Origin of the sequence: Flavobacterium sp. (assembly GCF_027484205.1) — a bacterium.
Classification (GTDB): Bacteria; Bacteroidota; Bacteroidia; order Flavobacteriales; family Flavobacteriaceae; genus Flavobacterium.
Map to the genome: position 1 here is coordinate 1 of NZ_JAIXUB010000019.1, position 115343 is coordinate 115343.

105 protein-coding genes and 1 pseudogene (1 of these 106 running past the window's edge) are annotated in these 115343 nt (G+C 31.0%); 50 read left to right on the plus strand and 56 right to left on the minus strand.

What is annotated here, in order from left to right; all coding sequences use genetic code 11:
* A partial coding sequence (locus Q0049_RS08915) for a T9SS type B sorting domain-containing protein (protein WP_298119197.1) occupies nucleotides 1-120 on the plus strand: 120 nt, incomplete at its 5' end.
* A gap of 196 nt (nucleotides 121-316) precedes the next feature.
* On the opposite strand, the gene Q0049_RS08920 is transcribed toward Q0049_RS08915, so the two are convergent.
* The gene (locus Q0049_RS08920) at nucleotides 317-1513 is read right to left on the minus strand and encodes a pyridoxal phosphate-dependent aminotransferase (RefSeq protein ID WP_298118915.1); all 1197 of its coding nucleotides are present in this window, start codon (nucleotides 1511-1513) and stop codon (nucleotides 317-319) included.
* A gap of 104 nt (nucleotides 1514-1617) precedes the next feature.
* Here Q0049_RS08920 and Q0049_RS08925 point away from each other — a divergent pair, with 104 nt between their 5' ends.
* Nucleotides 1618-2946, plus strand: coding sequence for an aspartyl protease family protein (locus Q0049_RS08925; protein WP_298118917.1), 1329 nt, complete (start codon nucleotides 1618-1620; stop codon nucleotides 2944-2946).
* 34 nt (nucleotides 2947-2980) lie between these two features.
* Here the strand turns inward: Q0049_RS08925 and Q0049_RS08930 are convergent, their stop codons facing one another.
* Nucleotides 2981-3406 (minus strand): DUF1573 domain-containing protein, encoded by a 426-nt coding sequence (locus Q0049_RS08930; RefSeq protein ID WP_298118918.1) that lies wholly within the window; start codon nucleotides 3404-3406, stop codon nucleotides 2981-2983.
* Between the two features lie 323 nt (nucleotides 3407-3729).
* On the opposite strand from Q0049_RS08930, the gene Q0049_RS08935 reads away from it, so the two are divergent.
* A complete protein-coding gene (locus Q0049_RS08935) occupies nucleotides 3730-6360 on the plus strand; it encodes a valine--tRNA ligase (RefSeq protein WP_298118920.1) in 2631 nt (876 codons plus the stop codon).
* 41 nt (nucleotides 6361-6401) lie between these two features.
* Here Q0049_RS08935 and Q0049_RS08940 read toward each other — a convergent pair whose 3' ends face one another.
* Complete coding sequence (locus tag Q0049_RS08940; protein WP_298118922.1) at nucleotides 6402-6578, minus strand: hypothetical protein; 177 nt, start codon at nucleotides 6576-6578, stop codon at nucleotides 6402-6404.
* 127 nt (nucleotides 6579-6705) lie between these two features.
* Here Q0049_RS08940 and nadC point away from each other — a divergent pair, with 127 nt between their 5' ends.
* From nadC to priA, 5 genes are all read left to right on the plus strand, one after another.
* Complete coding sequence (gene nadC / locus Q0049_RS08945) at nucleotides 6706-7566, plus strand: carboxylating nicotinate-nucleotide diphosphorylase (protein ID WP_298118924.1); 861 nt, start codon at nucleotides 6706-6708, stop codon at nucleotides 7564-7566.
* A 51-nt stretch (nucleotides 7567-7617) separates the two neighbouring features.
* On the plus strand, nucleotides 7618-7977 hold the full coding sequence (locus Q0049_RS08950; RefSeq protein ID WP_298118926.1) for a four helix bundle protein: 360 nt from the start codon (nucleotides 7618-7620) through the stop codon (nucleotides 7975-7977).
* Nucleotides 7978-8016: 39 nt separating this feature from the next.
* Nucleotides 8017-8961 (plus strand): YihY/virulence factor BrkB family protein, encoded by a 945-nt coding sequence (locus tag Q0049_RS08955; protein ID WP_298118927.1) that lies wholly within the window; start codon nucleotides 8017-8019, stop codon nucleotides 8959-8961.
* Nucleotides 8962-9033: 72 nt separating this feature from the next.
* A complete protein-coding gene (locus tag Q0049_RS08960) occupies nucleotides 9034-9468 on the plus strand; it encodes a DUF2147 domain-containing protein (protein ID WP_298118929.1) in 435 nt (144 codons plus the stop codon).
* Nucleotides 9469-9473: 5 nt separating this feature from the next.
* Nucleotides 9474-11921, plus strand: coding sequence for a primosomal protein N' (gene priA, locus Q0049_RS08965; RefSeq protein WP_298118931.1), 2448 nt, complete (start codon nucleotides 9474-9476; stop codon nucleotides 11919-11921).
* On the opposite strand, the gene Q0049_RS08970 is transcribed toward priA, so the two are convergent.
* Complete coding sequence (locus Q0049_RS08970; RefSeq protein ID WP_298118933.1) at nucleotides 11918-12613, minus strand: LytTR family DNA-binding domain-containing protein; 696 nt, start codon at nucleotides 12611-12613, stop codon at nucleotides 11918-11920. The genes priA and Q0049_RS08970 overlap by 4 nt on opposite strands.
* A 193-nt stretch (nucleotides 12614-12806) precedes the next feature.
* Between Q0049_RS08970 and rpsF the strand changes: the two genes are divergently transcribed.
* From rpsF to Q0049_RS09010, 8 genes are all read left to right on the plus strand, one after another.
* The gene (gene rpsF, locus Q0049_RS08975; protein ID WP_274781568.1) at nucleotides 12807-13148 is read left to right on the plus strand and encodes a 30S ribosomal protein S6; all 342 of its coding nucleotides are present in this window, start codon (nucleotides 12807-12809) and stop codon (nucleotides 13146-13148) included.
* A gap of 2 nt (nucleotides 13149-13150) precedes the next feature.
* Complete coding sequence (gene rpsR, locus Q0049_RS08980; RefSeq protein WP_007138295.1) at nucleotides 13151-13447, plus strand: 30S ribosomal protein S18; 297 nt, start codon at nucleotides 13151-13153, stop codon at nucleotides 13445-13447.
* A gap of 69 nt (nucleotides 13448-13516) precedes the next feature.
* Nucleotides 13517-13957, plus strand: a complete 441-nt coding sequence (gene rplI / locus Q0049_RS08985; protein ID WP_298118938.1) for a 50S ribosomal protein L9 — start codon at nucleotides 13517-13519, stop codon at nucleotides 13955-13957.
* Nucleotides 13958-14137: 180 nt separating this feature from the next.
* On the plus strand, nucleotides 14138-14611 hold the full coding sequence (locus Q0049_RS08990; protein ID WP_298118940.1) for a DUF6495 family protein: 474 nt from the start codon (nucleotides 14138-14140) through the stop codon (nucleotides 14609-14611).
* 57 nt (nucleotides 14612-14668) lie between these two features.
* Nucleotides 14669-16666 carry an NAD-dependent DNA ligase LigA gene (ligA, locus tag Q0049_RS08995; protein WP_298118942.1) on the plus strand — a complete coding sequence of 666 codons (1998 nt, stop codon included), beginning with the start codon at nucleotides 14669-14671 and terminating at the stop codon, nucleotides 16664-16666.
* On the plus strand, nucleotides 16656-17333 hold the full coding sequence (locus tag Q0049_RS09000) for a hypothetical protein (RefSeq protein WP_298118944.1): 678 nt from the start codon (nucleotides 16656-16658) through the stop codon (nucleotides 17331-17333). The genes ligA and Q0049_RS09000 overlap by 11 nt, the downstream gene beginning before the upstream one ends.
* A gap of 42 nt (nucleotides 17334-17375) precedes the next feature.
* On the plus strand, nucleotides 17376-18014 hold the full coding sequence (locus Q0049_RS09005) for a hypothetical protein (RefSeq protein WP_298118946.1): 639 nt from the start codon (nucleotides 17376-17378) through the stop codon (nucleotides 18012-18014).
* Nucleotides 18015-18081: 67 nt separating this feature from the next.
* On the plus strand, nucleotides 18082-18759 hold the full coding sequence (locus Q0049_RS09010) for a hypothetical protein (protein ID WP_298118947.1): 678 nt from the start codon (nucleotides 18082-18084) through the stop codon (nucleotides 18757-18759).
* On the opposite strand, the gene Q0049_RS09015 is transcribed toward Q0049_RS09010, so the two are convergent.
* Both Q0049_RS09015 and Q0049_RS09020 read right to left on the minus strand, forming a co-directional pair.
* A complete protein-coding gene (locus tag Q0049_RS09015; protein WP_298118949.1) occupies nucleotides 18756-19670 on the minus strand; it encodes a bifunctional UDP-sugar hydrolase/5'-nucleotidase in 915 nt (304 codons plus the stop codon). The two genes, Q0049_RS09010 and Q0049_RS09015, sit on opposite strands and share 4 nt — an antisense overlap.
* Before the next feature lie 3 nt (nucleotides 19671-19673).
* A complete protein-coding gene (locus tag Q0049_RS09020; protein ID WP_298118951.1) occupies nucleotides 19674-20456 on the minus strand; it encodes a 5'-nucleotidase C-terminal domain-containing protein in 783 nt (260 codons plus the stop codon).
* Nucleotides 20457-20504: 48 nt separating this feature from the next.
* On the opposite strand from Q0049_RS09020, the gene Q0049_RS09025 reads away from it, so the two are divergent.
* The 13 genes and pseudogenes from Q0049_RS09025 (at nucleotide 20505) to Q0049_RS09085 (ending at nucleotide 38860) form a co-directional block, all read left to right on the plus strand.
* Entirely contained in the window at nucleotides 20505-21023 is a 519-nt protein-coding gene (locus Q0049_RS09025) for a hypothetical protein (RefSeq protein WP_298118953.1), read from the plus strand.
* A gap of 1 nt (nucleotide 21024) precedes the next feature.
* Nucleotides 21025-21903, plus strand: a complete 879-nt coding sequence (gene dapA / locus Q0049_RS09030) for a 4-hydroxy-tetrahydrodipicolinate synthase (protein ID WP_298118955.1) — start codon at nucleotides 21025-21027, stop codon at nucleotides 21901-21903.
* A gap of 102 nt (nucleotides 21904-22005) precedes the next feature.
* Nucleotides 22006-22800: an outer membrane protein assembly factor BamD gene (locus tag Q0049_RS09035; RefSeq protein ID WP_298118957.1), complete on the plus strand. Its 795-nt coding sequence runs from the start codon at nucleotides 22006-22008 to the stop codon at nucleotides 22798-22800.
* A 6-nt stretch (nucleotides 22801-22806) separates the two neighbouring features.
* Nucleotides 22807-23124, plus strand: a complete 318-nt coding sequence (locus Q0049_RS09040) for a DNA-directed RNA polymerase subunit omega (protein ID WP_298118959.1) — start codon at nucleotides 22807-22809, stop codon at nucleotides 23122-23124.
* 8 nt (nucleotides 23125-23132) lie between these two features.
* Complete coding sequence (coaBC, locus tag Q0049_RS09045) at nucleotides 23133-24344, plus strand: bifunctional phosphopantothenoylcysteine decarboxylase/phosphopantothenate--cysteine ligase CoaBC (protein WP_298118961.1); 1212 nt, start codon at nucleotides 23133-23135, stop codon at nucleotides 24342-24344.
* Nucleotides 24337-25227 (plus strand): DUF4835 family protein, encoded by an 891-nt coding sequence (locus Q0049_RS09050; protein ID WP_298118963.1) that lies wholly within the window; start codon nucleotides 24337-24339, stop codon nucleotides 25225-25227. Before coaBC ends, Q0049_RS09050 begins: the two co-directional genes overlap by 8 nt.
* Nucleotides 25228-25247: 20 nt before the next feature.
* A complete protein-coding gene (gene recN / locus Q0049_RS09055; RefSeq protein ID WP_298118965.1) occupies nucleotides 25248-26900 on the plus strand; it encodes a DNA repair protein RecN in 1653 nt (550 codons plus the stop codon).
* Between the two features lie 63 nt (nucleotides 26901-26963).
* A complete protein-coding gene (fabV, locus tag Q0049_RS09060) occupies nucleotides 26964-28154 on the plus strand; it encodes an enoyl-ACP reductase FabV (protein WP_298118966.1) in 1191 nt (396 codons plus the stop codon).
* A gap of 132 nt (nucleotides 28155-28286) precedes the next feature.
* On the plus strand, nucleotides 28287-34688 hold the full coding sequence (locus Q0049_RS09065) for a GEVED domain-containing protein (protein ID WP_298118968.1): 6402 nt from the start codon (nucleotides 28287-28289) through the stop codon (nucleotides 34686-34688).
* 87 nt (nucleotides 34689-34775) lie between these two features.
* Nucleotides 34776-35768, plus strand: a pseudogene (locus Q0049_RS09070) (glycosyltransferase family 2 protein); the annotation flags it as partial.
* A 150-nt stretch (nucleotides 35769-35918) separates the two neighbouring features.
* The gene (gene coaE / locus Q0049_RS09075) at nucleotides 35919-36491 is read left to right on the plus strand and encodes a dephospho-CoA kinase (RefSeq protein WP_298119199.1); all 573 of its coding nucleotides are present in this window, start codon (nucleotides 35919-35921) and stop codon (nucleotides 36489-36491) included.
* 74 nt (nucleotides 36492-36565) lie between these two features.
* Complete coding sequence (locus Q0049_RS09080; RefSeq protein WP_298118970.1) at nucleotides 36566-38149, plus strand: HAMP domain-containing sensor histidine kinase; 1584 nt, start codon at nucleotides 36566-36568, stop codon at nucleotides 38147-38149.
* Nucleotides 38150-38155: 6 nt separating this feature from the next.
* Nucleotides 38156-38860, plus strand: a complete 705-nt coding sequence (locus Q0049_RS09085; protein WP_298118972.1) for a response regulator transcription factor — start codon at nucleotides 38156-38158, stop codon at nucleotides 38858-38860.
* Between the two features lie 239 nt (nucleotides 38861-39099).
* Here Q0049_RS09085 and Q0049_RS09090 read toward each other — a convergent pair whose 3' ends face one another.
* From Q0049_RS09090 to Q0049_RS09140, 11 genes are all read right to left on the minus strand, one after another.
* Entirely contained in the window at nucleotides 39100-39831 is a 732-nt protein-coding gene (locus Q0049_RS09090; RefSeq protein ID WP_298118974.1) for an acyl-ACP thioesterase domain-containing protein, read from the minus strand.
* A gap of 2 nt (nucleotides 39832-39833) precedes the next feature.
* The gene (locus Q0049_RS09095; RefSeq protein WP_298118976.1) at nucleotides 39834-40433 is read right to left on the minus strand and encodes a hypothetical protein; all 600 of its coding nucleotides are present in this window, start codon (nucleotides 40431-40433) and stop codon (nucleotides 39834-39836) included.
* Nucleotides 40433-41071 (minus strand): hypothetical protein, encoded by a 639-nt coding sequence (locus Q0049_RS09100; RefSeq protein WP_298118978.1) that lies wholly within the window; start codon nucleotides 41069-41071, stop codon nucleotides 40433-40435. The genes Q0049_RS09095 and Q0049_RS09100 overlap by 1 nt, the downstream gene beginning before the upstream one ends.
* 69 nt (nucleotides 41072-41140) lie before the next feature.
* Nucleotides 41141-42070: a tRNA (adenosine(37)-N6)-dimethylallyltransferase MiaA gene (gene miaA, locus Q0049_RS09105; RefSeq protein ID WP_298118980.1), complete on the minus strand. Its 930-nt coding sequence runs from the start codon at nucleotides 42068-42070 to the stop codon at nucleotides 41141-41143.
* A 46-nt stretch (nucleotides 42071-42116) separates the two neighbouring features.
* Nucleotides 42117-43478 carry an exonuclease domain-containing protein gene (locus Q0049_RS09110; protein ID WP_298118981.1) on the minus strand — a complete coding sequence of 454 codons (1362 nt, stop codon included), beginning with the start codon at nucleotides 43476-43478 and terminating at the stop codon, nucleotides 42117-42119.
* A 59-nt stretch (nucleotides 43479-43537) separates the two neighbouring features.
* Nucleotides 43538-44212: a YggS family pyridoxal phosphate-dependent enzyme gene (locus Q0049_RS09115; RefSeq protein WP_298118982.1), complete on the minus strand. Its 675-nt coding sequence runs from the start codon at nucleotides 44210-44212 to the stop codon at nucleotides 43538-43540.
* Entirely contained in the window at nucleotides 44203-44685 is a 483-nt protein-coding gene (locus tag Q0049_RS09120) for a hypothetical protein (RefSeq protein WP_298118983.1), read from the minus strand. Before Q0049_RS09120 ends, Q0049_RS09115 begins: the two co-directional genes overlap by 10 nt.
* A gap of 159 nt (nucleotides 44686-44844) precedes the next feature.
* Nucleotides 44845-46077: a DUF1015 domain-containing protein gene (locus Q0049_RS09125; protein WP_298118986.1), complete on the minus strand. Its 1233-nt coding sequence runs from the start codon at nucleotides 46075-46077 to the stop codon at nucleotides 44845-44847.
* A gap of 80 nt (nucleotides 46078-46157) precedes the next feature.
* Entirely contained in the window at nucleotides 46158-47048 is an 891-nt protein-coding gene (locus Q0049_RS09130; RefSeq protein ID WP_298118988.1) for a 3-hydroxyacyl-CoA dehydrogenase NAD-binding domain-containing protein, read from the minus strand.
* 418 nt (nucleotides 47049-47466) lie between these two features.
* On the minus strand, nucleotides 47467-48483 hold the full coding sequence (locus tag Q0049_RS09135) for a PDDEXK nuclease domain-containing protein (protein ID WP_298118989.1): 1017 nt from the start codon (nucleotides 48481-48483) through the stop codon (nucleotides 47467-47469).
* Nucleotides 48484-48486: 3 nt separating this feature from the next.
* The gene (locus Q0049_RS09140) at nucleotides 48487-49455 is read right to left on the minus strand and encodes a Gfo/Idh/MocA family oxidoreductase (protein ID WP_298118991.1); all 969 of its coding nucleotides are present in this window, start codon (nucleotides 49453-49455) and stop codon (nucleotides 48487-48489) included.
* Between the two features lie 98 nt (nucleotides 49456-49553).
* Here Q0049_RS09140 and Q0049_RS09145 point away from each other — a divergent pair, with 98 nt between their 5' ends.
* Both Q0049_RS09145 and Q0049_RS09150 read left to right on the plus strand, forming a co-directional pair.
* Entirely contained in the window at nucleotides 49554-50195 is a 642-nt protein-coding gene (locus Q0049_RS09145; RefSeq protein ID WP_298118992.1) for a protein-L-isoaspartate(D-aspartate) O-methyltransferase, read from the plus strand.
* Between the two features lies 1 nt (nucleotide 50196).
* Entirely contained in the window at nucleotides 50197-51495 is a 1299-nt protein-coding gene (locus Q0049_RS09150) for a T9SS type A sorting domain-containing protein (RefSeq protein ID WP_298118994.1), read from the plus strand.
* Between the two features lie 35 nt (nucleotides 51496-51530).
* Here the strand turns inward: Q0049_RS09150 and Q0049_RS09155 are convergent, their stop codons facing one another.
* Together Q0049_RS09155 and smpB are read right to left on the minus strand one after the other, a co-directional pair.
* Entirely contained in the window at nucleotides 51531-52598 is a 1068-nt protein-coding gene (locus Q0049_RS09155; protein WP_367178972.1) for a Fic family protein, read from the minus strand.
* Between the two features lie 64 nt (nucleotides 52599-52662).
* The gene (gene smpB, locus Q0049_RS09160) at nucleotides 52663-53115 is read right to left on the minus strand and encodes an SsrA-binding protein SmpB (protein ID WP_298118996.1); all 453 of its coding nucleotides are present in this window, start codon (nucleotides 53113-53115) and stop codon (nucleotides 52663-52665) included.
* A 143-nt stretch (nucleotides 53116-53258) separates the two neighbouring features.
* Between smpB and Q0049_RS09165 the strand changes: the two genes are divergently transcribed.
* The 3 genes from Q0049_RS09165 (at nucleotide 53259) to Q0049_RS09175 (ending at nucleotide 55821) form a co-directional block, all read left to right on the plus strand.
* Nucleotides 53259-53855 carry an outer membrane beta-barrel protein gene (locus Q0049_RS09165; protein WP_298118998.1) on the plus strand — a complete coding sequence of 199 codons (597 nt, stop codon included), beginning with the start codon at nucleotides 53259-53261 and terminating at the stop codon, nucleotides 53853-53855.
* A gap of 140 nt (nucleotides 53856-53995) precedes the next feature.
* Nucleotides 53996-55507 (plus strand): S8 family serine peptidase, encoded by a 1512-nt coding sequence (locus Q0049_RS09170; protein ID WP_298119000.1) that lies wholly within the window; start codon nucleotides 53996-53998, stop codon nucleotides 55505-55507.
* A gap of 86 nt (nucleotides 55508-55593) precedes the next feature.
* Complete coding sequence (locus Q0049_RS09175; RefSeq protein WP_298119003.1) at nucleotides 55594-55821, plus strand: VF530 family protein; 228 nt, start codon at nucleotides 55594-55596, stop codon at nucleotides 55819-55821.
* Nucleotides 55822-55848: 27 nt separating this feature from the next.
* On the opposite strand, the gene Q0049_RS09180 is transcribed toward Q0049_RS09175, so the two are convergent.
* The 12 genes from Q0049_RS09180 to Q0049_RS09235 form a co-directional block, all read right to left on the minus strand.
* Nucleotides 55849-57363 (minus strand): hypothetical protein, encoded by a 1515-nt coding sequence (locus Q0049_RS09180; protein WP_298119005.1) that lies wholly within the window; start codon nucleotides 57361-57363, stop codon nucleotides 55849-55851.
* An 11-nt stretch (nucleotides 57364-57374) separates the two neighbouring features.
* Nucleotides 57375-58538 carry an ATP-binding cassette domain-containing protein gene (locus Q0049_RS09185; protein WP_298119007.1) on the minus strand — a complete coding sequence of 388 codons (1164 nt, stop codon included), beginning with the start codon at nucleotides 58536-58538 and terminating at the stop codon, nucleotides 57375-57377.
* 3 nt (nucleotides 58539-58541) lie between these two features.
* The gene (locus Q0049_RS09190) at nucleotides 58542-59102 is read right to left on the minus strand and encodes a GNAT family N-acetyltransferase (protein WP_298119008.1); all 561 of its coding nucleotides are present in this window, start codon (nucleotides 59100-59102) and stop codon (nucleotides 58542-58544) included.
* Nucleotides 59103-59150: 48 nt separating this feature from the next.
* Nucleotides 59151-59999, minus strand: coding sequence for an aldose 1-epimerase family protein (locus Q0049_RS09195; RefSeq protein ID WP_298119010.1), 849 nt, complete (start codon nucleotides 59997-59999; stop codon nucleotides 59151-59153).
* Between the two features lie 3 nt (nucleotides 60000-60002).
* Nucleotides 60003-60530 (minus strand): DUF4199 domain-containing protein, encoded by a 528-nt coding sequence (locus Q0049_RS09200; protein WP_298119012.1) that lies wholly within the window; start codon nucleotides 60528-60530, stop codon nucleotides 60003-60005.
* 40 nt (nucleotides 60531-60570) lie between these two features.
* Nucleotides 60571-62274, minus strand: a complete 1704-nt coding sequence (locus tag Q0049_RS09205; protein ID WP_298119014.1) for a WG repeat-containing protein — start codon at nucleotides 62272-62274, stop codon at nucleotides 60571-60573.
* Nucleotides 62275-62281: 7 nt separating this feature from the next.
* Complete coding sequence (locus Q0049_RS09210; RefSeq protein ID WP_298119016.1) at nucleotides 62282-62677, minus strand: DUF1801 domain-containing protein; 396 nt, start codon at nucleotides 62675-62677, stop codon at nucleotides 62282-62284.
* Nucleotides 62678-62687: 10 nt separating this feature from the next.
* Nucleotides 62688-63044: a VOC family protein gene (locus Q0049_RS09215; protein WP_298119018.1), complete on the minus strand. Its 357-nt coding sequence runs from the start codon at nucleotides 63042-63044 to the stop codon at nucleotides 62688-62690.
* Nucleotides 63045-63050: 6 nt separating this feature from the next.
* Nucleotides 63051-64046 carry a virulence RhuM family protein gene (locus tag Q0049_RS09220; RefSeq protein WP_298119020.1) on the minus strand — a complete coding sequence of 332 codons (996 nt, stop codon included), beginning with the start codon at nucleotides 64044-64046 and terminating at the stop codon, nucleotides 63051-63053.
* A gap of 61 nt (nucleotides 64047-64107) precedes the next feature.
* Entirely contained in the window at nucleotides 64108-64491 is a 384-nt protein-coding gene (locus tag Q0049_RS09225; protein ID WP_298119022.1) for a hypothetical protein, read from the minus strand.
* Nucleotides 64492-64526: 35 nt separating this feature from the next.
* A complete protein-coding gene (locus tag Q0049_RS09230) occupies nucleotides 64527-65534 on the minus strand; it encodes a WG repeat-containing protein (RefSeq protein WP_298119023.1) in 1008 nt (335 codons plus the stop codon).
* A 134-nt stretch (nucleotides 65535-65668) separates the two neighbouring features.
* Complete coding sequence (locus tag Q0049_RS09235; protein WP_298119024.1) at nucleotides 65669-66475, minus strand: hypothetical protein; 807 nt, start codon at nucleotides 66473-66475, stop codon at nucleotides 65669-65671.
* A 389-nt stretch (nucleotides 66476-66864) separates the two neighbouring features.
* Here Q0049_RS09235 and Q0049_RS09240 point away from each other — a divergent pair, with 389 nt between their 5' ends.
* Entirely contained in the window at nucleotides 66865-67146 is a 282-nt protein-coding gene (locus Q0049_RS09240) for a hypothetical protein (protein WP_298119026.1), read from the plus strand.
* 140 nt (nucleotides 67147-67286) lie between these two features.
* On the opposite strand, the gene Q0049_RS09245 is transcribed toward Q0049_RS09240, so the two are convergent.
* From Q0049_RS09245 to clpB, 3 genes are all read right to left on the minus strand, one after another.
* A complete protein-coding gene (locus Q0049_RS09245) occupies nucleotides 67287-68072 on the minus strand; it encodes an energy transducer TonB (protein ID WP_298119028.1) in 786 nt (261 codons plus the stop codon).
* 78 nt (nucleotides 68073-68150) lie between these two features.
* Entirely contained in the window at nucleotides 68151-68603 is a 453-nt protein-coding gene (locus tag Q0049_RS09250; protein ID WP_298119030.1) for a GNAT family N-acetyltransferase, read from the minus strand.
* Between the two features lie 317 nt (nucleotides 68604-68920).
* A complete protein-coding gene (gene clpB / locus Q0049_RS09255) occupies nucleotides 68921-71578 on the minus strand; it encodes an ATP-dependent chaperone ClpB (protein WP_298119032.1) in 2658 nt (885 codons plus the stop codon).
* Nucleotides 71579-71874: 296 nt separating this feature from the next.
* On the opposite strand from clpB, the gene Q0049_RS09260 reads away from it, so the two are divergent.
* From Q0049_RS09260 to Q0049_RS09270, 3 genes are read left to right on the plus strand one after another with little or no spacing between them, the layout of a single operon-like run.
* Nucleotides 71875-72762: an archaemetzincin gene (locus Q0049_RS09260; RefSeq protein WP_298119034.1), complete on the plus strand. Its 888-nt coding sequence runs from the start codon at nucleotides 71875-71877 to the stop codon at nucleotides 72760-72762.
* Nucleotides 72763-72768: 6 nt separating this feature from the next.
* Complete coding sequence (gene ytxJ, locus Q0049_RS09265; protein ID WP_298119035.1) at nucleotides 72769-73167, plus strand: bacillithiol system redox-active protein YtxJ; 399 nt, start codon at nucleotides 72769-72771, stop codon at nucleotides 73165-73167.
* Nucleotides 73168-73169: 2 nt separating this feature from the next.
* Nucleotides 73170-74276 carry a lactonase family protein gene (locus tag Q0049_RS09270; protein ID WP_298119037.1) on the plus strand — a complete coding sequence of 369 codons (1107 nt, stop codon included), beginning with the start codon at nucleotides 73170-73172 and terminating at the stop codon, nucleotides 74274-74276.
* Between the two features lie 3 nt (nucleotides 74277-74279).
* Here Q0049_RS09270 and Q0049_RS09275 read toward each other — a convergent pair whose 3' ends face one another.
* Nucleotides 74280-75464: a hypothetical protein gene (locus Q0049_RS09275; RefSeq protein WP_298119039.1), complete on the minus strand. Its 1185-nt coding sequence runs from the start codon at nucleotides 75462-75464 to the stop codon at nucleotides 74280-74282.
* A gap of 65 nt (nucleotides 75465-75529) precedes the next feature.
* A complete protein-coding gene (fahA, locus tag Q0049_RS09280) occupies nucleotides 75530-76813 on the minus strand; it encodes a fumarylacetoacetase (RefSeq protein ID WP_298119041.1) in 1284 nt (427 codons plus the stop codon).
* A 113-nt stretch (nucleotides 76814-76926) separates the two neighbouring features.
* Between fahA and glyA the strand changes: the two genes are divergently transcribed.
* A complete protein-coding gene (glyA, locus tag Q0049_RS09285) occupies nucleotides 76927-78201 on the plus strand; it encodes a serine hydroxymethyltransferase (RefSeq protein ID WP_298119042.1) in 1275 nt (424 codons plus the stop codon).
* Between the two features lie 90 nt (nucleotides 78202-78291).
* Here the strand turns inward: glyA and Q0049_RS09290 are convergent, their stop codons facing one another.
* Nucleotides 78292-78864, minus strand: a complete 573-nt coding sequence (locus Q0049_RS09290) for a pentapeptide repeat-containing protein (RefSeq protein ID WP_298119044.1) — start codon at nucleotides 78862-78864, stop codon at nucleotides 78292-78294.
* A gap of 164 nt (nucleotides 78865-79028) precedes the next feature.
* Here Q0049_RS09290 and Q0049_RS09295 point away from each other — a divergent pair, with 164 nt between their 5' ends.
* From Q0049_RS09295 to Q0049_RS09315, 5 genes are all read left to right on the plus strand, one after another.
* A complete protein-coding gene (locus tag Q0049_RS09295; RefSeq protein WP_298119046.1) occupies nucleotides 79029-80147 on the plus strand; it encodes a VWA domain-containing protein in 1119 nt (372 codons plus the stop codon).
* A gap of 65 nt (nucleotides 80148-80212) precedes the next feature.
* Nucleotides 80213-81676, plus strand: coding sequence for a magnesium chelatase (locus tag Q0049_RS09300; protein WP_298119048.1), 1464 nt, complete (start codon nucleotides 80213-80215; stop codon nucleotides 81674-81676).
* A 408-nt stretch (nucleotides 81677-82084) separates the two neighbouring features.
* Nucleotides 82085-83125 (plus strand): GMP reductase, encoded by a 1041-nt coding sequence (locus tag Q0049_RS09305; protein ID WP_298119050.1) that lies wholly within the window; start codon nucleotides 82085-82087, stop codon nucleotides 83123-83125.
* A gap of 1 nt (nucleotide 83126) precedes the next feature.
* Nucleotides 83127-83654: an NUDIX domain-containing protein gene (locus tag Q0049_RS09310; RefSeq protein WP_298119052.1), complete on the plus strand. Its 528-nt coding sequence runs from the start codon at nucleotides 83127-83129 to the stop codon at nucleotides 83652-83654.
* Between the two features lie 420 nt (nucleotides 83655-84074).
* On the plus strand, nucleotides 84075-85358 hold the full coding sequence (locus tag Q0049_RS09315; protein ID WP_298119053.1) for an MFS transporter: 1284 nt from the start codon (nucleotides 84075-84077) through the stop codon (nucleotides 85356-85358).
* Nucleotides 85359-85379: 21 nt separating this feature from the next.
* On the opposite strand, the gene Q0049_RS09320 is transcribed toward Q0049_RS09315, so the two are convergent.
* Together Q0049_RS09320 and Q0049_RS09325 are read right to left on the minus strand one after the other, a co-directional pair.
* Complete coding sequence (locus Q0049_RS09320) at nucleotides 85380-86033, minus strand: RDD family protein (RefSeq protein WP_298119055.1); 654 nt, start codon at nucleotides 86031-86033, stop codon at nucleotides 85380-85382.
* Nucleotides 86034-86037: 4 nt separating this feature from the next.
* Nucleotides 86038-87060 (minus strand): LacI family DNA-binding transcriptional regulator, encoded by a 1023-nt coding sequence (locus Q0049_RS09325; protein WP_298119057.1) that lies wholly within the window; start codon nucleotides 87058-87060, stop codon nucleotides 86038-86040.
* A gap of 158 nt (nucleotides 87061-87218) precedes the next feature.
* On the opposite strand from Q0049_RS09325, the gene Q0049_RS09330 reads away from it, so the two are divergent.
* The 5 genes from Q0049_RS09330 to Q0049_RS09350 all read left to right on the plus strand — a co-directional run bounded on the left by Q0049_RS09330 (nucleotide 87219) and on the right by Q0049_RS09350 (nucleotide 93477).
* Nucleotides 87219-89645: a TonB-dependent receptor gene (locus Q0049_RS09330; RefSeq protein ID WP_298119059.1), complete on the plus strand. Its 2427-nt coding sequence runs from the start codon at nucleotides 87219-87221 to the stop codon at nucleotides 89643-89645.
* A 93-nt stretch (nucleotides 89646-89738) separates the two neighbouring features.
* Nucleotides 89739-90068 carry a glutaredoxin family protein gene (locus Q0049_RS09335; RefSeq protein WP_298119061.1) on the plus strand — a complete coding sequence of 110 codons (330 nt, stop codon included), beginning with the start codon at nucleotides 89739-89741 and terminating at the stop codon, nucleotides 90066-90068.
* A 2-nt stretch (nucleotides 90069-90070) separates the two neighbouring features.
* A complete protein-coding gene (locus Q0049_RS09340; RefSeq protein ID WP_298119063.1) occupies nucleotides 90071-91375 on the plus strand; it encodes an MFS transporter in 1305 nt (434 codons plus the stop codon).
* Nucleotides 91368-92543 (plus strand): glycoside hydrolase 100 family protein, encoded by a 1176-nt coding sequence (locus Q0049_RS09345; RefSeq protein ID WP_298119065.1) that lies wholly within the window; start codon nucleotides 91368-91370, stop codon nucleotides 92541-92543. Before Q0049_RS09340 ends, Q0049_RS09345 begins: the two co-directional genes overlap by 8 nt.
* 1 nt (nucleotide 92544) lies before the next feature.
* Complete coding sequence (locus Q0049_RS09350) at nucleotides 92545-93477, plus strand: carbohydrate kinase family protein (RefSeq protein WP_298119067.1); 933 nt, start codon at nucleotides 92545-92547, stop codon at nucleotides 93475-93477.
* 231 nt (nucleotides 93478-93708) lie between these two features.
* On the opposite strand, the gene Q0049_RS09355 is transcribed toward Q0049_RS09350, so the two are convergent.
* The 14 genes from Q0049_RS09355 to Q0049_RS09420 form a co-directional block, all read right to left on the minus strand.
* Nucleotides 93709-93990 (minus strand): GIY-YIG nuclease family protein, encoded by a 282-nt coding sequence (locus Q0049_RS09355; RefSeq protein ID WP_298119069.1) that lies wholly within the window; start codon nucleotides 93988-93990, stop codon nucleotides 93709-93711.
* A 257-nt stretch (nucleotides 93991-94247) separates the two neighbouring features.
* Complete coding sequence (locus Q0049_RS09360; RefSeq protein WP_298119071.1) at nucleotides 94248-95051, minus strand: SseB family protein; 804 nt, start codon at nucleotides 95049-95051, stop codon at nucleotides 94248-94250.
* 14 nt (nucleotides 95052-95065) lie between these two features.
* A complete protein-coding gene (locus tag Q0049_RS09365) occupies nucleotides 95066-96304 on the minus strand; it encodes a PD-(D/E)XK nuclease family protein (RefSeq protein ID WP_298119073.1) in 1239 nt (412 codons plus the stop codon).
* 8 nt (nucleotides 96305-96312) lie between these two features.
* Nucleotides 96313-96654 carry a hypothetical protein gene (locus tag Q0049_RS09370; protein WP_298119075.1) on the minus strand — a complete coding sequence of 114 codons (342 nt, stop codon included), beginning with the start codon at nucleotides 96652-96654 and terminating at the stop codon, nucleotides 96313-96315.
* A gap of 9 nt (nucleotides 96655-96663) precedes the next feature.
* Entirely contained in the window at nucleotides 96664-98154 is a 1491-nt protein-coding gene (locus Q0049_RS09375) for a class I SAM-dependent DNA methyltransferase (RefSeq protein ID WP_298119077.1), read from the minus strand.
* 235 nt (nucleotides 98155-98389) lie between these two features.
* Nucleotides 98390-98851 carry an IS200/IS605 family transposase gene (gene tnpA, locus Q0049_RS09380; protein WP_298119079.1) on the minus strand — a complete coding sequence of 154 codons (462 nt, stop codon included), beginning with the start codon at nucleotides 98849-98851 and terminating at the stop codon, nucleotides 98390-98392.
* Nucleotides 98852-99181: 330 nt separating this feature from the next.
* Nucleotides 99182-101026 carry a DUF262 domain-containing protein gene (locus Q0049_RS09385; RefSeq protein WP_298119080.1) on the minus strand — a complete coding sequence of 615 codons (1845 nt, stop codon included), beginning with the start codon at nucleotides 101024-101026 and terminating at the stop codon, nucleotides 99182-99184.
* Between the two features lie 30 nt (nucleotides 101027-101056).
* A complete protein-coding gene (locus tag Q0049_RS09390) occupies nucleotides 101057-102031 on the minus strand; it encodes an HNH endonuclease (protein WP_298119082.1) in 975 nt (324 codons plus the stop codon).
* A gap of 1 nt (nucleotide 102032) precedes the next feature.
* Complete coding sequence (locus tag Q0049_RS09395) at nucleotides 102033-103946, minus strand: hypothetical protein (RefSeq protein ID WP_298119085.1); 1914 nt, start codon at nucleotides 103944-103946, stop codon at nucleotides 102033-102035.
* Between the two features lie 12 nt (nucleotides 103947-103958).
* Nucleotides 103959-105347 carry a restriction endonuclease subunit S gene (locus Q0049_RS09400; protein WP_298119087.1) on the minus strand — a complete coding sequence of 463 codons (1389 nt, stop codon included), beginning with the start codon at nucleotides 105345-105347 and terminating at the stop codon, nucleotides 103959-103961.
* 5 nt (nucleotides 105348-105352) lie between these two features.
* The gene (locus Q0049_RS09405; RefSeq protein ID WP_298119089.1) at nucleotides 105353-107542 is read right to left on the minus strand and encodes a DEAD/DEAH box helicase; all 2190 of its coding nucleotides are present in this window, start codon (nucleotides 107540-107542) and stop codon (nucleotides 105353-105355) included.
* Complete coding sequence (locus Q0049_RS09410; protein WP_298119091.1) at nucleotides 107539-108378, minus strand: DUF1837 domain-containing protein; 840 nt, start codon at nucleotides 108376-108378, stop codon at nucleotides 107539-107541. Before Q0049_RS09410 ends, Q0049_RS09405 begins: the two co-directional genes overlap by 4 nt.
* Nucleotides 108379-108386: 8 nt before the next feature.
* A complete protein-coding gene (locus Q0049_RS09415; protein WP_298119093.1) occupies nucleotides 108387-111185 on the minus strand; it encodes a DEAD/DEAH box helicase family protein in 2799 nt (932 codons plus the stop codon).
* Nucleotides 111186-111320: 135 nt separating this feature from the next.
* Nucleotides 111321-112175, minus strand: coding sequence for a DUF4328 domain-containing protein (locus tag Q0049_RS09420; protein ID WP_298119095.1), 855 nt, complete (start codon nucleotides 112173-112175; stop codon nucleotides 111321-111323).
* A gap of 854 nt (nucleotides 112176-113029) precedes the next feature.
* Here Q0049_RS09420 and Q0049_RS09425 point away from each other — a divergent pair.
* The gene (locus Q0049_RS09425; protein WP_298119096.1) at nucleotides 113030-113644 is read left to right on the plus strand and encodes a hypothetical protein; all 615 of its coding nucleotides are present in this window, start codon (nucleotides 113030-113032) and stop codon (nucleotides 113642-113644) included.
* 162 nt (nucleotides 113645-113806) lie between these two features.
* Here the strand turns inward: Q0049_RS09425 and Q0049_RS09430 are convergent, their stop codons facing one another.
* The 3 genes in view from Q0049_RS09430 to Q0049_RS09440 are tightly spaced (at most 58 nt apart) and all read right to left on the minus strand, a layout consistent with a single transcriptional unit that may run on beyond the window.
* Nucleotides 113807-114730, minus strand: a complete 924-nt coding sequence (locus Q0049_RS09430) for a hypothetical protein (RefSeq protein WP_298119097.1) — start codon at nucleotides 114728-114730, stop codon at nucleotides 113807-113809.
* Nucleotides 114731-114737: 7 nt separating this feature from the next.
* Nucleotides 114738-115097 (minus strand): hypothetical protein, encoded by a 360-nt coding sequence (locus tag Q0049_RS09435; RefSeq protein WP_298119098.1) that lies wholly within the window; start codon nucleotides 115095-115097, stop codon nucleotides 114738-114740.
* A 58-nt stretch (nucleotides 115098-115155) separates the two neighbouring features.
* Nucleotides 115156-115343, minus strand: partial view of an SPOR domain-containing protein gene (locus tag Q0049_RS09440; RefSeq protein ID WP_298119099.1) — the 3' portion only. 574 nt of this gene lie beyond the right edge of the window; only the last 188 of its 762 coding nucleotides appear in the window; its start codon lies off the right edge, out of view; the stop codon is at nucleotides 115156-115158.

Sequence of the window (115343 nt, forward strand, 5' to 3'; positions counted from 1 at the left end):
GGATGGGACGGAACCTTTAATGGACAACCACTACCATCAACTGATTATTGGTTTAGTGTAGATTATATAGAACAATCAAAAACAAAACAATTTAAAGCCCATTTCTCATTAAAAAGATAGGTTTTTAAATTAAATCAATAAAGGATTCTCGTTTTGGGAATCCTTTTTTTGTATCTATAGTTTGCTGTTTAGCCCTGATTGAAGTGGCATCCTTTCATAAAAAAAAGTTCCTGAAAAGGAACTTTTTTTTATGAAAGATAGAACAAAAAGCAGGAAAATGGACTACAAGAAAGCCCAAACCATTTGCTCCAAAAAATTATTTAGAATTGTAAACTTTTAAAGCTTCTTTTAAAATTTCAACAGAACGAACTAAATCTTCTTTTTTTAGTACATATGCAATTCGGACTTCGTTTAAACCAACATTAGGTGTGGAATAAAAACCTGCCGCAGGTGCAACCATAACAGTTTCTCCATTTAAATCATATGATTCTAATAACCACTGTGCAAAATCATCAGCGTTTTTAATTGGTAATTGAGCAATACAATAAAAAGCACCTTTTGGAGTAGCTACTTTTACTCCTTCAATTTTTTGAAGTTCAGTAATTAAAGTATCTCTTCGGTCTTTATACTCTTCAATGACTTCATCAAAATAACTCTGAGGAGTTTCAAGAGCAGCTTCACTAGCTATTTGAGCAAATGTAGGCGGACTTAATCTAGCTTGAGCAAATTTCATTGCAGCTTTCATAACTTCTTTGTTTTTTGAAACAATGCAGCCAATTCTTGCGCCACACATGCTGTATCTTTTTGAAACAGAATCAATCATGATTGCATTTTCTTCAATTCCAGCAACATTCATTACAGAATAATGTTTGTCAGTTTCATCATAAATAAATTCGCGATAAACTTCATCTGCAATTAAAAATAAATCATGTTTTTTGACTATTTCTGAAAGTTGTTGAATTTCCTCTTTTGAATACAAATAACCAGTAGGATTACCAGGATTACAAATTAAAATAGCTTTAGTTTTTGGTGTAATTAGTTTTTCAAATGCAGCTATTGGTGGTAAAGCAAATCCATCATCAATTGTAGAAATTACAGGAACAACTTTTACTCCTGATGCTGTTGAAAAACCATTGTAGTTTGCATAAAATGGTTCAGGAATAATAATTTCATCATCAACATCCATGGTACTTCCCATTGCAAAAAGTAGTGCTTCAGAACCACCAGTCGTAATTATAATATCTTCAACTTCAATTGGTAAACCATGATTTTTATAATATTGTGATAGTTTAGTTCTGTAACTTTCAAAACCTGCTGAATGACTGTATTCTAATACTTTTATGTCAACATTTTTTACAGCATTTAATGCTACTTCTGGAGTTTTTATGTCAGGTTGACCAATGTTTAAATGATATACTTTATGACCTTTTTTCTTAGCAATGTCAGCATAAGGAACCAATTTTCTAATTGGTGATTCAGGCATTTGTTGTCCTTTGTTTGAAATTTTTGGCATAATTGAAATTTTAGTAGTGCAAATTTGCAATTTTTTATTCTATTATTAGTAAAAAATCATTTTGTAAATGAATATTTTATTAAATTTATAAAAATTATGACCTAATGTTTAGAAGTTTAATTTGTATAATTTTATTTTCTTGTAGCTTAAATATATTGGCTCAGAGTCAGTTTCAATTTAGTGATTCTAAAAGTAAAGCTACCATTCCATTTAAATTAGTAAATAACTTAATTGTTATACCGGTCGAGGTTAATGGAGTTAATCTCAATTTTCTTTTAGACACAGGTGTAGAGGAAACAATTCTTTTTAGTATCGACGAAACAAGTGAAATTGTTTTTTCTGAAATCGAAAAAATTAAGATGAAAGGTTTTGGTTCTAAGGAATCTTTTGAAGGTTATAAATCCACTAAAAACAAAATCAAGATTAAAAATATTGAAGATAATAATCATATGATTTTTTTAGTTTTAGACCAAGAAATTAATATTTCTTCACAAGTTGGAGTTCCTATAAATGGAGTTATTGGATATAATTTTTTCAAAAATCATTTTATAAAAATTGATTATGAAGCAAATAAAATAATTGTCTATAAAGATGTAAATAAGCAAATTAAAAAATTTAAATCATACTCTAAGGTTCCACTAATACTTCACGAAGGAAAACCCTACATAATTTCAAAATCAGTTTTTGAAACCACTCAATTAGATACAAAACTTTTAATTGATACAGGAAATAGTGATGCTATTTGGCTTTTTAAAAGTACAAGTAAGAATATTCAAGTACCTAAAATTGTTTTTGAGGATTATTTAGGGCTTGGTTTTAGCGGTGATGTTTATGGATTACGTGCCAGAATTAATGAGTTTAAAATTAATGATTTTGTTTTTTCAAAACCATTAGTTGCTTTTCCTGATACTTTAGCAACAAAAGAAATTGATAATATATACAACAGAAATGGTTCTATTGGTGCTGAATTAATGAAACGATTTACTGTGGCATTTGATTATCAAAATAGTATGATGTATCTTAAAAAGAATAAATATTTTGAAGATGATTTCAATTTTAATATGTCAGGAATTGAAGTGCAACATCAAGGATTACAGTGGATACAAGAAGCATTTCTTGATAACACTAATAAAGGATCAACAAATGATTTATTTGATACTAACGGAAATAGAATTAGCCATCAACTCAAATATAAATTTGAACTTAAGCCGGTTTACATCATTGCAAATGTTCGAAAAAATTCTCCAGCTGAATTGGCAGGATTGAAAAAAGATGATGTAATAGTTAAAATCAATAAAAAGGATGGTTTTGATTTTAATCTGCAAGAAATTAATGATTTATTAAAATCAGAGGAAGGAAGAACAATTGAATTTCAGGTTGAAAGAAATGGAAAACCATTAAAAATAAAATTTCAACTAAAAAGTATAATATAAAAAAAAACGCTCTAAATTTTAGAGCGTTTATCATTTATTGCATCGGGCTTGATTTTTTCTTCTCAAGTGGATTCACTTCTTGTTTCACAACTACGTCACCTTTAATTTTCAAAGCAACTCTTCCGCCTTCTACATTTGTTGCATTCGTTTCAACAGTAATCGTTTTTCTAATCGGACCAGGATTCATGTTATATTTCACCGAAATTTTATCAGATTTACCAGGCATAATTGGAGCAGTTGGCTTCGTAGGAACCGTACAACCACAAGTCGATTGAACGTTTGTAATAATCAAAGGAGCATCACCAGTATTGGTAAAAATAAAATCTCTCACACCATCATCATCGCCTTTAGAAACCGTTCCATAATCAATCGTGTTGTCTTTGGCTTTAAATTCAATTTTCGCTTGAGCAAAACTCACAGCACTCATCAAAACAGCAGCAAAAAGTATAATTTTTTTCATTTCTTTTTTTAATTTGGTTAGTGTAAAATTACTTACTTTAAATTAATACACAAAAATTTAATTCTTAATTTTTTATAAAAGTACATATTACTTACTTTTGCATTAAGATATACAAAAAACATACCAATTTTTTTGGAGCGAATGGTTCGGGATTTATCGGCAATCCATTTTCCCGCTTTTCTCTGCAATCTTTTCTTTTTTAAAGAAAAAAGAAAAGGATTTCCGTTTCAATCGGGGCTAAAAAGCATTGGTATTGCATATTTGTAATCTCGTTCGAAACAACTTTAAACTAAATTAAACTATAAACATTTTAAACAAAATAAATGATTCCTGCACAATTCAACGCCAAAGAAATAGAGCAAAAATGGTACGACTATTGGATGAAAAATGACTATTTTACATCTAAACCTGACCATAGAACACCTTATACCATTGTAATTCCACCACCAAATGTGACCGGAGTTTTACACATGGGACACATGTTGAATAATACCATTCAAGATGTATTAATTCGTCGTGCTCGATTAAAAGGTTTCAATGCATGTTGGGTTCCAGGAACTGACCACGCATCTATTGCTACTGAAGCAAAAGTTGTTGCAAAATTAAAAAGCGAAGGAATCAACAAAAACGATTTAACTCGTGAAGAATTCCTTAAACACGCTTGGGATTGGACTAATAAATATGGCGGAACAATTCTTGAGCAACTAAAACAGCTAGGATGTTCTTGCGATTGGAGTAGAACTAAATTTACAATGGACGACGATATGTCTGCTTCAGTAATTCATTCATTTGTAGATTTATACAATAAAGGATTGATTTATCGTGGTTACCGAATGGTAAATTGGGATCCAGAAGCAAAAACTACTTTGTCTGATGAAGAAGTAAACTTTGAAGAACGTCAAGGAAAATTATATTTCTTAAAATACAAAATTGAAGGTTCAGAAGATTTTTTAACTGTTGCAACAACGCGTCCTGAAACAATTTTTGGCGATACAGCAATTTGTATTAACCCAAATGATGAGCGTTTTTCTCATTTAAAAGGAAAAAAAGCAATCGTTCCCATCTGTGGAAGAGTAATTCCTATTATTGAAGACGAATATGTTGATGTTGAATTTGGTACTGGTTGTTTAAAAGTAACTCCAGCTCACGATGTAAACGATAAAACTTTAGGAGATAAACACAATTTAGAAATTATTGATATTTTTAATGACGATGCCTCTTTAAATTCTTATGGATTGCACTATCAAGGTAAAGATCGTTTTGTAGTTCGTACAGAAATTGAAACAGAATTGGAACAAATTGGAGCTTTGTTAAAAACAGAAAGTTACACTAATAATGTTGGAACTTCTGAGAGAACAAAAGCGGTAATCGAACCACGTTTGTCTGATCAATGGTTTCTAAGCATGGAAGAATTAGTTAAACCTGCTATCAAAGCCGTTTTAGAATCTGATGAAATTAAATTACATCCTTCTCGTTTTAATAATACTTACAAACATTGGTTAGAAAATATTAGAGATTGGAATATTTCTCGTCAATTGTGGTGGGGACAACAAATTCCGGCGTATTATTATGGTGATGGAAAAGAAGATTTTGTAGTTGCTGAAAACATCGAAAAAGCAGTTGAGTTAGCAAGAACAAAAACTTCTAACTTCAAACTTCAGGCTTCTGACTTAAAGCAAGATGCTGATGCTTTAGATACTTGGTTCTCTTCTTGGTTATGGCCAATGGCGGTTTTTGGTGGAATTTTAAACCCTGAAAGTGAAGATTTTAAATACTATTATCCAACCAATGATTTAGTTACTGGTCCAGATATTTTATTCTTTTGGGTTGCCCGAATGATTATTGCAGGTTATGAATATACTGGTGAAAAACCATTTACAAATGTATATTTAACAGGTTTAGTTCGTGACAAACAGCGTCGTAAGATGTCAAAATCATTAGGAAATTCTCCTGAGCCATTAGAGTTGATTGAAAAATTTGGTGCCGATGGCGTTCGTGTGGGATTACTTTTAAGTGCTTCTGCAGGAAACGACATCATGTTCGATGAAGAACTTTGTAATCAAGGAAAAGCGTTTTCAAACAAAATTTGGAATGCTTTCAAATTAATTAAAGGTTGGGAAGTTTCTGATGCAATTCCGCAACCAGAATCTTCTAAAGTAGCTATAGAATGGTACGAAAATAAATTACAAAGAATATTAGCTGAAATTGAAGAGAATTTTGATAAATACAGAATTTCCGATGCTTTAATGGGTATTTATAAATTGGTTTGGGACGATTTCTGTTCTTGGTTTTTAGAAATGATTAAACCAGCATATCAACAACCAATTGATAAAACTACATTTGATAAAGCTATTGAAATGTTGGAAAATAATTTAAAATTATTACATCCATTCATGCCGTTTTTAACGGAGGAAATTTGGCAACATATAACAGAAAGAACTTCTGAACAAGCATTGATTGTTGCCGAATGGCCAAGTGCTAAATCATTTGACGAAAAATTAATTGCTGATTTTGATATTACTATGGATGTAATTTCTGGAATTAGAACGATTAGAAAAGATAAAAATATTCCATTCAAAGATGCTATCGATTTAAAAGTTGTTAATAACGATAAGTCTTCAACCTACTTTGATTCGGTAATAATGAAATTAGGAAATATTACTTCTTTAGAATATGTTACTGAAAAAGTTGATGGTGCTTTATCATATAGAGTAAAATCAAACGAATATTTTATTCCAATTACAGGAAATATTGATGTAGCTGCTGAAATTACTAAATTGACAGAAGAGTTGAACTATACAAGAGGTTTTTTGAGAAGTGTTCAAGGAAAATTGTCAAATGAAAAATTTGTAAATGGTGCACCAGAAAAAGTTCTCGAAATGGAACGCAAAAAAGAAGCCGATGCGCTTGCAAAAATTGCCACAATTGAGCAAAGTTTAGCAAGTTTGAAATAAAATGAAACCCAAGTTTTAAAGCTTGGGTTTTTTTATGAAAATTACTTATTTACAGTAATTATAATTTCTCTTAAAAATAATGAAGTAATTGCTCCTAAGGCAAATATTGATAAAAATTCTACGGTTCTAATTGATTCAAAATTACCAATTCTACTATAATTACCTAAGGTGATAATGAACAATAGTGCTAAAATGATTAGTTTCTGATTTGTTTTCATGTTATAAGTATTTGATTATTAATGTAAAAGTAATTAAAAATAGTTTTAAAATATTGTTTTAAATCAAATTATACACTGATTTACAAAATCAACATTTTTCCTTACTTTAGCAATTCAAATTTAGATTATGATTTCAGAAGAACAATTCCAAAACGAACTCCAATTAATTATACAAAATGCCATTCGAGAAGATGTTGGCGATGGAGATCATTCTTCGCTAGCGTGCATTCCAGTGGATGCTCAAGGAAAAGCTAAACTATTAGTAAAAGACAACGGAATTATTGCCGGAGTTGAATTTGCTAAAATGGTTTTCAACTATGTTGATGCTAACATGAAAGTAGAAACGTTCATTAATGATGGCTCAAATGTAAAATATGGTGATGTTGTTTTTCATGTATCAGGCAGTTCACAATCGATTTTAAAAGCGGAACGATTAGTGTTGAATTCAATGCAAAGAATGAGTGCAATTGCAACTAAAACAAGAAAATACGTTGATTTGTTAGAAGGAACAAACACAAAAGTTCTCGACACAAGAAAAACAACTCCTGGTTTTAGAGCTTGCGAAAAATGGGCGGTAAAAATTGGTGGAGGCGAAAATCACCGATTTGCACTGTATGATATGGTTATGTTGAAAGACAATCATAACGATTTTGCTGGCGGAATTACAAAAGCAATAAACAAAACAAAAGAATATTTAAAAGCCAACAATAAAGATTTAAAAATTATCGTTGAAGCTAGAAATCTTGATGAAATAAAAGAAATTTTACAAAGCGAAGGAGTTTTCAGAATTTTAATCGACAATTTCAATTTTGAAGATACCAAAAAAGCTGTCGAATTAATTGGAACAAAATGCTTGACAGAATCATCTGGAAATATTAATGAAAATACCATTTGCCAATACGCTGAATGCGGAGTAAATTATATTTCTTCTGGAGCTTTGACACATTCTGTTTATAACATGGATTTGAGTTTGAAAGCAATTGATTAGGTAGCAGTTTTTAGGTGGCAGATAGCAGATTTTAGTTTTAAAAATAGTATTATGAAGTTTCAAGATTTACTAGCTTATAAAAGATCATTTGAATTGGCAATGTATATATTTAAAATTTCAAAATCATTTCCAAAAGAAGAACAATATTCATTAACAGATCAAATAAGACGTTCATCAAGAAGTGTTGCAGTAAATATTGCCGAAGCAACCCGAAAAAGGCGCTATGAAAAACATTTTATTTCAAAGTTGACAGATAGCGATGCTGAAAACGCTGAGACGCAAGGATGGTTAGAGTTTGCTTATGCGTGTGAATATTTGAAAAAAGATGAATTTGATTTTTTAACAGAAAAAAGTAATGAAGTTGGGAAGCTTTTAAATTATATGATGAATAACCCTGACAAGTTTCTATAAATCTGCAAACTGAAATCTGCAAACTGCAAACTGAACAATATGACGTTAGAAGAAAAAATAAAAGGATTTCCTGTAATTAAGCAACTTATAGCTTTGGGCGAAAGTATTAAATTACCTTGGCTTCATGGATTGTCGTTGTATAAGTTATTGGAGTTATACATTACTGGAGTTGTAGAAGGAGCTTTGTCATATAGAGCTGCTGCAATTGCCTTCAGTTTTTTCATGGCGTTGTTTCCTTTTGCTTTATTTATTTTAAATTTAATTCCTTACATTCCTATTGATGGATTTCAAGAGGATTTTCTTGGCTTTGTTAAAGATGGTGTTCCGCCAACAACTTATGATGCCATTTTCAAAATTATAAATGATATTCTTCACAATAGTCATTCAGGATTGATTTCTACCGGAGTTATTATGGCGGTTTTGTTGATGACTAATGGTGTAAATGCAATTCTTGGAGGTTTTGAAAATTCACAACATATCACTGTCAAACGTGCTTTTGTTCGTCAATATTTAGTAGCTCTCGGAATGTCAATTTTGCTTTCATTGATATTGATAATTACCGTTGCAGCCATTGTTATTTTTGAAGTTTTAATTCAGAAGACTAAAATTCAAGATGTCCTTTCAGAAAGTATTCCAATCATAGAAATGAGTCGATACATTTTCTTAATTTTAATGATTCTAATTGCAACTTCTATACTTTTTAAATTTGGAATTAAACGAAATGGAAAACGTGCTTTCATATCAATAGGTTCAGTTTTTACAACAATTTTAATCATTTTGTCTTCCTATTTCTTCGGAATTTGGGTAGTGAAATTCTCTAAATACAATGAACTTTATGGTTCTATCGGAACACTTTTGGTAGTGATGTTTTACATTTGGATTAATTGTATGATTCTTCTATTGGGATTCGAATTGAATGCTCTTATTCAAAAGCTAAAAAGAGAAAAAGCACTCGAATTAGATGCAGAAAATAGTTTAAATTAATATTTTTAGTTCATCAATCAATATTAAATATTCATAAATTAAGAAATAAATTCAGTCAAGAAGATGTTAAAAATGTTCAAACTCAAGAATAGTTTAGTTTTACTTTTTGTTTTGTTTTTTCAAATAGTGCAAAGTCAATCTGTTTTAGGAATATGGAAAACTTATGACGATGAAACAGGCAAAGAGAAAAGTATTGTCGAAATTTATGAAGAGAATGGAAAAATTTATGGAAAAATAATTGAGCTATTAGAAAAAGAAAATAAAGGAAAAAAATGTATTAAATGTAATGGTACAGATAAAGATAAACCTATTTTAGGAATGGTTATTATTCGTGGTCTTTCTAAAGATGGAGATGAATATAATGATGGTAAGATTTTAGATCCTAAAAGTGGTAAAATTTATAAGTGTAGCTTGAGTCTTGAGTCTAAAGATAAATTGACCGTTAGAGGTTATGTTGGAATATCTTTATTAGGAAGAACTCAAAAATGGATAAGAATTAAAAAATAGTCAATTTGTATTTCATCGAAGTAATTTTACCGCTTTCTTTACCCAAAACGTTCACTTACAGCGTTTCGGAAGCCGAGTACAATTACATCAAAATCGGAATGCGTGTTGCGGTTCCATTTGGTAAAAGTAAAATTTATACAGGATTGGTTTTAGATTTGCATCAAATTCCACCAAAATTATACGAAGCCAAAGAAATTCATCAAGTATTGGATGAAAAAACTATTGTAAATGAGTTCCAAATACAACATTGGCAATGGATTGCATCGTATTATATGTGCAATCTTGGCGATGTTTTTCGTGGTGCGATGCCTTCAGCTTTTATTTTAGAAAGTGAAACTATAATTTCTCAAAAGAAAGATTTTAATGTAATTGAAACCGAATTATCCGATGATGAATTTCTAATTTTTGAAGCCCTTCAACATCAAAGTTCGTTAAAAGTTCAAGATATTATGGCAATTTTGAATAAAAAGAATATTTTTCCCGTAGTTCAAAAATTACTTAACAAAAATGTGCTTTCTCTTCAAGAGGAAATACAAGAAGAATATAAGCCAAAACTTATACGATATATTCGTTTGCAAGAAGATTATACTTCTGATGAAAATTTGATTTCGCTTTTAGATTCTTTAAAAGGAGCAAAGCAAAAAGATGTTTTATTGCATTATTTTCAGTTGAATGCACAAGAAAGAAAACCAATTTCTGTAAAGCAATTAACTGAAATTTCGAAGTCAACATCAGCTACAATTAAAGCGTTGATTGATAAAAATATTTTTGAAGAATATTATATTCAAGAAGACAGAGTCAATTTTGATAAAAATAAAACCGAAAATAATTTAGTTTTAAGCCAAGCACAAGAAAAAGCGTTTACCGAAATTAAAGATAGTTTTCAAACCAAAGAAGTTTCGTTGCTTCATGGCGTTACATCATCAGGCAAAACTGAAATTTATACTAAATTAATAGAGGAATTCATCGCTCAAGGTAAACAAGTTTTGTATCTATTACCCGAAATTGCTTTAACCACGCAATTGGTTTCTCGTCTAACGGCGCATTTCGGAAATCAAGTAGCTGTTTTTCATTCGAAATATTCTAATAATGAGCGAGTTGAAGTTTGGAATCAAGTTTTAGAAAATTCAGAAAAAGCTAAAATCGTAATAGGAGCAAGGTCGTCTTTATTTTTACCTTTTTCAAATTTAGGATTGATAATTATTGATGAAGAGCACGAACAAACTTTCAAACAACAAGATCCAGCGCCAAGATATCATGCTCGTGATGCTGCAATTGTTTTAGCAAATTCACAAAAAGCTAAAGTTTTATTAGGTTCGGCAACGCCAAGTATTGAAACGTATTTTAACGCTCAGTCTGGAAAATATGGATTGATTTCAATTTCAGAACGTTTTGGAAAAGCACCATTGCCCGAAGTTGAATTGGTTGATTTAAAAGAAAACTACTTCAAAAAACGAATGAAAGGTCATTTCAGTTTGGCGCTAATTGAAGCCATAACTGAGGCTTTGAGTTTAGGTGAACAAATCATTTTATTTCAAAATCGTCGTGGTTTTTCACCCGTTTTAGAATGTATGACTTGTGGTCACATTCCGCAATGTACCAGTTGCAATGTGAGTTTGACCTATCATAAATTTAAAAATCAATTGCGTTGTCATTATTGTGGGTATTCTATTGCAAAACCAACAAATTGCCACGCTTGTTCGAGTGTAGATATTTCTGCTAAAGGTTTTGGAACAGAGCAAATTGAATTGGAATTAGCCGAATTATTTCCGACAAAAAACATCAAACGAATGGATCAAGATACCACTCGTGGAAAATACAGTTTTGAAAAGTTAATTGATAGTTTTAAAAATCGTGAAATTGATATTTTAGTCGGAACTCAAATGCTTGCAAAAGGATTGGATTTTGATAACGTTTCGTTAGTCGGAATTATGAATGCAGACACGATGTTGTATCATCCAGATTTTAGAGCTTTTGAAAGAAGTTTTCAAATGATGACACAAGTTTCTGGTCGTGCAGGACGTTCAGATAAACGCGGAAAAGTGATTATCCAAACGTACAATGTAAATCATAATATTATTCAGCAAGTAACTCATAATGATTATATTGGAATGTGTAAAGAGCAATTATATGAACGCCAAATTTATAAATATCCGCCTTATTTCCGTTTGATAAAATTGACTTTAAAACACAAAGATTTTGATAAATTAAAAGAAGGTTCGATGTGGTTGTATCAGGTAATGCAGCAACATTTGCAACTACCAGTTTTAGGTCCAGAAGAGCCAGGAATTAACCGTATTCGTAATGAATATATCCGAACCATTATGGTTAAAATTCCGCAAAATGTGTCCATTCCAAACACAAAAAAAACTATCCAAAAAATTCTGAATAGTTTTGATGTTATTCCGCAATACAGAACTATAAAAGTTACTGCAAACGTTGATTTTTATTAAGCAATTGCTAATGCTTTAATTAAATCTTCTTTCTTATTACGACTCAATGGGATTTTAGTGACACCAATTTCGGCAAACTTACTATTGAAACGTTCCACTTTATCAATATTAATGATATAGGATTTGTGAACTCTAATAAATTTGTCTTTAGATAAGTCTTTTTCAAATGATTTCATGGTAGAAAGCACAAGGTTAGTATCTTCTTCAGTAACAACTTTTACATAGTCACCATAGGCTTCAATCCATTTAATTTTATTGGTAAAAACTTTCAATTTTTTTAGATTACTCTTAATAAAAATATGGTCACCTTCATCGTCATGATTGTCTTGACGTAACATGTAATGATCTAATGCTCTTTTGACAGATGCATTAAAACGTTCTAATACAATAGGTTTTTGTAAATAATCTGTGGCATCATAATCGAATGCTTTTAAAGCATATTCGGCTTTCGATGTTATAAAGATTACTTGAGGTCTAACTTTTAAACCATCTATAAAATCAAAACCGCTAATTACAGGCATTTCTACATCTAGAAAAATTAAATCGACAGTATGAACCGTCATACAATTTTTTGCCTCAATTGCATTAGAAAAATCCCCAACCAAGTGTAAATTTGGATGGTTATTTACTAACTTTGCAATGACCATTCGCTGAAGCGAGCTATCATCAACAACTACACAATTTAGTTTCATACTTTTTATATTTATTTAAGATTTGGGAATACAAACATAGTACTTTTTTTTGAATAAAAATACGTTTATCGATTTTTTTTGCTTTTAAGCAGTATTTTTGTGCATTTAGGCGATATTTTATAATTTGGAGTTGTGTAACTAATATTTATTCTTACCTTTGCACCCAATTTTATATAATTAAAACATATTTATTATGAATCATTACGAAACTGTTTTCATCTTAAATCCCGTTTTATCTGAAGTTCAGGTAAAGGAAACAGTAAGCAAATTTGAAGATTTTCTTACAAGTAGAGGAGCAAAGATGGTATCTAAAGAGGATTGGGGCTTAAAAAAATTAGCTTACGAAATCCAAAACAAAAAAAGTGGTTTTTACCATTTATTTGAATTCCAAGTAGCTCCAGAAGTATTAATTGCTTTTGAAACTGAATTTAGACGTGACGAACGTGTTATGCGTTTCTTAACTGTAAGTTTAGACAAACATGCAATTTCATGGGCAGAGAGAAGAAGAGAAAAACTTAAAGTAGCAAAAGCTTAATCATGGCAACATTACAACAATCAGCTTCAGGAAAAAAAGACGGAGATATCAGATATTTAACGCCTTTGAACATAGAAACTAACAAAACTAAAAAGTATTGTCGTTTCAAAAAATCAGGAATCAAATACATCGATTATAAAGATGCAGATTTCTTATTAAAATTCGTTAACGAACAAGGTAAAATTTTACCAAGACGTTTAACAGGAACTTCATTGAAGTATCAAAGAAAAGTGTCAGTAGCTGTAAAAAGAGCTCGTCACTTAGCTTTAATGCCATATGTAGCAGATTTATTAAAATAATTAATTAATTAAAAAGTTGTTGTCTCGTTATATTCAGCGAGACTAACTTCTATAAATAAGGACAACAACATGGAACTTATATTAAAACAAGACGTTCAAAACGTAGGATTTAAAGATGATATCGTAACAGTAAAAGCTGGTTACGGACGTAATTTCTTAATTCCACAAGGATTTGCTACTTTAGCTACACCTTCTGCTAAGAAAGTATTAGCTGAAAATTTAAAGCAAAAAGCTCACAAAGAAGCTAAAGTTATTGCTGATGCAAACAAAATTGCTGATGCATTAAAAGCTTTAGATATTAAAATTTCTTCAAAAGCTGGTGGTGAAAAATTATTTGGTTCTGTAACAAATATTGATATTGCTGCTGCATTAGAAGCTGCTGGTCAACCTGTTGATAGAAAATTTATCACTAGTGGAACTGTGAAAAGAACTGGAAAATACACTGCTTCTGTAAGATTACACAGAGATGTAGTTGTTGAATTACCATACGAAATCGTAGCTGAAGTTTAGTATTTCACTACTATCAATATAAATCCCGATGAAAGTCGGGATTTTTTTATTTAGCCACCAAGACGCAAAGGCTCAAGGGTTTTAATAAATTTAATATTTAATTCTTTATATCCTTGTTTTGTTTGGTGGAAAAAATAAGCAAAAATAACTTAGTGACTTCGTGTCTTAGTGGCAAAAATTATGAAATACAAAAGATTAACCAAAGAACAATTTGAAGCTTTGCATCAAGAATTTGCAAATTTTCTTGCTTCTCAATCTATTGATAAAAAAGAATGGGACGAGATTAAAGCTAATAAACCAGAAGTTGCCGAACAAGAATTAGATGTTTTCTCTGATTTAATTTGGGAAGGCGTTTTGTCTAATTCTCAATTTTTGGAACATTTTTCTAAAAATCATATTTTCCTTTTTCATTGTCAAGAAGAGTTTATTGACTCAATGGTAATTAAATCATTAGTGCCACAAGTTGATTTTCTTACAAAAGAAGGTTTGCAATGGTTGAGTGAAAACCTCTTCACTGAAACAGTTGAAATTCATGTTGGGAAAAAGAATTATGATGCTGAAAGAAAAGAATCTATTTTCGATTTAATTACTCAAGGTGCTATTTTGAGTGACGGACAATTATATATCCAAGTCAATACTATAATTCAATCATAATTTTCTTAAATTAGAAATATTTGCTTATTTTAGTGAAGAATATATATTTTTTGATTTATGGACATTCTGAAAAAAATTCAAGACCTACGCGAAGAACTTAACTTGCACAACCACAATTATTATGTGCTTGATAATGCAACAATTTCTGATTTTGAATTTGATCAAAAATTAAAGGAATTACAAGATTTAGAAGCTAAACATCCTGAATATTTTGATGAAAATTCGCCTTCACAACGTGTTGGAGGAACAATAACTAAGAATTTTCAAACCGTAGTTCATGAAAATAGAATGTATTCTTTAGATAATTCTTATTCTAAAGAAGATTTACAAGATTGGGAAATCAAAATTCAAAAGGTTTTAGGGAATGTTGATTTGCAATATACTTGTGAATTAAAATATGATGGTGCGTCTATTTCTATTACTTATGAAAACGGAAAACTATCCAAAGCTGTTACGCGTGGTGATGGTTTTCAAGGTGATGATGTAACCAATAATATTAAAACCATAAAATCAATTCCTTTGCAATTGAAAGGAAATTTTCCGCCTAAATTTGATATTCGTGGAGAGATTATTCTTCCGTTTGAAGGTTTTGAAAAAATGAATCAGGAATTGATTGAAATTGGCGAAACACCTTATTCAAATCCAAGAAATACGGCTTCTGGAAGTTTAAAATTGCAAGATAGTGCTGAAGTTGCTAAACGTCCGCTTGATTGCTTGTTATATTTTATTACTGGAAATAATTTGCCTTTTGATACGCAATTTAAAGGATTAGAAACCGCTAGAAATTGGGGTTTTAAAGTTCCGACACAATCAAAATTGGCTAATAATCTGGATGAAGTTTTCGAATTTATAAACTATTGGGATGTTCATCGTCACGATTTGCCTTATGAAACTGATGGTGTTGTAATCAAAGTCAACGATTTTAATCATCAAAATGAATTAGGATATACTGCAAAATCACCTCGTTGGGCAATTGCGTATAAGTTTAAATCAGAGCAAGTTACTACAGTTTTAAACTCGATTTCGTATCAAGTTGGTCGTACTGGTGCAATTACTCCAGTTGCTAATTTAGAACCCGTTCAATTGGCAGGAACAATTGTAAAACGTGCTTCTTTGCACAATGCTGATCAAATTGAAAAATTAGACATCAGAGTTGGAGATGAAGTTTTTGTTGAAAAAGGAGGTGAGATTATTCCGAAGATTATTGGTATAGCCAAAAGAGGAAATGAAGTCGAACCAACAAAATACATAACTCATTGTCCAGAATGTCAAACGGAATTGATTAGAAAAGAAGGCGAAGCACAGCATTATTGCCCAAATTTCTATGGTTGTCCACCACAAATTATCGGTAGAATTCAGCATTATATCTCTAGAAAAGCGATGGATATTGAAGGTTTAGGTGGAGAAACTGTAGCTTTATTGTTCAATAATGGATTGGTAAAAGACTATTCTGATTTATATGAATTGAAAGTGGAGGATGTAATTCCGTTAGAACGAATGGCGCAAAAAAGTGCTGAAAATCTTGTAAACGGAATTGAAAAATCTAAAGAAATTCCTTTTGAAAGAGTTTTATTTGCCCTAGGAATTCGATATGTAGGGGAAACTGTAGCAAAAAAATTAGCAAAGCATTATAAAAATATAGAGACTTTAAGCCAAGCTTCTTTAATGGATTTGATTCTCGTGGATGAAATTGGTGATAGAATTGCACAAAGTGTTATAGAATTTTTTGAAAATCAAGAGAATAGAATTATCATTGAAAGGTTAAAATCTTTTGGTGTTCAATTTGAAATTGTTGAAAAATTTAATCCTAATGCAACTGTAAAACTTTCTGGAAAAACCTTTGTTGTTTCAGGAGTTTTTGAAAAATTTTCTCGTGATGATTTGAAGAAAGCCATCGAAGATAATGGAGGAAAAGTAGGAAGTTCAATTTCTACAAAGACTGATTTTGTGGTTGCAGGTGAAAATATGGGTCCAGCCAAATTAGAAAAAGCAAATCAACTTGGAATAGCTATTATTTCTGAAGATGATTTTATACAAATGATAAATGAAAATTGATAGAGTTGCATTAATTGTATATCTTATTTTATGCGTTGTGGCAATTTTTGCTAACTTCTATGAACTCTATGGTTTAAAGTTAGTATCTAAATCATTATTAATTCCAGTTTTATTTTTTTATTATTTAGGGAATGTATCAAGAGTAGATGTCATAGCATGCTTTTATTTTATATTTAATTTTATAGGCGATTCTATAGGTGTTTTTGAGCTAGAAGACGAAGTTATTTATCTTATTATTCCTTTCTTTTTTTGTAATATCTCGCTTATTTTTATAATGTTAAAAAAGTTAGAAAGGCCAAAAATGTCTTTCATTAATGTATTGGCAATTTTGATAATATCTATTTTTTTAAGTTATTTATGGTGGAGCATTGTTGATGTTTTTTCCTATCGTGAGGATGATTTGCAATATGAAGTTGGAATTTATGGAGCTTCTTTATTTTTGATTTCATTTTTAGCGTCTTACATTATTATTAATAGAATGAATTTGGCAAACTTATTTCTTCTCTTTTGTGTATTATGTATATTGATGTCAGATGTTTTTTATGTTGTCTATAATTTTCAGGCAAAAATTGCAATATTTGATACGATTCATTTTTCTACACAAATTTTCTCGTACTTATTATTTGTAAAATATATGATTAATAGAGAGGTTGTTTCTAATGTTTAATCCGGCATTAAATTGAATAAATATCTTTTAAATAGAGTTTTGATGTCTTTATTTGTAGTGGTTTCATTTTTTGAAATTGTTGCTGAGTTTGCGCAAAATATTTTTTTGACGTCAATCTTAAAACCTTTTATTTTGCCATTACTTCTGGGTATATATTTGATAAAATCAACAAGTAAATCAGTTTTATATATTTTGGCAATAGTTATCAACTGGATTGCTAATATTCTTTTTTTATTTGAACATTCAAAATATATTACACTTGCCGCAATATTTTTTATATTTAGTAAGTTGTTTGTAGTAGCAAAGGTATATAAGGAAATAAAATTACCTAGTTTATTCCCTTTTACAATTGGCACTATTCCTTTCTTGTTTTTATTTATATATCTAAATTTTTTAATTTTTCAAGATATAGATTTTCAAACTTTTCTAATAACTATAATTCATAGTGTTGTAATGTCATTAATGGGCGGAATTGCACTGGGTAATTATATTATGAGAAATGATAAAGTCAGCAAGTTTCTTTTAGTAAGTGCTTTGTTTTATGCTTTTAATATTTTGTTTTTAGGTATTAAATTCTACTACATAGATTTGTCTTTCCTTAAGCCATTATCAATGGTGTTTTTTATTTTAGGTCATTTTTCGTTGTTACAATTTATTTTATTGTCAGAAAGAGCAAAGTAAACAGCGTATTGTAAAAAAAATAGTATATAAATTTAAAAGTTTGTATTTATTTTCATAATTTTACTAGATGAGTATTGTTTTTGAAAATAAAATAGTTAAATATTTAACAATCATTTATTTCTTTAACGCTATCATTGAGGTGTTAGCTGAACTATATTCTTGTGAGTTTATTATTTTTATTTCAAAACCATTAATACCTATTTTATTAATGGTTTTATATTTTTATACAAGTAAATCAAAAGGGAAATTATTTTATTTAATCATGTTTTTTTCTCTGTTGACTAATCTTTTGTTTATTCCAAATACTTCTGATTCTCTTTTTTATGGAGTTATAACTTATACAATTCATAGGATTTTTTTATTGATTTTAATTTTTAAAATCGTAAAAATCAAAGACTTTATTCCTTTGTTTATAGCCACAATTCCATTAGGGTTCATATTTTTTTATCTATTTGCGGCATCAGATATTCCTGAAAATTCTTATTATTTAATTTTTTTTCATAATCTAATGGCAGCTTTTCTAGGTGGAGTAGCAATTTCATCTTATGTCATGGATGATATTAAACAAAATTCCTTTTTGCTAATCAGCGTTTTGTTATTTTTAGGATTGCAATTAGTAATATATATTGAGAAATACTATTTGGTTGAATCACATTCTTACGCACTTCGTCCATTAGCAATGATATTAAATATTCTTGCTTTTTATGTGTTTTATAGGTTTGTAATTATTTCTGAAAAAAATTAGACAACTATTGATTTACCTTGTGAAAGTAGTTGTTTATCATTAGTTAGATAAAAATCAATTCGACCTAAATTTAGTCCATAACATCCTACTTGATTGATTATAACATCTTTTTCATCAAGATTTTTTTCAATAACAGGTTTATCTAAAAAAGTGTGCGTGTGACCACCAATAATTAAATCAATGTCCTTAGTTTTTTTTGCCAATATTAAATCGGATATTTTTTCAGGTTCGTCTTTATATTTAAAACCTAAATGGGAAAGACAAATTATCATATCGCATTTTTCATCCTTTTTTAGCTTCTTTGTGATGTCATTTGCAATTTCAACTGGATTGTTATAAACCGTTTCTTTGTAGTTTTTTTTGTCAACTAAACCATCTAATTCTACTCCTAATCCAAAAATTCCAATTTTAATTCCATTGATGTTTTTTATCACATAAGGTTTTACATGACCATTTAAAACTGTATTTTTAAAATCATAATTAGATGAAACAAAATCAAATTTTGCATGTGGCAACTGAGTATAAAAACCATCAACACCATTGTCAAAATCGTGATTTCCTAGTGTAGCAACATCATATTTCATCATGCTCATTAATTTGAACTCTAATTCACCACCATAATAATTGAAGTAAGGCGTTCCTTGAAAAATATCGCCCGCATCAAGCAATAAAGTGTTTGGATTTTCTTTTCGAATAGTTTCAATTAATGCTGCTCTTCTAGAAACGCCACCCATATTTGCATTTCGAGGATGATCAGCAGGAAAAGGATCGATGTAACTATGAACGTCATTAGTATGAAGAATAGTAATATGCTTAAAATCGTTATTTTTAAAACTACTTAAAGATAAACCACTTAAACCTAATAAAGCCGAACTTGCTGCTGTGTTTTTTAAAAAATCTCTTCTTTTCATGGCTTAATTTTCTTTAATGATTCGTTTATCGGTATTGATTTTTAGAGTGTCAACTTCTTTAAAATTATCAATAATTACATTTCTGAGTTTGTAATCTAAATCGGTTCTTGAAATTGCTTTTTTAAAGAAAGTCATGTTATCACCACCATTTGCTAAATAATCGTTGGTTACAATAAAATAACTTTTTGAATTATCTAAAGGTTTTTCCTGGATTAATATATCTTTTGGTAGATTATTTTTTGTGATTGTAAATTGAATTCTTGAAAGTGGGTGAGGTTTTTTTTCAGTAATAAAATAGTTAATCATTTCTAAAACTTGTTCACCTTTTAATTCTACAACTGTAGCACTGTTTTCAAACGGCATTACTTCATAGGCAGTTTTCGATGTTACATTACCCATTGGTATAACGGAACGAATTCCACCATTATTTAAAATACAAAAATCGATGTGTTTTTGTGTTCTTGAGTTAAAAACGGATTCGCATTTTTCAAATGTTATGTCTGCTATGAAATTCCCAATATTAGTTTGCCATTCTCCTTTTGATTTGTCAAGAGTAACTGGGCAATAAGCTAAAACGGAACTTAAATCTTTGTCGATATATTCTTTATATGGTTTTATAAAGTTTTCAATTTCAGATGTTTCTGAATATTCGGAGGTAATTCCAATTTTTTTACCTTCAATTTTTGAAACAGCGAATTTTTGTTGGTTACAAGAAACAATTAATAAAAATGTTAATAATAAACCAAAATGTTTCAATGCAATGCTATAGTTTTTTAGATTTACCATCTGATATGCAACTAAAATTAATTAAATTTGTAATCAAGTAAAAGTACAATGTTTTTAGACAAGATAAAGGATTTTTGGGCAAAAAAAAATGTTAAGAAACGGTTATCAAACGTAAAACATAACAGTTCAAATAATTATATTAAAAAAGTTGGATTACTTATAGATGAAAGTTATTTTTCAGAGAAAGATCAGTTAATAAATGAATTGATTCAAAACGGAATTCAAAATCAAAATATTGAATTGTTAGTTTTTAGAGATAAAATAAAAAAAAATGAAGTTTTTGATTACTCTGTTTTTAGTCCAAAGGATATGACTTGGAACGGAACATTTGATAAAGAACAAATTACTACTTTTACAAATGCTAATTTTGATTTACTAATAAGTTATTATGATATTGAAAAAGCACCATTGCTATTAGTAACATTAAATTCAAAAGCCGATTTTAAAGTAGGTTTTTCAAGTGTTGACATGCGTTTAAACCAATTTATGATTGATACTAATGCAGAGAAATACAAAGTTTTTGTATCCGAATTATTCAAATATTTAAAAATATTAAACAAATTATAATATGCAATCATTAATTGGAACTGGAGTTGCACTTGTAACACCATTCAAAAAAGATTTTTCTGTTGATGTGGAAGCATTAAACCGAATTGTAAATTTTCAAATTGAAAATGGAATCGACTATCTTGTAGTTCTTGGAACAACTGCTGAAAATGCTACTTTATCTAAAGAGGAAAAAGAATTAGTGATTCAAACTGTAGTAAAAGCTAATGCTAAACGATTACCTTTAGTTCTAGGAGTTGGAGGGAATAATACTCATGAAATTCTTCAAGAATTAAAAACAAGAGATTTTTCAGATTTTGTTGCCATACTTTCAGTTTCTCCATATTATAACAAACCTACACAAGAAGGAATTTATCAGCATTTCAAAGCCATTGCAGAAGCGTCACCAATTCCTGTAATTTTATACAATGTTCCAGGAAGAACATCAAGCAATATGTTGCCATCTACAGTTTTAAGATTAGCCAATGATTTTAAAAATATAGTTGCAATTAAAGAAGCAGCAGGCGATATAGTGCAAGCAATGAAATTAATTCAAGGAAAGCCAGATGGATTTCATGTAATTTCAGGCGATGATATGATCACTTTGCCAATGGTTTTAGCTGGTGGAAGTGGTGTTATTTCTGTAATTGGAGAAGGTTTTCCTCGACAATTTTCTGATATGGTTCGTCTTGGATTAGAAAGAAAAGCAGATGAAGCTTATAAATTGCATTATCTTTTAGCGGAAGCTATTGATATGATTTTTGAACAAGGAAATCCTGCAGGAATCAAAGAAGTGTTTAAAACATTAGGGTTTTCGGAGAATTCAGTTCGTTTGCCACTTGTAAATGTAAATGAAGATTTAGCAAAAAGATTGTCTGATTTTACCAAAAAGTTGAATTAAAAATCAACTAAAAAAAATATTTTATTGTATTCAATAATTAACTAATTTTGCAGTTCGTTTTTTAGAAAGCAATTTTCTATTTCGAGCTCACACAATTTTAAAATGAAAAAAATAATAATAATCTTCATCTTAGCCATTTTTGCTACTTCATGTAATGAATATCAAAAAGCATTGAAATCTGAAGATATGGCAGTGAAATTAGAAACTGCTACTAAATTGTACGAAAAAGAAAAATATTTCAAAGCATTAACGTTGTTTGAACAAATTGCTCCTGCATATAAAGGGAAACCTCAAGCAGAAAAGTTGTTTTACATGCAAGCTCAATCTTATTACAAAAGCAGACAATATGGTTTGTCTGGATATCATTTTGGAAGCTTTGCATCAGGTTATCCTAAAAGTGAAAAAGTTGAAGAAGCTTTTTTTCTTGCAGCTAAAAGTTATTCAATGATGTCGCCTGTTTATAGTTTAGACCAAGTTGATACAGATAAAGCAATTGAAAAATTACAAGAGTTTATTGATAGATATCCAAATTCACAATATTTTTCTGAGGCAAACTCTATTGTAAGAGATTTAAAAACAAAACTTGAGAAAAAAGCTTTTGAAAATGCACGTCAGTTTAATTATATAACAGATTACAAAGCTGCAATTGTTGCACTAGATAATTTTGTAGCTGATTTTCCTGGAACTCCATTTAAAGAAGAAGCTCTTTATTATAAATTGGATTCAGCTTATCAGTTAGCGATTAACAGTGTGCCGGAAAAAATGGAAGCGCGTTTAAACAATGCTAAAGCTTCGTACGTAACTTTGATGAAATTTAAAGAAGATACAAAATATAAAGAAAAAGCTAATACAATGTTAGCTACCATTGAAACAGAATTAAAAAAATATAATAAATAAAAAGTCATGGATTTAAAAAAAACAAATGCACCTGTAAATACAATAACTTATAACAAATCAGTTATTGAAGAATCAACAGGAAATGTTTATGAAGCTATTACTATTATTGCAAAAAGAGCAAATCAAATCAATGCTGAAATCAAAAAAGAATTGATTGACAAGTTAGAAGAATTTGCTACTTACAATGATAGTTTAGAAGAAGTTTTTGAAAACAAAGAGCAAATTGAAGTTTCAAAATTCTATGAAAAATTGCCTAAACCACACGCTCTTGCAGTTCAAGAATGGTTAGACGATAAAATTTACCATAGAAACTCAGATAAATAATAGCTAAAATGTCAGTTTTAAGCGGAAAAAAAATAGTGCTAGGCGTTTCTGGCGGAATTGCCGCATATAAAACAGCCACTTTAGTCAGACTTTTCATAAAAGCAGGTGCACATGTCCAAGTGATAATGACACCTGCTTCTAAGGATTTTGTAACTCCATTAACTTTATCAACACTTTCAAAAAATCCTGTTCATTCCTCTTTTTTTAATGAAGATGATGAAAATGCACAATGGAATAATCATGTAGAATTAGCACTTTGGGCAGATTTTATGGTAATTGCTCCAGCTACTGCAAATACATTATCAAAAATGGTGAATGGTAACTGTGATAATTTACTTATTGCAACTTATCTTTCGGCAAAGTGTCCTGTGTATTTTGCACCAGCAATGGATTTAGATATGTATAAACATCCATCAACTATTGCTTCTTTTCAAGCCTTAAAACAATTTGGAAACACAATAATTCCTGCTGAATCTGGTGAACTTGCAAGCGGATTGTCAGGAGAAGGTCGAATGGCTGAACCTGAAAATATTGTTGCATTTTTAGAAGCAGATTTAGAAAGTAAATTACCATTAAAAGGAAAAAAAATACTAATTACTGCAGGTCCAACATACGAAGCAATAGATCCTGTACGTTTTATAGGAAATCATTCTTCAGGAAAAATGGGTTTTGATATAGCAAATTGCGCTGCAAATCTTGGTGCTGAGGTCATTTTAGTGTCTGGTCCAACGCATTTTAAGACAAGTAATAAAACCATAAATCTTGTAAAAGTTGTTTCTGCTGAGGAAATGTATGTAGCTTGTCATGAATTTTATAAAGATGTTGATGTTGCTATTGCTGCTGCTGCTGTTGCGGATTACAGACCAAAAAATGTAGCCAGCCAAAAAATCAAGAAGTGTGATGCTAGTTTTACAATTGAATTAGAAAAAACGAAAGATATCTTAGCTTCGCTTGGTGAAAGTAAGGAAAATCAATTTTTAATTGGCTTTGCTTTAGAAACTGAAAATGAAATTGATAATGCTAAGTTGAAAATTCAGAAAAAAAACTTAGATTTGATAGTTTTAAATTCGCTTCAAGATGAAGGAGCAGGATTTGGAAAACCAACAAATAAAATAACTTTTATTGATAAAGATTTTCAAATTCAACCAATGGATTTAAAATCAAAAGAAGAAGTTGCAATTGATATAATTAATAAAGTAATTCAACATTTCCATGCGTAAACTAATTTTGTTTTTATTGTTGTCAATAGTGTCTTTTTCAAATGCTCAGGAATTGAATTGCACTGTATCAGTTAATTATGATAAAGTAAATAATGCAAATGGTCAAGTTTTCAAAACTTTGCAGACTGCACTAAATGATTTTATGAATAAAACTGTATGGACAGAACAATCTTTTGATCAAAAGGAAAAGATTAATTGTTCTATGTTTATCATTATTGATACTTACGATAACAACAATAACTTTACGGCTTCAATTCAAGTTCAAGCTTCTAGACCTATTTTTAATTCAACATATTCTTCACCAATTGTAAATATAAATGATAAAGAGTTTGTATTTAGATATATAGAATTTGAAAATTTAACTTTTAGTCCAAATAGTTTTGATTCAAATTTAATGTCTGTTCTAGCTTTTTACAGCTACCTTATTATTGGAACTGATGCCGATTCGTTTTCTCAAAATGGCGGCAGTCAATATTTTAGAATGGCTCAAGATATTGTAAATCTAGCTGCACCAAGTGGATATAAAGGTTGGTCACAAGCTGAGAGAAATCAAAATAGATTCTTTTTAATTAATGATATTTTAGCTCCAACATTTAGTGCTTACAGAGAAACATTGTATAGTTATCATTTTGAAGGACTAGACAATATGCATAAAGACTTAAAGACATCTAAAGAAACTATTAAAAAAGCAATTTTAAATATTAGTAGTTTGAATTCTGTCAGACCAAATGCTTATTTAACTCGTACTTTTTTTGATGCAAAAGTTGATGAAATTGTATCAATATTTTCTGGTGGACCAAACGTTGATATCACCGATATGGTAGATAAATTAAATAAAGTATCTCCAACAAATTCGAACAAGTGGTCACAAGTTAAATTTTAATTTTTGAATTAAAATAAATTATGATTACATCTTTATCCATCGAAAATTTTGCTTTGATTGAAAAACTATCAGTGAATTTTTCTGATGGATTTTCTGTTATTACAGGTGAAACTGGTGCCGGAAAATCAATACTTCTTGGTGCTTTGGGGCTGGTTTTAGGAAAAAGAGCCGATCTGACATCATTGAAAAATAAAGAAGAGAAATGTATTATTGAAGCAAATTTTAGCATAAAAAAGTACCATTTAAAACCTTTTTTTATCGCAAATGATTTGGATTATGAAGATGAAACAATCATCAGAAGAGAAATACTTCCATCGGGAAAATCCAGAGCTTTTATTAATGATACGCCTGTAAATTTGAATGAATTACAGGAGTTGAGTAATTATTTAATAGATATTCATTCGCAACATCAAACCCATGAACTTTCAGAAGACAAAGTTCAGTTTCAAATAATTGATTCAGTTGCATCAAATTTTGATTTAATTTCTGAATATACACTAAAATTAAAGGGTTATAAAAAAGTAAAATCAGATTTAAAATCTAAAACAGAATTATTGCAATCTGTTTTAAAAGAACAAGATTATAATTCGTTTTTACTAGAAGAATTACTTGCTGCAAATTTAAAAAATGGAGAACAAGAAGAACTTGAAGAGCAATTTGAGAAACTAAATAATGTTGAGTTCATTAAAGAAAATATTGTAAAATCTCTTACTATTGCTAATGATGATCAAATAGGAGTTTTAAATAATTTGAAAGAGATAAAACTATCATTTCAAAAAATTGCAGGATTTTCATCAGAATATAACGAACTGTTTGAAAGAATATCAAGTATTTTAATTGAGTTTGATGATATTGAAAAAGAACTTACTAATTTATCTGAAACACTCTATTCTAATCCTGAAGAACTTGAGTTATTAAATCAAAAATTGCAATTAATATATGCACTTCAAAAGAAGCACCAAGTCAATTCTGTTGAAGAATTATTGTTGATTCAAAATGATTTGGATAATAAGGTCGTTTCTGTTACAACACTTGAATCAGAAATAATTTCCATGGAAAATCACATTGAAGAAATAAAGATTCAATTGGATATTTTATCTGAACAAATTTCTAAAAATAGAGTTGAAGCTGTTCCTGTTTTAGTAAATAAATTGTCGCAAATATTGGAACAATTAGGTATGCCAAATGCCAGGTTTGATATTCAATTAATAAAGAAAGAAGAATATTATAATAATGGTAAAGACGAAATTCAATTTCTGTTTTCTGCTAACAAAGGTTCTGATTTTGGGATGTTAAAAAAAGTAGCATCTGGAGGCGAAATGTCCAGAATTATGCTTGCTGTAAAATCGGTATTATCAAAATATTCAAGTTTGCCAACAATAATATTTGATGAAATTGATACCGGAGTTTCTGGAGAAATTGCTCATAAAATGGGAGAGATTATGAAAAGTATGAGTCAAAATATGCAAGTATTTGCAATTACGCATTTACCACAAATTGCAGGAAAGGGTAAAGAACATTTCAAGGTTTTTAAAGTGGTTAAAGACAATCAAACGCAATCTGAATTAAAACTTCTTACAGATGATGAGCGAATTATAGAAATTGCTCAAATGTTGTCTGGATCAACAATTTCTGATTCGGCTTTAAATCATGCAAAGGAATTGCTAAACTAAAAATATAGAATTATATTTGTTTTTTAAATAAGACAAACTAAATAACGATTAAAGATAAAGTATATGATTATTGAACCAAGAATGCGCGGATTTATTTGTTTGACAGCACATCCAAAAGGTTGCGAGCAAAATGTTAAAAATCAAATTGAATATGTAAAATCTAAAGGTAAAATTGATGGCGCAAAAAGAGTTTTGGTTGTTGGAGCTTCAACAGGTTTTGGTCTCGCATCAAGAATTACAAGCGCATTTGGTTGTGATGCTGCAACAATTGGAGTTTTCTTTGAAAAACCTGCTACAGAAGGGAAAACAGCAACTCCAGGTTGGTATAATTCGGCTGCTTTTGAACAAGAAGCACACAAAGCAGGATTGTATGCAAAAAGTATTAATGGTGATGCATTTTCAAAAGAGATTAAGCAACAAACAATTGATATGATTAAAGCAGATTTAGGACAAATTGATTTAATTATTTACAGTTTGGCTTCTCCTGTAAGAATGCATCCAGAAACAGGTGTTTTACATCGCTCTACTTTGAAACCAATTGGTTCAACTTTTACAAATAAAACAGTTGATTTTCATACTGGAAATGTAACTCAAGTTTCAATTGAACCTGCTTCTCAAGAAGATATTGATAATACTGTTGTTGTTATGGGCGGAGAAGATTGGGCTATGTGGATTGATGCTTTAAAAAGCGAAAACTTATTAGCTGATGGAGCTTCTACTATTGCTTATTCATATATTGGTCCTGCAGTAACAGAAGCAGTTTACAGAAAAGGAACGATTGGAAGAGCAAAAGATCATCTTGAGGCAACAGCTTTTACCATAACTGATAAATTGAAAGAAGTTAATGGAAAAGCATACGTATCTGTTAATAAGGCATTAGTTACTCAGGCAAGTTCGGCTATTCCTGTTATACCTTTATATATTTCTTTATTGTATAAAATTATGAAAGCTGAAGGAATACATGAAGGATGTATAGAGCAAATTCAGAGATTATATAGTCAAAGATTATACACAGGAAATGCTGTTGCAACTGATGAAAATGGAAGAATAAGAATTGATGATTGGGAGATGCGAGATGATGTTCAAGCGCAAGTTGCAGATTTATGGACAAAAGCAACAACAGAATCTTTACCTGAAATAGGAGATTTAGCAGGTTATAAACAAGATTTTTTAAATTTATTTGGTTTTGGATTTGATGGGGTAGATTATAATGCTGATGCAAATGAAATGGTTAATGTTGAGAGTATTAAATAATTATTTTTACAAATTATCATTTAACAATTAGTTGATTATTTATTATTGTTGATAAAAAAAACTCACTTCAATTAGTGAGTTTTTTTTATTTATTTATATATTTATGGCTTATTAACTTAATTTCATTATTTCATGAAAAAAATTACTTTATTATTAATTATGCTTTTTGTGGGCATCTTTAATGTAAATGCGCAAGCAGTTGCATATGGATTTTCACAATCAAGTGGGACTTACACCGAAATAACGGGCGGTACACTTTTAGGGGCAGAAACATCTGATGATCAGCGTTTTCTTGATCCAGCTGTTCCTCTTGGTACTACAGCAACAGCTACAGGTGTTGGTTTTCCAATTGGCTTTAACTTCGTTTTTAACGGAGCAGTTTATGATCGTTTTGCGGTCAATAATAATGGTTGGATATCATTAGGTATGTCTTCTTTGGGTGCAGCTGCTGTAAACATGAATACTTCTAGTGCTTATACACCATTGAGTTCAACAGTTACTACTGTTTCTGATGATTTGGTTGCTAGAATTGCAGGACTTGGAAAAGATATGCAAGGGCAAGTAGGAAGTTCATTGCGTTTTGAGTTAACAGGAACTTCTCCAAATCAAGTTTTAACAGTTCAATGGAAAAATTATAGAAAATACCTTCAAACAGGAGATGTTTTTAATTTCCAAATCAAGTTATATGAAACTACAAATGTAGCGCAAGTTGTATACGGTGCTTTTACATGTAATGCTACAACTGGAACTTATCAAGTTGGTTTAAGAGGTGCAACAGCAGCTTTAGCAACAAATTTTGCTTCAAGAACTTCAACAACATCTTGGACTGCAACTTCTGGAAGTGTCGTTGCAACAGATGCAGTTACTATGGTTAGTGCAAATGCGCCAACAAATGGTTTGACTTTTACATGGACACCACCAGCTTGTCCTGGTGCTGTTGGATTAACAACTAGTAGTTTAACAAATAATTCAGCTACAATTGTTTGGAATCAGCCTACGCCAGTTCCTGCAAATGGATATGAATATGTTGTGTCAACTACTAATACAGTTCCAACTACGGGAACAGCTTCAGCGACTAATTCAGTTAATTTGACAAGTTTAACTTCAAATACTATTCATTACGTTTTTGTTAGAACATTATGTTCTTCTTCAACTGGAAATTGGGTTTTGATGGGAACATTTAGAACATTATGTGATGGTGTAACAAGTTTTGTTGAAACATTTGATACAACACCTACAGGGACAACTTCTTTACCATCATGTTGGGGTAGAGCAGGAACTTCTGTAAATGTTTACAATACAACTGGTAGTGTGGCTCCAATGTCACCAGCTAATAGATTGTATATGAATATTTCAGCTACAACAACTGCATTTGCAATTTTGCCTCCTGTTTCTAATCTTCAAGCTGAAACACATAGACTAAAATTTAAAGCTTATGCTACTGCTGCTGCAAAAAAATTAAGAGTAGGATATTTCACAAATCCAGCTGATGTTAGTACATACGTGTTTTTTGAAGAAATAGACATGCCAAGTACTGCAGCTACAACAGCTACTGAGTTTACAGTTGTACCTTACACAATTCCTGTTGGAGTTACTAGTTTAGTTTTTAGTGTAACACCGGGAACTGCAACAACTATATATATTGATGATGTTAAATGGGAAGAGAACTCAACTTGTTTAGAGCCAACGGCTTTGAATGTGTTGTCTTTAACAAATTCTACTGCTGAATTAAATTGGGTTGCTGGTGCAACTGAATCTGAGTGGCAAGTTCAATACGGAGCTAATGGTTTTACACTTGGAACAGGAACTATAATAAATAGTGTTACAACAAATCCATATATTTTATCTTCTTTAACAGCTAATACTAATTATCAATATTACGTTAGAGGTATTTGTTCAGGACCAACTTACAGTACATGGTCTGGACCATTCAATTTTAAAACTTTATGTAATGATGTTACTGAGTTTACAGAAAGTTTTGATACCTATGCAACTGGTGTAAACAGTCTTCCTGACTGTTGGAGTAGAACTGGTACTTCTACAAGTACATACATAACTACTGGATCAACTTCTCCAATGACACCTGCAAATAGATTATATATGTTTGCTAGTGGAACAGCTCCATCAGAAGCATATGCAATTTTGCCTCCAGTTTCTAACTTACAAGCAAATACACACAGATTGAGATTTAAAGCTTATGCTACTATTAATCCTAGAAATTTAATTGTTGGTTATTTACCAAATCCAAATGATACTTCAACATTTGTTCCTGTACAAACATTATCTATTGCAGGTACATTAGTTGCTAATACTCAAGAGTATGTAGTTATTCCAGGTGCTTTACCTGTTGGAATTAAAAGTCTAGTGCTTAAAAATCCAGGATTTACAGCGTCTTCTGCTACATTTTATATTGATGATGTTACTTGGGAGCCAATTCCAGCTTGTGCTAATCCTACAACTACCACTGCTAGTTTTGTTACTTCTAATTCAGCTCAAATTGGTTGGACTGGAAATGCTACTGATGTTTCATGGGAAATAGAGTATGGACCAACTGGATTTACATTGGGTACAGGAACTATTGTTGCAGCTTCAACAAATCCTTTTACTTTAACATCTTTGTCTCCACAAACTGCTTATCAGTTTTATGTTAGAGCAATTTGTTCAGGTCCAACTACAAGTACTTCATCTTTAGTAAATAGTTTTACAACATTATGTGCACCATTTACACCAGATTATACTCAAGATTTTGCAACATTTGTACCAACTTGTTGGAGAACTGCTGATGCAGGTACTATTTCAACAGGACCAACAGGAACAGGAGCAGGGTTTTGGGTTGCTGATGGTTTCTTAAATAATACTACAACAGGAGCAATTAGAGCAAATTTATTTACTCCTAATAGAATTGGTTGGATTATTTCACCAATATTTAATTTAAGTGTTGGAGGTTATCAAGTTAAATACGATGTAGGAGCTACTAATTATGCATTAACTACACCAGCTACAATTGGTTCTGATGATAAGGTTGATTTTGCTATGTCGACTGATGGTGGTGTTACTTGGACTTCATTAGAATTGTTCAATGCGGCAAATGCACCAACAAATGTTTCTACTACAAAAGTTTATAATATTGCTACTGTAACATCTTCTAGCGTTTTATTCGCATTCCGAGCAGATGAAGGTCCAGTTGATGATGCTGCAGATTGGGAATTTTTTGTTGATAACTTTAAAATAGATACACCAGCTACAACACCACCAGCTTGTGCTACAAATGTTGTTGCAACACAATCAGCAGGTTGTGGAAATTTCCCAATAACAATTTCATGGGATGCTACTGCATCTACTAATGGTTATAGAATTAGTGTTGGTACAACTGTTGGTGGAACAGAAATTGCAAATAATATCGATTTAGGATCAGTTTTATCTTATGTAATTAGTACTCCAAATCCAAGTACGACATATTATTATACTGTTACTCCATATAATGGTATTGGTAATGCTGTAGGTTGTACTGAATTAAGTTTTGCTACACCATCAACTATCTGTGTGTGTACTCCAGTTTATACAACAGGTGTTGCTTCTTCAGATTATTTTTCATCATTTGCAATTCAAGGAACTCCATTAAATAATGTTACAGGAACAAGTACAACTGCACCATCCTATAATTATTACACTGGAGCTGCAAATTTAACTGCAAATTTAGTTCAAGGTACTACTTATACTGCTGATGTAACTGTTGGATACACAGGTCAAGCATTTTCAGTATGGATTGATTTAAATGATAATGGAACTTATGAAGCTTCTGAAAGAGTTGGAAATACTCCAGCTACAAATATTCCTACTCCTGGAGGTTCATTTAATATTTCAATACCATGTACAGCAACACCTGGTCTTCATAGAATGAGAGTTCGTATGATATTTGCAGGTACGGGAAGTTCTATGGATCCATGTGCTTCTGCTACTTATGGTGAGGCTGAAGATTATGATGTTACAATAGTAGCTCTATCTGCTCCAACTGGTAATTCGGCTCAAACATTTTGCGGTTCAGCAACAGTTGCTGATTTAGTTGCAGTTGGTTCAACAATTAAATGGTATGATGCTGCTACAGCAGGTACTGAATTAGTTTCAACAACTGCTTTAGTTTCAGGAACAACTTATTATGCTTCTCAAACAGTAGGAACATGTGAAAGTGCAACAAGATTAGCTGTTACAGCTACAGTAAATCCACAAGTTACTCCTGCTTTTAATCCAATTGCAGCAATTTGTTCAGGAAGTACTGCACCAACGTTACCTTTGACTTCAACTAATGGAATCACAGGTACATGGTCACCAGCAAATGTTGACAATTTAGCTACAGCTACATATACATTTACACCTGATGCAGGTCAATGTGTATCATCAACAACAGTTACTTTAGATGTAACAGTAAATGCTTTACCTGCTACTCCAACTGGTGATGCTGCTCAAACTTTCTGTCCTGCTGACGGAGATGTTTTGGCTGATTTAACAGTTACTGGAACTAATTTAGTTTGGTATGATGCTGCAACTGGTGGAAATATTTTACCTAATACTACAACAATTACTGCAACTACTTATTATGTTGCTTCTAATAATGGAACATGTGATAGCCCGAGGTTAGCTATAACTACTTCAGAGGATTGTCCAGTTGCTCCTTGTTTAACTGCTGTTAATGGACAATGGCCTAGTGCTACTTTTGTACCAAATTCAGCTAATTGTGATGGATATGCATTGCAAACAATAACTACATGTGGTTATGCTAGTGAATATTCAGTTGTTACTGTTGTTTCTGGTGAAACTTACACATTTGCAAGTTATACTGCAGGTGCTCTAAATAGTGATGTTGTTACTATTAGCACAGATGGTGGTTTAACAGCTGTTGCTACAGGAATAGGTTCTGTAACTTGGGTTGCTACTGTTTCGGGTAATATTCGTTTTTATACTCACTTAGATGGTTGTGCTGCTGAGTCTGTTTGTAGAACTAAAACTGTAACTTGTGGAGTTATTACTACTGATTCTCCAGATTATGTTAATTTACAATGGCCACCAACTATTACTATACCTCAAGGAGGAAATGGTACTGTTTATGGACAAATTTATGAAGGTGGATTAACAGATATTGTACCAAATATAAATGGTCAAGCTCCAGGAATTACTGCTTGGGTTGGTATTAGCCCAGTAGGAAGTAATACTAATCCTAATACATGGACAAACTGGACTCCAGCTACTTGGAATTCAGGACATATTTCTAATAACGATGAGTATCAAGCTACTATTGGAGCTACATTATTACCAGGAACATACTACTATGCAACAAGATTTAGATTAAATAGTGGTGCATATGTTTATGGTGGTATCGATTCTTCAAATAATGGGAATTTCTGGAACGGAACTACTTATAATAGTGGTGTGTTAACAGTAACTCCTCCACCTGCGCCAGCTAATGATGATTGTGCAGGTGCATATGCTGTAACTGTAAATACTGATTTAACATGTACATCTGTTACGGCTGGTACTTTAGTTGGAGCAACTGCCTCTACAACTGATGCTACTGCTTGTGGTGGAACAGAAGATGATGATGTTTGGTTCTCATTTGTTGCTACAGCTACAACTCACCAAATTAGTTTGAATAGTATAACTGGTTCTACAACTGACTTATATCACTCATTATGGACAGGTGCTGATTGTGCTTCTTTAACTTTAGTTCCTGGAACATGTTCAGATCCTAATACAAGTACACCTGTAGGTTTAACAATTGGTACTACTTATTATATAAGAGTTTATTCTTGGACAGCTACTGCTGGTCAAACATCTGCATTTAATGTTTGTGTTGGAACATTGCCTCCACCTCCAGCAAATGACGATTGTGCTACAGCGGTTGCATTAACTACTGGTGGTACTTTTGCAACTAACCCTGTAGTAGGAACTAATAGTTCAGCTACAAATTCAAATCCTCCAGCTCCAGGTTGTGCATCGTTTGCTGGTGGAGATGTATGGTATACAGTAACTGTTCCTGCTTCTGGAAATGTTACTATTGAAACTAATCCTGATGGAACTAGTGCAATTACTGATACAGGTTTAGCTGTTTATAGTGGATCATGTTCAAGTTTAACATTAGTTGAATGTGATGATGATGACTCTGCAAGTGGTAATTTCTCTCTTGTTTCTCTTTCAGGTAGAACTCCAGGTGAAGTTTTATATGTTAACGTTTGGGAATATGCTGGAGGAACTGTTGGAACTTTCCAAGTTTCGGCTTATGATGCTTCATTAGGAAATGGATCATTTGATTCTTCTAACTTTACATTCTATCCAAACCCAGTGAAAGATGTATTGAATTTATCATATTCACAAAACATCAATAAAGTTCAAGTAATAAATATTTTAGGTCAAGAAGTGAAAACTTTATCAATGGATGCTACACAAGCTCAAGTTGATATGTCAAATCTTCCAACTGGAACTTACTTAGTAAAAGTAACTTCTGATAATCAAGTTAAGACTATCAAAGTTATCAAACAATAAGTTTTAAATATTTTGAAATAATTAAAGTCCCGCTTTTGCGGGACTTTTCTTTTTATAGAAAAGACTATATTTGCAAAAAGAATTGATATGTTTTTTTCAATCATTATTCCAGTATATAATAGACCTGACGAAATTAAAGAACTATTAGATAGTCTTGTCCTATCAAATTATAAGAAAGATTATGAAATAGTTATTGTCGAAGATGGTTCATCGATAACTTGTCAAGAAGTAGTAAAATCATTCGTTGATAAACTTTCTATTTCCTATTATTTTAAAACAAATTCTGGACCAGGTGATTCAAGAAATTTTGGGATGAAAAAAGCAAAAGGAGATTATTTTTTAATCTTTGATTCAGATTGTATTATTCCAAGTCAATATTTATCTGAAGTTGAAAAAGAATTAAAATTAGCTTATGTGGATTGTTTTGGTGGACCAGATAAAGCTTTAAAGTCTTTTTCGAATATTCAAAAAGCAATTAATTTTGCAATGACTTCTTTTTTAACTACTGGAGGAATTCGCGGTGGTTCTGAAAAAATTGATAAGTTTCAGCCAAGAAGTTTCAATATGGGAATTTCTAAAAAAGCATTCGAAGCATCTAACGGTTTTGGAAATATTCATCCTGGTGAAGATCCGGATTTATCAATTAGATTATGGAAATTAGGTTTCGATACAAGACTCTTTGTAAATGCTTTTGTATATCATAAAAGAAGAATAGATTGGGATAAATTTAGTGTTCAAGTATCAAAATTTGGAAAAGCAAGACCAATTTTAAATCATTGGTATCCTGAATATAAAAAAATAACGTATTGGTTTCCGTCGATATTCGTAATTGGAATATTTATTTCTTTTGCAGCATTATTCTTTTTATTTGATTGGTTTTTAAAACTATATTTCCTTTATTTCCTGATAATATTTATTGTTTCAAGTATTCAAAATAAAAATCCTTTAATTGGATTATTATCTATAATTGCAGTTTGGAAACAATTTATAGGATATGGATTAGGGTTTTTAGAATCATTTTTTAAAATTAATCTTTTAAGAAAGCAACCTAAGCAAGCCTTTCCTGAATTATTTTTTAAAACTAATGAAGGTAATGAAGTTAAAGAAGAAACTATAATTCTTCCAAAAAAACAGCATATCCCAATTCATGAAGCAGTAGAAAAAACTATCGAAAAAGTTGTAAAACCAATTGCAAAAATTGTTGAACCAATTGAAAAAAAGACAAAAATTATTGGTTTAACAGGCGGAATTGGAAGTGGAAAAACAACTGTTGCAAATTATATGCAATCAAAAGGAATTCCTGTATATATCTCTGATGTTGAAGCTAAAAGAGTTATGGACTTTCCTGAAATTATTTCTAAAATCGTTAAAGAGTTTGGTATAGATGTTATTGGGACAAATAATTTATTAGACAGAGAAAAATTAGCAGCTATTGTTTTTAACAATCCTGATCAATTAAAAAAACTAAATGCTATTGTTCATCCTGCCGTAAAAGAACATTTCGATAATTGGGTTTTAAGCAATAAGAACCAATCAATAATAGTTAAAGAGACTGCAATTCTGTTTGAAAGTGGAAGCTATAAAGATTGTGATGTAATCATTTCTGTAGTTGCGCCTTTAGAAACAAGAATCAGTCGAGTAATTAAAAGAGATACGACTACTAGAGAAAAAATTCTACAAAGAATTAACAATCAACTTTCTGATGAAGAACGAATTGAGCGAAGTAATTATGTTATAAACAATGAAAATTTTGACAATACTAAGCAAAAAGTCGACGAAATCCTTAATTCGTTGAAAAATTAATAATATTTATCTTCAATGTTAATGTTTGGTTAATACATTAACACTATAAATGTTAAAATGCTAATTTTGTTGTGATGAATAAGTTTGTTTTTCGCCTATTAGTTTTTTTAATGAGTTTATCCTTGTTAGGGATAATTTTGATTCAAGTTTATTGGTTCAATACTTCTCTTGAAAAGAGTGAAGATGAATTCAAGTTTCATGTAAAACAAGTCTTAGGAAATGTTTCTGATAAACTTAAGCAAAAAGAATTCTATTCCTTTAGCAATAGATACAACAGAGTAAAAGATAGTATTGGAAAAAATCCTCAAAAGGATGATTTACTCGAATATGGTTACTATCAAAGGAATGCTAAAACAAAAGAAACAATAATTTATTCTAACAGTATTATTGCCGAAGATTATGATGTGTTTTCGACGTTCTTTGATAAAAAATCAGATTCTGTAAAAGTAAAATCATTCAGAGCAAATAGAAAGACTGAGATTTTCAATAATAATGGTTTCGATAATACAGCAATTCAAAATAAAATTACACCAGACATAACTATAAAAAAGGAAGGTTATGTTGAAAGTCTTGAGAATGCACAATTTGAAATTTTTTATAAAGATATTGCTTCTGTAACACCAATTCAGGAGAGAGTTTCAAAAGAAGAACTTAATAAATTACTTTCAAGCGAATTAAAAGAATATGGTGTAAATACACCTTTTGAATTCAATGTATATAGCAATGGTTTAGCAACAAAAATCAAGTCGGAACATTTCCGATTTAATAAATACGAATCCTATTCCATTCCGTTATTTATTGATAACGAACAAAATACAAAATATCAATTGTGGGTTTCATTTCCACAGAAAAAGAAATTTTTATTTAGAGAAATTGTTGGAATCACTTTGCTATCAATAATTTTTACATTAATTATAATTATTGCCTACGCTAATGCATTACATCAATTAATTAAGCAAAGACAGATTTCTGAGATAAAAACAGATTTCATCAACAATATGACACACGAGTTTAAAACGCCAATTGCAACCATAAATCTTGCTCTTGATGCCATAAAAAACCCAAAAGTCATTGACGATAAAGAAAAAATATTTCGTTATCTGCAAATGATTAGAGACGAAAATAAAAGAATGCATGCCCAAGTTGAAAATGTTCTTAGAATTTCTAAATTGGAGAAAAAAGAATTAGATATTTCTAAAGAATCAAATGATATTCAGCAGATTATAGAAGACGCAATTGATCACGTTAATTTAATAATTGAAGATAGAGGAGGAAAAATAACATCACATTTTGAAGCTAAAAGAACAACAGTTTTGTTAAACGATGTTCATTTCACTAATGTAATTGTTAATATTTTAGACAATGCTATAAAATATTCTCCTGATGCGCCCGTTATAGATATATACACGGAAAATTTTAAGGAGTTTATTCTTATTAAAGTACAAGACAGAGGAACAGGAATGAGCAAAACAGCTCAAAAAAGAATATTTGAAAAATTCTATCGTGAGCATACCGGAGATATTCATAATGTTAAAGGTCACGGATTAGGATTAGCCTACGTAAAAAGGATTGTTGAAGACCACAACGGCCAAATATTCGTTGAAAGTGAAAAAGGAAAAGGAAGCACATTTACAATAAAATTACCATTGATAAATTAAAAAGTTATGGAAAAAGAAAATAAAAAAATACTATTAGTTGAAGACGATCAAAATTTTGGAGCGATTCTAAAAGACTATTTAATGCTAAATGATTTTGAAGTTGTTCTAGCTAAAAATGGTATGGAAGGTTTTGAAAAATTCAAAAAAGACACTTACGATTTGTGTATTCTTGACGTAATGATGCCTTACAAAGATGGATATACTTTAGCTAAAGAAATCCGTGAAAAAAATAAAGAAGTGCCTATCGTGTTCTTAACGGCAAAAACCATGAAAGAAGACGTATTGAAAGGATATAAAGTAGGAGCAGACGATTATCTTAACAAGCCTTTCGATTCTGAAGTGTTGTTGATGAAAATTAAAGCCATCATGCAAAGAAAATCTTCCGAAACTAAAGCAGAAAATGTTCAGTTTGAGTTCCAAATTGGTAAATTCCACTTGAATTCTAAACTACGTTTCTTAACTTTTCCGGGTAATGAGCCAATAAAATTATCTCCAAAAGAAAACGAATTGCTAAAAATGTTAGCACTTTATGTAGAAGATTTAATGCCAAGAGAATTAGCATTAACTAAAATTTGGAGAGATGATAACTACTTCACATCAAGAAGTATGGACGTTTACATTGCTAAACTAAGAAAATATCTAAAAGACGATCCAGGTGTTGAAATCTTAAACATTCACGGTGAAGGATTTAGATTAGTCGTAAAAAAATAAGTAATAAAGCTCCAAGAAATTGGGGCTTTTTTTATTTAACTGTCAGTCTGAGCTTGTCGAAGACTCTTTTTATTAGCTAATTCCTGCTCTACATTTCAATCTTTTGTAAACAAGTCATTTTTTCTAAGCCATAAAAGGAGCTTCTGAGGTCGCTCTTTTACAGCAAGAAAAAAATAGACTTCTTTAACAAAAGGATTTTCATTTCAATCAGGGCTAGGGTTTCAGCTATAAATCGAACTTTAGTTTTCCAGTTCCAGTTCTAATCCAAAACAAACTTTCCCATCTTTACTTACTGTAAAAACGTTTTTATTAGTTCCAATTGAAATGACTTCATTCAGTGAAACTTCTTTTAAATAATTCATTTCAAATGCAGTCAATTCTTGTTTCAAAAGCTTTTTTGAATCTACATAATCCAAACACCATTCTAAATATTTCACACTATTTGCATGATTTACAATATCTAAATCTGATAGTAAAACAGTTCGTTCAGCAACTATTTCAAATTCCTGCTGTAAATCGATTTTAGCATAACTTTTCGCTGTTGCATCAGCGTTTGGATATTTTTCAAAATGCTCGTGTGGCAAAGCCAAAGCTTCCGGTCGACGCGTTTTGGTATTAAAAACTGCCCAAAAGGTTTCGCAACCCACAATCTTTTCATCACCAAGATACAATTCTAAACAACGCGTAGAACGTGAATTCTCTAACGATTTTATCCAAGTTTTTACTTTTACCTTGTCTTTCCATTTTGGTAAACGTTTAATCTCAACGCGCATCTTACTCAAAACCCACGCTTGATGAAATTCTTGCATATCGCTAAAACTTATACCACCAATTTCAGAATGCGTTGCAGCAGTCAACTGAAATAAATTACATAATTCAGTATATTTCAAATAGCCATTAGGATAACATTGCAGGAAATTGATTTCCCAATCTTTGGTGAGAATAGAGGTGAAGTTAGGTGAAATTGGCATCGTTAATTTATTTCAAGTCCAACAGAAAATTGAACCATATTAGATTTTCCAAAATATTTTTTATTTTCGGTTGAAGCATTCAAATCATTAAAATAGTAAGCATAATGAAAACTAAAAAAAGCAGAAAACACTTTATTTAATTTATAATCGATTGCCGATCCAACTCTAATTTCGTTACCTATTTGTTTCGCTAATGTGGTTTTCTCTTCGTCTTTAAAATTTGAAATAACACCACTGTAACCAACAAAAGGATGTATTTGAATTTCTTTGTTATAATTTATTATATATTCCGTTTGGAAATAAGTCGAACTTGCATTTATAAAGCCAAAATCACCAATAATTTCTTTGTTTTCAGAAGTATATCTTTTGAAATCATATCCTAAAGAAAAACTATATTTTTTTATCCTTAATAGTGAAACGTTTATTCCAAAACCTAAATTATTTCTGTAATCTTTTGCAAAGTGGTTGTTCCCAAAATTGAATGGTGCAATTAATGAAACCTTTAGCTTTGGTTCAAAATTAAAAAAGGGTTCCTTCTTTTTTGAAATTTGTGAAAATACCAAATTGCTAAATAATATAAGATAAAGAATATATTTTTTCATTAAAATGTAAGTGTGTAGTTATATTCTGTATCAGAAATGGATAGATTTTCCTCGATGGTTTCGGTTAAATTCGTTATTGAATTTACTAACTCATATTTCAAAATAAAGTTCTGATTTTTTTTCAATAAAAAATAAGTTTGTAGTTCATTACTTTCATAAATCTCTGAACCTAATTTTATTTCATTTTGATAGTGATCTCCAACAATTTCAATATTAGTTATTGTTTTTGTAGCTGTAATTTGGTTTATAGTTATGTTAAAGGGTATTATTTCTTCTTGTTTAAAAAGCATAATAGTTCCAATATCCCAATTTAAACTTGAAAAAGTACTATCACTCAATCCGCTAATTGTTACAGGTAAATAAGTTATGGAATTGTCAATATATAAAGTTGCAGGATTTACAGGCATAAACATATCAAAATTGATAATTCCATCAAAATTAGAAGTCTTTTTATAGATTTCGTAGTCATAAACTTCAAAAGCATTATTTCCTGCGCCAATATTTGCTTTTACATTCGGAATGGGTTGACTATTAGCATCAACAATTTTCAAATTCAAATTTACAATGGTCTCACCATCATAGGGATTTCCACACGAAAACAATAGCGGTAAAATCATTAATAGAACTATATTTTTCATTTCCTTTTTTTTGTAGATGAGATTTGTATACTAAGGTTGCGTCATTAACCTTTTTCTAGCTAATTTTCTTTAATCTGTCTTGCCTAAATTATTTTCAATGAAATTTATAATCTTTTTTCTATCAGTTAAATAGTCAAACCAAATTGCATTTTCCGTTCTCTTGAACCAAGTTATTTGACGTTTTGAAAAGCGTCTTGTGTTTTTTTTGATTTCTTCTACTGCAACATCTAATGTAATCTTTCCTTCAAAATAGTCAAATATTTCTCTGTAACCAACTGTTTGCAAAGCATTCAAATTTTTATTTGGATATAACTTTTCAGCTTCTGCGAGTAAACCTTCATTCATCATTATGTCAACTCGTTGGTTGATTCTGTCATACATTATGGCTCTTCCAGCTTCTAGTCCAATGATAATTGGCGTAAAGTTTCTTTGGTTTTTTTCTTTATTCAAAAAAGATGAATAGGGTTTATTTGTGCTAAGACAAACTTCCACAAAACGCATCATTCTTTGCGGATTTTGTAACGTTTGTGGATTGGTTTCTGTTATGAAATTGAAATATTCTAAGTCTAATTCTTCCAATTGATGTTGAAGATAATCGATTCCTTTTGTTTCATAATTTAATCGAACTTCTTCGCGAATATTCGAATCGATTCCGGGAAAACTATCAAATCCTTTCAACACCGCATCTACATACAAACCTGAACCACCAACCATTATTTGAACATTGCTTTTTAAAAATAATTCGTCCAATTTAGCTATGGCTTCTTTTTCAAAATCTCCAACAGTGTAATTTTCAAAAATGGATTTATTTTGAATAAAATGATGGATTGCACTTGTTAATTCTTCATCACTTGGAACCGCAGTACCAATTTTCATTTCCTTAAAAAACTGACGACTATCACACGAAATAATATCACAACCAAAATGTTGAGCCAATGCAATACTCAAGGAAGTTTTTCCTATTGCTGTTGGTCCGATGATAGTTATTAAGTAGTTCATTTGTTTTTTTTGTCATCCTGAGCCTGTCGAAGGACTCTTCTCTTTTTCAAAACTTCAAAACCTTCAACACCTTATTTTTTCTCAAATAACCTTGAATAATTGTTCGTGTATCGCGATTATTTTGCATCGGAATTAAAATGTTTTTTAATACTTCAACATTGGTAATTTGGTAATTCAAATCATAAAAGCAATAGCCTTTATAAATGCCGTTTTCAATCAAAACCGCACTGCGCTCATCAACTCTTCGTCCTCTATCAATAATAATCATGTTGTTATTTTCAAACGACATATCATTAATAAAATCTTCAACACGTTCATTATATTCATCGGGTGATTCAATTCCTAAACATGCGCCGTTGCATTCTTTTATTTTATATTGAAAACATCCATTTTGAGTTTCGTATAATCCGTTCAATTTCTGACATAAATTATATTTCTCCGTAATTCTAAACAACGCATTTTTTCCTTCTTGAATTGTAGTAAAAGCTGTAATTTCTTTCTTTCTACCATCAGCTTTTTGTAGGCGTAAATTCAAATAACCTTGATCGTCCAAAACTTCATACAAAGCCCATTGAAAAATGCTTTTACGCTGCGCACGATTGTAGATAGGTTTGTTAATTTTGATTTCTTCACTTTCTTTCAAAAGCGCAATCAATTCGCTACCAGTTTCTTCATAAGTCACGGCAAAAACTTCTAGTTGAATTTTTTTACACTTATTTGTTTTGCCCGTAAAATGCTGATTGACACGTTTTTTAATGTTTTTACTTTTTCCAATGTAAACCAAATCACCTTTTTCATTGTGAATGTAATAAATGCCAGTTTTGTAGGGTAAACTTTCAACAATATCAAGCAATTTTGGAGTCAAACCACTTTTGATTTCTGCTTTTATAGAACTAATTAAAATCTCTTTTTCAGTATCTTTCGATAATAATAATTTGAACAATTTAACGGTTGCCAAGGCATCACCGCTAGCTCTATGTCTATCGGTCACAGGAATTCCTAAAGCACGAACTAATTTACCCAAACTATAGGATTCCATTCCTGGAATTAGTTTTTTAGATAATTCAACGGTACAAAGTGTTGGACGTACAAAATCGTAACCTAATCGAGTAAATTCGGTTCTTAATATTCGGTAATCAAATGAAGAATTGTGAGCCACAACAATACAATCTTGAGTGATTTCGATGATGCGTTTAGCAACTTCATAAAACTTTGGAGCCGAACGCAACATGGCATTATTAATTCCAGTTAACTTAACCACAAACGGTTGAATTTCTTTTTCAGGATTGACCAAACTGATAAATTGATCCACGACTTCGTGACCATCATATTTGTAGATGGCGATTTCGGTTATTCCTTCTTCGTTGAATTGACCTCCAGTGGTTTCTATGTCGAGTATGCAGTACAAAATAGTATTCAGTGTTCAGTTTTCAGTTTTCAGTTTGTCATTCCGTAGGAATCTCAACTTTAATTATTATAATTTCTGTTCCCAAAGATACTACTTCCAATTCGAACCATCGTACTTCCGCATTCAATTGCTAATTGATAATCGCCAGACATTCCCATTGAGATAGTGTTCAGTTGGCAGTTGTCAGTTGTCAGTTTACTTATTTTGTCGAATATTGCTTTTAGGTTTTGGAATTCTTTCTTAATTTGGTCTTGATTGTCTGTGAAAGTTGCCATTCCCATTAAACCAATTATTCTGATGTTTTTAAGGTTTTTGAATTCTTCGGATGATAAAATATCATTCAATTCTTTTTCATCCAATCCAAATTTTGTTTCTTCATCAGCAATATATATTTGAAGCAAACAATCAATAATACGATTATTTTTTAAAGCTTCTTTGTTGATTTCGTGTAATAATTTCAAACTATCAACGCCATGAATTAGATTTACAAAAGGTGCAATAAGTTTTACTTTTCTCGATTGCAAATGACCAATAAAATGCCACTGAATATCTTTAGGAAGTTCTTGTTGTTTTTCGACTAATTCTTGGACATAATTTTCTCCAAAAACACGTTGACCAGCATTGTAAGCTTCCATCAAATCGGCAACAGGTTTGGTTTTAGAAACCGCTACAAGTGTTACGTTTTTAGGAAGTTGTGATTGTATATTGAGGAGGTTTTGTTTTATTATTTCCATTTTCTTTCGTAAAAAATATTGTCTATTTTTTTAGATATACTATAAATCCAATTTTTAAAGCTTACACAAAAACTGAAATATGTGATATCATTATCTTTTTCTAAACTTGAAAAGTTTGTAAAAATACTATAAGTACCATTGTAATATGTATTTAAAACCTTTATGTCGTTAATTTTATTATTTTCATAATATAATTCAACAAATACATATTCAACACTTTTTTTGTTATATATTGTCTCATATTCATAAGTGGCTTTAATTATTTCAGGTTGTGGAATAGGATAATCTGGACCGACTATTGCCATTGAATCAATTTTTATTGTATCTAAATATGAATTTTTATATATTTTTAATAATGCATCAGTTTTAACTTTTAAATTCTTTTTACGACTAACACTCACGTTCCTTTCTATTTCAAATTTCTGCTCAATGTATTTTTTTGACTTTAGACAAATACTGTCAATTTGTTCCATTGTAAATGTTTTGTTTTGAGAAAACGAAAATGTTGTAAATAGTAAAAACAAAATTATTTTTTTCATGCCTTCAAATTTTAAATGAGATTTTTTCTTCGTCGAAATGACAAAATCATGTTTATTTCTTGAACTTCGTACTTCGTATCTCAAACCTCGTATTTATAACTCATAAACCATTAAGCCACTACGAAATTTAGGTTCAATATAAGTTGATTTTGGAGGCATAATTAAATTGTTGTCTGCCAATGCTTTGATTTCTGAAATATCACTTGGAAATAACATAAATCCTACTTCAAATTCACCTTCGTCAACCAATTCTTTTATAGTCAAAATAGATTGCTTTCCGGGAATGTATTCAATGCGTTCGTCGTTTCTTAAATCTTCAATTCCTAAAATAGGTTGTAACACTTTATCGTATAATATTTGCGCATCTAAATTTGACAATATTGAATTTTGCTTTTTGATATTGTCATTGTCATTGACTTTGTAAAATAGCGCATAAAAAGCACCATCTAAATACATTCCGAATTCAAATTTTCCTTGCGGTTTCCAAAGTTCTTGTTCTTTGGTTTTGATGATGAAGTGCTCCGATAATTTTAAAATAAAATCTTCTTTTGAATGTCCATTCAAATCGCGAATGATTCGGTTGAATTCGTATATTTTGACATTACTTTCGGCAATTAAAAAACTCATAAAGAAATTCAAATTCTGATTTTCTAAATGATTGTTTTCATCAAATAATAGTTCTGCAGAAGCAGAGCGATGATGACCATCAGCAATATATAACTCAGGAATATTTTCAAATTGTTTTTCTAACCAAGTTATTTCTGTATCAGAATCTATTTTCCAAAGTGTATGTTTTTCTTTGTTGGTTGTGGCAAAATGATAAATGGGTTGTTCTTTTTTCTTCTCAGCAATCCAATTATTAATTTCTGATTTATCGGGATAAGTTATCAAAACTGGTTCGGTGTTAAAACCCGTTTGATGCAAATAATCTTTGAATAATTCAACACGATACTGTAAAGTGTCTTCGTGTTTTTTGATGATATTATTTTTGTAATCATCAATCGAAGTTCCGCATACAATTCCAGTAAACGATTGACTTTTCGTCTGAATTTCATACAAAAAGAAAGCCGCTTTTTCATCTTCAAGAAAAACTCCATCGTTTTTGAAATCTTGATATTTATGAGCGACACCTTTGAAACGTTTGTCCAACGTAATTTTTTGCGAATGCACATAGGCAGGATTAATCACATGTAAAAACGAATACGGATTGAAATCCAACCACGAAGCCAATTCTGCAGGCGAATAGTCATCATAATTACGACACGTGACCAACGCGACTTTATCTGGAGTTGGACGAACGGCTTTGAAAGGGATTATTTTGCTCATTTTGAGTGAATAGTGATTAGTGAATAGTGATTAGTGAATAGTTATTAGCAAAAAACTATTTACTAATCACTTTTTACTCTTTACTTAGAAAATTGCTTTGCAATTTTCTCTGCTTTTTTACTTTCGCTGTAATCATAAAAACCTTCACCAGATTTTACTCCGAGTTTTCCAGCCATTACCATATTTACTAAAAGTGGGCAAGGAGCATATTTTGGATTTTTGAAACCATCATACATTACGTTTAAGATGGAAAGACAAACGTCAAGTCCAATAAAATCTGCTAGTTGCAATGGTCCCATTGGATGTGCCATTCCAAGTTTCATAACCGTATCGATTTCAGAAACTCCAGCAACGCCATTATATAACGTTTCGATAGATTCGTTAATCATTGGCATTAAAATTCTGTTGGCTACAAATCCAGGATAATCGTTTACTTCTGTTGGCGTTTTTCCTAGTTTTTCCGATAAATCCATAATAATTTTAGTCACTTCATCAGATGTTGAATAACCACGAATGATTTCAACCAATTTCATAATTGGAACCGGATTCATAAAATGCATTCCGATGACACGCTCAGGATGAACAACTTGTGCTGCAATTTGAGTTATTGAAATGGATGAAGTATTAGTTGCCAAAATCACATTATGGTCGCAAATTTCACTCAATTGCTTAAAAATATTTAGTTTTAATGCTACATTTTCAGTTGCAGCTTCAACCACTAAATCCGTTCCAACCACGCCATCTTTTATGTCGGTATAGGTAATTATATTTCCGATAGTTTTGTGTTTGTCTTCTTCGGTAATCGTTCCTTTAGTAACCATTCGGTCAAGGTTGGAAGCTATGGTTGCTATTGCTTTTGCAATTGTTACTTCCGATTTGTCAATCAATTTTACGGTAAAACCGCTTTGTGCAAAGGTGTGAGCAATTCCGTTACCCATCGTTCCTGCGCCAATTACAGCTATTGTTTTCATTATATTAGTTTAGTTTGTTTAAAAAATTTATTTGAATAAGAAAAAAGAAAAAATATCCCAAATATTAGAATAATAAATTTATTTTCTTCCCAATTTCTATAGAATATGTAAAGTAAAAATGGGATACTGAGGTATTCTAAAAATTTAAATAATTGATTAATAATTGATTTAAATTTTTTAGGAAAAGTATTCCAAATGGTAAGTAAAAAATATTTTATAAACCATATTAAAGATATCATTCCGAAGATGATTAGACACAATACAGAAATTTGTCTTTCATTACTGTTTTCATCAAATAGACTATTTTTCAAAAAATAAATTAGAGAACTAATCACTAAAAGGAATAAAATAATCTTAGTTATTCTTCCAATTTTATGAATAGAAGTCAATATAAATTCTTTTCTTGTCATATTAAAAATTATAAATCATTAGTATTTTGAATATTTAAAATTTCTATTTCTCGTCTAATTTCCGTCAATAATTGTTCTTCTGTAGGAAGGTATAATTGGTATTGACTTGCTAAAATCGAATTGTTGTTTTCTGGTAATGAATATTTTACTACTGCATCATTTTTATCGGCGCAGAGTAAAATACCAATTGTTGGTTTCTCGTGAGCCACTTTTTCAACTCGGTCATAATAGTTTACATACATTTGAAGTTGACCTAAATCTTCGTGTGTTAGCTTATGTGTTTTAATTTCAAATAAAACGAAACATTGTAACAATCGATTGTAAAAAACTAAATCTATAAAAAACTCATCTCCATCTAAATGAATTCTTTTTTGTCTTGCAACAAATGAAAATCCGTTTCCAAGTTCTAAAAGAAAATCTTGCAGATTTGTGATAATTGCCTGTTCAAAATCTTTTTCGTAGTAAGCACTCTCACGTTTTAATCCTAAAAATTCTAGAATTAAAGGATCCTTTATAATTTCATTGGGATTGGTAGGGATAACTTCACTTCTAGCGATTGCCAAAACACTTTTTTTATCATTACTCAACAACAATCGTTCAAATAATTGACTATTTATTTGTCGTTCCATTTGACGAACAGACCAATTATTTTTTACTGTTTCTGCAATGTAATATTCTCTTTTGTCTTCATTATCAATGCGTAATAATAATCTGTAATGTGTCCAACTCAATTGCGAACGCAGTGAGTTCGCAATTGGAAATGTTCTATAAAACTGACGCATCAATTCTAATTGACGATAAGAAAATCCGCTCCCATACTCAGGTTGCAATTGTTCGGATAAATATTTTATTAAATAATTGCCATAATCAGCTCGGTCTTTTCCTTCTTGTTCTTCATTAAAAATTCTTTCGCCAATATGCCAATACATGACCGTCCGATGATGATCTACCGAACGAATTGCACCTTCTTTAGCTTTAGCTATTAAAGATTTTATTTCATATATTAGGTTTTGGGAAAGCTTCATTTTTTATTTCTCATTCATCGAATCAATAATCATATAAGCCACTCTCAAAGCTTCCGTTCCGTCTTCTAGAGTTACTATAGGAGTTGTATTATTTACAATAGCATCGGCAAAAGTCTCTAGTTCATCTAAAATGGCATTGTTAGGTGCAACTTCAGGATTGTTAAAGTAGATTTGTTTCTTTTCGCCTTCAGCATTTTGTAAAATCATATCAAAATCTCCAGGAACTTCTGGTGCATCTTTCATTTTCACTACTTCACAAATCTTATCTAAATAATCTACAGAAATGTAAGCGTCTTTTTGAAAAAAACGTGATTTACGCATGTTTTTCATTGAAATTCTACTCGAAGTAATGTTGGCAACACAACCATTTTCAAATTCAATTCGGGCATTGGCAATATCTGGAGACTGACTCAAAACTGAAACTCCGCTTGCATGAACAGCTTTAACTTTTGATTTTACAACACTCAAAATAGCATCAATATCATGAATCATCAAATCTAAAACCACAGGAACATCAGTACCACGTGGATTAAATTCTGCCAAACGATGGGTTTCAATAAACATTGGAGTTTCTATTTGATCTTTTACAGCTATGAACGCCGGATTGAATCGTTCCACATGTCCAACCTGACCTTTTACATTGTATTCTTTAGATAAAGCAATGATTTCTTCCGCTTCTTCAACGGTAGTTGCAATAGGTTTTTCTATGAAAACGTGTTTACCACTTTTGATGGAAACTTTTGCACATTTGTAGTGCGAAAGCGTAGGAGTTACTATATCTATAACATCAACAGCATGGATTAATTTGGCAATGGTATCAAAACGTTTATAACCAAATTCTGCGGCGATTTTGTCTGCATATTCAGCATTTTCATCATAAAAACCAACTAATTCGTATTTTTTAGATTGATTTAACAATCGTAAGTGTATTTTTCCAAGGTGACCAGCACCTAAAACGCCAACTTTAAGCATAAAATTAAATTTTATCAAAAATAGTAATTAATTGATAATTGGTAATTGATAATTGATAATTTGTTTTCTATTTTTACCAAAATAAATACTTGCCCAAATTGAAAGATACAAACAAACATCAAGGACTTAGAAATCAATTAGCTAAACAGCTTGAAGAAAAAGGAATTACCGATAAAAACGTTTTGGAAGCTATAAAAAAAATTCCAAGACACTTGTTTTTGAACTCAAGTTTTGAAGATTTTGCCTATCAAGACAAAGCGTTTCCTATTGGCGCTGGACAAACTATTTCACAACCTTATACCGTAGCTTTTCAAAGTCAATTATTGGAAGTCAAAAAAGACGATAAAATTTTAGAAATAGGAACTGGTAGTGGTTATCAAACCGCTGTGTTGTGTACTTTAGGTGCTAAAGTTTACTCCATTGAAAGGCAAAATGAGTTGTTTAAAACGACTTCTTTATTGTTGCCAAAACTTGGAATTCGCCCCAAACATTTATCGTTTGGTGATGGTTATAAAGGTCTGCCAAATCATGCTCCTTTTGATAGTATTATAGTAACTGCTGGCGCTCCAATTATTCCAAAACCACTCATGGCGCAATTAAAAATAGGAGGAAAACTAGTTATTCCAGTTGGAGAAAAAGAACAAATCATGACAATGCTAATTCGTAAAAACGAAACCCAATTTGAAAAACACGAATTTGGTGATTTTAAATTTGTACCTTTATTGGAAAATAAGAATTAATATGATTAAAAGACTACTTTTATTTTTATTTCCATTACTTGGTTTTTCCCAAGGATATACAAGTTATTTTACAGGTAATCCAACTAATATAACGACGACTACACAATTTGGAGTTTGTTTAATGGGCGGAGCAACTGAAAATGATAATGCGATGATTTGGCTTTTAAATAAGGCTAATGGTGGCGATGTTGTAGTTTTGCGATCCACTGGAAGTAATGGTTATAATGATTATTTATATTCAGATTTAGGTGTTACAGTAAATTCAGTTGAGACTTTAGTAATTACTTCTGTTGCTGGTGCCACAAATCCTTATGTTTTAGATAAAGTTTCAAAAGCTGAAATGATTTGGTTTGCTGGTGGCGATCAATGGAATTACATTTCATATTTTAAAAACAATGCTCTTGAAGATTTATTGAATAATCATGTTAATGTAAAACATGCACCAATTGGAGGTACAAGTGCAGGAATGGCTATTTTAGGTGGATATTATTTTTCTGCCCAAAATGGAACAGTAACTTCTGCCCAAGCAATGAATAATCCATATCATCCTAATGTTACAGTAGGTGGTTTTACAGGTACACCTTATAGTGATTTTTTGAATATTCCTTTTTTAGGAAATACAATTACAGACACTCATTATGATAATCCAGATAGAAGAGGAAGACATGCAACTTTTCTTGCTCGATTTAAAGCTGAATTAACTCTTGACATAAATGGAATTGCATGTAATGAATATGTAGCTGTTTGTATTGGTAGCGATGGAATAGCTCATGTTTATGGGGATTATCCAAATTATCAAGAGTTTGCATATTTTATTCAAGCAAATTGTAATATTGCAAATTTTGTTGAAAATTGTCAATCTGGCCAACCGTTAACTTGGAATTTTGGTGGAAGTGCTTTAAAAGTTTATAAAGTTCCTGGAACCATGAACGGAACAAATTATTTTCAAGTTAATAATTGGGAATTTGGAACACATTCAGGAGGAAGTTGGGAAGATTGGGGAATTTTAAATGGAGTTTTAAATGTCACTACAAGCGGAATTCCAATTAATTGTGTTTTAGGTAATTCTGATTTTGAAAATGATGAGTTACATCTATTTCCAAATCCTGTTGATAATAATTTGTATGTTGAAGGATTGTTTGATTTTGAATTTGAAATTTACGATTCATTGGGTAAAAATGTAATTAGTGGGAAAAGTGTAGTCAATGAAATTGAAGTATCTAATTTAGCAAAAGGCATTTATTTACTTAAAATTACTTCAGAAGATAAAACAACAATTAAAAAGTTTATAAAACAATAATTTAAAATCCATTACCAAAAAAATGGAATGAATTTTTATTTACCAATTATATTTAAATATCTCTCTAAACACTCTTTTTCTACTTGAGCAATAAAAAGTAAAAACTCTTCTTTATTATTTGAAGTTTGAGCTGTCTCCAAAGCTTGATAGTAGCGCACTCTGGTTTCATAATCACCTTTTATATTGGCAATTACATAACCATTTTGTAGCAGAATTAAATTCATGACTAATCTTGATGTTCTTCCGTTTCCATCAATAAATGGATGAATAGCAACTAATCGTTCGTGCATTTCTGCCGCAAGAAGTATAGGATGAATTTTATTTTTATTTTCTTCAAACCAAATAAAGTAATCTTCCATTTCTTTTGGAACAATGAAAGGTTGTGGCGGCATATGATTACTGCCTTTTATCATTACTTGTACTCTTCGGTATCGTCCAGCATCTTCCGGAATAATTCCTCTCAAAATTAAATTATGAACCGAAAGTAATTCTCTTTCATTAAAAGGGAAATTACGTTCCATTAATTGTTTAATGTAACCAATGGCTTCAACGTGATTTATGGCTTCAAGATGTTCTCGCATACTTTTTCCTGAGATCGTCAAACCTTCATTGATGACTAAATCAGTTTCATGAAGCGTTAACGTATTTCCTTCAATTCTATTACTTTCAAACGTATATTCTAGTTCTAATGCCTTATTAATTTTATAACTATCAAACTTTCTGTAGTTATCAAGTTGTTTTTTTAAAGAATCAATTTCGTCTAAAATAGTTTGCAAATCTCTTGAAATCGGATTTTTTTTAATGGATGCTATATTTCTAATTTCCTCCTCAGCAAATTTCATTGCCTTTAACGCAAGCTCTTTATCATCTCCAATTTCATATAATATTTTTTCTTTTAGCCATGCAATCATTAAAGTTTCAAAATCAATATCTAAAATTTTTGATAGTTTGAGAACTTGCTCTTTTGTTGGTTTTCTGGAGCCATTTTCGAATTTACTTATCAATGCTTGATCAATATTCATGAGTTGTGCAAGCTCACGAGTTTTCATAGCTTTAATTTCTCTGGCATTTTTCAGTAAAGTTTTTATTTGATGACTTTCCATATCTTGACAAATTTAGTCATACTATATAAATCGCAAAACACCAATCTTAATTTTTTAAAATAAATTAAAATGATTTTTTAATTCGGTCTAAGTCACGTTTAGTGTCTTGTTCTTTCAAGGATTCGCGTTTATCATAGGTTTTTTTACCTCGACAAAGCCCAATTTCAAGTTTGGCTAAACCTTTTTCATTAGTGAACAAGCGCAAAGGAATTATAGTTAAGCCTTTTGTTTCAACACTTCTTGCTAATGACTTTAGTTCTTTTTTATTGAGAAGTAATTTTCTTTCACTTCTTGATTTATGATTAAACTGATTTCCAAAAGCGTATTCTTCAATGTAAGTATTGATTGCAAAAAGTTCACCATTATTAAATTCACAAAAACTTTCTGCAATTTGAGCTTTCCCAAGTCGAATCGATTTGATTTCAGTTCCTGTTAAAACTATTCCAGCAGAATAAGTTTCAATTATTTCGTAATCAAATTTGGCTCTTTTATTAAGTATGTTGGCAGTTTTTATCATTGTGAGGCAAATGTAATAACTATTTAATGAAAGAAAAAAGAAATTATTTACTATCAAAAAAAATTTCAAACAATGATTTATGTCAGTTTTTATCTGATTTCATGCTCATAAATTTGTCCTATAATTTTAAAACTAAAACAAAAATGAAAAAATTATTTTTATTAGCAGGATTTGCATTAATGAGTTTAACAGCTAATGCTCAAGAAGGTTTAAAAGGAGCATGGTGGGCAGCAGGTCAAGTATCATTTTCTTCAGACAAAGCTGGTGACGACAAATCTACATCTAACATGATTTTACCTATCGTTGGTACTTTTATTTCTCCATCGGTAACTGTTGGTGCAGGTGTTGGTGTTATTAGTGGAAAAACGGAAGTGGGTTCAGTAACAACCTCTGAAACTAGTACTTTTGTAGTTAAACCATTAGTAAGAAAATATTGGAATATCAAAGGAGGTTTATTTTTCTATGGTCAAGCAGCTTTGCCTGTAACTTTTGGAAAAGATAAAGTAGCAGATTCTAAAACTTCATCTTTCTCTTTAGAGTTAGCTCCAGGTTTTGACTATTTTGTAAACAAATGGTTAACTGTTGAAACTTCATTCACAATTTTTAATGTTGGAACTTCAACTTTTACACCAGATTCAGGAGACAAAACAACTTCATTTGACTTCAATGCAAATCCTATGAATTCTATTGGTGATAGACAATTAGGTAGCTTACAAGTGGGAGTTAAGTTTTTATTCTAAGTAAATTATAAAGTTATTGGTTAGTACCGAAATAATATTCGGTAAAAGAAGTCGCTGTTCATAATTGGATAGCGATTTTTTTTGTGGTTTTTATTAAAAATTTACTACATTCGTAAAACCAACCATTAAAACTTATTAAAATGACAAAATTTTTCTTCAAAATTTCAATTTTTTCACTTTTGGTTTTTGCTTCTTGTACAAAAGACGAAACTAATGAGAACCCAATCGTTATTGATGCTACTCAAAAAGACCCATTAACGATTGACCAAATTACTACAAAGATTGATGAATCATTTGCTGCTCAAAATTCATTCAATTGGAAAGAAGCTTCAAATCATATGTTATGGAGTGCCATTTATCAAGGACAAAAAATAGCAACTATAGGTTTTGGGAATTCTGAAAATGATTTTGACAGAAGTAAATCGTCAAATAATGCCAACATACAACAAGAATTATTGGATATAATTTTAAAGTATGAAGGAAAAGAATTAGACAAAGTTTTAATTTCATCAGATGAATATTTAAATTTAGTTGATGTTTTGATTGAAAAACAAGAAACTGTTATTGCTTTAAGAAGAAGTAAATTTATCAGATATATTGAACCTGCAGATTATAGATATATTGAAAGTAAAGGAATTGTAGAGCGTTCGACATCTTCATCATCATCTTCGGGTTGTGGCTATGAATCAGAAACATTGAGCACTTCAGATTATACTACTATAACGCCAAATGCTAGAATGCCTTGGAATTTTCCATTACATAATATCAATGCAGCTTGGAATGTTTCTACAGGAAGTGGTGTTACTATTGGAGTAATTGATACGGGTGTTTCTCCTAATCAATCTTTGTTAGGAACAAGTTTTAACAATGGTTTGTCATCAGGAAGAACAGTTCAAAAATATGGAACTTATGTAGATTCTATTTGGCCTTGGAGTACAACTACTGATGGCCCAAATGATCAATGCGGACATGGAACAAGTATGGCTTCTGTAGCAACAGCACCAAGAAATAATGCAGGTTTGCCTGTTGGCGTGGCATACAATGCAAATTTAATTACATATCGCGCAGCTTCAAATGTAGTTCTTGAAGGTTATCATGAACACAATGGTGTAAAAAATGCTTTTACGGCTTTAGGAAATAATGCTTCTGTAAAAATTATTTCGATGTCAATGGGACATATTATTTCTGTTGGAAAAATTGAAGATGGAGTTAGATATGCTTATGGAAAAGGAAAATTAATTTTTTGTGCTGGTGGAACTTCTACAAGTTTTACATCATTCGCAGGAGTTATTTTCCCTGCTTGGATGGCTGAAGCTGTTGCAGTTACTGGAGTTAAAGAAGGAACTTCAAACCAAAAATGTGATGTTTGTCATAATGGAAGTAAAATAGATTTTACTGTTCAAATGCAAAGAACTTCTTCAGGAAATACAGTTCCTGTAACGAGTTATTATAATGCTCAGAATGATTATGTTGGTGGTTCATCTGTAGCAACGGCTACAACTGCTGGAATTGCGGCTTTAGTTTGGTCTAAAAATCCTACGTGGACAAGAGACCAAGTTTTAACCAAAATGAAACAATCAGCAACGTATTATCCAACGAGAGATGCAAATTATGGACATGGAAATATAAATGCATTTTTAGCTGTTCAATAATTTAAAAAAATAAATACTAAACCATCTTGTTGAAAAATGAGATGGTTTTTTGTGTTAACACATTTCAAAAAAACTACTTTTGCACTATGGAAAAACATAAAGATCCACTTCACGGAATTACACTTCAAAAAATTGTAGAACAATTAGTTGATTATTATGGATTTGATACGCTTGCAGAATTTGTAAATATCAAATGTTTTAAAGATAATCCTAGTGTAAAATCGAGCTTAACTTTTTTGAGAAAAACAGATTGGGCTAGAAAAAAAGTCGAAGAATTATACATCAGAACGTTACCTAAATTAAAAACCCTTTAAAACTAAATTTAAAGGGTTTTTTAATTATTAATTTTCAGCTAAACCGCGCCATTTTTTTATTTTAGAAGAAAGTACTAACATTATAATTATTGAAAATATTAAATTGAAATACATGAAATTGATGATGTTGTCTTTCATGAATTGTATTGTTGGATAGTATTCACTTTTGGTATAATCAATTAAATTATATTGATTTGACAAATCTTTTAAAATTTCTAATGTTACGAAATAAATTAATGGCAATAATCCTAAAATTGACCATAACATAACATTAACCATAACGCCTGAAACATTTTTACTTTTGTTTCTAGAAAGTGTAATTGCAAAATAGATTATAGTAAATAGAATAGTAGTTATCATTAAAACAGGAAAAGTGTAATCCCATTTAATAATGAGACTTATTATTCCAAATAATATTCCTAAAACACCTACACTAACAACTGAAATTAACCAATTTTTACCCGAAGTAACTCGGAACGAAAAAATCAATAATGACAATCCAAAAGCAAAATATAGCGCAATTAAAATAGTTTCAAAGTTGATATCTGGTTGACTCCAAGAATCTGAAATTTTATTGTAATTAAAGTTTAATTGGCTTTCAGGAACATAATATTTATAATATTCATATTGTTGATTACCTATTGAAGCTATGTACTTATTTACACTATCAAAAACACTTCCATTGGTATAATTGTTAGGATAATAATATTCTCCTTCATTACTTTTTCCTATTAATTTATACGAATCAAAATTTGGATAATTATATACTAAATCAAACCATTTGTTTTCATCAATATTAGCTTTTAGATTATGTTCTTTGGCAATATTCAAATAGTTTTTAAAAACATTTTTTATGGAATCTTTTTGTTGCTTAACTAACCAAGTTTTGATCGTTTTTTTACGTAAAGAATCTGTTTCATAATCAAAGAAAGTATAGCTGTTTACATTCTTATTTAGCAATGAAGTATAGCTGTAATTTTTTCCGTTGAAAATAATAAAATTATTTTTTAATGAAATGGAATCAGTTTCAGTAGCTACTTCTTCAGCATAATTATAATTATCATTTCTATAATTATTGGAATAAGAACCATCAACAAAAAAGGACGCTTTACTTAAAATTTCACATCGTTTTTTAGCTTCTGTTTCAGAATAATATCCTCGAACACGAGTTTCTTTTCCATAGTAAAAAGAAACAGTAAACAATGTAATTAAAAAACTGATGAACAGTAAAATACTCCATTCTTTAAACAATGAAAACTTGTTTTTTGGATAGAATGATTTGAACGAATTGTTCTTAAAATAAAATACTAACCAAAGGATTAGCAATAAAATAGAGACTAATACACTAAAGAAAACAACTAATCCATCATTATCATAATTATAATTGTTTTCACTTTCTTTAAAATTCAATTCGCCTTCGTGATAACCTATAAAAAAGAAAATTAAGTTAATCACAATCAAAATTGCTGTCATTGGAACTATTCTTGTATTCCAAAGCAAAGGATATTTTATAAGTAATTGTTTTTGAATATTTTTAAACATAATTTCTAGATTTAGGATACAAAAAAGCGACGTGTAGATTTTGAAATATTTCTGAAATATTGCAACGGAATTTGTTGTTCAATGGCAAGTTTCATAAAGTCATAAACAGTAATATTTTCTGGGAAGTTTATGATGTATGTTCCACCATTAAATTGTAATGAAATCATGTTTAATTTTGAAAATACTTCACCTAATTTACTTTGGTTCCATTCGCTTTCAAATTCAATTACCAAATTATTTTCAACGACAGTTTCATTTTCAACACTTATTTTTTCGTGTAAGTTCTTTTGTTTTCCATGTTTCAAGAAAATAACTTGGTCAGAAGTTTTTTCAACTTCATACAATTGTTGCGAACTCAACACAATTCCAATTGGACGAAATGGTGATTTTGCAATCGCTTTAAAATCTTCTAAAACAGTTTGTTGTGCAAGAATGTCTAAATTAGCTAACGGTTCATCAATCAACAAAATTTCGGGCTTGCGCAACAGCATTCTTGCCAATTCAAAACGCATTTTATAACCCGATGATAAACTTTTCCATGAGTGATTTCTGAATTTTCGTAAACCTAAACGTGCAATAATTAATTCTACTATTAACTCATTTTCTTCAGGTTTATAGCCATAACATGTAGCTGTAAATTGTAGATTTTCAAACATTGATCCGTACCAAGAATCTGTTCGTTGTGGAATATAAACGAGTTTTGTTCGCAAATCATAATCGTCATTCGATTTGAAATGATAATTAATTTTTCCGCTACTAGCATATAATTCGCCACATAAACTGCGTAAAAGTGTGGTCTTTCCGTTTCCGTTTTCACCCACTAAACCAAGAATTTCTCCTTGATGTAATTCCATTTCAATTGGTCCAAGTCCAAAACTTGACGTTCCATAACTTTTTACTAATCCTGATGTAGAAACTAGTAACTTCTTTTCAGGAATAGATTTTGTTGACAAACTTGAATGTAAATCGGTTAGAATTGCCCGATACTTTTCTTTTTTTGCTTCGACATTAGTTTCGTTTTGGTCGAGCCAAACTAAGAACTCATTAGTTTTTTTATAATGAATAATGTCTTCTGTATCAAGTGTTAAGTCTATAATTCTTTTAGTAAGAATTGAAAAGTCTTCAAACTTTAAAAAGTCTTGCAACTCTTGATATTGTTTTTCAAATTCGTTCATATATTATTTTTTGAAATTTCTTTTTAATAAGGAATAAATTACGGTGTCCCAAAATTTTCCGTTTCTCAATTCATTTTCTTTAAAATGTGCTTCTTTTTCAAAACCACTTTTTTGTAAAACGCGTTCCGATGCAATATTATCTGGATCAATTACCGCTTCAATAGAATGCATGTTTAAGTCTTCAAAACCATATTGTAAAACGGCTTTAATGGCTTCTGTGGTAATTCCTTGACCGTTATATTGTGGCAAAATCATATAACCAATTTCACAACGATGATTTTCGGGCTGCAATCGATAAAGCCCAAGAAATCCAATAAATTTTGGATTTTCTTTTAGGGTAATTGCCCAATTAATTCCTTCTTTTTTTTCTATAGCATCATCAATCATTTTAAAATGCTCCAATGCTTGTTGTTCGTTTGTAATCAATGGACGAGGAATAAATTTCATGGTTTCGGGATTACCACGAAGTTCCATAATTTCTGCTAAATCATTGATCGTAACTCTTCGCAAAAAAAGTTGTTCGGTTTCTAAATTTTTAAAAGGATGAAAATTGATTTCTAACATTGGTGTTTTTGTATGTAGTATAATTGTATAAAGTATTGTTGTAAAAAGTTATACCACTTCAATACTAAATTGATGCATTTTACTTTCTTTTGCTTCTACAAATTGTATGCCTTCTTTTTCTAAAATGTTATTATTTGAATGAATGGTGTCAGAATATCCTAACCAAGGTTCAATGCAAACAAATGGTGCGTTGACTTTTGTCCAAATTCCTAAATTTTTAAAATCGTCAAATTTCACTTTCACAATTGGTTGTTCTTTTTCTAGAATAGTTATTTCTTTTGACTTCAATTGTTTAAAAATTAAGGCATCTTGCTCAAAAATCGAGTAGGAAAGAGGTAGTTTTTTATCAACCAAATTAATTTTGAAATTGTTGTCTGAAAGTAAATCATTTTCTAGTGTGAAACAGTCTAAATTTTCTTTACAATTGAATTCTAAAGTATAATTTTCAAATTCCAAAGGCAATGAAAAAGCTGGATGCGCACCTATGGAGAACGGCAAAATTGAATTAGTATTGTTAATGATTTTGTAAGATATTTGAAGTGTTGTTTCAATCAACTGATAGGAAATTTGCAACTCAAAATCAAAAGGATAGACTTTCAAAGTTTCCTCAGATGATTTCAATGAAAAAGTTACACTCTCTTCAGATTTTTCTATAACTTCAAAACTATAATCTCTTGCAAATCCATGTCTTGAAAGCGAATAAGATTGATTATTGTAAGTGAATAAATTGTTTTTTAAAGTACCAACAATTGGAAACAAAACAGGAGAATGTTTGCCCCAAAATGCAGGATTTCCTTCCCAAATGTACTCTCGATGGTGCTTATTTAATGAAAATAATTCGGCTCCAACATGTTTTATTGAAGCCGAAATTAAGTTGTTTTTTATAGTTGTAATCATCAATTATTTTTTCTTTTTCAAAATAAATCCAAATATGATTGCTCCAATAAGTGAAAAAATAATTCCAAAAGGTAAAATTTCAGAAAAAGTTATCATAATTAAATAAAGCGGACTTTTACAGGATTCTTTTAAATTATTTAATTCTTTAATTTTTTCTTGTAATTCCGTTTGATTTAATCCACTTGATTGAAGATTCTTTATTTCAGAAGCAACAAATTTTTCATAAAAATCAGGATAAAAGTTATAATATTCTATCAGCCAAACTCCAACATAAATAGTTGAAATTATAAAAGCTATTAGAAAACCAATTATAAATGCTTTTCCAAAAGAAATGACCCCATTATTGGCTTTTTTATATTGATTCATTCCAACAAAAGTAAATCCAAATGCCAGAAACATTCCTGTGAATCCTAAAATATAACTTGTTGTTGGGTTTTCTAAATTTTTTGAATGATAAAAGACACTCAATCCCATAAATATTGAGACGATGATTCCTGCAATAATTCCGTTTTTTAGAATAATGTTTTTCATAAATAAAAGTTTATTGGTTGGTATATCAAAGATAACAATTTTATTTATCTGAAATTAAAAGCATATTTTTTTGTGAATCAATGTAATAACTATCTTTTCGTTTGTCAATTATTTCTAATCCTTTGTAGATTTTGTTATAATAAAAACGTTCGTCATAATTTGAAACAACAGACATTGGAATAATAATTTCCCCATCAAAATTGCAAACACCTAATTTGTTATCTTGAGAAATCATAAAATAATTGCCTCCAAAATATTTAAAATAATTGTAATTAAAATCAACTATTGTTTTATTGGTTCTTATGTTTAAAATGGCACTTACATTATTGGTTTTCTTTTCAGAATTTTTTCTGGTTACAAATACAAAATCGTTGTGATAGCTTTTTTGTAAATAATCATATTCGTTTGGAATTAAATTCTTGAAATCATTATCTAATAGACCATATTTATTGTCTTTTTTATAGATAAAATAAGCATTTTTATTATGATAATCATGATCTATAGGCATAGTCATTTCACCATATAAGCTTGGTTCTTCAATGGTACATTCAGGAACAATAGACTCATAAATAATTTCGGTTAGTGCCTTTCCTTCTTTTGAATAAAATCCTTCTTTAGCGTTTAATTTTACTTTATAAAAAGCAATACCAGTTTCATATCGATTAAAGTAAGGTTCAATATTTTCATATTCAAACGGAATAATTTCACTACCATCTTTTGGTGCAATTACTCCAAATTTTTTATCTTTTTTTGCTACCATAAAATCGATACTTGCTGAACTAAATTCATCATATATAAAATCGGTTAATGGTTTTAAATCTAAATCGAAAATAGCCAATTTTCCATTTTTTTTCAAGCGATAGATTTTATTGAATTTATCAATGTTTTCATAAGTTTCAGGAAGTAATAATTCGCCTTTTTCATTATAAAAATTGAATTTTTTATCTTTAACTGTAATGAATTTTCCTTTTTCAGGATTTGTAATATAATTGAATTCTACAGGAATAAGTAGTTTGTTTGTTGACAAATCAACTAAGCCTTGAAAATAAAATTTATCAACTTTATTTTGAACTAAAGCTAAATTATTGTCAAGCTTTTGATAAACATTTCCATAAGGTGTTGTTTCTTTTACTGAAGGTTTTTCATCATAATTGTCTCTAGAATAACTATAATCTCTGCTTTCTTCAATTACAGGCGCGTCATTATTTTCTGTTTCAATATTTTTCTTTAGGAGTTTTCCTTTTGGAGTAAAAATTAATTCTTCATCGCCCAAGTTTGCAACAACAACAGAATCTATTACAACCTCTTTTTTGTGAAATCTTTTTACACTTTTTTTCTCTTCGTTATGGATGTAATCATATTGAACAGGCAAAATTTGTTTTCCAGTATTGGAAATCAAACCGTATTTTTTCCCAATTTTTACTGGATAGTTTTCATGAAATCCAAACATTACTGTAGTGTAACTTATGTTTAAACCCTCAATTCCATCGTAGATTGCAGGTGTTATTTCTTTTGCATTGTTGTCTAAAATACCAAATTTGTTGTTTTTTAAATAGATAGCATACACCAAAAGCGGCTTCATTGAAACGGTATCAAAGGCTGAGATGAGCTGGTATTTTTTTGTTGTAATTAACTTGTCGTAATCAACTTTGTTTAAAATACCATTTTTGTCGTAGGTTAATTTAGTTTGTGCAAATTGATTACTTGTAATTAACAAAACAAGAAGCATAAATATTTTTTTCATTTTCATTTTATTTTAATCGTTCTAAAACACCTTTTCGTTTTACAATATTTTTATAATCCCATTGAATTTCTTTTGATTTTTGAAGCCAACGTTCTATATCAGAAACATTTAATTCATCAACTGTAGTATATGTTTTTGAGGCATCTTTAAATTTTCCTGTTCCTAAATTGAGTTGGTCTTCTTCAAAACTTGCGCCACTCCAAAATAGTAATCGTATTCCGTTTTTTAGTTTATTATAACCTACAATTGGGTTACCATCATCAAACCAAACTGGATGCGCATGCCATACTTTATTTTCAAAATGAGGCAATTGTTTTTGAATAATTTCTAACAGTTTATCGCAAATAGCTTTGTCGTTTTGTGATTTCGAATTGTTATAATTTAGGATGTCTTCATGAATCATAGTTTATATTTTACAAGCTTTCGCCAAAGGTCAATAAATTTTTATCAGGATCGAGTATCGAAAATTCTCTTTGTTGCCAAGGCTTATTTTCCAATTGTCCGTTAGGATGAATCCAAACTTTTGCATCTAAAAAAGTTTGGTACAAATTGTCAATAGCAGTTGTTCTTATATAAACTTGACCGTAATTTTCATCTGGATTTAAATCTTTAAACTCAAAGAAATGTATCTGAATTTCGTCTTTTTGTACCATCAAATAGCCATCAAAATCAGCACTTCCAAACAATTGAAAACCTAATTTATTGAGGTAAAAATCCATCGTAATCTTTTTGTTACGCATAGGAAGTTTTGGGTTGATGTTTGTGAGCATACTGTTTTATTTCTTCAGTTTTTTAGAAGTGTTTTCTATTTGATTTATGAAATCTTTTTCTACTTTTGAGAGTTCGTTTTTAGTAGATTCTTTGAATTTATCATATTCTAATTTAGCTTTTTCAAGTGCTTTTTCATGACTTATGGTACCAAAATGATCTAGAATTTCTTGACCTGACATTTTTAGAAAATCGTCTAATCGTTCTATCCAATCGTTCATGTACATTGGTTTTTGATTCAAAGCTTGAAGTTCTGCAAATTCTAAATATGCTGTTACAATTCTATTTAAAAGATTTAATTCTTTTTCGTTTAAATAGTTTTTAGCAACTTCAGTTTCTTGTAAAGTTGGCTTTTCTCCTTTAAAATTAGTTAGGCCAAGATTGGGTTTTGTCGCATCAATTCGTTTGTAAATAATTTCTGCTGCGGTATTTCCATGAGTTGCCCAATGCATTTTATTTTGAATTGTTTTGAAGAAATTTTGAGAAGTTTCTATTGTTGGATTGTAGTCAATACTTGTTGAATAAATATCTAAAATTTTTCTCCAAAATACTTTTTCAGATGATCGTATATCACGAATTCTCGCCAATAATTCGTCAAAATAATTTCCGCCACCAACTTGTTTTAGCAAGTCATCGTTCATTGCAAAACCTTTTACCAAATATTCTTTTAAACGTTGAGTAGCCCAGATTCTAAATTGCGTGCCACGATGAGATTTTACTCTGTAACCAACTGAAATTATTACATCTAAATTGTAGAATAAAGTTTCGTAATTTTTTCCATCTGATGCAGTAGTTCGGAAATTCCGAACAACTCCATTTTCATTCAATTCGCCTTCTGAAAAAATGTTTTTTAAATGCTCGCTTATTGTAGATTTTGATTTTTGAAATAATTCACCAAGTTGAGCTTGAGTAAGCCAAACGGTTTCATCCAAAAGACGTGTTTCTATTTTAGTAACGCCATCTTCGGTCTGATAAATTAGGATAGTAGATTGATTTTTGTGCATGTAAAATGAATTGAATCGTAAATATACAAAAAATCTTTAAGCAACTTTTTGCCAGATTATTTTACTTTTTATAGAGTTCGTTGAAATCAAAATATTCTATTATTGAATTCTTTGAGGCTTCAATTTTCCTTGTCTTCTTATTGTATTCGATGGTGTCATATTCAATTGGAATCAAAATAATTCCTCTATCATCCAATAAGCCAAACTTTTTGTTTAGTTCTACTTTAATTTTATTGAAAAAATTAGTCATCGAATCATAAATAAATTCAGTGTAAAATTTACGATTTTGATAAAGTGCTACTTTATTGTTTTTAGTTAATAGCAATGGAAATCCATCTTCTTTAGTATAATTGTCGGTATGATTGATAGCATCATATTCTATTGGTAAAATTACAGTTCCAGCATAATCTACAATTCCTAATTTTCCATTTTCCTCAACTATCATTTCTTTGTCATCAATTACTTGAATTTTATCAAAAATTAAATTGGTTTCTTCCCATTTTGCAATGTCAAAAATGACTTTTTCCCGTTTCTTTCTAACAATAATCTATCGGGAATATTTTTGTAGGTAAAGAATGTGATTTTATCATAAATCAAAGGAAGTTTTTCTTCAAAATTATTGTTGACTAAGGTATATTTTTCTCCAATTTTCACTTTGAAAAAATCTAAAACGGAATCGAAATATTGATTGAAATTAACTTCTACTTTGTCGTAATTCGTACTTATCTTTTTTCCTTTTTTATCAATAAAATAATAGGTTTTATCTTCCTGAACCAGAATTCCCATTTTATACATTCTGATACTTTTATATTTAAAAGGCATCACAACTTTATTTTTATTGTTGATGATTCCAAACAAACTATCTTTTTTATAAATAGCAATTTCATTATCAACATAACTAACATAATCCGATTTATCAATTTTATAAATCAACGGATTGATAAAATTACCACCATTAGACTTTGTAAATTTGACTCTCGTGAATTTGTTATCAAAATAAGGTTTCTCTTTTTTTAAACTTATAAGCGTTCGATCTTGAAATGAAAAACTAGATTTAGAATATTCTACAGCTAAATAATATTCAATGGGTGTTTTTCTTTCTCTATTGCTGTAAGGACTTCCTGTTCCATAGCCGCTTCCGCTTGCTTCTGTAACTTCATTTTCGGTTACTTCAATTCTTTTTGTAAAATGTAAAGACACAACATAAGTTGCAGAACTTGAACCTTCATCATGAGTTTCATAGTTAGGTTCGTCATAAATCAAAGAACTGAAAACATATCCTTTTTTATCCTCATAGATTTTAAAAACTGGAAAAAGTTTGGCTGTAGGTTTGTTGTTAAGCAAAGCCATAACTGATTTTTGCAAAATTTCATACATTTCTTTTTCGTCACCATTCATTTCAGAAATAGGCCGATATTGGTTTTTTTGTTGTGAAAAACTAAAAAACGTCATCAAAAGAATTGCTATAAAAAGAAATGATTTTTTCATGTTAATAGAATTCATATTGCTTTACATTTTCGTATTTATCGGTTGATTTCATATGCTTTACAAAAAAGTAAATGTATAAAAAAAACAGAGACCACAAAATGCAATCTCTGTTTCCATCAACAAACTTAAATTAACTATTCACACCAAACTACTAATGCAACTTCAATAATATTGTCCTCGTTTAACAAACTGTCAGATAATGTAACTGTTGTTGAACTAGTTCCACAGAAATAATCTTGGAAAGAACCAAAATGATATGTTCCTGGAGTTAAATTGTAAAAGCAATTTCCATATCCATAATCTTGGTCATTTGGATTTCCTGGGTAAAAATATTCTCCTGTTGCTTCATTTTGAGCATAAAATCCAGCATTGTAAGTTGTTGGATTTCCATTACTGTCTACAGTTTTAATACAAACATTATACGTTTTTATACTAACCTTTATTGATTCTATTGACGTAATAATTGCACCCGATTTATTGAACTGTCTTGTCAAAGCACTGCGAATAGGTTGGATGTAAGTCAATGCCAAAGTATAATTATTTGCGTTGATTGCTGTTGTTATTTGAGCAGTCAACCCCATAATGATATCATTTTGGTTTACCAATTCATTTGCATTATTTACAATTGAAGTTGAAGAAAATGGAATTGTAGAATTTGATTGTGCTAAACCTACAAAGTATTGAATATCATCTGAATTATTTAAAACAGTATTCACGTGATAATTCATTTTGTCTTCAAATAAAGGTGCATTTGGATTGTTTAAAACGGTCAATTGTTTTACCAATTGATTTACCGCTTTTCTAGCAACAACAACTTCTTGTTGTACATTTTCTGCCGATTGAATTGCGGAGTTCAAGTTTTGTTCTGCTACTGATTGAGCAAAGGTTTGTCCGAAGACCATAAACGTTAACGATAACGCATAAAAGATAATTTTTTTCATGATGAAAAGGTTTTGATTAATACTTTGTCAAAGTTAGAATGACTTTGTTTTTTTTAATCAATTTTTAAATTATCTAATAGTTAAAAATCAACTATTTAGAGGTTTAATTGTTGTTGTTTTATAAATATTGGAATAATGTAATTTTAATGTGAATGAGGTAATTTTGAAGATTTATAACTCATAAAAATCATTTTGTTTTTTATTGAGTTTATAACTACCTTTTCATTTTGAATAATTTTTTTCACAGATTTTTTTAAGGTGCGAAATCAAGAGGATTAGTAGAACTGGGTTCAGTTGCCAACTGATGATTAAAAAATATCTTTAGATTAGTATCATAAATCAAATTTATTTGATAGCTTTGAATTATTAATAAACTTAAAATCAAACTTATGAAACTTAAAAAAATTATTTTATCGGTTGCTTTTTTACTAGTTGCTAACTTGGCTAGTGCTTGGACAGTAAGATATTACAATAATGATTCGAAAAAGCACGTTATGGAAGTTCGTTCTAACGGTACAACGCAACAAATCGAATTTGGTGCTTCAACAACAAGTTCTACTTCGGTTCAAACAAGTGCTTCTGAAATTGAAATTAAAACAGAATGTGGTTGGGTAAAAGTAAAAGATGGTGCTAAAATCAGTATTAAAAACGGATGTATTAAAATAGAATAATCCAAGACTATAAAATTTAAAAGCTCTGAATAATCAGAGCTTTTTTTATTAAATAGCATTAAAATCCTTTTAAGGTTTTGTAACTTTTTACTCTTATAACCTTATAACGACAAGCTGAGTATAGTTTACCAATATTTATATTATTCTAATTTAAAATTTACTGGTAATGCAAATTCTGCCTGAACTAGTTTTCCTTCAAATGTTCCAGGTTTCCAATTAGGCATTTTTTTTACAATTCTTATTGCTTCATTATCCAAGTGCTTATCGACACTTTTAATAATTTTTGGATTTATTACAGAACCATCGGTATCAATTGTGAAACTCACATAAACTACACCTTCAATTAAATTGTTCATGGCATCTTCTGGATAAACTAATGTTTGTCCTATAAATTTGTATAATTCGGTTACACCACCTATATATTCTGCCAATTCCTGATAAGAGCAATATGGTGTTTTATTTCCTTGTTCGTCGTAGCATTCTCCATTTTGCCATTCTCCATTTTGCCATAGTTCTAATCTTTTCAAATTTCCGTTTCTGTAGAAAACTTTGAATTCACCATTGAGCTTATTTTCAGTATAAAAGCATGAAACTTTTTTCTCGCCACTAAGGTACCATTCTTCATATTTTCCGTTTTTAATTGGTAAAGTTGCGCTTACATTGTTATTAGTACTTTTTTTATCATATACTTCGTATGTAGCCATTAAATTTTCTGTATGCAAATAATAAATTTTATGAACATAAAGATTTGGATTCATTGCCTCAGCAAAAGCAAATCCTTCAGCTCTAGATCTATGGCATTTAATAATAAATCCACTTTCATTTCTGTAAAAAAGGGAGTCTTTGTTTATGGTTAAAACATCCGATTGAGCTGAAATTTCTATTGCAAAAAACAACAGCAACAAGAGTAAATTATGTTTTTTCATTGTGAATATTTGAAGTAAAAGTATAAAAAAAACTACAAGTTTTTAGGTTGTAGTTATTAACTTGAGATTTTTTTTTCATTACAAATCCAACTCCATCACTGGCATAAACCTATCTTTTACAACTGTTTCTAGCTTGTCAACAGTTGTAAATCCGTGTTTTTTGTAAAAGCCTTCGGCGTAAGGTTCTGATTCGAGGTACACTCTTTTATAGTTTTGGTTTTGAATGCGGTTTAAAAAATCGGTGATGAGGTAATTGCCTAAACCTTTGCCAATGAATTGTGGTAATAGAAATAAATTATCGAGTTTGATGTTGTGTTCGTCTTTTATAATATAGGAGTAGTAACCCACAATGCTTTCGTCTACAGAAAATTTATAAACATCGTTTTTCGTAATATAATCTTCAGTAATGGTCAATGCATCATCCCAAACCAAAAGCAAATCTTCCGAATAACCCCAAAATGCTTTCGACTTTTTAGTGATGTTGGTGAGAATTTCGTGATCGGTGGTGTTGGCTGGTTGTATGGTCATCATGAGAAGGTTGGTTTCTCAAAGATAATAAAAAAAATAGAACGCGGATGAAACGGATTTTTTTGGTACTCAAAGTGTCACGAAGTTTTGCACAGAGTTACTCAATGTTTTTTTTGTCTTTAAATGGAACGCGGATGAAACGGATGCGATGCAAACGCGGATGAAACGGATTTTTTTGAGTCATACTATGTTTTCTATTCTTCGTGACTTAGTGGCTTTGCGAGCTATTTTTAAAACAGAAAAGACCTAATAGGTTTTTTAATCCCATTAGGTCTAATCCAACTAAAACCAACCAATATTAATTGTAAATTTCTTAAATTTTAATTCATAATTACTTCCTCGCTTTGATTTCGAAATACTAATTGTCCGTCGAAAGCATCAAGTAGAATAATACTATCTGTAGTTACTTTTCCTGCTAAAATCTCTTTACTCAACTGATTCAAAACCTCTCTCTGAATGACTCTTTTCACAGGTCGCGCACCATATTGTGGATCGTAACCTTTTTGTGCTAAGTAATCTATAGCTTCTGGCGTGGCGTCCATTGTAATGTTTTGATGTGCTAACATTTTAGTAACGCTTTTCAATTGCAAACCAACGATTTGCTTAATATTCGCACTTGTTAATGGCGTAAACATTACAATTTCGTCAATACGGTTTATGAATTCAGGTCGAACCGTTTGTTTTAATAAACCTAAAACTTCTACTTTAGCAGCTTCGATTACGGCTTCAATATTACCTTTGAGGTTATCGAATTTCTCCTGTATAATCGCACTTCCCATATTAGAGGTCATGATGATAATCGTGTTTTTGAAATCGGCCACACGACCTTTGTTGTCTGTCAATCTACCTTCATCCAAAACTTGTAATAAAATATTGAATATATCTGGATGCGCTTTTTCAATTTCGTCTAACAGAATTACAGAATACGGTTTTCTACGAACAGCTTCGGTCAATTGTCCGCCTTCATCATAACCCACATAACCTGGAGGCGCACCAACTAATCTACTTACTGAATGGCGTTCTTGGTATTCACTCATATCAATTCGAGTCATTGCGTTCTCATCGTCAAATAGATATTCGGCTAACGCTTTGGCCAATTCGGTTTTTCCAACACCTGTCGTTCCTAAGAATAAGAACGAACCAATTGGTTTTTTCATGTCTTGCAATCCAGCACGACTTCTACGAACTGCATCACTCACGGCTTCAATTGCTTCTTCTTGACCTACAACTCTGTGGTGCAATTCGTCTTCTAGTTTCAGGAGTTTTTCTCTTTCACCTTGCAACATTTTCATCACCGGAATTCCAGTCCATTTGGCTACGACTTCGGCAATATCCTCGCGAGTAACTTCTTCTTTGATTAAGGAAGTTCCGGCTTGGTTTTCGGCTAGTTGAATTTGCAAAGCATCCAATCTTTCTTGCGCTTCTTTAATTTTCCCATAACGAATTTCGGCTACTTTTCCATAATCGCCGTTGCGTTCAGCTTGTTCGGCTTCGGTTTTGAAATCTTCAATTTCTTGTTTTATATTTTGGATATTATCTACAACATCTTTTTCTGATTTCCATTTGGTGAAAATTTCGTTTCGGTCTTCTTTTAAGTTTGCCAAATCCAAACCAAGCACTTTTAACTTAGTTTCATCATTTTGTCTCACATTGCTATCTTTTTCATAGGTGTTCGACGAATATTCTATTTCTCTTTTAATAGCTTCAATTTCAATTTCCAATTGCATGATTTTTCTATCCAAAACGTCCAATTCTTCTGGTTTAGAATTGATTTCCATACGCAATTTTGAAGCCGCTTCGTCCATCAAGTCAATAGCTTTATCTGGTAGAAAACGATTGGTAATATAACGTTGCGATAATTCTACTGCTGCAATAATAGCGTCGTCTTTGATACGTACTTTATGGTGCGTTTCATATTTTTCTTTGATACCACGCAAAATAGAAATGGCACTTTCGGTATCAGGTTCATCGACCATTACTTTTTGGAAACGTCTTTCGAGTGCTTTGTCTTTTTCAAAATATTTTTGGTATTCGTCAAGCGTTGTTGCACCAATAGCACGTAACTCGCCACGAGCCAAAGCAGGTTTCAAAATATTTGCTGCATCCATGGCACCTTCACCACCGCCAGCACCAACCAAAGTATGGATTTCGTCAATAAAAAGTACAATATCGCCTTCAGCAGAAGTTACTTCTTTTACAACCGCTTTTAGTCGTTCTTCAAATTCACCTTTGTATTTTGCACCGGCAATTAATGCGCCCATATCTAACGAATAAACGATTTTATCTTTTAGATTTTCAGGAACATCGCCATCTACAATTCGGTGTGCTAATCCTTCGGCAATGGCTGTTTTACCAACACCAGGTTCGCCAACTAACATCGGATTATTTTTGGTACGACGCGTTAGAATTTGTAATACTCTTCGAATTTCTTCATCACGACCAATCACTGGATCGAGTTTTCCACTTTTAGCTAGTTCGTTGAGGTTTTTTGCATATTTATTCAATGAATTATAGGTTTCCTCCGCTGATGCAGATGTTACTCGTTCTCCTTTACGCATTTCGTCGATTGCAGCTTGCAAACCTTTTTCAGTAACGCCTTGATCTTTCAAAATCTGAGCTACTTTACTTTTCGATTTGAAAATGGCTAGAATCAAATGTTCAATAGAAACGAATTCGTCTTTCATTTTTTTGGCAATGATTTCTGCTTCATTTAAAGTTGTGGATGCATCACGTGAAAACATTATATCACCACCAGAAACTTTGGGAAAACTTTGAATTGTGCTGTCCAATACTTTTTTGAAAAGCTCCACATTAACGTTGAGTTTTTTCAATATAAAAGGAGTTACATTTTCATCGACTTCGAGAATTCCTTTAAACAAGTGTTCGTTTTCGAGTTGTTGTTGCCCAAAACTTTGTGCAATTTGCTGTGCTTGTTGCAAAGCTTCTTGCGATTTGATTGTGAATTTATTGATGTTCATATTTTTTTAGCAATTAAGTTAATTAAGTTTTTTTTAAACCACATAGAAACATAGGTTAGATTGATTGTTTTGAGACACTTCGCTTAACATAGATTTCAATAGTTTTTTATAATTTGAAATTGATTTTTGAATTAATTTGGACAATATGTGTTCCAATCCTAATTTTAGGACAAAATGACTGATTTTAAGGACTGAACACTATTAAAGTTACGACATTTCGTCGGATGAAATGACAAAAATTCTGTTTTTATTATACTAAATTTCAAAAGGTTTAGTTTTAATTTAAAAGAAACCATATGAAAGTACTGTATTTATTTTGTGTAGTTGCTATTTTTTTTACTTCATGTAAAGAGCAAACGACTAATGAAAATCAAAAAATTACTATCGCTAATTTTGATAATCTTAAAGCATTAGATGTAAAGTTAGATACCATTCCAGGAGATTGGTTGAGTCAACATGACGAAGCAGGTCAAACCTTTAAACAATATCTGAAGAGAAATCCAACTAAACCTTCAAGTGGCATGGATTGTATTTATATTTTACCAATTGGGAATTTTACTGAATGGGAATTCAAAGTGGTGCAGTACAATGCAACCTATTTGCATTTATTTTTTGGGTTGAAAGTGAAAACAATGCAACCTATTTCTGATGCAGTTATTCCAAAAGATAAAAGACGCACTCAATTTGGAGTTGAACAATTAGACGCTTCCTACATTATTCATGAAGTATTACCAGATGAATTGCCCAATGATGGTATTGTGATTATGGCTTTAACAGCAAAGGATTTGTATCCAAAACCTTCGTGGAATTTTGTATTTGGATTAGCAAGTTATGCCGAAAGAACAGGTGTTACTTCAATGTATCGTTTTTCAGATTTGCCTTTAGACCAAAATAATTATTCCAAATGTTTAAGCCGATTAATTAAAACATCATCACATGAAATCACGCATATGTTTTCGGTGAAGCATTGTATTAATGCAGTATGTCTGATGAATGGTGTAAATCATTTAGGAGAATCGGACAGAAGACCAAACGCTTTGTGTTCGCAATGTCTAGCCAAACTTTCTTGGAATTTTAATTTTAAAGATGTAGAACGATTACAAGAATTAATTGTATTTTTGAAAAAACATGAATTGTATTCTGATGCTGACATTTTAGAAAGACAATTGGATGCTATAAAATAATTGAATATGAGTTTATTTAAAAATATATTTGGTTCCTCAGATGAAGAAAATCTAAATTCTAGAAGGAAACTCGATTGGGTTGCTTTTGAGCACATTGATCAATTAGATATGATTATTCAAAATTCTTGGCAAAAACCTGTTTTAATTTTCAAACACAGTACGCGTTGCATTATAAGTAAAACAGCATTGAGTAGTTTTGAAAATGAATTTCATTATGAAGATAAAATTACATTGTATTTTTTAGATTTACTAAAATATAGGACTATTTCAAATGAGGTTGCGGAAACATTTGTGATAACGCATCAGTCTCCACAGATTCTATTAATTAAAAATGGAATAGTAATATATGATGCTTCACATGAAAGTATTGATGCTGCATTTTTAGAACGATTTGTAAACGATTAATAATGAAAATACATTCTGTTTTCTGTATTTTTACGTTGTGTTTTATGGCAAGTTGCTCAAATACAAAAACGACTAATTATTTAGTTGGAACCTATACTAATGATGTTTCTCATGGAATTAATTTGGTTAATTTTAATCAAGAATCAAAATCCTTAACTACCGAAAAAGTAATTAGTGGTGTTGAAAATCCTTCGTTTGTAGTTGCCAATAAATCCAAAACTATTATTGTTACTGTTGAAGAAATAGCTCTTGCAAAAGGCGGAAAAGTAACTTCGTTTTCTTATGATGAAAAGACAAAAAGTATCACTAAATTAAACTCAATTTTTACCAATGGTGATCATCCATGTACTGTAGCTTTTAGTCCAAACGAAAATTTTGTTTTGGTAGGAAATTATTCAGGAGGAAGTTTGAGTGTATTTCCAATTGATAAAAATGGAATGCTATCTGAAAGTTCTAATTTTATTCAGTATGAAGGGCAAAGTGTCAATAAAGAACGTCAAGAAAAACCTCATGTACATTGCATAGTTGTGCACCCAAAAGAAAATATAATTGCAGTTGCTGATTTAGGTCGTGATGCTATCGAATTAATTCCATTTGATGAAAATTCTAAATCTTTTTTGATAAATGAAAAGGCAATAACAACAAATGTAAAAATGGGTTCTGGACCACGACATTTGGTTTGGAATAAAGCAGGAAATCGATTGTATGTAACTTATGAATTGACTAATGAAGTTGCGGCTTTTGAATATAACAAAGGCAAATTGACTGAACTTCAAACGATAGCCTTAACAAAAGAAAAAACAAATGGTTCAACAGCAGAATTGCGATTGTGTAAAGATGAAAAGTTTATTTACGCTTCGGTTAGAGGAGTTGATAATCACATTGTGGTGATGAAAATCATGAACGACAAAATTGAAAAAGTACAAACCATTGCAACAGAAAGAACACCAAGAAACTTTATATTATCTGAAAATCAAAAAAGTGTTTTAGTGGCTTCACAAGGTTCAAACTTGATTTCAGTATTCGATAGAAATGAAAAAACAGGTTGGCTAACAAAAACTTCTATTACAGTTTCAATTAACCAACCTGTTTATTTGTTTCCTTTTTAAGTACTATCGTCTAAATTTATTTCTGACGATAATATCTTTTAATTTGGCTTTCAAGTCTTCACCTGAGTCGTACACCATTTGTTCATTACTTGGAAATGGAACCGCTCTTTTATCAAAATAAGTGTAGTAACTTTCATCACAAGCACGTTTGTCTCCACTATATTTTGCGTAAATGTGTTCAAAAACAAACTCACTTGCAAGTGGAAAAGTTTCAATTAATTGATTTGATTTGAAATCGATATAATCCACTTTAGCAGTTACTTGCGTTGATTTTAATTGTCTGAATTCATAAACAGAAGCTGTAATAGTTTTGAAATTATCAACCATAATTGCATGGCCTAAACTATCTTTTACTTGCTGACCTTGAGCGTTTAAAAGTGGTTTAGTTCCGTCTTTTATTTGTTTTTCTTTTACAAACTCTTTCTCTTTTACTTGTTCTGGTGAAATGTTTATTTGACGAAAGTTTACAATCAAACCATAGTCATAAACAATATCTTTTACTTTATTACTATGGTAAACCGTCCATTTATCATTTAATCCAAAAGTACTAAAATCCAATAAATCATTTTGCAAACGAATAGGTATAACCATATTAGTTTCGTTTTTTGTATAAACATTTACAAAATCGGTTCCTTTAAATTTAGCTTCTTCAATAAGTTTTGAAACTTCTTTGTAACCTGTACTCAATTGGTTTACATACAACAAATCATCATAAGCTCTACGAATACTCATTTTATCTTTTGAAGCAATCAAGGCAATTGAATTATCATACAAATGTTTTACTAAAGCATTTTTACTGCTCACAATTTGATCAGAATAATCGTCAAATGGAAAAATGGCGTTTCTACCTTCTTTCAATAATCGTAATGGTAAAAGTGGTCTAATTTTTTCTTGACGACTGTTCAATTGTTGATAGGTATTAAATATTTTTTCAAGGTTATTTGGATTAGCATCTTTAAACCACGTTGCGATGTCACGTAAATCACGTTCTTTTGCTTTGGCAAATGCTTCTTCTAAAAGATAAACATAGTCTTGTTTTCCTTTAGCATCTTTTCTGTTTTTTAGACTTTCAACTGCATTATCAATTGCAGCATCATAATCTCCTGAAGAGAGAGATTCTCTAGTTTGTCTTACTCCACAAGAAGAAATAAGAACAAAAAAGGCAAGTAGTAAAGTAGTTTTTCTCATGGTATATAGTTTTAGTATTAATAATTGGAATTATCCAAATGTTAAGCCAAAATGTTAATTTTTTATTATTTTCTTACGTAAGTTGGTAATAATTTGCTTGAAACTTCACCAAATCCAATTCTTATGGAACTATTTTGACAATAGCCTTTCATAATTACTGTATCATTATCATTGATAAATTTACGTTCACTTCCGTCTTTCATTTTGATTGGATTTTTTCCACCCCAAGTCAATTCAAGCATAGAACCGAAACTGTCTTCTGTTGGACCAGAAATTGTTCCTGAACCCATCATATCACCAGAATTTACTCTACAACCATTAGAAGTATGATGCGCTAATTGTTGACTCATTGACCAATACATGTATTTGAAATTTGATTTTGAAACTAATGTTTCTTCTACATTATCTGGTTTTATGTAAACTTCTAAATTGATATCGTAAGCATGTTTTCCTTTTTGTTGTAAATAAGGAAGTGGAGTAGGTTCTTGATTTGGTCCTTTTGTTCTAAAAGGTTCTAAAGCATCCATTGTTACAATCCATGGAGAAATTGATGAAGCAAAATTCTTTGCTAAAAATGGTCCAAGAGGAACGTATTCCCATTTTTGCATATCTCTTGCACTCCAATCGTTCAATAATACCATTCCAAAAATATAGTCTTCGGTTTCGTTAACAGGAATATTTTCTCCCATAACATTGGCATCTGTAGTAATAAATGCAGTTTCTAATTCAAAATCTATGGCTTGCGAAGGACCAAAAACGGGTGTCGATTGACCGTTTGGTAAAGTTTGTCCCATAGGTCGATGTACAGGAACTCCTGATGGCACAATGGTTGAACTTCTTCCATGATAGCCAACTGGAATATGAAGCCAATTTGGTAACAAGGCATTTTCAGGATCGCGAAACATTTTTCCTACATTAGTAGCATGCTCTTTACTTGAATAAAAGTCAGTATAATCACCAATTTGAACTGGTAAAAGCATTTCAATATCGCTTATTTTGAAGATAACTACATCGCGATGAGCCTTATTATCTCGTAATTTTGGGTTACTTTCTTCAAAAAGTTCAGATAAACGACTTCTAACCAAACGCCATGTTTTCTTTCCATCTGATATAAAATCATTCAAGGTATCTTGCATGAACATATCATCTGTTAATTCGATGCCTTCAAAGTATCCTAACTGTTGTAAAGCACCCATATCAATAGCATAATCGCCTATTCGTGTTCCAATAGTGATAACATCTTCTTTAGTTAAAAATACTCCAAAAGGTATATTTTGTATGGGAAAATCACTGTTTTTAGGAACAGCAATCCACGATTTTCTTGATGGGTCATTGACTAGATTTGGCATATCTTTATTGTTGATTTGTTGTTGAAAAATTTGTAATCAAATATATCATTTAGAATTTATTTGACAAACATATTTCGTAATTTTGAAAAGTTTTTAACAAAAATCTAAAATAAATGCAACGCGACGAACAAATTTTTGACTTAATTCTTGATGAACAAGACAGACAAATACATGGAATAGAGCTAATTGCCTCTGAAAACTTTGTAAGCGACCAAGTAATGGAAGCTGCAGGTTCTTGTTTAACCAATAAATATGCTGAAGGTTATCCTGGAAAAAGATATTATGGTGGCTGTGAAGTAGTGGATATTGTAGAGCAAATCGCAATTGACAGAGCCAAACAACTTTTTGGTGCTGAATATGTAAATGTGCAACCACACTCAGGTTCGCAAGCAAATACAGCTGTTTTTGCAGCTTGTTTGAAACCAGGAGATAAAATTTTAGGTTTCGATTTATCGCACGGTGGACATTTAACTCATGGTTCTGCTGTAAATTTTTCAGGAAAATTATATACACCTTCCTTTTATGGTGTTGAACCTGAAACAGGACAATTTGATTATGATAAAATTCAAGCAATCGCTACAAAAGAACAACCTAAATTAATCATTGCTGGAGCTTCTGCTTATTGTCGTGATATGGATTTTAAACGTTTTAGAGAAATTGCTGATTCTGTTGGAGCTTTGCTTCTAGCAGATATTTCGCATCCTGCTGGATTAATTGCTAAAGGTTTGATGAACGATCCTATTCCTCATTGTCATATCGTTACTACAACTACACACAAAACATTGCGTGGTCCAAGAGGTGGAATGATCATGATGGGTAAAGATTTTGAAAATCCATGGGGTTTGACTACACCAAAAGGTGAAATCAGAATGATGTCTTCAATTTTAGATTTAGCTGTTTTTCCTGGAAATCAAGGTGGACCTTTAATGCATATTATTGCTGCGAAAGCGGTTGCGTTTGGAGAATGTCTTACAGATGAATTCTTTAGATATGCAATGCAAGTACAAAAAAATGCAAAAGCAATGGCTGAAGCTTTCAATAAAAGAGGATACAATTTAATTTCTGGCGGAACAGATAATCATATGATGTTGATTGACTTACGTAATAAAAATATTACTGGTAAAGAAGCTGAGAATGCTTTAGTTAAAGCTGAAATTACTGTAAATAAAAATATGGTACCTTTTGATGATAAATCACCATTTATCACTTCAGGAATTCGTATTGGAACACCAGCTATTACAACACGTGGTTTAGTTGAAAGCGATATGGAAACTGTGGTTGAATTCATTGATAGAGTTTTAATGAACCATACTAATGAAGAAATTATTGAGCAAGTTGCCGATGAAGTAAACGAAATGATGAGCGAAAGAGCTATGTTTGTTTTTTAAGAATAAAAATAAATACATTAAAAAATCCCGATTAAATTTCGGGATTTTTTATTTTTAATAACTCGCAACCTTCAACTTGAAACTCGCAACTTATTTAACTACAATATCATATTTCTCTAAAAGTCCTTTCAAACCTTCTTGTGAAAAAATAGCTTTCTTAATTTTATTCTTATCAGGATCAAAAGTATAATCGTAGCTTGTAGAAAAATCAGCTTTGTTAGCAACGGTGTCAATAAAAACTGCTCTTCTCAAATTGCAATTATCAAACAATACTTCGGTTAAGTCACTTCCCATAAAGTCGGCAGCAATTAAACTACAATTGATGAATTGCATTTTCTTCATTTTTAAAGCATAAAATTTGGCATAATCTAATAAGCAATCTTTAAAGTGAAATTCATATAACATTTGATCGGTCATAGCAAAATTCACATTAGTAAAATTACATTTTGTAAAAAATACACCACGCAAGGATACATAATTGATTTTGGTATCAGTAAAATTGCAATCAAAAAAATTAGAATCAATAAAAGTTACTGTTTGAAAAGTACAATGTGTGAAATCACAATTATAAAACGTACAATTTTCAAAGTCTTTAAATTTTGTATTAGTATCGTCAAAAGTTTGATTTCTAAATTCTTGGTCTAAAATATAATCTGTGTGCATGGTTTTTGAATTTGGATGGTAAATTTACTAAAAAGGATTCAGTTTTAAACTACGAATTGATTGAACGTAACAAATCTTTTGTTTGGCGAAAGCAATTAATCTTTAACTAAAAATTAGTATTCGTTTTGTTAATTTTTGTGGTTAAAATATTAATTTTATAACCTATGGAAAAGAACAAAAAAAAAGGATTTTTCTTCAAACAGTATGAAGCACCGAATCTTTCACCATTTGATAAACTTTTTGAGATTTTCAAGGAGTTAATCACACATACTTCGGGCGATTTTGACGAAGCAATTGATTGGTTGCGTCAATTGGATATTGAGTATAAATTAACAGACGAAAATTACACCATCGACGATTTTATTGAAGATTTAAAGAAAAAAGGATACATCCGTGAAGAATTAAAAGACGACGGAACATCAGGAACAGGAATCACTGCAAAAACAGAAAGAGCTATTCGTCAATCAGCACTTGATCAAATTTTTGGTAATCTTAAAAAAACGGGTAACGGTAATCACAAAACTAAATATTCTGGTAGTGGCGATGAAAAAACAGGTGAATTTCGCGACTATCACTTTGGCGATGGATTAGAGAGTATTTCTTTGACTGAAAGTTTACGTAATGCCCAAATCAATAATGGCGTTGATGAATTTCGATTAACTGAAAATGATTTAGTGGTTGAAGATGCACAATTCAAATCTCAAATGAGTACTGTTTTGATGATTGATATTAGTCATAGTATGATTTTGTATGGTGAAGATCGAATTACACCTGCTAAAAAAGTAGCCATGGCTTTGGCAGAATTAATTACAACGCGATATCCCAAAGACACTATTGATATTTTGGTTTTTGGTAATGATGCATGGCCAATTGCTATTAAAGAATTACCTTACTTGAAAGTTGGACCTTATCATACTAATACTGTTGCAGGTTTGCAGTTAGCTATGGATATGTTGCGAAGAAAACGAAATACCAACAAGCAAATTTTCATGATTACTGACGGTAAACCAAGTTGTGTGCGTGAAAAGGACGGAACTTATTACATGAATTCAAATGGTTTAGACGAGTATATTGTCGAGCAATGTTATAATCAAGCCGCACAAGCAAGAAAATTACATATTCCAATCACTACTTTTATGATTGCAAATGATCCTTATCTGCAAAAATTTGTAAACAGATTTACAGAAGCCAATCAAGGAAAAGCTTTTTACACAGGATTAAAAGGTTTAGGTGAGATGATTTTTGAGGATTATGAAACGAATAGAAAGAAGAAGATTAGATAAGAATTAAGAATATACCATTAAACATAAAAAAACATTTAGCGCACTTTGCGGTTAATTAAAAAAATATGAAAGTAGAAAACATAAAAACATTAGGTGAGTTAAAAAAAGCAGGATACGTTTCTCGTAGTATAAAAGACGAATTGCGTGACAATTTACGTACTAAAATCAAATCGGGTAAGCCAGTATTTGAAGGTGTTCACGGATTCGAAAACACGGTTATTCCTGAACTTGAACGTGCCATTTTATCACGACATAATATTAATCTTTTAGGTCTTCGCGGTCAAGCCAAAACGCGTTTGGCTCGAAAAATGATAGAATTATTAGACGAATATATACCTATCGTTGCTGGTTCAGAAATCAATGATGATCCTTTGAATCCTATTTCGAGATTTGCCAAAGATCTTATTGCCGAAAAAGGAGATGAAACTCCAATTCATTGGATGCACCGAAGCGAACGTTTTTCTGAAAAATTAGCAACGCCAGATGTCACAGTTGCCGATTTAATTGGAGATGTCGATCCGATAAAGGCTGCTAATTTGAAATTATCGTATGCTGATGACAGAGTAATTCACTTTGGAATGATTCCAAGAGCGAACCGTTGCATATTTGTAATCAACGAATTACCCGATTTACAAGCAAGGATTCAAGTTGCCTTATTTAATATTTTGCAAGAAGGCGATGTTCAAATTCGTGGTTTCAAATTAAGAATGCCTTTAGACATGCAGTTTGTTTTTACTGCTAATCCTGAAGATTATACTAATCGTGGTAGTATTGTAACACCATTGAAAGACCGAATAGGTTCTCAAATTTTAACCCATTATCCTGAATCGGTTGCTATTGCCAGAACAATAACACAACAAGAAGCTAAATTAGACCAAGGACAATCTGATGTGGTTTATGTACCAAGTTTAGCTAGAGATATTTTAGAACAAGTCAGTTTTGAAGCGCGCGATAGCGAATATATTGATGCTAAAAGTGGTGTGAGTGCTCGAATGAGTATTACTGCATTTGAGAATTTATTATCTACTGCTGAAAGAAGAGCATTACTATCAGGAACAGAAAAAACATCAGTGAGATTATCTGATTTTATGGGAATTATTCCAGCAATTACGGGTAAAGTAGAATTAGTTTACGAAGGCGAACAAGAAGGCGCTGCTGTGGTTGCACAATATTTAATTGCTGATGCCATTAAAACATTTTTCCCTGCTTATTTTCCTAAAATTGAGAAATTAGAACGCGATGCTGATGCAAGTCCTTATGCTAAAATATTAGAATGGTTTTTTGCAGAAACAGGTTTCGAATTATTAGATGATGCCTCTGAAGAAGAATATAAGAAACAATTGGATGCTATTGGACCATTGGAGGATTTAATTCAAAAATACCAATCAGAAATTCCTTTAGAAGACAAATATTTCTTGAAAGAATTTGTACTTTGGGGATTGGTAGAATATGATAAATTAAGTAAAGACAGAGTTGAGGTTGGTTATCAATTCAAAGATTTATACAGTAGTTACATTAATAAGTTGTAATATCAAAAGAAAATAAATTTATAAACATTAATGTCCGATTAAAATAGTTATTGCTAAAAACTATTTTATTTATTTTCTCGCAAAGCCACAAAGCCGCAGTTTATATCCAAATTCTTTGTGCCTTTGTACCTTTGCGAGAATACATTAAAAATTAAGTTGAATCTAATTTTTTTCAATATTTATAAGGCTTAACAAGGTAATTGTTAGTTTTATCGGACAACGATGATTTATAAATTATTATCAAGAAAGCCCACTTTAACTAGTTGGGCTTTTTTTGTTTCACCATTCTTTTTTAATGCACAACTCTTACTAACAATTGTTAATAAATTCTCCAAACAAAATTGCTTAAAACACTACCTGTATTTTGTCGAATATGATACATTTGAATTCAATGAAAACGTATAAGAAATGAGAATAGAAACCGAACTAAAATTAGGATTTAAAGATGTAATGATTCGTCCAAAACGTTCTACATTAAATAGTAGAGCACAAGTGTCGTTAGAGCGTGAATTTAAGTTTAAGCACAGTACAGCAACTTGGACAGGAATTCCAATTATGGCTGCTAATATGGATACTGTTGGTACTTTTGAAATGGCATTGGCTTTAGCAAAAGAAAAGCTATTTTCATGCATTCACAAACATTATACAGTTCAAGAATGGAATGATTTCATCAAAAAAGCTCCAATAGATATACATAATTATATTGCGGTAAGCACAGGAACAGGAAAAGACGATTTTAAAAAGATTGCCGAAATATTCGAGCATAATCCGCAACTCAAATTTATTTGTATCGATGTCGCTAATGGTTATTCAGAACATTTTGTTGGTTTTTTGAAACAAGCTCGCAAACAATATCCTGATAAAGTCATCATTGCAGGAAATGTTGTTACGGGTGAAATGGTAGAAGAATTATTATTAGAAGGTGCTGATATTGTTAAAGTTGGAATTGGTCCTGGTTCAGTTTGTACCACAAGAGTTAAAACAGGCGTAGGTTATCCACAACTTTCCGCTATTATAGAATGTGCTGATGCTGCGCATGGTCTTGGCGGACACATTATTAGTGATGGTGGATGTGCTATTCCAGGTGATGTTTCTAAAGCTTTTGGTGCTGGCGCTGATTTTGTAATGCTAGGCGGAATGCTAGCTGGACATACAGAAAGTGGTGGCGAAACAATAGAAATAAATGGTGAAAAATTCAAACAATTTTACGGAATGAGTTCAGAAACAGCCATGAAAAAACATGTTGGAGGTGTTGCAGAATATCGTGCAAGTGAAGGAAAAACGGTTCAAGTGCCATTTAAAGGCGATGTTATCGATACATTACACGATATACTTGGCGGAATTAGAAGTACGTGTACTTATGTAGGCGCATCTAAATTGAAAGAATTGACTAAACGAACTACTTTTATTAGAGTTTTAGAACAAGAAAACCGCATTTACACCAAATAAAATGGCAGAAAACGAAGCATCATTTTTTAAATATTGTCCCAATTGCAGTTCACAAAACTTGACCTATGTAAACAATTTTAAATTGCATTGTTCTGATTGTGATTTTATATTGTATCACAACATAGCAGCAGCAGTAGCTTTAGTATTCACTTATGAAGATAAAATTCTTTTCGCAGAAAGAAATGTGGAACCCGACAAAGGGAAACTTGATTTACCTGGAGGATTTATCGATCCAAACGAAACTGCCGAAGAAGCTGCTTGTCGTGAAGTTAACGAAGAGTTAGGATTAGAATTAACACCTGATGATTTAAAATATATCACTACAGCTCCAAACAATTATTTATATAGAAATGTTCCTTACAGAACCATGGATATTTTCTATGAATGTTCACTTAAAACGAATGTTATTTCAATTAAGGCTGCTGACGAAATTAAATCACTAACTTGGATAAAAAGAAACGAAATAGACCTGAACAAAATTGGTTTTGCATCAATCAGAAAAGTAATTGGAGAAAGGTATTTGGTTTGAGTTTTTAATGTTTAGTTATTAGTTTATGATTCTGTCCTTTTTTTGTTAAATCCTTAAAAACCTTATTATACAGTTTATTCTATGTACGCTATGTAAAACGTAGCAACTTCATGCACAAAAAAAAATCTATGATTCTATGTGGTTTAAAAAAAGCTTCTTGTCCTTTTTGGCTAAACCATAACTAACCTTATTATATAGATTATTCTATGTACGCTATGTAAAGCGAATCGACTTCATGCGCAAAAAAAAAAAATCTATGATTCTATGTGGTTTAAAAAAAACTTCGACTCCTTTTTGGTCAAACCCAGACTAACCATTGACCACAATAAATTTCCATATAATTATTTCAGTCACCTTCCAACAAAATAAACCAACTTTCCGTAAATTTGCTCAATACTTATTTCAAGAAAGAACCTCTAAATGCAAAAAGAAAATCCTTCATCACTCACTACTACAGGTTTTTTTTATAAAAATCCCTCTTTAAAGATCAAAGAGTTTCAAGCATTTTTAATCTCTCGTTTCGGAATCATTCTTGCCCTAAATATGCAATCGACAATTTTGTATTATTGGGTTTACCAACTCACTAACAACAAACTCTCACTTGGTTTAGTCGGTTTAGCTGAGGTAATTCCTGCCATAGGTTGTTCGCTCATTGCTGGTCATTATGTCGATCAAAATGAAAAACGTAAAATGGTACTCTTATGTTTATCAGGTTATGTTTTTACAGCTATTTGTTTGTTTTTATTGGCGTTACCTTACATTGAAACACAATTATCAATATCCTTTTTGGTTGGTTTGATTTACTTTTTAGTTTTTCTTGGAGGTATTTTTCGATCCTTTTATGCACCATCCATGTTTTCACTTTTCGGATTGATTGTACCACGCGAACATTATCCTAATGCCACAAGTTGGAGTAGTATGTCTTGGCAATTAGGAGCAGTCATTGGACCTTTAGTAGCGGGTTTTTTTATTGCTTTTTTTGGAATAAAGATAGGATTACTTGCAGTACTTGCTGTTTTAGTTATCATTCATATTCCATTACTTTCAATAGCCGTAAAACCAATATTAAAAAGAGAAAAGGAACCCATGTTGCAAAGTATTTCTGAAGGACTAAAGTTTGTAATGCGAACACCAACATTGCTTGCAGCCCAACTTTTAGACATGTTTTCTGTACTATTTGGTGGTGCTGTTGCTTTACTTCCTGTATATCAAAAAGAAATCCTTCATGTGGATGAAATTGGGTTTGGTATTCTTCGTTCTGCTCCGGGAATTGGTGCAATTTTAACTCTAGGTTTACTAGCATTTCTGCCTTTAAAAAATAAACCAGGACAAAAGCTTTTTTTATGTGTAGCAGGTTTTGCTTTATCCATTATTGTATTCGGAATATCAACTAACTTTTATCTTTCCTTCATAATGTTGTTACTCTCAGGAATGTTTGATGCTGTAAGTGTTGTAATTCGAAGTACCATTTTACAATTAGTAACACCCGATGCCATGCGAGGAAGAGTTTCTGCTGTGAATACTATTTTCGTAAGTTCTTCTAATGAATTTGGTGATTTTGAAAGTGGTGTAATGGCAAATTGGTTAGGAACTGTAAGAGCAGTTGTCGTTGGCGGTTGCTTAACATTAGGTGTTGTAGCATTTACTTTTTTCAAAGTACCACAATTGCGTAATTTTACTTTTGAAGATAAAAAAGAAGAATAGTAGTTGTAAATACTTCAGCCATTATTCAGAAATTGAAGTGTTGTGTGATGAGGTATTTGAAACTTCTTTTTTTCTATATTCTTCAATCCAATCCAAATTTCTTTTGTATACCACAACTGTTCCAGCTATCATATCAGTTAAACTCCTTTTTCTGTCGTTTAATAAAAATAAAATTAAACTAGAAAAATAAAATACATTAGGTAAAATTACAATTACAGTTCTTCCAAAAAAAGGATAGAAAGATTGAAGGTATTGTTGTTTGTCAAACCAACCCATATCATTAAAAGTAGTAGCATCAGCTTGACTTATTCCATAAAAACTAAAAATTTGGGCTATAATTGTAATAATAATTAAAGGTACAAGTTTTAGAAAAGCTTCTTTATATCCAATATAACCACCATCGGTTTTTAAAATAAACAATCCCATAGCAAGTTTACCTGGAGTTGCACCATAATGAACGGGTAAAACTATATGATACACAAAGTTCAATAGTAATGCTAGTGGTCCAGTGAAGTAAGTATAATATAAATTTTGATTGTTTAATAACAAAATGATAATTGTTACGGGAGACAAAATTAGTCCATCTAAAAGAAGAGCGGCAAACCGTTCTCCAAAGTTTCCATATAATGATTGATAGCTATTTTCTTTATAAATTGGAAGTATTCTGTTTTTCATAGTTTTAATTCAGGGTAGATTCTCTTTCAATAATATTTGTATCTAATTCAATAGTTCTTGGAGCGTAATCAAGAAATTCTTTTTTATGATTCATTTCTTCAAGTAATAGATGGAATGAAGCAACACCCATTTCATAACTTGGTTGGTCAACAGTACTTAATTTTGGCGTGATTACTTGCGACATGAACCAATTGCTAAAACCAATTACCTTTATTTGATTAGGTACTTTGATGTTATGTTCATTAAAATACGCTAAAACACCTACAGCTACTAAATCAGTAATCACAAAGATGCCATCAACATCAGGATGTTCATTCATAATTTTACTAGCAAAATCTTTTCCTTCATCAAAGGTCACATTCTTACAAGTATAAACCAGTTTAGAATCATAAGGAATATTGTATTTTTCTAAAGCTTTTTTGTAACCTAAAAAACGATCAATTGCATTTTGAGGATTAACAGGTCCACGAATGTGCGCAATTTTTTTACATCCTTTATTGATGAGATGTTCCACTGCATGGAATGCTGCCTTTTGGTCATTAATGATAACTTTAGAACAATTAATCAGTTTGGAAATTTTATCAAACATAACAAAAGGAATCTCACGTTTAATAATTTCCTTAATATGTTTATCGTCATTTGATTCGTTAGAAAGCGACATTATAATTCCATCCACTCTTTTATTCAATAGCAATCCCACTTGTTTTCTTTCAAGCTCAATTGACTCGTTTGATTGCAATATAATGACTAAATAGCCATTTTTTTCGGCTTCGGCAATAATACCATTAATCACATTGGAAAAAAAGTGATGCACCACTTCAGGAATTATTAAGCCAATGGTTCGCGACTCTTTAGTCCTTAAATTCACGGCAAAACTATTTGGAGTATATTGCAATGATTGTGCGAGTTCTAAAACCTTATTTTTAGTTTTAGCGCTCACATCGGGATAATCTTTTAATGCTTTTGAAACCGTCGTAATGGATATTCCTAAAGTTTCAGCAATTTGTTTTAAAGTTGTCTCTTTCATTTAACAAATATGATGAAAATAATTTAAAATAAAAATCGAAAACGTTTTCGTTATTTTCGAAAACGTTTTCGATAAGAAAATCATAATAAATTAATAACATAAAAATTAATTTCGGAAAAATTATTAACCATTTTTACTAATCAAACAAATTTTAAAAAATGAAAAAAAGTACTTTATTTTTAAAAAGATTGTTGCTTATTGTAGCATTTATGCTTTCGAATTTGTCTTTTTCACAAGAAGTGAAACCAGCAGAGACTGATTCTATTAAAGGAGGCAAAATTGAAGAAGTTGTGATAACAGGTGTTGTCAATCAACGTTCTAAAATTAAATCAAGTGTTTCTGTAAGCTCAATCAGTGCTGTTCAAGTTGAACAATCTGCTCCAAGATCTACAGCAGAAATTTTTAGAACCATTCCTGGAATTCGCTCAGAATCATCTGGAGGTGAAGGAAATGCTAACATTACTGTTCGTGGTGTGCCAATCTCTTCTGGTGGTTCTAAATATTTACAAATTCAAGAAGATGGTTTACCAGTTCTTTTATATGGTGACATAGCTTTTGCTACTTCTGACATCTTTACAAGATTTGATAGAAATGTAGCTAGAGTTGAGGCTATTCGTGGAGGTTCTGCTTCTACATTATCTTCTAATTCTCCTGGAGGTATCATCAACTTTATCAGTAAAACAGGTAAAACAGAAGGAGGAAGCATGGCAACAAGCTTTGGTTTAGATTACAATGATTTTAGAACAGATATTGAATATGGTTCTAAAATAGGTGATGGTTTATACTTCCACGCAGGTGGTTTTTACAGAACAGGTGAAGGTGTTAGAGATGCTGGTTTTACTGCAAATAACGGTGGACAAGTAAAATTCAATCTTACTAAAGAATTTGAAAACGGTTCAGTAACAATTTATACTAAATTCTTAAACGATAGAGCTGCGGCTTATATGCCAATGCCAGTTAAAGTAACAGGTACAAACTCTGACCCAAATTGGGATAGCGTATCAGGTTATGATGCAACTTCAGGTACACAACAATCAGTATATTTAAGTCACAATGTTGGTCTTGGTCCTGATGGTCAATTAAGAAGAGGTGTAGTAAGCGACGGTATGCATCCAGTTTCTAAATCTATTGGAGCAAGTGCTACTTTTAACCTTGAAGGCGATTGGAAAATTACTAACAACGGACGTTTTTCATCTAACAGCGGTCAGTTCATTACACCATTTCCAGCAGAAGTAGCTTCAGCAACATCAATTGCAAATTCTTTTGGTGCAGGTTCAACATTAACGTATGCTAATGATGGTACGCCATTTAATACTGCTAATGGTTTAGTTTCTAGAATTCACATGTTTGATGTTCAATTGAACAACATGAACAATTTTATGAACGACTTAAGAGTGACAAAAAAATTCGATAAATTAGGAATTACAGCAGGTTATTTCAAATCGATTCAAAACATTTCTATGTCATGGTTATGGAATTCTTATCTTCAAGAAGTATCAGATAACAATCCTCGTTTAATTAATGTAACAGATGCATCTGGAAACTTACTTTCTGATAACGGATTGTATGCTTATGGTGTGCCATTCTGGGGTAACTGTTGTACAAGAAACTACGATACACAATATAATGTTTCTGCTCCATACGCAAACTTAACTCTTGATGCTACAGATAAATTGACATTAGAAGGTGGTATTCGTTTTGACAAAGGTCAAGTAAATGGTTCTTTTGCAGGAAGCGTTCAAACTACTTATGACATCAACAATGATGGTGTTATTTCAACTCCAGAATCTAGTGTTTCTGCTGTAGATACTGCTAATGCAACTGCTGTAGATTATGATTACGACTATGTTTCTTATACTTTAGGTGGTAACTATCTTTTAGATGCTAATCAATCGGTTTTTGCTCGTTACAGTAAAGGTGCTTCTGCAAAAGCAGATAGAATTTTATTTTCAGGTTTAAATTATTTAGATGGTGATCAAATCAACTCTTTAGATTATTTAGCACAAGCTGAAGTTGGATACAAAAGAAAATTCTCTAAAGGATATGTGTATGCAACATTCTTTACTTCAACAACTACAGAAGAAGGTGGATATGAAGCTACTTCAAACTCTATCATCGAAAACGATTACAAATCTTTAGGTCTTGAGTTAGAATCTTCTTATAGTTTAAATAAAGATTTCAACATTAGAGGTGGACTTACTTATACAAAAGCAGAAATCACTTCGGGTGCAAACGATGGAAACACACCAAGAAGACAACCTACTGTAATGTATAACTTAATTCCAACGTATAAATTCTCTCAAAATAAAAATAATACATTAGGATTAAGCTTCATTGGACAATCTAAAGCGTATGCTCAAGATAATAATGACTTAGTAATGAACGGTTTCTTGATTGTTAACGGATTTGTTGAAGTTGGAATCACTAAAGGACTTTCATTGAACTTAGCAGGTAACAATCTTTTCAACACTTTAGCAATTACTGAAGTTGAAGAAGGAAGTATTGTAAACAATGCTACAAATATTGTAAGAGCAAGACCATTGCCAGGACGTTCATTGTCAATGGCTTTAAATTATAAGTTCTAATAATAATTTCATGTTTAATTTTGAATAATTCCTATACCAGATAATTTGGTATGGGAATTATTTTTAAATTTATAATTATTAAAATTACTCGAAATGCGAAAAATAGTACTCTTCTTATTCTTTTTTATAGCACTATCTTCTAATGAGTTAGCCGCACAGGAAACATCAAAAAAAGTGATGATTGTATATGGTAGCGATGAATGTCATCATTGCACAGATACTAAAGCGTATCTTAAAAAGAACAACATCGACTTCATTTTTTTTGATATTGACAAAAATGCAGCGGCTTTAAATGAAATGCTAGCCAAATTAAGAAAAGCAGGAATAAGTACTTCAAATCTGGGTATTCCGGTAATTGATAAACAAGGTGAAATTTTTACCAATAATGGTGTTTTCGAGGAATTTCTTAAAAAATTAAACTAGTTATGATAAAGAAACCATCCTTAAGCTTTATGCAAATCATCAATATGAATGTGGGTTTCTTCGGAATCCAATACAGTTTTGGTTTGCAACAAAGTGCGGTTAATCCTATATACGATTTTCTTGGTGCAAGCCCAGACGAATTACCTCTTTTAAATCTTGCTGGACCTTTAACAGGACTTCTAATCCAACCGATAATTGGTGCTTTGAGTGATAAAACGTGGTTACCAAAATTAGGAGGAAGAAGAAAGCCGTACTTTTTTATTGGTGCTTTGGTTTGCAGTTTGGCTCTTTTTCTATTTCCATTCAGTAGTTCACTTTGGATGGCTGCCGGATTGTTATGGATTTTAGATGCTGGAAATAACACCGCAATGGAACCTTATCGTGCTTTTATAGCCGATAAATTGGACGAATCACAACAGCCAACGGGTTTTCAAGCACAAAGTTTTTTTACAGGTTTCGGACAAACCTTAGCTAATGTCTCTCTTTTTATTTTTCCATTAATTTTTATTGGAACCACAGGTAAATTGCCTACATGGGTTTTTGCCTCGTTTTTTTTAGGTGCAGTTTGTTCCATTGCTTCGGTTTGGTGGAGTTCGCATACCACTAAAGAAATTCCTCCATCTGATGAAGAATTGCAAAAAATACAAGCAGAAAAAGTGAATTTGTTTACACCTTTCATTGATATTTTTGCTGCCGTAAAAGACATGCCTAAAGTAATGTGGCAATTGGCATTAGTATATCTTTTTCAATGGTATGCTTTGTTTTGCTATTGGCAAAATTCTTCTAAAAGTATCGCACTTTCAGTTTGGAATACTTCACCTGAAAAGGACATGAAATTGTATGGTGAAGCGGTAAGTTGGACAGGATTAGTGAACGGTTGGTATAATGTAGTTACTTTTTTAGTGGCTTTTCTATTGGTAGGTTTTGCCAAAAAATATTCTGCAAGATATGTTCACTTTACGTGTTTGCTGCTTGCTGCTATAGGATTTTTAGTATTTCCGCACATCGAAAATAAATACTTGCTTTTTCCTGCCATTACAGGTTTCGGAATTGGATGGGCAAGCATGATGGGAATTCCTTATTTGATGGTAGTTTCTAACATCCCAAAAGAACGTTACGGCGTTTACATGGGAATTATTAACATGATGATTGTGATTCCAATGTTTATTCAAACTATAACTTTTGGTTACATCATGAAGCATTTCTTAAATAATGATGCGCGTTCAGCCATAACCTTTGCAGGAATTTTATTGATTTTGAGTGCTGTTTTTACTTTGTTTATCAAAACCAAGAAAGCAAATGAATAATCTAAATTACATAAAAGCTATTGAATTACTGCAAAAATGTTCTTCTTCCGAAGGATTTCTTGCCAGTGCTCAAGATGTTTCAAATTATAAAAGAGTTTGGGCTCGCGATGGTGTAATCTGTGGCTTGGCAGCTTTGGCTTCAGGTGAAGAGGATTTGATTGAAACCTTCAAAAAAACTTTAGAGGTTCTTGCGGCACACCAACACGAAAACGGAACCATTCCTTCTAATGTAATGATTTCAGCAGGTAAGGCTGAGGTAAGTTATGGCGGTTTGGCTGGCAGAGTCGACGCAGTTACTTGGTTCATTATTGGCGTTTGTCAATATGCTTTTTATAAAAAAGACATTGATTTTGTGGCGCAATATGATGTTGAAATAGAAAAATGTCTGTCGCTTTTAAATGCTTGGGAATTCAATAACAAGCATCTTCTTTATGTGCCACTTTCTGGCAATTGGGCAGACGAATACATTACAGATGGTTATGTTTTATACGATCAATTGCTCCGGGTTTGGGCTTTAAAAAGTTATAATCATTTTGCAAATAGCTCTGAAATTGAAACTAAAATCCAACAGATTATTTCGCAAATCGAGATTAATTTCACATCGAATGCTGTCGGTGAAAAATACCACGAAAGAGCTTACAACGAAGCAACAATTTCTGATTTTATGCCATGTTCGTTTTCGCCTGCAGGATACAAATCGCAATTTGATGCTTTCGCCAATTCACTAGCAGTGTTATTAAACATTGGTTCAAAAGAATTTCAAAGTAAGATAATTGCTCACGCTGAAAACATCCAAAAAAGTACCAAGTTGCAATTGCTTCCTGCTTTTTGGCCACCGATTCAGGAAACCGATTTGGATTGGAATTTACTAAAGAACAATTGCAAATACGAATTCAGAAATTATCCAAATGAGTTTCACAACGGCGGCAGTTGGTCCATGGTCAACGGATTCTATGGTTTAGCTCTGTTACAATCAAATAAAAAAGCAGAAGCCACAGTGCTTCTTGAAGCCATTGATAAAGCAAATGCCGTTGAGGATTACGGATATTATGAAAATTTCAATACGGCTTTGGCCATTCCAAACGGTGTAAAATATTGCGCTTGGAGTGCAGCTGCGGCTGTTATATTACATCAAAACATCAATACAAATTTTAAATTTCTTGTTTAAATTGGAAAAAACAATTGACATAATATGCATAGGAGAGGTCTTGATTGATTTTATTGGTCACGAAGTAAATACCTCTATTAACAGAACAAAAGACTATCATCGATTTCTTGGTGGTTCGCCCACTAATGTTGCGGTTAATGCTTCACGATTGGGATTGAATCCCATTCTTGTTGCTACTTGCGGACAAGACGGTTTGGGTGATTATGTAGTTAGAAAGTTAAAGTCGAATAATGTAAATACGACGCACATAAGAAAGTCGGATGACAATCCAACGTCTGTAATTTTTGTTTCCAAATCAACTGAAACACCCGATTTTATTCCTTATCGTCAAGCTGATTGTGAGATTTTAGAATCACAATTGCCAGATGATGTTATTGAAAAAGCCAAAATATTTCATACGACTTGTTTTGCCTTGAGTAAGAATCCTGCAAGAACAACTATTTTAAACAGAGCCAAAAAGGCAAAGGAGTTAGGATTAAAATTGAGTATTGATATTAATTTTTCAGAAAGGATTTGGCCTGATAGAGCAGAGGCAAAGCAAATTATTAAAGAATACCTTTCTAACGATCCTTTGGTAAAATTAAGTGAAGACGATTGCTACCGACTTTTCGCCGAAGTAAAATCGGAGGATTATATTTTTGAGTATTTCCATAATCTTGGTGCATCTACCATTTGTTTGACCAAAGGGAAAAATGGCGTTGTCGTTTCAGATGTAAATCACGGATTATTTTTTCAAAAAGCGGTGCAAATCAATGAAATTAAAGATGCGACTGGTGCAGGCGATGCCTTTTGGACTGGATTTTTATATGCCCAATTGCACGATAAAAATATAGAAGACAGCATCACGATTGCCCAAAAATTAGCTTCCATAAAATTACAAAACGTAGGACGTTTACCGGATAATATTAATATTAAAAAAATTATTGAAGAATAAAATTGTTTGAGTTTGGTTTAACGGAAAGCTGTAATTAAATATTACAGATTTCCTATTTTAGGGTGGCTGAGGCACTCGAAGCCACTACTGAAATTTTCCTTGAACAATAAATATGGATGATTTACTGTAAATTAAGCTTGTCGACATGTACTCTAAAGCAACATTATGGTAAGACCACAACCACCGCTGATAAATCCTCAAAATGTAAAGAACCACTTTGGATGGCTGAGTTCACTTGAAGCCATCCCTATATGCTTTTGCTAATTCAGGTAATAAATCAATATTACCTTGCATTAATGCCTCTTTCTTTTTTCTACTCCAACCTTGGATTTGTTTTTCACGATAGAAAGCTTCGTCAATCCTTGAGTACTCTTCATAATATAAAAGTGATACAGGTAATCGTTTTTTTGTATGATTTGCACCTTCACCATTTTGGTGTTCGTTCAATCTTCTTTCTAAATCAATAGTACTACCTGTATAGTAACTTCCATCTGAACACAGTAAAATGTACATATAACCTTTCATAGAGATAAATATAATAAATAAAATTGGCTTCGAGTGCCTCAGCCACCGCAATACGAATGTAGTGATTTTTTAAATTTCAGCCACCGCAATACGAATGAAGTGATTTTGATTAACCTCAGCCACCGCAATACGAATGTAGTGATTTTGATAAACTTCAGCCATCGAAATACGAATGTAGCGATTTTGATTAAGCTTAGTTATCGTCACAAAAATCTTGAAGTTAATGTTACGTATATATTTTAAACTTACTTTTTATAAAACACCCCAAATTGTCTAGCTGTTTCTAACATGTCATCGCCTTCTTCTACGAACATTGCCTCTAATGGAAATTCTAATTGTTGCCCAATCATACCATCATTGATGCTTGATTGTGCTGCGAGGATGGCATTTTCTGTTTTAGGTTCTAATAAAATAATGAGAAGAAATACCTGTTCACCGTGTTTTGTAATTCCAAAATGATAGACTTCTTTAATGCTGCTTACTTTGGCAAACGCTTCTTGGAATTGCTGTTGATGTACGCCACTAATGGGATTTTTTGGTATCCAAATCAATATTTCGGTGTCTTCTTGTATCGTTTCCAAGGTATGATTTTTTACATCGCGTTCGAGTACAAACATCGTCTCTTGATCGCTATCGATAACAATTCTACCAAATCCTTGCTCTTCTGCAATTTCCAAAACCGTTTTAGAAGGCATTGCCAAAAACGATGTGGGTTGTGTAATCCATTTGGACAAAGTTTCTTCTGAGGTAAAAACGCCAAAAACCAGCAAACCGTCCACGTTAAAAACGGTTGTAAACCCAATAGTTTCTCCGGCTTTCAAGGTGTCCCATTGATCACTAACTGCTGATGAAGTCCTACCATCTTTAGGAACTAGCAGAAAGGCCTCGTCGCCATACAATTCATTTAAAACTGCTTTGTAATTTTCACTGCTTAGGTCTTGATGGTACTTTTTTATCAAGCGAAGTAAGTTGGTATTATTTGGTGTAAATGTTTTTTCTGTTGCAGGTTCTGGTGCTTTGGAACCAAAAAGTTTTTTAAATAAATTCATTAGTCTATTGTAATTTAATTATTTATCAGAAATGTAGCTAATTTATCGTGATGTGAGTTTATATAATTAATAGATTTAGTTACTATATAATCAGTAAAATCTTTATAAAAATCATTATCTAAAGACAGTTTTTTTAAAGTATCTGAATCACACAAATCAACTTTGTAACCTTTAAAATCTTCAAAAAGGTAATCTTCTAGCCACCAATTACTTCGTTTTCTACCTAATTCAATATATTCATCTTTATAATCTCCATTAAAAATAAAGATTCCAACAAAAAGTTGACCAAAATAATTGTCTTTGTTTACTGCAAAACTTTGGATTCCAAAGAAAAGCTTTTGTTCTTCTTTACCTTTTAATTTAATCCAAATTTGTGAATAGCTACTTTCGATGTTACTTCCTTTGTAAATTAAATAATCATTACCAAGTTTTTCTTGAAGCTTTTTAAAAACAGTTTCTCGTAAACGTCCTTTAAATTTTGATAATGCTTTATTTACGTTTTCAGCAAGATATACTGCTTCATCATAGTTTTTTAAAATCAAGCTAAACAATTCATTTTCTTCTTCGTTATTCATCGTATGAGTAAGTTTTTTAATCAATAAAGTGTATTGTTTTATAGATTCTCGGAGAGTAGGATAATCATAAGTTTCTTTCATGCACAGAGTAAGCCATTCAATAATATGCTTTTTATATGAAATGATATGATAATCACTTTCTGAAAGGCTTCCACAACTGTTTATAGATGGTTTATTTCCCCAAAGTGTCAAATAATAAACGGTATTCTTTCCCTCATTATGTTTATAATAACGCTCAATTTGTGCATATTGATCGACAGCATATATTTTATTTTCAATGCTGATGCAATTGTTGTTTTTATCCCAAAGGTAAATATCTATTCTTCCACCTGTTTTGTCCTTATCATTTCTAGGTCCAATATAATGTTCTGTTTTTACTTTGGTAGAGGGAATATCAAGTTTGTGAATTTTATTAAAATTTTCTTCCTTCTGTTCATCTGTAATTGATTTCAGAAATAACTCCAAAAACAAGGTACCACAAAGATGTGTCCCTTTTGGATTAAGAAGTTCGGCTATAAATGCTGAATGGGTATCATTTTCACGATGCTCCATTTTAAGAATAGAAAAAATATTGAATTTTTCACCTCTTAATTTTTCCTTTTCCTGTTGATGGCGAATAAGTTTGCAAGTATCTGTAAGCATTTGCTCACATTGTTTAAGATCTATTTTTTTAATCATTATATTTTTTAAGCGAGCCAATATGAAATAGCAATTTGTCTATTGTTCATAAGAAATCCTTCACCAATAAATAAAGTTTTTTCATTACCTAATAACCTCCATTCAGCGATGTAAATACCATTAGTGATTCTGAAAGTCAATGTACAGTCTACTCTTCCTTCAACGGCATCAAAATAGAATGAATCATAAATATGAACTTCTGTGCCATTTTCAACTAAGGTATCATCTTTAAGTTTTGCGGTTTCGGTATATATCTCTGCATTAGGGGTTAAATTATTGGTATATACACCATTCAAGTTTCCATTTAATTCTATGTTAAATAAAATTATTCCTCTAAATTGTTTTTCCATTTTTATTTCTTATTTCAAACCATTTAAAATAGCTCTAAAACTAGCTAAACCAGCTTCAATATTTTCTACAATATCTAAAGCCAAAACATCAGGGTCGGGTAGGTTGTCTAAATCGGCTAAGGATTTATCTTTTAGCCAAGTGATGTCTAAACTGGTTTTATCTCTGGCAATGATTTCATCATAGGTGAACTTTCTCCAACGTCCTTCGGGATTGGTTTCCGCATTATACGTTTCGGTTCTTTTATTGATGTTTTCCGATTGGTATAAATTTATAAAATCACGTAAGTCCTCCAACTTCAACGGATTCTTTTTCAACGTATGATGAATGTTTGTTCGGTAATCATACACCCATACTTCTTTTGTCCATGGGTCTTTGCTTGAAGGTTTACCATCAAAGAACAAAACGTTTGCTTTTACACCATTAGCATAAAAAATTCCTGTTGGTAAACGTAAGATAGTATGCAAATTAGTCGTGTCCAATAATTTTTTGCGAACGGTTTCACCAACGCCACCTTCAAACAAAACGTTATCAGGTAATACTACAGCGGCTTGACCTGTTGTTTTTAGCATGGTGCGAATGTGTTGTACAAAGTTTAATTGCTTATTACTTGTGGTTACCCAAAAGTCTTGACGATTATAGGTCAAATCTTCTTTTTCTTGTTCGCCTGCTTCATTGGTAAACGTCATGCTACTTTTTTTACCGAATGGTGGATTCGCAAGGATATAATCATAACGTGTTCCCGAATCTGTAATCAAAGAATCATTAGGTGAAATAAAATTATCAGAATCGATATCACCAATGTTGTGCAAGAACAAGTTCATTAAAGCCAAACGTCGAGTACTAGCAACAATTTCATTGCCAAAAAACGTTTCATATTTCAAGAACTTAGCTGCATCTTTGTCCAGTTCTCTATTGGCTACAATCCAATCGTAAGCTGCCAAAAAGAAACCACCTGTTCCACAAGCTGGGTCGGCTATGGTTTTGTTAGGTTCTGGACGCAAACATTCTACCATCGCTTTGATTAATGGGCGAGGAGTGAAGTACTGACCAGCACCACTTTTGGTATCTTCTGCGTTTTTCTCTAAAATACCTTCATAGATGTCGCCTTTGTCTTTTACACCCATCAATATCCAGTTCTCGGCATTGATTAGTGCAATTAGTTTATACAACTTGGCTGGGTCTTGTATTTTGTTTTGACTTTTTACAAATATTTGTCCTAAGATACCTTTTTCTTTGGCTAACTCTCGCAACATAGTGTTGTAATGCGTTTCCAACTCACTACCACTTTTGCTGATTAAGGTCTCCCATGCAAACTCGCTTGGAATAGGCATGGTTCTGTTATGTGGTGGTTTGGTGTATTCGTCTGCCATTTTTAGGAATAACAAATACGTTAGTTGCTCCAAGTAGTCGCCATAACCCACACCATCGTCTCGCAAGGTTTGGCAAAATGCCCATACTTTACTAACTATACTGGATGCGTTTGAGTTTTCTTTGCTCATGTTTTTTTATCTTTTATTTTACAACGGATTAAAATCATGTTGTTACAATATTTGTCGTTCCGAACTTTTTTATTATCTATTTTTATTTACAACGGATTGAAATCCATTGCTACAATATGGGGTCATCCCTATGGGATTTTTACATTACGTATAAGAATCATAGGTTCGGTTTGTGTAAGGCTGGACTTCAGTCCAGTGATAATACGCTACACAAGAAAAGAACCATAGGCACGACCTATTTTAACTCCTCAAAAATATAACGTTCATCATAAGGAATTTCAAATTTTTCTAGATATTTCAAATATTCCTCCTTAAAACTTTCTTTTTTATGATGTTCCTCTTGATTGGCGACGTAATTATAAACTTCTTTGATATGCGAATGACTGTATGAAAAAGCTCCATAACCTTCTTGCCATTCAAATCGATTTAATAAAAGTCTATTATCATTAATATATTTTGAAGATTTGGCTTTAACTGTTTTCATTAATTCTGATATAGAAACTGTTGGTTTTAATCCTAAAAAGCAATGCACATGGTCTTCAACTCCATTTACAATGATGGTTTTGCAACCTGTTTCATTGATTAGATTTCCTATTACTGCAAAAACATCTTTTCTCCAATCTTTGTGAAGAACAGCTTGTCTGTATTTTACCGCAAAAACGGCTTGAATATATATTTGATGATAGGTGTTTGCCATATTTTTATTTTTTCATTTTATGCAACGGATTGAAATCCATCGCACAAAATTAATCATCCCTACGGGATTTTATATTATCATTTTATTTACACAACGGATTAAAATCGATTGCTACAAAATGTTTCATACCTACGGGATTTTTACATCATGTGATAGAGCCATAGGCTCGACCTATTTTGTAAGGCTGGACTTCAGTCCAGTCGATTTAACAAGCTACACGAGAAAAGAGCCATAGGCTCGGCCCATATCGTCTCGCAACGTTTTGCAAAACGCCCATACTTTACTTACTATACTGGTGGCGTTTGTGTTTTCTTTGCTCATTATATATTTTTATTTCCAAATAATTTTTATTAAATCAAAAAGCAATTTATGTCTTTCTTCAAGTTCTTCTTTTCCAAATTGATCCATAAATCTGAAATTTAAATCATAATCATTAATCATCTTTTTAAAATCCAATTTAGATTTATAGGTATCTTCTCTTAAGGTCTCATTCCAGTATAAAGTATTAGCATATGATTTTAATTTTTTCTTATAGGTTTCATTATTACTGGAAATGTTATCTAAGCCTTTTAATAGTAATAATCCTCCAAGTCTATTTCTTTCTCTTTCAAAAAGTTCTTCATCGTTATCAAAAAGTGCTTTATTCTCAGTATTGTACGATAAGATGTGCTCAACATGAAAGCCATTTTTCCAGCCTGTATTTTGAATTAAGTCATAAAATGTGTGTTTCATGTTCATTTTGGTATTATCAGCGATGAATTTTTCAATTCGGGAAAAGAAATATCTCTTAAATCGCTTGTCCAATTCAATTCCAGTTTCTTTAAAGAAAGCATAATTCAAAATATTGTCAACTGTCACACCTCTTACATCAGATAATTGTTGCATTAAGTATTTGTCAAACACTTGATTTATAACTAATAAAGGTTGATTTCTGATTTCAGCACTTAGTTTATTTATTTCCGTTGCAAATGTGTTACTGTTATAACTTCTTTGCAACTGTAAAAGACAGAACATTCTATCAAGTTGTCTGCTTATAGTTACTATTTTTTGTTCTTCTTCTTCATCATTTATGTTGCATGCAGACAAAATCAACAAAAATTGCGTATTCATTTCGGTTAGATTATTGTAAAATACATATGGTTGATTCTCATCAAATTCTATTGCATAACTATATATCTTCGCGTACAGATTTGTATAATAAATAAAATCATTAAGAATAAATTTTTTAACACCCTTTGGATTATGTTTAAGTTGTAAAACTCTATCATATTCATCTTCAAACATTACGCGGTGATAATCTTTGTCAAATTTTTGTGCGAGACCACGAGTATCTGCTAGTTTAGATTTTAAGAAATAGGTAAAAAACTCGTCAATTTCATCTTCTCTAAAATCGTTCAGTTTTTTTACCTGATCTTCCCAAATTTCATTAAGTTTTAAATTTAATAATTCATCCTTATCAATTTGCCCTAATAATTTACCCTTAAGAATCTCATATGGTTTTAACTTAACACCTCTGTCATTTATTACTTCAAACACCATCGGTACTTCAGTTTGTTCAACTGAAAGATTAATCAACACTAATCTGTTTAAGAAAAAGAATATGAAAGATTCTAATTTGTGTTCTTTACCTGAGAATTCTGCATCCAACCATTTTGAAATAATTTGATAATTAGTTAACATATTTTGAGCAGTTATTCCAGATGATGAGTCAATTTTATCAAGAGAAATTCCATCAAGAAGCCCTTGTAAAGCAGCTTTATGTAACTCATGATTCATCCAGAACTCTCTATTAAATCCCGAATGTCCAGTTATTTTATTTTTAACCCAGTCAGTTAATTTTGAGTTATTACTTTCAGCTAGATGTTTTAACTTAATTAATATTAAAGTTATTGTCGTTAGTCTTTGTTGACCATCAACAATAAATATTTTGCCATCAACCGTATTAGTCACATAGGTATTTAAATAATACCAAGAATATTTTGCAATTAATTGGTCTAGAGGAATATCCGAATCTTTGTGTTTTAAATATTCTTCATTAAATTTATAGAACACATCTTCCAACAGCCGTTTTACAGGAATTTCGTTCCATTTATATTGTCTTTGATAAAAATCTATATAGTAAGTAGTGTTTGAAAATACCCTATCAATATTTTGCTTGTCTGGTGATATGTCCATAATTTATGTTTTCTATTTAATTAGTAATTTTTATTTTATTAGTTCTAATTGTCTTGCTATATCTTGTGTAAATTTTGAAAACGGTCTTTTATAACATTCTTCAGGAGTTGAATAATTGCCTATAATTAATCTATCGATGAAGGCTTCATCAGGAAAAAGTTTATCATCTTTTAAAATACTCAATAAGTCTTTTTTATAAGTAGGACTGTAAATTTTTTTAAGATAAATTAATTCTTCAATTAAGTCCTTTTGAGTATCATAAATTTCCTCTATTCTAAATGTATCGTTGTATTTTTTTTTATCGTAACCAATTATATCAAAGTCAGATTTTAAATCAGATTTTTTATTAGTTTCCCAATATAATTGTTCTGTTTTTCTATCTAATTTAAATTTTATTAGTTCGAGATTATTAGGATCTTCCTCAAAAAAATTAAATTCAATATCATTATTTGTTTTTGCTTTGTTACAAATTGAACATGATGGAATTAAATTAAAAAAACTGGTTGCTAAAAACGGATATTTTGATTTTGCTTTGATATGGTCTAATTCAAAAGTTGCTTTCCTTTTTCTTATTTGACCTTTTAACTTTTTGGTTTTAAAGTATTCCACAGGAATTATTACTGTTAATTGAGCATTGCAATAAAAACAAGTTTTATATTGTAATTCATTTGCAAAATCTAAATACTCTTTACTTCTTAAATCTTCATATCTTAAGCATTCGACAATGGCTTCCCAAAATTTTGGGGTTATATTTTTCTGTTTTATGATATTATCAAATTCCTCACATAGTTCGACAATTCTATTTGGTTTAGCTTTTAAAATGTCTCTGTATTCAACTATAATTTTGTTTATGTATTTTACTTTATCAGCACTTTTAAATCCATTTCTTTTTTTTAAAAGTTCTAATTTATCAATAGGTTTTGTGAAATTTCTAGATTTAAATAGGTTGTCCGAGAAATTAATAACTTTTTTTTCAAGGCTTTTGTTAATTAAAATTTTTCTCATATCAATTACCTTTTAATCTTTTAATTTCATCTTTAAGTTCTAAAATTATTTCATCTTTTGTTTTAACTCCTCTTTTTTCTGAAAGTAAAAACTCTAATCTTTCTTTTAAAATTGGTTCCCCAATAATATTGATAATTTTTTCAATTTCATCTAATCTTTCTTTATTAGGTTTAATATCCTCATTAATTAATTCTTTCCCTATTTCTTCAATTTTTTCTCTTGCAAAATCTCCCATAAAAGTATTTTCTAAATAAAACTTGTCAGCTAAAAGTTCATGTATATTTGCTCCAAAGGTATTTTTTATTGTAAATCTGTAATCATCACTTTCACCAATACTTACTACATCTTCAATTTGTAAGTCACTTAATAAATATGGCGAGTGAGATGTTATAATAAAGTGTTTTTTAATTGGATTTATTTGATTAGTGTAGAGAATTAATCTTTTTAAAAACTCTTTTTGCCATTGAGGGTGAAAACCTGTTGAACCTTCATCAATTAGTATGTACAATAAATTAACCTCATTAAATTTTTCTTTGATATTAATTTTTTCAAATAATCCATAATGTATTCTAGAAAATAAATTTAAATAAGCTTTTTCTCCTGTACTAAGATTTGGCCAATCAAAATTAAATAATGCTAGTTCACCTTTAGGTGATATAAGTTCAAAAATATCTCTTTCACTTCTTAAAAAATCCTTGACAACTTCAACATTATATATATAAAAGTCATCATTCAAATCATATCTTTTAAATTTACTAATTATTTCATTAACACATACTTGAATTCTTTTATATAATTCATTATTGTCAATTCCAATATTTAGATTTAAAATAAATTTTTCAAATAAATGTGAAATACCTTTTTCATAGTCCTCTTTTGTGAAATTGTATGTTTGAATTTTTGGTCTGTAATTATTCTTTTCATCTGTTTTTGGTTCTGGTCTATATTCGAAATTATAATATAATATTTCTAAAATTCTTTTGTAAAATGAATCTCGAGCAATAAAAAATTCATAATCTCGAACAGTTTTCCCTTTTAAATAATCTCTAGTTGAACGTAATGCTCGCATGTAAATCTTATCGAACTCTTCATAAAACTCAACATCATCAAAATCAATATATCTTTGTTGAGTATCAAATTTTTTAATTTTACCATTTAAAAAAACACTTATTCCTTGATGTATGAATTCTTTGTAAAATCTGTGTGACTCATCTAATATATTGTCTCCAAACTCAATAAATGATATTTGTCTTTTAATTTCTTCACGTCTAAAATTTATAGTTTGTGATAATGTTTGTTCGTCTACTTCTTTTGTTTGTCTTGATTCATTAAAAAGGTAATCATTTGAAACATCAATATAATCAATAGGATCTATTTTAGTTTCTTCAAATTCAAAAAAAGGTGAATAATATAATGAAGTTGATTTTGTTTTAGCCTCTAGAATACCTTTATCAATATCAAATTCAATTTGTTTTCTTTCAATATTGAACAAGTCATCAAAAAGAGCAAAATCATTTTCATTAGTAAATAATTTTACTCGATTTTGTTTTCTTTCTTTCTTTTCAGGATTCGATTCTGAATAGTAAAGCTTATCATCTTTAGTATGTATTGCACACCAATGCCACCATACAAAAGGATATTCATAAACTTTATGCTTATCATTCAATTTGCAAATAATGTATTGAAGGAATTTTAATAAAGTTGTTTTACCCAAACCATTTTTACCAACAATAGAATTAATTTTAGTATCATTTTCATAAAAATTATTAATATAATTTTCATTGATTTGAAAACTAATTTGCTTTGTTTTTAAATCAACAGAAAAATTATAACGACCATCTAAATTAAAATCTTTATTGCAAATTTTTAATTGTTTACCAGGTATTTCAAAAACCTTAAAATATAATAGCTCCATAACTTTTTTACTTTAAACCAACTCCCCACTAAACGCCTTCTTCAAGATACTTTGCCTCAATGCCTCGGCTTGTTGCAAGCTTTGAGCAATACTTTCCTCCATTTTATCAGCCACACTCAAACGGCTTTCGATTTCTTGAACGATTTGGTGTTGTTCTTCGAGTTGAGGAAGTGGAATTGGCGCTTGTCTAATAGTTGCCATTGATAATGAGGGTTGCGCAACAGCTTTCACAGCTGTCATCATAAGACTTTTGCCAATTGTAGATTGATAAAAATATTCAATATATTTTGAGTTTGCATCAATATATGGTCTTGCCATTCCAATATTTGGACCTAAAAAATATTCACCAGTAGGAACTGTACCTATATTCCCTGTACCAGCACCAACAAATACTATTAATAATTCTCCTCCATGAAGCTTTGACCTTTTAAGCATTTCTACGCTTTCTGATTTGACCTTTGAAAAATCTGTATATTTAAAACCATTATTACCCACATTTTCAGCTTTCAGAACTGGTAAATTTCCATTATCATCATATTTCACATAATCTGTGTATTCAAAACCAGCTAATTTTGTTACAAAACAAATAGTTCCTAATTGTGTCCATAACCAATTACTAGGAATTTCCCATTTTTTTTCATTATGTAAATCACTTGGTTTATCAGGAATGGTTAATGATTTTGGTTTACTAGGTTTTTTAATATTATTTTTATCAAATTGAACTAGTTCTTTTTTCCATTCATTTAATTGTTTTAGATAAAAAGCTTCTTTTTCTAATAGTATTTTGTTTGTTATATCGCTAGAACTTTGTATATCTACTTTTTTTAACCTCCAATTTTTTGTTAACTTCCCTTCAAAAGCCCATTTCAATACACTTTGTCTATAGGTTTTGAGTTGTTGTTGTGCGGTTTTTAAATCTTCTATGCCTTTGTCTAACTCACTAAAGAGTTCTTCTATTTTTGAGACAATGGCTTGTTGGGTTTCAGGATTAGGAAATGGAATAAGAGTTTCTCTTATTGTTTCACCAGAAATAGCTTTAAATGTTGTGCCAGTTCCTTTGCTGTCGAGTTCATGCTGAATGCTTCTTAAAAAATAAAAACCATATTTGTAATTTTCAAATCTTATTGCGGCTAATCCTCGCCCAATACAACATTGTTGATTAGCAATATTTGTAGTACCAACTGGAGCTCTTACAGATAACAAAATATCAAGTGGCTCAGCAATTTTTGTTGGTTTTGAACAATATTTTTTTACTACAGGATATAAATCAGTAAACTCAGCTTTACCTTGAAAAAAAGGCATTCCCTTAGCGTTTTCATTATAAGTATCACTTGGTGGTGATTGCCCCATAATTATTTTACTAACTTCATTCAGTTTTTTTATTTGCCAGTTTTGTTCCATTTATTTTAATTAATAGACTTTATTTTATCTATTTCATATTTTATTAAACCTATTTGTTTTAATCTTTGTTCAACACCTTCTCTTTTAAAACTTGCAATTAGATTTTCTGTAGTAATGTCATTTACTCTTAATGTTTTTTGAATTTTAGAAATCGCAGAATGGGGAACATCATATTCTAATAATGCTGCTAAATTAATAGGCAAAAATCCATTTTCTAACTGAGAAGCATAAAATGTGTAATTGCCATAAGTTAAGCCTCTTTTATTAAAAGCATATTTTTGTATGTCATTAACTAAACTAATCCATTTGGGTAATTTATAATCAAACCAATGTCTAGTCACATTCAACACAAAATAGGATAAGTAATTAATTCTACCTAATTCATCTGGAATTTTATTTACCCAATATTCATCATCAATTAATTCATCAATTACTCCTCTGGTAGACTTTTTAAAATTATATTTCATTGCTAAAGAAGCTAATTGCTTTCCAGAAAGTACACCTGCTTTATTGTCTTTACTTTTCAAGAGATTATTCCAACATAATTCAAATACAACCTCTAAATTTTTATATCTAGGGTAATTGTCCCAGTTTAATAGTTCAAAATATTTATCAATGTTTTCTTCTATTTCGTTCAAGATATTAATTTGTCCTTGTATTGGTAAAGATGCATTTCTTCTTAAAATTTCTTTAAACTCATCATCAAATCCATCAAATTCTTGTAATCTTAATTTAGAAGATTCTTTTAATTCAGATTCATCTAGATTAATTAATATTTCAAGTGGAGCATCATCTTGCGAAAAAATGGGAATATCTACATCAAGTTCTAATTGATTGGGTCTAGCTTCAAATCGATATACGTTGCCAATAAAATAATTATTCATTCTTCCACTTCTCCCTGCTATATTTTTGTAATCAAAAAAATCAATATCTTTTGTGCCTTTCTTTTTGTCAAACAAAATTACATTTTTGGCAGAAGTATTAACACCTTCAATTAATGTAGAGGTACAAAACAAATATCTAATACTTCTCTTATTAAATAAATCAACAATTGTGCTTCCTAAATGTCTTGGAACTGCTCCGTGATGAATGGCTGTATATCTTTTTAAACCATCAATTAAAAACCAACTTTTGTTTATGTTTTCATGCAACCATTCCATAACTGAGCCATTTTCTTTATCAGAAATAAAGTCTGGTCTATTCTCATTCAAGTAGGAGACAAAATCAACAGCTAATTCAGTAGCTTTCTTTGGAGATGAACAATATATAAGTGTAGGTTCTTCAGTATTTAAAAGCAAGTCAAAAAGTTCTTCCTTTTTCTTTAACTCTTTTTCCTTCTTTTTTAATTTTTCACTAATTTCCATTGAAATTTCATCTACTGCAACTGTTCTAAAATCTGATGGAAACCAAAGTAAATCATATTTTTGTTTAAATTCTATTGGTATCTCTTTTATCATTGGACCCAACATATAAAATTTATTGGTATGCTTTAATAATCTATGTAAAGCTGTATTCAATGTAATAGCCCTATCATCATCCCTTTTTAGACTAAGCTTATAAAACTCATCTATGATAAAAAAATCTATTTGTGGAAACATATTATATTCAACAACACGTTCACCAGTAAACAAAAATAAATTTCCTTTATCTTGAGAAGGAGTTTGTGAAGTTGATACAATTACTTTATATATATCATTATATTTTGATAATTTTTTTCTTGTTTCATCTAATAATGCTAAAGTGGGTTGAATAATTACAATGTTTTTATATTTTTTACTTGCGACAACTTCTTCAATAAGTAAACTTTTTCCAAAACTAGTTGGGGCACTTAAAACAACACTCTTATCACTCTGTAAGGCAGTTGAAATTTCAAATTGTTCCTCGTGTAAATATACATTCTCTAAAAAAGGAGATTTGTGTAACTCATATCTAAGAAAAGAACTACCAGTTAGTAAGTTCTCGTCAACATAAGGATATAAACCATAGCTTTCAATTATATCATTAAAAAAAGATTTACAATTCTCATCTATAAAATCCCACTTTTCAAGTAGTCTTATGACAAGATCTCTACCATCATTTTCATTTTTAGTAAAAAGTTTATTAATAAAACTCAAAAGACCATATGTTTCTTCAAAATTGAATTCAAATTTTGAACTTATAAAATCAATAGCATTTTCATAATTTTCAAAACTCATATTTTTTGCATGTTTTTTAATCTAACATCTAGTTCAGAATTCAATTCATCTTTATTTGGGACAGGGAGTAGTAATAAAATTAACTCAACATCTGTAGCAACTTTTGTGTTGAAAGTGTTGAATAAATCTCTACACTCGCTTTCAAGAGCTTCAAAATATTCTTTTGAATTACTATCATGTGAAGTAAAAATTGAACTTGAATATGTACATACTAATGGAATTACAATAGTATCGAATACTTCATCTAAATTTTTATGTTTATGCATTAAATTAGTCCAAAATTCAACTTCAGGAATATCTTGAGGGATTTTCCTTCTGATTAGTTCAAATTCTTTTTTTAAATAATCAGCATTAACATGATTAACAACATCTTTAGCTAATTCTTTTACTCCATCAAATCCATCTAAATATAGTTTGGATTCACCTAACCATAACTTTTTTTTATCTTCTTCAATTGTTATGTGTATCGCATCAAAGCCATGGACTGTTGCATTATGAGCATCTTTAAAGTATATTTTGGAAACGAGTGGAATTGTATTACACCAATCTCTCAATAAAAGATGTAAAATTAATTCACCAAATTCTCCTCTTTTTTTGTATTTATCGGTTAAATAGACTGTATTGGCTGCTTCGACTATTCTTTCAACCATTTCAGTGTAGGGAATACTCATGCCAGCATGATACCCAAAAGCAAATTCAGGAATAACTTTACGTATAACTTCAACAAGTGGTGTTAATCTAAATTTATTAGTTTCAAAACCAACATGATAAACTCTCAAATTGGCTTCTGAAATATGCTCACTTAATACTAAATCTGATTCAAATGGTTTACTCATAATGTATTTTAAGCCGCTAAAACTTCATTTAATTCATTAATAATCTTATCTGTTTCCTCTCCAAACAACTGCCACATTTTACTCAAACCGCCTTCGGCATTAAATGGGCTTAGGTCAAAGTCGTCTTTGTCTATGCTAAAACTATTGGCTACATAGTCTTTCATCATGCGCAACCATTGCATTTGGGCTTCGGTAAAAGCATTATGTTGTCCTGCGTTTTTATCAAAAATCCACTTTTTAAAATTCGCATCCACCGTTTTATCATAAGCGGTTAAGTTGTTATCAATTCCTACTACACGTCTTATCAATGAAACCAGAGCAATCAACTCGTTTTTTACCGATCCTCTGGCTGAGCTTGTTGAAGTCTCTAGTTGCTCATAAGCGCGCCAAACGGCTAAAGGTGCTAATAGTGGTTTTTCGGTTTTTAGTTTTTCGCACAAGTCTTTTATCATTTTGTATGTAAACGTGCGGTGTCTGTAGTCTTGGGCATAAAAAATCTGCAAAGCCGTAATTTCGTCTTTGTGGCTTTCAATCCATGTTTTAAAATCTCCAATCAATGCTGAGCTTGCCGAAGTATGGTCTTTTACCCAACCTATATTGGTTATAGTGTCAATATTGCTAGTATCAATAATTTGGTCTAACTTTTTGCGTATATCAACAATAAAATCACGCAAGTAAGGGTTATGAAATACAGCAACTGCTTCTTCAATTAGTTTTTTCTTTTCGGTTTCAATTGCTTTTTCAATCTCCATAGGAGCGAAGCCAAGTAGGTTTCCTTTTACACTAGTTTCAATTTGTTGGTTAGCATCTGGGTCATAGGCATGCAACAATTGTTTTACTACATGGTTAATAGTAAATCCATTGGCATTTTCGGCAAATTTAGCTTTGTCTTTATCGCTCAATTGTCGGTCTAAACGAATCAATCGGTTGGCTAAAGTAGTCAACATATCTTCGCTAGTATTTCCCATTGCTACACTTTGCAACACATCTTTTAACGAAATGCCTGGAGCTTTTTCCAAAGGTCGGCTGTCTGTTTTTTGCGATTGCTCCACACCAATTGCATCAATAATTACAAAATGGTCTTTACTGAATTTGGCTGTGGGTGTGCCTTTGGCTTTCAATTCTTCTATAGAGCAAGTTCGTGTACCACGACCTTTCATTTGTTCGTAATAGCTACGACTTTTTACATCACGCATAAACAACAATACTTCCAATGGTCTTATGTCAGTTCCTGTGGCAATCATATCTACTGTAACAGCAATACGTGGGTAATAATCGTTCCTAAATTGTTGTAACACACTTTTTGGGTCTTCCTCACTGCGGTAGGTTATCTTTTTGCAAAACTTGTTTTCTTCGCCAAATTCTTCTCGAACAATTTCAATAATATCCTCGGCGTGACTATCGGTTTTGGCGAAAATCAAAAGTTTCGGCACTTCAAAATTACCATTGTTATCCCTACGGTCAGGAAACATGGCAGGCAAGTTGTCTTTGGTTGCTCTTATAATAGTGCGTATAGTACTTGGGTTTACAATGTCTTTGTCCAATTGTTTACCGCTGTATTCTACATCTTCATCTAAATGTTCCCAAAAACGTTTACGAGTCAAGCGTTCACGTCGGTCAACAGGTTCTCCGAAACTTTTTAAAATACTACCGTTTTTGGTGATTTCGGTTTCAATGGTAAAGACATTATAAGGTACTAAAACCCCATCAATGACCGCTTTTTCAAAACCATAATCCGAAACCAAATTTTGATTGAAATAACCAAATGTTCTATTGTCTGGAGTAGCTGTTAAGCCAACTTGAAATACATCAAAGTAATCCAATACTTGTTTCCAAAGGTTGTAAATACTGCGGTGACATTCGTCAATAACTATAAAATCAAAAAACTCTATTGGCACTTTTTCGTTATACCCAACAGGAACGGGTTCTTTGGGTTCAAAACGAGTTTCATTTGGGTTTTCTTCTTCGGCACTTTCATCCAATTCCGTTTCTTTTAAAATGGAATACATACGTTGAATAGTGCTAATATATACTTGTGAATCGTTAGGGATAAAGGAACTACTCAATCGAGTGACGCCATACAATTCGGTAAACAAACGATTGTCTTCTTGTGCTGTAAACGCTCTAAATTCGCCTTCGGCTTGTTCTCCTAAGTTTTTAGTATCTACCAAAAACAAAATGCGTTTGGCTTTGGCATATTTCAACAAACGATACACAGCAGTAATAGCAGTAAATGTTTTACCAGAACCTGTTGCCATTTGAATTAACGCTTTAGGCTTTTGGTCTTGAAACGATTTCTCTAGGTTGTTGATTGCCGTAATTTGGCAATCACGCAAACCATCTTCAGGAAGTGATGGCAAATCATGCAAACGACCACGCAAGGATTTAGTCTCTTTGAACCAATTTAAAAGTGTTTCGGGTCTATGAAACGTGAATACATTTCGAGCACGAGGTTTTGGGTCTCTAAAATCGGTGAATTTTATAATTTCTCCATTACTCAAATAAACAAAAGGTAATGGGGCATTGTTTAATAAACGAAGTTTGGCTTTAGCATAACCTTCCGCTTGATCTTCGGCAACAGTTAACGTACCAATTTCAGCACGCTTGGCTTCAATAATTCCTACAGGAGTTTTGCCCACAAACAGCACATAATCAGCAGGACCAACATCGGTAACGTATTCTTTGATGGCAATACCCAAACCCGCAGCAAGATTGAATTTCTTCTTATCTTGTATAATCCAACCACTAGCAATCAATTGCTTGTCGATATTATCGCGTGCTATTTGTTCTGGGTTCTGGTTGGTCATTAATTATGCTATTCAATTTATCAAAGATAAATATTTCTATAAGATTAAAACTACGTATAAATACTTAATTTTTGTAAAAGTAAAAACCGTAAAACAATATATTTTACGGTTTTCCACATTTGGGTTAAAAAACTTTTATTGGGTAAGGTTTTCGGGTTGTGGTTCGGGCATTTTTTGTTCTTCGGCAACGAGTGCGGCTTCTTTATCGGCGTAGTTTTTAACCATAAAAATGGTAACCATTCCTAAAACTAATATTAAAAAGGAGGTTATGAGTTCAAGGATAGTAATATTTATATAATGGTTGACTGTTTCGCCTCTTAAAAATACCTTAAATACAGTGTTTCCTAAAAAGGTAATGACAATCCACATGGTCCACCAAATGCCAATTAGCGTAGCGTTTGTATTTATTTCTTTTTTTGTAGCTTTTTCAAGTAAATCGGTAGTGTCATTATCTAGTTCCAACATGATTTTGTAGGGACGCACCAAGCAAATGATAGGTACAAACCAACATCCAGCAGCCCAACCTTCGCTATATTCACAGTTGTCTGTTCGAATATCAAGGTTATAGTAGGCTCTACGAAACCACAAGATAAAAAATACACCACTAATAATATAAGAAATTAGGTAAAATATACTTGTTATTTGCTCTCTAGAATCATTAGAAGTAAGCAGTTCATCACTAACATAAACACCATTTTTTAAATCTATTAAAAGGCGGTATTGCATATAGGAAGAAAGGACATTGATGATAGCAAAAAAAGAAACTACTAAAATGGCAATAATGGCATATTTGGCTCTTTTGTCGTTGGGTTTTAAATACAATAGCTTGTTGTGTGTTTCAGGAACTACTTGTTTGTCTTGCTCAAAGTAGGGACAAGCTTCATCGTCTTTGGGTTGAAATCCTCTAATGTTACAAATATCAAGAGGATCAAGAGTGCCTTTTTTTCGGTTTAAACAGGTTTTGCATTGCGCAAGTTGGACGTCAGTCATAAAGAAAGTTATAGGGTTATATAATTTCCAAACGTAGTAAAAATAGTTTGTTTTGGCAATTATTTTTGTTGGTGGATTTTTTGTTTCATAAAGTTTCACGGAGTTAACACAAAGTACTACAAAGTTGTTTTTTAGAATTTTCTTTGCGACTATGTGTCTTTGCGAGAAAACTAATTAATCTGCGAATTTGTGATGGATTTTTTTGTTACACAAAGTTTCGCAAAGTTTGACACAGAAAGCATCATAATGTTTTTTAACCACACTTCGACTAGCTCAGTGCAGGCTACGAATCATAGATTTTCATTGAACATAAATTATATATATTACATAGAATAATTTGCGGCTTTGTGTCTTTGCGAGAATATAAATTAATTTGTAAATCTGTGGTGGCTTTTTATAGCGTTACTTAGAGCGATTAATTTTGTGTGTAGCTGGTCCTATTTTTTTTGTAGCTGGATTTATTTTGTGAAACACTTTTCTGTTTTTTTTAAAATCTAGCATTTTGCTTTTTAAATCGTGTATTTTGTTTTTTAAATCCAGAAAAAAAATAGATTGGAGTTTATTTTTTATAAATGGGAGTAGCTCAAGGCAAAAAAAGGAGTGTATTTTTTACAAAAAATCGTGTCCTTGTCTAGTCAAATCTAGCACCAATGTTTTTTGAAGCAGCACTTGTCTTGTCAAATCTAGCACATGACACGATAAAGAACCTAGAGAAAACGGGCGGTTGGTGGGTTTTTGAACCTCTTTAACAAATTTTTAAATTATATTTAACGTAGTGAATTGCAATAGTGGGGAATAGGTTTTCGTTGTTTATGTAGTTAAAATCTGAATGTTTAATTTAATATTTTTAAAGAATGGCAAGATCGTATTTTCCATCAGCAGACCCAACGTTGTCAGTATGGGCAACAAATTACAAAGAAAAAATTAGTAGTTATGCAACTGCGTTAGGCTTAACGGCCGAGCAAGTAGCAATTGAGCAGGCGTATTGTGACGCTTTGATTGCGGCAGTAAATAATGTGAGTAACAAGCGAAGTCAGGTCAAGTCTGCCATAGACGGCAGGAAGGCTACTTTAGCTTTTGAAGGAGGTGCTTTGAGAGCTGAAATAGGTAGGCACAAGGCTATGGCAAATTTTACAGATGCTATAGGTCAGGATTTGGGAATTATTAGTCATAGTGTGGCTGTTGATTTTGCTACTTACAAGGCAAAAATTTCGGTAGAGCTTTATGGAGGTATGATTCGTGTTAAGTTCAAAAAAATGTATGCGGATGGTATAAATCTTTACCGCAGAAAAAAGGGAACTATGGATTGGTTATTTGTGGCAAGAGCCACTAAGAATCCGTTTGATCATAGTTTTACATTGCAAGTAAGTGGGCAACCAGAACATTGGGAGTATCGCGCTTTTGGAGTTGTTGATGATATTGAGGTTGGTACTGCCAGCGATATCGTTGAGGTTATTTATGGGGTGTAGTTAATTTTTTACTACATATTTCACAAATTAGTAGAGTCGTCCTTTTTAGGGCGATTTTTTTTAAACCTGACAGGTTTTTAAAACCTGTCAGGTTTGAAAAGTCATTTATTAAACTTAGAATTTTTAATTTCTTTGTTTACGTTAATCAGGAAATTATTCATATTAGTTATTATTAGATCTTTCTAATATTCCAAATTTTACTCCAAATGCAGTGAAAATATCTTTCTGTTCATCAAAGTTTTTACCAAATGACGCAACAGCTACCATACCAGGGATTATTTGGTAATTAGCAATAAATGCTAATCTGTCATAATTGATATCAAGTGTTGAATCTCTTCTATAAACATATTCTATTTGAAAGTCATAATTATTTGTTTGTCTGGAAAGACTTCCTCCAAAATCTAAAAATGAAGAGTTATTAGTTCCGCCAATTTCTTTACTATATCTCGCTAAAGCAACAATGTCAAGAAAAGAATTAGCAATTGGAGTATATCTAAAATTTGCCCATGCACTAATTTTTGATCCAGACAGGTTTTTATAATTTGTACCTTGGCCAGCATAAGCACCAGCTAATTCTAAATTATATAAAGTACGCCCACGCTCAGCTTGTAATTTGTCATTTTCAACTTGAAGTGCTGCAATATCAATTATAGGATTTGATAAAATCCCTTGTATAGTACTCTTGTATCCAAGAATAGCAGTTTCATTAAAATATTTTCTAAATAATTGGACTCTAAAACCTAATGAAACAGTTGTTGTATCAGTATTTTTGATTGATGCTACTGAAATAGCAAAAGTTTGTAAAATTGGAAAATGATTTGCAACATCATCTGTGAAAGAATAGTTAGCGTGATTAGTTAACCAATATGGAGAAGTTTCAATGGCACCTCCATTATTTCCTACATTAAGTAAGCTAATTGCAAACGCTTTCGGATTTGTTGGTTTTTCGATGTTTGCTGGTGATTCATCAAGCATTACAAAAGCAGGTGAACTCGGAATATTCAATTCATCTAATTTTGGAAGATTCTGACTCTGAGTTGTATAATAAGCTGCAGTCAGTAGCAAAAGTGTCGTAATTTTTTTCATTTTTATATTAATTAAAAATTATATCTAAACCTAATGAGAAAACATCACCATGATTATTAACAGTATCATCAAAAGTTACTGATGGAGCATTTGCATTGTGAAAGTAATAGGTAGCTACTACACCATTAGTCATTGGATTCACATCAAGAATGTTTGTGAATATTTCTAGAGTTTTACCAATAATAGTTGATCCTTTACCTAAATTTAAGTTTGATATTTCGCCTTTTGCCAAAATATTTGAACTATCCTTCCATTTAATTATATTACCTCCAATTTGAGCATTACCAATAGTGATAGTTAAATAAACATCCGAATTTTGATTTACTACTTGGCTATTGAATGTTTCTTTTCTTGTTTTAATTTTCATAATTTCTAAAATTTTATTTTGCCTACTCTATAATCCTCTTTTCGGCATACGAGGTTTTTTACAAATTGTTGTTATTTTTAACGATATAGGCAGTTTTATTTAGTTTTTGTCTGGCTTGTGTTAGTACTTTTGAAGCTTCAGATTTATCATTAAATCCAAAAATTATAGTACGATAAAAAGTCCCTTTTTTTATTATCCTCGAATTAGGATTGAATGCTAATACTTTTTTTAACTCATTTTCAGCAT

Excerpts from the sequence above, each read along its gene's own strand:
- Q0049_RS08920 (WP_298118915.1), bottom strand. The coding sequence starts at position 1,513 with ATGCCAAAAATTTCAAACAAAGGACAACAAATGCCTGAATCACCAATT.
- Q0049_RS08925 (WP_298118917.1), top strand. The coding sequence starts at position 1,618 with ATGTTTAGAAGTTTAATTTGTATAATTTTATTTTCTTGTAGCTTAAAT.
- Q0049_RS08930 (WP_298118918.1), bottom strand. The coding sequence starts at position 3,406 with ATGAAAAAAATTATACTTTTTGCTGCTGTTTTGATGAGTGCTGTGAGT.
- Q0049_RS08935 (WP_298118920.1), top strand. The coding sequence starts at position 3,730 with ATGATTCCTGCACAATTCAACGCCAAAGAAATAGAGCAAAAATGGTAC.
- Q0049_RS08940 (WP_298118922.1), bottom strand. The coding sequence starts at position 6,578 with ATGAAAACAAATCAGAAACTAATCATTTTAGCACTATTGTTCATTATC.
- nadC (WP_298118924.1), top strand. The coding sequence starts at position 6,706 with ATGATTTCAGAAGAACAATTCCAAAACGAACTCCAATTAATTATACAA.
- Q0049_RS08950 (WP_298118926.1), top strand. The coding sequence starts at position 7,618 with ATGAAGTTTCAAGATTTACTAGCTTATAAAAGATCATTTGAATTGGCA.
- Q0049_RS08955 (WP_298118927.1), top strand. The coding sequence starts at position 8,017 with ATGACGTTAGAAGAAAAAATAAAAGGATTTCCTGTAATTAAGCAACTT.
- Q0049_RS08960 (WP_298118929.1), top strand. The coding sequence starts at position 9,034 with ATGTTCAAACTCAAGAATAGTTTAGTTTTACTTTTTGTTTTGTTTTTT.
- Q0049_RS08970 (WP_298118933.1), bottom strand. The coding sequence starts at position 12,613 with ATGAAACTAAATTGTGTAGTTGTTGATGATAGCTCGCTTCAGCGAATG.
- rpsF (WP_274781568.1), top strand. The coding sequence starts at position 12,807 with ATGAATCATTACGAAACTGTTTTCATCTTAAATCCCGTTTTATCTGAA.
- rpsR (WP_007138295.1), top strand. The coding sequence starts at position 13,151 with ATGGCAACATTACAACAATCAGCTTCAGGAAAAAAAGACGGAGATATC.
- rplI (WP_298118938.1), top strand. The coding sequence starts at position 13,517 with ATGGAACTTATATTAAAACAAGACGTTCAAAACGTAGGATTTAAAGAT.
- Q0049_RS08990 (WP_298118940.1), top strand. The coding sequence starts at position 14,138 with ATGAAATACAAAAGATTAACCAAAGAACAATTTGAAGCTTTGCATCAA.
- ligA (WP_298118942.1), top strand. The coding sequence starts at position 14,669 with ATGGACATTCTGAAAAAAATTCAAGACCTACGCGAAGAACTTAACTTG.
- Q0049_RS09000 (WP_298118944.1), top strand. The coding sequence starts at position 16,656 with ATGAAAATTGATAGAGTTGCATTAATTGTATATCTTATTTTATGCGTT.
- Q0049_RS09005 (WP_298118946.1), top strand. The coding sequence starts at position 17,376 with ATGTCTTTATTTGTAGTGGTTTCATTTTTTGAAATTGTTGCTGAGTTT.
- Q0049_RS09010 (WP_298118947.1), top strand. The coding sequence starts at position 18,082 with ATGAGTATTGTTTTTGAAAATAAAATAGTTAAATATTTAACAATCATT.
- Q0049_RS09015 (WP_298118949.1), bottom strand. The coding sequence starts at position 19,670 with ATGAAAAGAAGAGATTTTTTAAAAAACACAGCAGCAAGTTCGGCTTTA.
- Q0049_RS09020 (WP_298118951.1), bottom strand. The coding sequence starts at position 20,456 with ATGGTAAATCTAAAAAACTATAGCATTGCATTGAAACATTTTGGTTTA.
- Q0049_RS09025 (WP_298118953.1), top strand. The coding sequence starts at position 20,505 with ATGTTTTTAGACAAGATAAAGGATTTTTGGGCAAAAAAAAATGTTAAG.
- dapA (WP_298118955.1), top strand. The coding sequence starts at position 21,025 with ATGCAATCATTAATTGGAACTGGAGTTGCACTTGTAACACCATTCAAA.
- Q0049_RS09035 (WP_298118957.1), top strand. The coding sequence starts at position 22,006 with ATGAAAAAAATAATAATAATCTTCATCTTAGCCATTTTTGCTACTTCA.
- Q0049_RS09040 (WP_298118959.1), top strand. The coding sequence starts at position 22,807 with ATGGATTTAAAAAAAACAAATGCACCTGTAAATACAATAACTTATAAC.
- coaBC (WP_298118961.1), top strand. The coding sequence starts at position 23,133 with ATGTCAGTTTTAAGCGGAAAAAAAATAGTGCTAGGCGTTTCTGGCGGA.
- Q0049_RS09050 (WP_298118963.1), top strand. The coding sequence starts at position 24,337 with ATGCGTAAACTAATTTTGTTTTTATTGTTGTCAATAGTGTCTTTTTCA.
- recN (WP_298118965.1), top strand. The coding sequence starts at position 25,248 with ATGATTACATCTTTATCCATCGAAAATTTTGCTTTGATTGAAAAACTA.
- fabV (WP_298118966.1), top strand. The coding sequence starts at position 26,964 with ATGATTATTGAACCAAGAATGCGCGGATTTATTTGTTTGACAGCACAT.
- Q0049_RS09065 (WP_298118968.1), top strand. The coding sequence starts at position 28,287 with ATGAAAAAAATTACTTTATTATTAATTATGCTTTTTGTGGGCATCTTT.
- Q0049_RS09080 (WP_298118970.1), top strand. The coding sequence starts at position 36,566 with ATGAATAAGTTTGTTTTTCGCCTATTAGTTTTTTTAATGAGTTTATCC.
- Q0049_RS09085 (WP_298118972.1), top strand. The coding sequence starts at position 38,156 with ATGGAAAAAGAAAATAAAAAAATACTATTAGTTGAAGACGATCAAAAT.
- Q0049_RS09090 (WP_298118974.1), bottom strand. The coding sequence starts at position 39,831 with ATGCCAATTTCACCTAACTTCACCTCTATTCTCACCAAAGATTGGGAA.
- Q0049_RS09095 (WP_298118976.1), bottom strand. The coding sequence starts at position 40,433 with ATGAAAAAATATATTCTTTATCTTATATTATTTAGCAATTTGGTATTT.
- Q0049_RS09100 (WP_298118978.1), bottom strand. The coding sequence starts at position 41,071 with ATGAAAAATATAGTTCTATTAATGATTTTACCGCTATTGTTTTCGTGT.
- miaA (WP_298118980.1), bottom strand. The coding sequence starts at position 42,070 with ATGAACTACTTAATAACTATCATCGGACCAACAGCAATAGGAAAAACT.
- Q0049_RS09115 (WP_298118982.1), bottom strand. The coding sequence starts at position 44,212 with ATGGAAATAATAAAACAAAACCTCCTCAATATACAATCACAACTTCCT.
- Q0049_RS09120 (WP_298118983.1), bottom strand. The coding sequence starts at position 44,685 with ATGGAACAAATTGACAGTATTTGTCTAAAGTCAAAAAAATACATTGAG.
- Q0049_RS09125 (WP_298118986.1), bottom strand. The coding sequence starts at position 46,077 with ATGAGCAAAATAATCCCTTTCAAAGCCGTTCGTCCAACTCCAGATAAA.
- Q0049_RS09130 (WP_298118988.1), bottom strand. The coding sequence starts at position 47,048 with ATGAAAACAATAGCTGTAATTGGCGCAGGAACGATGGGTAACGGAATT.
- Q0049_RS09135 (WP_298118989.1), bottom strand. The coding sequence starts at position 48,483 with ATGAAGCTTTCCCAAAACCTAATATATGAAATAAAATCTTTAATAGCT.
- Q0049_RS09140 (WP_298118991.1), bottom strand. The coding sequence starts at position 49,455 with ATGCTTAAAGTTGGCGTTTTAGGTGCTGGTCACCTTGGAAAAATACAC.
- Q0049_RS09150 (WP_298118994.1), top strand. The coding sequence starts at position 50,197 with ATGATTAAAAGACTACTTTTATTTTTATTTCCATTACTTGGTTTTTCC.
- Q0049_RS09155 (WP_367178972.1), bottom strand. The coding sequence starts at position 52,598 with ATGGAAAGTCATCAAATAAAAACTTTACTGAAAAATGCCAGAGAAATT.
- smpB (WP_298118996.1), bottom strand. The coding sequence starts at position 53,115 with ATGATAAAAACTGCCAACATACTTAATAAAAGAGCCAAATTTGATTAC.
- Q0049_RS09165 (WP_298118998.1), top strand. The coding sequence starts at position 53,259 with ATGAAAAAATTATTTTTATTAGCAGGATTTGCATTAATGAGTTTAACA.
- Q0049_RS09170 (WP_298119000.1), top strand. The coding sequence starts at position 53,996 with ATGACAAAATTTTTCTTCAAAATTTCAATTTTTTCACTTTTGGTTTTT.
- Q0049_RS09175 (WP_298119003.1), top strand. The coding sequence starts at position 55,594 with ATGGAAAAACATAAAGATCCACTTCACGGAATTACACTTCAAAAAATT.
- Q0049_RS09180 (WP_298119005.1), bottom strand. The coding sequence starts at position 57,363 with ATGTTTAAAAATATTCAAAAACAATTACTTATAAAATATCCTTTGCTT.
- Q0049_RS09185 (WP_298119007.1), bottom strand. The coding sequence starts at position 58,538 with ATGAACGAATTTGAAAAACAATATCAAGAGTTGCAAGACTTTTTAAAG.
- Q0049_RS09190 (WP_298119008.1), bottom strand. The coding sequence starts at position 59,102 with ATGTTAGAAATCAATTTTCATCCTTTTAAAAATTTAGAAACCGAACAA.
- Q0049_RS09195 (WP_298119010.1), bottom strand. The coding sequence starts at position 59,999 with ATGATTACAACTATAAAAAACAACTTAATTTCGGCTTCAATAAAACAT.
- Q0049_RS09200 (WP_298119012.1), bottom strand. The coding sequence starts at position 60,530 with ATGAAAAACATTATTCTAAAAAACGGAATTATTGCAGGAATCATCGTC.
- Q0049_RS09205 (WP_298119014.1), bottom strand. The coding sequence starts at position 62,274 with ATGAAAAAAATATTTATGCTTCTTGTTTTGTTAATTACAAGTAATCAA.
- Q0049_RS09210 (WP_298119016.1), bottom strand. The coding sequence starts at position 62,677 with ATGATTCATGAAGACATCCTAAATTATAACAATTCGAAATCACAAAAC.
- Q0049_RS09215 (WP_298119018.1), bottom strand. The coding sequence starts at position 63,044 with ATGCTCACAAACATCAACCCAAAACTTCCTATGCGTAACAAAAAGATT.
- Q0049_RS09220 (WP_298119020.1), bottom strand. The coding sequence starts at position 64,046 with ATGCACAAAAATCAATCTACTATCCTAATTTATCAGACCGAAGATGGC.
- Q0049_RS09225 (WP_298119022.1), bottom strand. The coding sequence starts at position 64,491 with ATGATAGTTGAGGAAAATGGAAAATTAGGAATTGTAGATTATGCTGGA.
- Q0049_RS09230 (WP_298119023.1), bottom strand. The coding sequence starts at position 65,534 with ATGAAAAAATCATTTCTTTTTATAGCAATTCTTTTGATGACGTTTTTT.
- Q0049_RS09235 (WP_298119024.1), bottom strand. The coding sequence starts at position 66,475 with ATGAAAAAAATTATCTTTTATGCGTTATCGTTAACGTTTATGGTCTTC.
- Q0049_RS09240 (WP_298119026.1), top strand. The coding sequence starts at position 66,865 with ATGAAACTTAAAAAAATTATTTTATCGGTTGCTTTTTTACTAGTTGCT.
- Q0049_RS09245 (WP_298119028.1), bottom strand. The coding sequence starts at position 68,072 with ATGAAAAAACATAATTTACTCTTGTTGCTGTTGTTTTTTGCAATAGAA.
- Q0049_RS09250 (WP_298119030.1), bottom strand. The coding sequence starts at position 68,603 with ATGATGACCATACAACCAGCCAACACCACCGATCACGAAATTCTCACC.
- clpB (WP_298119032.1), bottom strand. The coding sequence starts at position 71,578 with ATGAACATCAATAAATTCACAATCAAATCGCAAGAAGCTTTGCAACAA.
- Q0049_RS09260 (WP_298119034.1), top strand. The coding sequence starts at position 71,875 with ATGAAAGTACTGTATTTATTTTGTGTAGTTGCTATTTTTTTTACTTCA.
- ytxJ (WP_298119035.1), top strand. The coding sequence starts at position 72,769 with ATGAGTTTATTTAAAAATATATTTGGTTCCTCAGATGAAGAAAATCTA.
- Q0049_RS09270 (WP_298119037.1), top strand. The coding sequence starts at position 73,170 with ATGAAAATACATTCTGTTTTCTGTATTTTTACGTTGTGTTTTATGGCA.
- Q0049_RS09275 (WP_298119039.1), bottom strand. The coding sequence starts at position 75,464 with ATGAGAAAAACTACTTTACTACTTGCCTTTTTTGTTCTTATTTCTTCT.
- fahA (WP_298119041.1), bottom strand. The coding sequence starts at position 76,813 with ATGCCAAATCTAGTCAATGACCCATCAAGAAAATCGTGGATTGCTGTT.
- glyA (WP_298119042.1), top strand. The coding sequence starts at position 76,927 with ATGCAACGCGACGAACAAATTTTTGACTTAATTCTTGATGAACAAGAC.
- Q0049_RS09290 (WP_298119044.1), bottom strand. The coding sequence starts at position 78,864 with ATGCACACAGATTATATTTTAGACCAAGAATTTAGAAATCAAACTTTT.
- Q0049_RS09295 (WP_298119046.1), top strand. The coding sequence starts at position 79,029 with ATGGAAAAGAACAAAAAAAAAGGATTTTTCTTCAAACAGTATGAAGCA.
- Q0049_RS09300 (WP_298119048.1), top strand. The coding sequence starts at position 80,213 with ATGAAAGTAGAAAACATAAAAACATTAGGTGAGTTAAAAAAAGCAGGA.
- Q0049_RS09305 (WP_298119050.1), top strand. The coding sequence starts at position 82,085 with ATGAGAATAGAAACCGAACTAAAATTAGGATTTAAAGATGTAATGATT.
- Q0049_RS09310 (WP_298119052.1), top strand. The coding sequence starts at position 83,127 with ATGGCAGAAAACGAAGCATCATTTTTTAAATATTGTCCCAATTGCAGT.
- Q0049_RS09315 (WP_298119053.1), top strand. The coding sequence starts at position 84,075 with ATGCAAAAAGAAAATCCTTCATCACTCACTACTACAGGTTTTTTTTAT.
- Q0049_RS09320 (WP_298119055.1), bottom strand. The coding sequence starts at position 86,033 with ATGAAAAACAGAATACTTCCAATTTATAAAGAAAATAGCTATCAATCA.
- Q0049_RS09325 (WP_298119057.1), bottom strand. The coding sequence starts at position 87,060 with ATGAAAGAGACAACTTTAAAACAAATTGCTGAAACTTTAGGAATATCC.
- Q0049_RS09330 (WP_298119059.1), top strand. The coding sequence starts at position 87,219 with ATGAAAAAAAGTACTTTATTTTTAAAAAGATTGTTGCTTATTGTAGCA.
- Q0049_RS09335 (WP_298119061.1), top strand. The coding sequence starts at position 89,739 with ATGCGAAAAATAGTACTCTTCTTATTCTTTTTTATAGCACTATCTTCT.
- Q0049_RS09340 (WP_298119063.1), top strand. The coding sequence starts at position 90,071 with ATGATAAAGAAACCATCCTTAAGCTTTATGCAAATCATCAATATGAAT.
- Q0049_RS09345 (WP_298119065.1), top strand. The coding sequence starts at position 91,368 with ATGAATAATCTAAATTACATAAAAGCTATTGAATTACTGCAAAAATGT.
- Q0049_RS09355 (WP_298119069.1), bottom strand. The coding sequence starts at position 93,990 with ATGTACATTTTACTGTGTTCAGATGGAAGTTACTATACAGGTAGTACT.
- Q0049_RS09360 (WP_298119071.1), bottom strand. The coding sequence starts at position 95,051 with ATGAATTTATTTAAAAAACTTTTTGGTTCCAAAGCACCAGAACCTGCA.
- Q0049_RS09365 (WP_298119073.1), bottom strand. The coding sequence starts at position 96,304 with ATGATTAAAAAAATAGATCTTAAACAATGTGAGCAAATGCTTACAGAT.
- Q0049_RS09370 (WP_298119075.1), bottom strand. The coding sequence starts at position 96,654 with ATGGAAAAACAATTTAGAGGAATAATTTTATTTAACATAGAATTAAAT.
- Q0049_RS09375 (WP_298119077.1), bottom strand. The coding sequence starts at position 98,154 with ATGAGCAAAGAAAACTCAAACGCATCCAGTATAGTTAGTAAAGTATGG.
- tnpA (WP_298119079.1), bottom strand. The coding sequence starts at position 98,851 with ATGGCAAACACCTATCATCAAATATATATTCAAGCCGTTTTTGCGGTA.
- Q0049_RS09385 (WP_298119080.1), bottom strand. The coding sequence starts at position 101,026 with ATGGACATATCACCAGACAAGCAAAATATTGATAGGGTATTTTCAAAC.
- Q0049_RS09390 (WP_298119082.1), bottom strand. The coding sequence starts at position 102,031 with ATGAGAAAAATTTTAATTAACAAAAGCCTTGAAAAAAAAGTTATTAAT.
- Q0049_RS09395 (WP_298119085.1), bottom strand. The coding sequence starts at position 103,946 with ATGGAGCTATTATATTTTAAGGTTTTTGAAATACCTGGTAAACAATTA.
- Q0049_RS09400 (WP_298119087.1), bottom strand. The coding sequence starts at position 105,347 with ATGGAACAAAACTGGCAAATAAAAAAACTGAATGAAGTTAGTAAAATA.
- Q0049_RS09405 (WP_298119089.1), bottom strand. The coding sequence starts at position 107,542 with ATGAGTTTTGAAAATTATGAAAATGCTATTGATTTTATAAGTTCAAAA.
- Q0049_RS09410 (WP_298119091.1), bottom strand. The coding sequence starts at position 108,378 with ATGAGTAAACCATTTGAATCAGATTTAGTATTAAGTGAGCATATTTCA.
- Q0049_RS09415 (WP_298119093.1), bottom strand. The coding sequence starts at position 111,185 with ATGACCAACCAGAACCCAGAACAAATAGCACGCGATAATATCGACAAG.
- Q0049_RS09420 (WP_298119095.1), bottom strand. The coding sequence starts at position 112,175 with ATGACTGACGTCCAACTTGCGCAATGCAAAACCTGTTTAAACCGAAAA.
- Q0049_RS09425 (WP_298119096.1), top strand. The coding sequence starts at position 113,030 with ATGGCAAGATCGTATTTTCCATCAGCAGACCCAACGTTGTCAGTATGG.
- Q0049_RS09430 (WP_298119097.1), bottom strand. The coding sequence starts at position 114,730 with ATGAAAAAAATTACGACACTTTTGCTACTGACTGCAGCTTATTATACA.
- Q0049_RS09435 (WP_298119098.1), bottom strand. The coding sequence starts at position 115,097 with ATGAAAATTAAAACAAGAAAAGAAACATTCAATAGCCAAGTAGTAAAT.